The sequence below is a fragment of the Mycobacterium sp. PTI7 genome (genome assembly GCF_056679845.1).
Genome location: NZ_CM155252.1, coordinates 2672523 through 2787865, shown reverse-complemented (window position 1 = coordinate 2787865; position 115343 = coordinate 2672523). Strand labels below are relative to the sequence as shown.

103 protein-coding genes, 5 tRNA genes and 1 pseudogene (2 of these 109 cut by a window edge) are annotated in these 115343 nt (G+C 69.3%); 61 read left to right on the top strand and 48 right to left on the bottom strand.

Annotated elements, in window-relative coordinates; translation table 11 throughout:
* Positions 1-1133 carry the 3' portion of a M20/M25/M40 family metallo-hydrolase gene (locus AC1MEY_RS13360; RefSeq protein ID WP_480231076.1) on the top strand. Its footprint begins 202 nt before the window's first position, so 1133 of the gene's 1335 nt are visible here — the last part of the coding sequence; its start codon lies off the left edge, out of view; the stop codon is at positions 1131-1133.
* Here the strand turns inward: AC1MEY_RS13360 and bcp are convergent.
* Positions 1130-1603 carry a thioredoxin-dependent thiol peroxidase gene (gene bcp / locus AC1MEY_RS13355; RefSeq protein ID WP_480231075.1) on the bottom strand — a complete coding sequence of 158 codons (474 nt, stop codon included), beginning with the start codon at positions 1601-1603 and terminating at the stop codon, positions 1130-1132. The two genes, AC1MEY_RS13360 and bcp, sit on opposite strands and share 4 nt — an antisense overlap.
* A 113-nt stretch (positions 1604-1716) precedes the next feature.
* On the opposite strand from bcp, the gene AC1MEY_RS13350 reads away from it, so the two are divergent.
* Positions 1717-1944, top strand: coding sequence for a DUF3618 domain-containing protein (locus AC1MEY_RS13350; protein ID WP_480231074.1), 228 nt, complete (start codon positions 1717-1719; stop codon positions 1942-1944).
* 681 nt (positions 1945-2625) lie between these two features.
* Here the strand turns inward: AC1MEY_RS13350 and AC1MEY_RS13345 are convergent.
* The 4 genes from AC1MEY_RS13345 to AC1MEY_RS13330 all read right to left on the bottom strand — a co-directional run bounded on the left by AC1MEY_RS13345 (position 2626) and on the right by AC1MEY_RS13330 (position 5887).
* Positions 2626-3117: an Hsp20/alpha crystallin family protein gene (locus tag AC1MEY_RS13345; protein ID WP_480231073.1), complete on the bottom strand. Its 492-nt coding sequence runs from the start codon at positions 3115-3117 to the stop codon at positions 2626-2628.
* A 14-nt stretch (positions 3118-3131) separates the two neighbouring features.
* Positions 3132-4058, bottom strand: coding sequence for an ABC transporter substrate-binding protein (locus tag AC1MEY_RS13340; RefSeq protein WP_480231072.1), 927 nt, complete (start codon positions 4056-4058; stop codon positions 3132-3134).
* Complete coding sequence (locus tag AC1MEY_RS13335; RefSeq protein WP_480231071.1) at positions 4055-5626, bottom strand: BCCT family transporter; 1572 nt, start codon at positions 5624-5626, stop codon at positions 4055-4057. Before AC1MEY_RS13335 ends, AC1MEY_RS13340 begins: the two co-directional genes overlap by 4 nt.
* Positions 5627-5811: 185 nt before the next feature.
* Positions 5812-5887, bottom strand: a tRNA-Lys gene (locus AC1MEY_RS13330).
* A gap of 163 nt (positions 5888-6050) precedes the next feature.
* Here AC1MEY_RS13330 and AC1MEY_RS13325 point away from each other — a divergent pair.
* Positions 6051-7274: a L,D-transpeptidase gene (locus tag AC1MEY_RS13325; protein ID WP_480231070.1), complete on the top strand. Its 1224-nt coding sequence runs from the start codon at positions 6051-6053 to the stop codon at positions 7272-7274.
* A gap of 54 nt (positions 7275-7328) precedes the next feature.
* Here AC1MEY_RS13325 and AC1MEY_RS13320 read toward each other — a convergent pair whose 3' ends face one another.
* The 3 genes from AC1MEY_RS13320 to orn form a co-directional block, all read right to left on the bottom strand.
* Positions 7329-7655, bottom strand: a complete 327-nt coding sequence (locus AC1MEY_RS13320; RefSeq protein WP_480231069.1) for a hypothetical protein — start codon at positions 7653-7655, stop codon at positions 7329-7331.
* 93 nt (positions 7656-7748) lie between these two features.
* Positions 7749-7824 (bottom strand) — tRNA-His (locus AC1MEY_RS13315).
* 44 nt (positions 7825-7868) lie between these two features.
* A complete protein-coding gene (gene orn / locus AC1MEY_RS13310) occupies positions 7869-8516 on the bottom strand; it encodes an oligoribonuclease (RefSeq protein WP_480231068.1) in 648 nt (215 codons plus the stop codon).
* A 102-nt stretch (positions 8517-8618) separates the two neighbouring features.
* On the opposite strand from orn, the gene AC1MEY_RS13305 reads away from it, so the two are divergent.
* Entirely contained in the window at positions 8619-10226 is a 1608-nt protein-coding gene (locus AC1MEY_RS13305; RefSeq protein ID WP_480231067.1) for a helicase HerA-like domain-containing protein, read from the top strand.
* A gap of 93 nt (positions 10227-10319) precedes the next feature.
* Here the strand turns inward: AC1MEY_RS13305 and cmrA are convergent, their stop codons facing one another.
* Positions 10320-11126, bottom strand: a complete 807-nt coding sequence (gene cmrA / locus AC1MEY_RS13300) for a mycolate reductase (protein WP_480231066.1) — start codon at positions 11124-11126, stop codon at positions 10320-10322.
* A 45-nt stretch (positions 11127-11171) separates the two neighbouring features.
* Here cmrA and AC1MEY_RS13295 point away from each other — a divergent pair, with 45 nt between their 5' ends.
* The gene (locus AC1MEY_RS13295; RefSeq protein WP_480231065.1) at positions 11172-12509 is read left to right on the top strand and encodes an MFS transporter; all 1338 of its coding nucleotides are present in this window, start codon (positions 11172-11174) and stop codon (positions 12507-12509) included.
* Here AC1MEY_RS13295 and AC1MEY_RS13290 read toward each other — a convergent pair.
* Positions 12474-13241, bottom strand: a complete 768-nt coding sequence (locus tag AC1MEY_RS13290; RefSeq protein ID WP_480231064.1) for an MmpS family transport accessory protein — start codon at positions 13239-13241, stop codon at positions 12474-12476. The two genes, AC1MEY_RS13295 and AC1MEY_RS13290, sit on opposite strands and share 36 nt — an antisense overlap.
* Before the next feature lie 157 nt (positions 13242-13398).
* Here AC1MEY_RS13290 and AC1MEY_RS13285 point away from each other — a divergent pair, with 157 nt between their 5' ends.
* Both AC1MEY_RS13285 and AC1MEY_RS13280 read left to right on the top strand, forming a co-directional pair.
* Positions 13399-13608 carry a hypothetical protein gene (locus AC1MEY_RS13285; protein ID WP_163802096.1) on the top strand — a complete coding sequence of 70 codons (210 nt, stop codon included), beginning with the start codon at positions 13399-13401 and terminating at the stop codon, positions 13606-13608.
* A gap of 48 nt (positions 13609-13656) precedes the next feature.
* The gene (locus AC1MEY_RS13280) at positions 13657-13812 is read left to right on the top strand and encodes a DUF6131 family protein (RefSeq protein ID WP_480231063.1); all 156 of its coding nucleotides are present in this window, start codon (positions 13657-13659) and stop codon (positions 13810-13812) included.
* Here the strand turns inward: AC1MEY_RS13280 and AC1MEY_RS13275 are convergent.
* Positions 13809-14426: an SACE_7040 family transcriptional regulator gene (locus AC1MEY_RS13275; protein WP_480231062.1), complete on the bottom strand. Its 618-nt coding sequence runs from the start codon at positions 14424-14426 to the stop codon at positions 13809-13811. The two genes, AC1MEY_RS13280 and AC1MEY_RS13275, sit on opposite strands and share 4 nt — an antisense overlap.
* Before the next feature lie 94 nt (positions 14427-14520).
* Between AC1MEY_RS13275 and AC1MEY_RS13270 the strand changes: the two genes are divergently transcribed.
* Genes AC1MEY_RS13270 through AC1MEY_RS13250 form a run of 5 tightly spaced genes read left to right on the top strand, consistent with a single transcriptional unit; the run spans position 14521 to position 20539 of the window.
* On the top strand, positions 14521-16071 hold the full coding sequence (locus AC1MEY_RS13270) for a carboxyl transferase domain-containing protein (protein WP_480231061.1): 1551 nt from the start codon (positions 14521-14523) through the stop codon (positions 16069-16071).
* Positions 16072-16075: 4 nt separating this feature from the next.
* Positions 16076-18067 (top strand): acetyl/propionyl/methylcrotonyl-CoA carboxylase subunit alpha, encoded by a 1992-nt coding sequence (locus tag AC1MEY_RS13265; protein ID WP_480231060.1) that lies wholly within the window; start codon positions 16076-16078, stop codon positions 18065-18067.
* The gene (locus AC1MEY_RS13260; RefSeq protein WP_480231059.1) at positions 18064-19224 is read left to right on the top strand and encodes an acyl-CoA dehydrogenase family protein; all 1161 of its coding nucleotides are present in this window, start codon (positions 18064-18066) and stop codon (positions 19222-19224) included. The genes AC1MEY_RS13265 and AC1MEY_RS13260 overlap by 4 nt, the downstream gene beginning before the upstream one ends.
* Positions 19225-19244: 20 nt before the next feature.
* On the top strand, positions 19245-19733 hold the full coding sequence (locus AC1MEY_RS13255) for a MaoC family dehydratase (RefSeq protein WP_480231058.1): 489 nt from the start codon (positions 19245-19247) through the stop codon (positions 19731-19733).
* Positions 19733-20539, top strand: coding sequence for an HpcH/HpaI aldolase/citrate lyase family protein (locus AC1MEY_RS13250; protein WP_480231057.1), 807 nt, complete (start codon positions 19733-19735; stop codon positions 20537-20539). The genes AC1MEY_RS13255 and AC1MEY_RS13250 overlap by 1 nt, the downstream gene beginning before the upstream one ends.
* Before the next feature lie 3 nt (positions 20540-20542).
* On the opposite strand, the gene AC1MEY_RS13245 is transcribed toward AC1MEY_RS13250, so the two are convergent.
* Positions 20543-21295 carry an enoyl-CoA hydratase gene (locus tag AC1MEY_RS13245; protein WP_480231056.1) on the bottom strand — a complete coding sequence of 251 codons (753 nt, stop codon included), beginning with the start codon at positions 21293-21295 and terminating at the stop codon, positions 20543-20545.
* 51 nt (positions 21296-21346) lie between these two features.
* Between AC1MEY_RS13245 and AC1MEY_RS13240 the strand changes: the two genes are divergently transcribed.
* Positions 21347-22048, top strand: coding sequence for an SDR family oxidoreductase (locus AC1MEY_RS13240; RefSeq protein ID WP_480231055.1), 702 nt, complete (start codon positions 21347-21349; stop codon positions 22046-22048).
* A gap of 9 nt (positions 22049-22057) precedes the next feature.
* On the opposite strand, the gene AC1MEY_RS13235 is transcribed toward AC1MEY_RS13240, so the two are convergent.
* On the bottom strand, positions 22058-22810 hold the full coding sequence (locus tag AC1MEY_RS13235) for an acyl-[acyl-carrier-protein] thioesterase (RefSeq protein WP_480231054.1): 753 nt from the start codon (positions 22808-22810) through the stop codon (positions 22058-22060).
* A gap of 116 nt (positions 22811-22926) precedes the next feature.
* On the opposite strand from AC1MEY_RS13235, the gene AC1MEY_RS13230 reads away from it, so the two are divergent.
* Positions 22927-23904, top strand: a complete 978-nt coding sequence (locus AC1MEY_RS13230; RefSeq protein WP_480231053.1) for an isopenicillin N synthase family dioxygenase — start codon at positions 22927-22929, stop codon at positions 23902-23904.
* 119 nt (positions 23905-24023) lie between these two features.
* A complete protein-coding gene (locus tag AC1MEY_RS13225) occupies positions 24024-24659 on the top strand; it encodes a GPR1/FUN34/YaaH family transporter (protein WP_480231052.1) in 636 nt (211 codons plus the stop codon).
* 92 nt (positions 24660-24751) lie between these two features.
* Here AC1MEY_RS13225 and AC1MEY_RS13220 read toward each other — a convergent pair.
* Positions 24752-24825, bottom strand: a tRNA-Arg gene (locus AC1MEY_RS13220).
* A gap of 132 nt (positions 24826-24957) precedes the next feature.
* On the opposite strand from AC1MEY_RS13220, the gene AC1MEY_RS13215 reads away from it, so the two are divergent.
* From AC1MEY_RS13215 to AC1MEY_RS13175, 9 genes are all read left to right on the top strand, one after another.
* Positions 24958-26436 (top strand): wax ester/triacylglycerol synthase family O-acyltransferase, encoded by a 1479-nt coding sequence (locus AC1MEY_RS13215; protein WP_480231051.1) that lies wholly within the window; start codon positions 24958-24960, stop codon positions 26434-26436.
* Entirely contained in the window at positions 26433-28160 is a 1728-nt protein-coding gene (locus AC1MEY_RS13210) for an HAD-IB family hydrolase (protein WP_480231050.1), read from the top strand. The genes AC1MEY_RS13215 and AC1MEY_RS13210 overlap by 4 nt, the downstream gene beginning before the upstream one ends.
* Complete coding sequence (locus tag AC1MEY_RS13205) at positions 28157-30532, top strand: glycerol-3-phosphate 1-O-acyltransferase (protein WP_480231049.1); 2376 nt, start codon at positions 28157-28159, stop codon at positions 30530-30532. Before AC1MEY_RS13210 ends, AC1MEY_RS13205 begins: the two co-directional genes overlap by 4 nt.
* Entirely contained in the window at positions 30529-32526 is a 1998-nt protein-coding gene (locus AC1MEY_RS13200) for a bifunctional copper resistance protein CopD/cytochrome c oxidase assembly protein (protein WP_480231048.1), read from the top strand. The genes AC1MEY_RS13205 and AC1MEY_RS13200 overlap by 4 nt, the downstream gene beginning before the upstream one ends.
* 145 nt (positions 32527-32671) lie before the next feature.
* Complete coding sequence (locus AC1MEY_RS13195) at positions 32672-33115, top strand: single-stranded DNA-binding protein (RefSeq protein ID WP_480231047.1); 444 nt, start codon at positions 32672-32674, stop codon at positions 33113-33115.
* A gap of 68 nt (positions 33116-33183) precedes the next feature.
* The gene (ettA, locus tag AC1MEY_RS13190; protein WP_480231046.1) at positions 33184-34857 is read left to right on the top strand and encodes an energy-dependent translational throttle protein EttA; all 1674 of its coding nucleotides are present in this window, start codon (positions 33184-33186) and stop codon (positions 34855-34857) included.
* 129 nt (positions 34858-34986) lie between these two features.
* Positions 34987-39846, top strand: a complete 4860-nt coding sequence (locus tag AC1MEY_RS13185) for an NAD-glutamate dehydrogenase (RefSeq protein ID WP_480231045.1) — start codon at positions 34987-34989, stop codon at positions 39844-39846.
* 50 nt (positions 39847-39896) lie between these two features.
* Positions 39897-40259: an acyl-CoA thioesterase gene (locus tag AC1MEY_RS13180; RefSeq protein ID WP_480231462.1), complete on the top strand. Its 363-nt coding sequence runs from the start codon at positions 39897-39899 to the stop codon at positions 40257-40259.
* A 13-nt stretch (positions 40260-40272) separates the two neighbouring features.
* A complete protein-coding gene (locus tag AC1MEY_RS13175; RefSeq protein WP_480231044.1) occupies positions 40273-40956 on the top strand; it encodes a DUF8185 domain-containing protein in 684 nt (227 codons plus the stop codon).
* Between the two features lie 5 nt (positions 40957-40961).
* On the opposite strand, the gene AC1MEY_RS13170 is transcribed toward AC1MEY_RS13175, so the two are convergent.
* Together AC1MEY_RS13170 and AC1MEY_RS13165 are read right to left on the bottom strand one after the other, a co-directional pair.
* A complete protein-coding gene (locus AC1MEY_RS13170) occupies positions 40962-42530 on the bottom strand; it encodes a glycoside hydrolase family 13 protein (protein ID WP_480231043.1) in 1569 nt (522 codons plus the stop codon).
* A gap of 21 nt (positions 42531-42551) precedes the next feature.
* Positions 42552-42956, bottom strand: coding sequence for a globin (locus AC1MEY_RS13165; protein WP_480231042.1), 405 nt, complete (start codon positions 42954-42956; stop codon positions 42552-42554).
* A gap of 132 nt (positions 42957-43088) precedes the next feature.
* On the opposite strand from AC1MEY_RS13165, the gene AC1MEY_RS13160 reads away from it, so the two are divergent.
* The 3 genes from AC1MEY_RS13160 (at position 43089) to AC1MEY_RS13150 (ending at position 44488) form a co-directional block, all read left to right on the top strand.
* Positions 43089-43745 carry an HNH endonuclease gene (locus AC1MEY_RS13160; RefSeq protein WP_480231041.1) on the top strand — a complete coding sequence of 219 codons (657 nt, stop codon included), beginning with the start codon at positions 43089-43091 and terminating at the stop codon, positions 43743-43745.
* An 82-nt stretch (positions 43746-43827) separates the two neighbouring features.
* A complete protein-coding gene (ctaJ, locus tag AC1MEY_RS13155) occupies positions 43828-44031 on the top strand; it encodes an aa3-type cytochrome oxidase subunit CtaJ (protein WP_480231461.1) in 204 nt (67 codons plus the stop codon).
* The gene (locus AC1MEY_RS13150; protein ID WP_480231040.1) at positions 44018-44488 is read left to right on the top strand and encodes a DUF5130 domain-containing protein; all 471 of its coding nucleotides are present in this window, start codon (positions 44018-44020) and stop codon (positions 44486-44488) included. Before ctaJ ends, AC1MEY_RS13150 begins: the two co-directional genes overlap by 14 nt.
* Before the next feature lie 183 nt (positions 44489-44671).
* On the opposite strand, the gene AC1MEY_RS13145 is transcribed toward AC1MEY_RS13150, so the two are convergent.
* The 3 genes from AC1MEY_RS13145 to pepN form a co-directional block, all read right to left on the bottom strand.
* Positions 44672-44812 (bottom strand): hypothetical protein, encoded by a 141-nt coding sequence (locus AC1MEY_RS13145; protein WP_480231039.1) that lies wholly within the window; start codon positions 44810-44812, stop codon positions 44672-44674.
* Positions 44813-45021: 209 nt separating this feature from the next.
* Positions 45022-45441 (bottom strand): HNH endonuclease, encoded by a 420-nt coding sequence (locus tag AC1MEY_RS13140; RefSeq protein ID WP_480231460.1) that lies wholly within the window; start codon positions 45439-45441, stop codon positions 45022-45024.
* 113 nt (positions 45442-45554) lie between these two features.
* Positions 45555-48128: an aminopeptidase N gene (pepN, locus tag AC1MEY_RS13135; protein WP_480231038.1), complete on the bottom strand. Its 2574-nt coding sequence runs from the start codon at positions 48126-48128 to the stop codon at positions 45555-45557.
* Positions 48129-48246: 118 nt separating this feature from the next.
* Between pepN and AC1MEY_RS13130 the strand changes: the two genes are divergently transcribed.
* Complete coding sequence (locus AC1MEY_RS13130; protein ID WP_480231037.1) at positions 48247-48855, top strand: mycothiol-dependent nitroreductase Rv2466c family protein; 609 nt, start codon at positions 48247-48249, stop codon at positions 48853-48855.
* A 6-nt stretch (positions 48856-48861) separates the two neighbouring features.
* On the opposite strand, the gene AC1MEY_RS13125 is transcribed toward AC1MEY_RS13130, so the two are convergent.
* On the bottom strand, positions 48862-50430 hold the full coding sequence (locus AC1MEY_RS13125) for a molybdopterin-dependent oxidoreductase (protein ID WP_480231036.1): 1569 nt from the start codon (positions 50428-50430) through the stop codon (positions 48862-48864).
* A 113-nt stretch (positions 50431-50543) separates the two neighbouring features.
* Between AC1MEY_RS13125 and AC1MEY_RS13120 the strand changes: the two genes are divergently transcribed.
* The 6 genes from AC1MEY_RS13120 to AC1MEY_RS13095 are packed head-to-tail and all read left to right on the top strand — an operon-like array spanning position 50544 to position 56409.
* A complete protein-coding gene (locus AC1MEY_RS13120) occupies positions 50544-51941 on the top strand; it encodes a purine-cytosine permease family protein (protein ID WP_480231035.1) in 1398 nt (465 codons plus the stop codon).
* An 11-nt stretch (positions 51942-51952) separates the two neighbouring features.
* On the top strand, positions 51953-52378 hold the full coding sequence (locus tag AC1MEY_RS13115; RefSeq protein ID WP_480231459.1) for a nucleoside deaminase: 426 nt from the start codon (positions 51953-51955) through the stop codon (positions 52376-52378).
* Between the two features lies 1 nt (position 52379).
* Positions 52380-53339 carry an isopenicillin N synthase family dioxygenase gene (locus AC1MEY_RS13110; RefSeq protein ID WP_480231458.1) on the top strand — a complete coding sequence of 320 codons (960 nt, stop codon included), beginning with the start codon at positions 52380-52382 and terminating at the stop codon, positions 53337-53339.
* Positions 53340-53395: 56 nt separating this feature from the next.
* Positions 53396-53875, top strand: a complete 480-nt coding sequence (locus tag AC1MEY_RS13105; protein ID WP_480231034.1) for a ribose-5-phosphate isomerase — start codon at positions 53396-53398, stop codon at positions 53873-53875.
* A gap of 4 nt (positions 53876-53879) precedes the next feature.
* Positions 53880-54674, top strand: coding sequence for an Fpg/Nei family DNA glycosylase (locus AC1MEY_RS13100; RefSeq protein WP_480231033.1), 795 nt, complete (start codon positions 53880-53882; stop codon positions 54672-54674).
* A gap of 43 nt (positions 54675-54717) precedes the next feature.
* Positions 54718-56409 carry a cation:proton antiporter gene (locus tag AC1MEY_RS13095; protein WP_480231032.1) on the top strand — a complete coding sequence of 564 codons (1692 nt, stop codon included), beginning with the start codon at positions 54718-54720 and terminating at the stop codon, positions 56407-56409.
* 9 nt (positions 56410-56418) lie between these two features.
* On the opposite strand, the gene AC1MEY_RS13090 is transcribed toward AC1MEY_RS13095, so the two are convergent.
* The 6 genes from AC1MEY_RS13090 to AC1MEY_RS13065 all read right to left on the bottom strand — a co-directional run bounded on the left by AC1MEY_RS13090 (position 56419) and on the right by AC1MEY_RS13065 (position 63076).
* A complete protein-coding gene (locus tag AC1MEY_RS13090) occupies positions 56419-57237 on the bottom strand; it encodes a DUF1542 domain-containing protein (protein WP_480231031.1) in 819 nt (272 codons plus the stop codon).
* Between the two features lie 64 nt (positions 57238-57301).
* The gene (locus tag AC1MEY_RS13085; protein ID WP_480231030.1) at positions 57302-58030 is read right to left on the bottom strand and encodes a polysaccharide deacetylase family protein; all 729 of its coding nucleotides are present in this window, start codon (positions 58028-58030) and stop codon (positions 57302-57304) included.
* Positions 58031-58085: 55 nt separating this feature from the next.
* Entirely contained in the window at positions 58086-59222 is a 1137-nt protein-coding gene (locus AC1MEY_RS13080; RefSeq protein ID WP_480231029.1) for a hypothetical protein, read from the bottom strand.
* Positions 59223-59302: 80 nt separating this feature from the next.
* Positions 59303-59944 (bottom strand): cutinase family protein, encoded by a 642-nt coding sequence (locus AC1MEY_RS13075; RefSeq protein ID WP_480231457.1) that lies wholly within the window; start codon positions 59942-59944, stop codon positions 59303-59305.
* A gap of 220 nt (positions 59945-60164) precedes the next feature.
* Positions 60165-61544 carry an MFS transporter gene (locus AC1MEY_RS13070; protein ID WP_480231028.1) on the bottom strand — a complete coding sequence of 460 codons (1380 nt, stop codon included), beginning with the start codon at positions 61542-61544 and terminating at the stop codon, positions 60165-60167.
* 41 nt (positions 61545-61585) lie between these two features.
* Positions 61586-63076 (bottom strand): aldehyde dehydrogenase family protein, encoded by a 1491-nt coding sequence (locus AC1MEY_RS13065; protein ID WP_480231027.1) that lies wholly within the window; start codon positions 63074-63076, stop codon positions 61586-61588.
* A 459-nt stretch (positions 63077-63535) separates the two neighbouring features.
* Between AC1MEY_RS13065 and AC1MEY_RS13060 the strand changes: the two genes are divergently transcribed.
* The 3 genes from AC1MEY_RS13060 to AC1MEY_RS13050 all read left to right on the top strand — a co-directional run bounded on the left by AC1MEY_RS13060 (position 63536) and on the right by AC1MEY_RS13050 (position 65186).
* Entirely contained in the window at positions 63536-63799 is a 264-nt protein-coding gene (locus tag AC1MEY_RS13060) for a hypothetical protein (RefSeq protein ID WP_480231026.1), read from the top strand.
* A 105-nt stretch (positions 63800-63904) separates the two neighbouring features.
* Positions 63905-64330: a hypothetical protein gene (locus AC1MEY_RS13055; protein ID WP_480231025.1), complete on the top strand. Its 426-nt coding sequence runs from the start codon at positions 63905-63907 to the stop codon at positions 64328-64330.
* Between the two features lie 715 nt (positions 64331-65045).
* Complete coding sequence (locus tag AC1MEY_RS13050) at positions 65046-65186, top strand: integrase (RefSeq protein WP_480231024.1); 141 nt, start codon at positions 65046-65048, stop codon at positions 65184-65186.
* 91 nt (positions 65187-65277) lie between these two features.
* On the opposite strand, the gene AC1MEY_RS13045 is transcribed toward AC1MEY_RS13050, so the two are convergent.
* Positions 65278-65348: transfer RNA gene (locus tag AC1MEY_RS13045), tRNA-Gly, on the bottom strand.
* Between the two features lie 96 nt (positions 65349-65444).
* Here AC1MEY_RS13045 and AC1MEY_RS13040 point away from each other — a divergent pair.
* From AC1MEY_RS13040 to clpX, 5 genes are all read left to right on the top strand, one after another.
* Positions 65445-65518: transfer RNA gene (locus tag AC1MEY_RS13040), tRNA-Pro, on the top strand.
* A 40-nt stretch (positions 65519-65558) separates the two neighbouring features.
* Positions 65559-67022 carry a trigger factor gene (tig, locus tag AC1MEY_RS13035; RefSeq protein ID WP_480231023.1) on the top strand — a complete coding sequence of 488 codons (1464 nt, stop codon included), beginning with the start codon at positions 65559-65561 and terminating at the stop codon, positions 67020-67022.
* A gap of 143 nt (positions 67023-67165) precedes the next feature.
* Positions 67166-67750, top strand: a complete 585-nt coding sequence (locus AC1MEY_RS13030; protein ID WP_480231456.1) for an ATP-dependent Clp protease proteolytic subunit — start codon at positions 67166-67168, stop codon at positions 67748-67750.
* Complete coding sequence (locus AC1MEY_RS13025; protein ID WP_163800415.1) at positions 67747-68394, top strand: ATP-dependent Clp protease proteolytic subunit; 648 nt, start codon at positions 67747-67749, stop codon at positions 68392-68394. Before AC1MEY_RS13030 ends, AC1MEY_RS13025 begins: the two co-directional genes overlap by 4 nt.
* A 281-nt stretch (positions 68395-68675) precedes the next feature.
* Entirely contained in the window at positions 68676-69956 is a 1281-nt protein-coding gene (gene clpX, locus AC1MEY_RS13020; RefSeq protein WP_480231022.1) for an ATP-dependent Clp protease ATP-binding subunit ClpX, read from the top strand.
* 82 nt (positions 69957-70038) lie between these two features.
* On the opposite strand, the gene AC1MEY_RS13015 is transcribed toward clpX, so the two are convergent.
* From AC1MEY_RS13015 to AC1MEY_RS13000, 4 genes are all read right to left on the bottom strand, one after another.
* Complete coding sequence (locus AC1MEY_RS13015; RefSeq protein ID WP_480231021.1) at positions 70039-71403, bottom strand: glycosyltransferase; 1365 nt, start codon at positions 71401-71403, stop codon at positions 70039-70041.
* A 78-nt stretch (positions 71404-71481) separates the two neighbouring features.
* The gene (gene fdhD, locus AC1MEY_RS13010) at positions 71482-72342 is read right to left on the bottom strand and encodes a formate dehydrogenase accessory sulfurtransferase FdhD (protein ID WP_480231020.1); all 861 of its coding nucleotides are present in this window, start codon (positions 72340-72342) and stop codon (positions 71482-71484) included.
* The gene (locus tag AC1MEY_RS13005; RefSeq protein ID WP_480231019.1) at positions 72335-74677 is read right to left on the bottom strand and encodes an FdhF/YdeP family oxidoreductase; all 2343 of its coding nucleotides are present in this window, start codon (positions 74675-74677) and stop codon (positions 72335-72337) included. Before AC1MEY_RS13005 ends, fdhD begins: the two co-directional genes overlap by 8 nt.
* A 9-nt stretch (positions 74678-74686) precedes the next feature.
* Entirely contained in the window at positions 74687-75775 is a 1089-nt protein-coding gene (locus AC1MEY_RS13000) for a YncE family protein (RefSeq protein WP_480231018.1), read from the bottom strand.
* Between the two features lie 126 nt (positions 75776-75901).
* Between AC1MEY_RS13000 and AC1MEY_RS12995 the strand changes: the two genes are divergently transcribed.
* Positions 75902-78076 (top strand): glutamine synthetase III family protein, encoded by a 2175-nt coding sequence (locus AC1MEY_RS12995; protein WP_480231017.1) that lies wholly within the window; start codon positions 75902-75904, stop codon positions 78074-78076.
* Between the two features lie 186 nt (positions 78077-78262).
* Here AC1MEY_RS12995 and AC1MEY_RS12990 read toward each other — a convergent pair whose 3' ends face one another.
* Genes AC1MEY_RS12990 through iolC form a run of 8 tightly spaced genes read right to left on the bottom strand, consistent with a single transcriptional unit; the run spans position 78263 to position 86317 of the window.
* Positions 78263-78718: an N-acetyltransferase family protein gene (locus AC1MEY_RS12990; RefSeq protein WP_480231016.1), complete on the bottom strand. Its 456-nt coding sequence runs from the start codon at positions 78716-78718 to the stop codon at positions 78263-78265.
* A gap of 35 nt (positions 78719-78753) precedes the next feature.
* Complete coding sequence (locus AC1MEY_RS12985) at positions 78754-79629, bottom strand: sugar phosphate isomerase/epimerase family protein (protein ID WP_480231015.1); 876 nt, start codon at positions 79627-79629, stop codon at positions 78754-78756.
* 1 nt (position 79630) lies between these two features.
* Positions 79631-80662, bottom strand: coding sequence for a Gfo/Idh/MocA family protein (locus AC1MEY_RS12980; RefSeq protein WP_480231014.1), 1032 nt, complete (start codon positions 80660-80662; stop codon positions 79631-79633).
* Positions 80663-80677: 15 nt separating this feature from the next.
* Positions 80678-81583, bottom strand: coding sequence for a sugar phosphate isomerase/epimerase family protein (locus tag AC1MEY_RS12975; RefSeq protein WP_480231013.1), 906 nt, complete (start codon positions 81581-81583; stop codon positions 80678-80680).
* Between the two features lie 15 nt (positions 81584-81598).
* Positions 81599-83548 carry a 3D-(3,5/4)-trihydroxycyclohexane-1,2-dione acylhydrolase (decyclizing) gene (iolD, locus tag AC1MEY_RS12970; RefSeq protein WP_480231012.1) on the bottom strand — a complete coding sequence of 650 codons (1950 nt, stop codon included), beginning with the start codon at positions 83546-83548 and terminating at the stop codon, positions 81599-81601.
* Positions 83549-83550: 2 nt separating this feature from the next.
* Positions 83551-84429, bottom strand: coding sequence for a 5-deoxy-glucuronate isomerase (iolB, locus tag AC1MEY_RS12965; RefSeq protein ID WP_480231011.1), 879 nt, complete (start codon positions 84427-84429; stop codon positions 83551-83553).
* A 33-nt stretch (positions 84430-84462) separates the two neighbouring features.
* Complete coding sequence (locus AC1MEY_RS12960) at positions 84463-85353, bottom strand: Cgl0159 family (beta/alpha)8-fold protein (protein ID WP_480231010.1); 891 nt, start codon at positions 85351-85353, stop codon at positions 84463-84465.
* Positions 85346-86317 carry a 5-dehydro-2-deoxygluconokinase gene (gene iolC / locus AC1MEY_RS12955; protein WP_480231009.1) on the bottom strand — a complete coding sequence of 324 codons (972 nt, stop codon included), beginning with the start codon at positions 86315-86317 and terminating at the stop codon, positions 85346-85348. The genes AC1MEY_RS12960 and iolC overlap by 8 nt, the downstream gene beginning before the upstream one ends.
* Positions 86318-86472: 155 nt before the next feature.
* Here iolC and AC1MEY_RS12950 point away from each other — a divergent pair, with 155 nt between their 5' ends.
* The 7 genes from AC1MEY_RS12950 to AC1MEY_RS12920 all read left to right on the top strand — a co-directional run bounded on the left by AC1MEY_RS12950 (position 86473) and on the right by AC1MEY_RS12920 (position 93156).
* Positions 86473-87204: a GntR family transcriptional regulator gene (locus AC1MEY_RS12950; protein ID WP_480231008.1), complete on the top strand. Its 732-nt coding sequence runs from the start codon at positions 86473-86475 to the stop codon at positions 87202-87204.
* A 164-nt stretch (positions 87205-87368) separates the two neighbouring features.
* Positions 87369-88778 carry a sugar porter family MFS transporter gene (locus AC1MEY_RS12945; RefSeq protein WP_480231007.1) on the top strand — a complete coding sequence of 470 codons (1410 nt, stop codon included), beginning with the start codon at positions 87369-87371 and terminating at the stop codon, positions 88776-88778.
* A gap of 129 nt (positions 88779-88907) precedes the next feature.
* Positions 88908-89897: a substrate-binding domain-containing protein gene (locus tag AC1MEY_RS12940; protein ID WP_480231006.1), complete on the top strand. Its 990-nt coding sequence runs from the start codon at positions 88908-88910 to the stop codon at positions 89895-89897.
* Between the two features lie 17 nt (positions 89898-89914).
* Positions 89915-90973 carry an ABC transporter permease gene (locus AC1MEY_RS12935; protein WP_480231005.1) on the top strand — a complete coding sequence of 353 codons (1059 nt, stop codon included), beginning with the start codon at positions 89915-89917 and terminating at the stop codon, positions 90971-90973.
* Positions 90974-90978: 5 nt separating this feature from the next.
* Positions 90979-91800, top strand: coding sequence for an ATP-binding cassette domain-containing protein (locus tag AC1MEY_RS12930; protein WP_480231004.1), 822 nt, complete (start codon positions 90979-90981; stop codon positions 91798-91800).
* A 25-nt stretch (positions 91801-91825) separates the two neighbouring features.
* A complete protein-coding gene (locus AC1MEY_RS12925; RefSeq protein ID WP_480231003.1) occupies positions 91826-92602 on the top strand; it encodes an SDR family NAD(P)-dependent oxidoreductase in 777 nt (258 codons plus the stop codon).
* 80 nt (positions 92603-92682) lie between these two features.
* On the top strand, positions 92683-93156 hold the full coding sequence (locus tag AC1MEY_RS12920) for an SRPBCC family protein (RefSeq protein WP_480231002.1): 474 nt from the start codon (positions 92683-92685) through the stop codon (positions 93154-93156).
* On the opposite strand, the gene AC1MEY_RS12915 is transcribed toward AC1MEY_RS12920, so the two are convergent.
* From AC1MEY_RS12915 to AC1MEY_RS12895, 5 genes are read right to left on the bottom strand one after another with little or no spacing between them, the layout of a single operon-like run.
* Positions 93153-93929, bottom strand: a complete 777-nt coding sequence (locus AC1MEY_RS12915) for a TIM barrel protein (protein WP_480231001.1) — start codon at positions 93927-93929, stop codon at positions 93153-93155. The two genes, AC1MEY_RS12920 and AC1MEY_RS12915, sit on opposite strands and share 4 nt — an antisense overlap.
* 28 nt (positions 93930-93957) lie before the next feature.
* A complete protein-coding gene (locus tag AC1MEY_RS12910) occupies positions 93958-94947 on the bottom strand; it encodes a Gfo/Idh/MocA family protein (protein ID WP_480231000.1) in 990 nt (329 codons plus the stop codon).
* Positions 94944-95813, bottom strand: coding sequence for a sugar phosphate isomerase/epimerase family protein (locus AC1MEY_RS12905; RefSeq protein WP_480230999.1), 870 nt, complete (start codon positions 95811-95813; stop codon positions 94944-94946). Before AC1MEY_RS12905 ends, AC1MEY_RS12910 begins: the two co-directional genes overlap by 4 nt.
* Positions 95810-96814, bottom strand: a complete 1005-nt coding sequence (locus tag AC1MEY_RS12900) for a Gfo/Idh/MocA family protein (protein ID WP_480230998.1) — start codon at positions 96812-96814, stop codon at positions 95810-95812. The genes AC1MEY_RS12905 and AC1MEY_RS12900 overlap by 4 nt, the downstream gene beginning before the upstream one ends.
* Positions 96811-97974, bottom strand: a complete 1164-nt coding sequence (locus tag AC1MEY_RS12895; protein WP_480230997.1) for a phytanoyl-CoA dioxygenase family protein — start codon at positions 97972-97974, stop codon at positions 96811-96813. Before AC1MEY_RS12895 ends, AC1MEY_RS12900 begins: the two co-directional genes overlap by 4 nt.
* A gap of 175 nt (positions 97975-98149) precedes the next feature.
* Here AC1MEY_RS12895 and AC1MEY_RS12890 point away from each other — a divergent pair, with 175 nt between their 5' ends.
* The 7 genes and pseudogenes from AC1MEY_RS12890 to AC1MEY_RS12860 all read left to right on the top strand — a co-directional run bounded on the left by AC1MEY_RS12890 (position 98150) and on the right by AC1MEY_RS12860 (position 106162).
* Positions 98150-99154, top strand: coding sequence for a LacI family DNA-binding transcriptional regulator (locus tag AC1MEY_RS12890; RefSeq protein WP_480230996.1), 1005 nt, complete (start codon positions 98150-98152; stop codon positions 99152-99154).
* A gap of 133 nt (positions 99155-99287) precedes the next feature.
* Positions 99288-100112: a PfkB family carbohydrate kinase gene (locus AC1MEY_RS12885; RefSeq protein WP_480231455.1), complete on the top strand. Its 825-nt coding sequence runs from the start codon at positions 99288-99290 to the stop codon at positions 100110-100112.
* Between the two features lie 328 nt (positions 100113-100440).
* The gene (locus AC1MEY_RS12880; protein WP_480230995.1) at positions 100441-102381 is read left to right on the top strand and encodes a 2-oxoacid:acceptor oxidoreductase subunit alpha; all 1941 of its coding nucleotides are present in this window, start codon (positions 100441-100443) and stop codon (positions 102379-102381) included.
* Positions 102378-103460: a 2-oxoacid:ferredoxin oxidoreductase subunit beta gene (locus AC1MEY_RS12875; protein WP_480230994.1), complete on the top strand. Its 1083-nt coding sequence runs from the start codon at positions 102378-102380 to the stop codon at positions 103458-103460. The genes AC1MEY_RS12880 and AC1MEY_RS12875 overlap by 4 nt, the downstream gene beginning before the upstream one ends.
* 52 nt (positions 103461-103512) lie before the next feature.
* Positions 103513-104034 (top strand): molybdenum cofactor guanylyltransferase, encoded by a 522-nt coding sequence (gene mobA / locus AC1MEY_RS12870; RefSeq protein WP_480231454.1) that lies wholly within the window; start codon positions 103513-103515, stop codon positions 104032-104034.
* A gap of 1133 nt (positions 104035-105167) precedes the next feature.
* Positions 105168-105401, top strand: a pseudogene (locus AC1MEY_RS12865) (transglycosylase family protein); the annotation flags it as partial.
* Positions 105402-105619: 218 nt separating this feature from the next.
* On the top strand, positions 105620-106162 hold the full coding sequence (locus AC1MEY_RS12860) for a transglycosylase family protein (protein ID WP_480230993.1): 543 nt from the start codon (positions 105620-105622) through the stop codon (positions 106160-106162).
* 11 nt (positions 106163-106173) lie between these two features.
* On the opposite strand, the gene AC1MEY_RS12855 is transcribed toward AC1MEY_RS12860, so the two are convergent.
* The 4 genes from AC1MEY_RS12855 to AC1MEY_RS12840 form a co-directional block, all read right to left on the bottom strand.
* Positions 106174-107325 carry an FAD-dependent oxidoreductase gene (locus tag AC1MEY_RS12855; RefSeq protein WP_480230992.1) on the bottom strand — a complete coding sequence of 384 codons (1152 nt, stop codon included), beginning with the start codon at positions 107323-107325 and terminating at the stop codon, positions 106174-106176.
* A gap of 20 nt (positions 107326-107345) precedes the next feature.
* Positions 107346-107873 (bottom strand): PaaI family thioesterase, encoded by a 528-nt coding sequence (locus AC1MEY_RS12850; RefSeq protein ID WP_480230991.1) that lies wholly within the window; start codon positions 107871-107873, stop codon positions 107346-107348.
* A complete protein-coding gene (locus tag AC1MEY_RS12845; protein WP_480230990.1) occupies positions 107870-108253 on the bottom strand; it encodes a winged helix-turn-helix transcriptional regulator in 384 nt (127 codons plus the stop codon). Before AC1MEY_RS12845 ends, AC1MEY_RS12850 begins: the two co-directional genes overlap by 4 nt.
* A gap of 91 nt (positions 108254-108344) precedes the next feature.
* Positions 108345-110162: an HNH endonuclease signature motif containing protein gene (locus AC1MEY_RS12840; protein ID WP_480230989.1), complete on the bottom strand. Its 1818-nt coding sequence runs from the start codon at positions 110160-110162 to the stop codon at positions 108345-108347.
* 203 nt (positions 110163-110365) lie between these two features.
* On the opposite strand from AC1MEY_RS12840, the gene AC1MEY_RS12835 reads away from it, so the two are divergent.
* From AC1MEY_RS12835 to AC1MEY_RS12820, 4 genes are all read left to right on the top strand, one after another.
* Positions 110366-112339, top strand: a complete 1974-nt coding sequence (locus tag AC1MEY_RS12835) for a S9 family peptidase (RefSeq protein WP_480230988.1) — start codon at positions 110366-110368, stop codon at positions 112337-112339.
* A gap of 37 nt (positions 112340-112376) precedes the next feature.
* Positions 112377-113633: a saccharopine dehydrogenase family protein gene (locus tag AC1MEY_RS12830; protein WP_480230987.1), complete on the top strand. Its 1257-nt coding sequence runs from the start codon at positions 112377-112379 to the stop codon at positions 113631-113633.
* Between the two features lie 92 nt (positions 113634-113725).
* A complete protein-coding gene (locus AC1MEY_RS12825; protein ID WP_480230986.1) occupies positions 113726-114328 on the top strand; it encodes a DUF937 domain-containing protein in 603 nt (200 codons plus the stop codon).
* A 64-nt stretch (positions 114329-114392) separates the two neighbouring features.
* Positions 114393-115343, top strand: the start of a protein-coding gene (locus tag AC1MEY_RS12820) for a valine--tRNA ligase (RefSeq protein WP_480230985.1). 1725 nt of this gene lie beyond the right edge of the window; only the first 951 of its 2676 coding nucleotides appear in the window; the start codon lies at positions 114393-114395; its stop codon lies off the right edge, out of view.

The window sequence follows — 115343 nt, the reverse complement described above, 5'->3', positions numbered from 1 at the left end:
TCATCGCCCACCACCCGGCCCCGCCCGGCGCACCGACCGTGCTGCTCTACGCCCACCACGACGTGCAGCCCGAGGGCGACCGCGGGCAGTGGGCGTCGCCGCCGTTCGATCCCACCGAACGCGACGGCAGGCTGTACGGGCGGGGGACCGCCGACGACAAGGCAGGCATCGCAACGCATCTCGCGGCGTTCCGGGCACACGGCGGCAACCCGCCGGTGGGCGTGACGGTCTTCGTGGAGGGCGAGGAGGAATCCGGATCGCCATCGCTGTCCGCCCTGCTGGCCAAGCACCGCGAGGAGCTGGCCGCGGACGTGATCGTCATCGCCGACTCCGACAACTGGAGCACCGAGATCCCGTCGCTGACCGTGACGCTGCGTGGGATGGCCGACTGCGTCGTGGAGGTCGCGACGCTCGACCACGGCCTGCACTCCGGCATGTGGGGCGGGGTGGTGCCCGATGCGCTCAGCGCGCTGGTGCGGCTGCTCGCGAGCCTGCACGACGACGACGGCAACGTCGCGGTCGAGGGGCTGCACGAGGCCGTCGCGGCGGAGGTGGACTTCCCGCCCGAACGCGTCCGCGCCGATGCCGGCCTGCTCGACGGCGTCACCGAGATCGGCTCCGGCTCCGTGGTGCAACGGTTGTGGGCCAAGCCCGCCATCACCGTCATCGGGATCGACACCACACCCATCGCTTCGGCGTCGAACACGCTGACGCCGCGGGCGAGGGCCAAGGTGAGCATGCGCATCGCTCCCGGTGGAGACGCCCGCGCCCACCTCGAGGCGCTGACCCACCACCTCGAGCAGCACGCTCCGTGGGGTGCCCGGGTGACCGTGACGCCCGGCGACGTCGGACAGCCGTACGCGATAGACGGCAGCGGTCCCGTCTACGACGCCGCGCGTGCGGCGTTCCGGCAGGCGTGGGGCGCCGACGCCGTCGACGCCGGGGTGGGCGGCTCGATCCCGTTCATCGCGGAGTTCGCCGCCGCGTTCCCCGACGCGAAGATCCTCGTCACCGGGGTGGAGGATCCGAACACGCAGGCGCACAGCATCAACGAGAGCCTCGACCTCGGCGTACTGGAGCGCGCGGCGACGTCCGAGGCCCTGCTGCTGGAGGCGCTGGGGTCGATCCGCTAGACGGAGAGGTCGCGGCGCAGCTTCGCGACGTGACCGGTGGCCTTGACGTTGTACTGGGCGACCTCGATCTTGCCCTGCTCGTCGACGACGAACGTCGACCTGATGACGCCCTGAACGGTCTTGCCGTACATGGACTTCTCGCCGAACGCGCCCCACGCCTCGAGCACGCCACGGTCCGGATCCGACAGCAGCGGGAACGTGAGGCCTTCGGCATCACGGAACTTCGCGAGCTTGGCGGGCTTGTCGGGGGAGATGCCGACGACGTCGAGGCCCGCGCCCTCCAGTTCGGCGAGGCTGTCCCGGAAGTCGCAGGCCTGCTTGGTGCAGCCGGGCGTGGACGCCGCGGGGTAGAAGTACACGATGACCTTGCGGCCGGCGAAGTCGGCGAGGCTGACGGTGTTGCCGTCGGCGTCGGGCAGGCTGAACGCGGGGGCGTCGTCGCCCACCGAGAGACGCGGCGTCGGAGCCATGCGGTGTCCCTTCTGATCGGCCGCAGGGCCCGAACGGGTGGTCGCTCGGGGCGGCGGGGTAGTGCCTGAACTAGGGTAGTGCGACAAGGCGCGAGGCGAGTTGGAGGGCTGACGTGGCGGATAGAGATCCGGACACCATCAAGCAGGAGATCGACCAGGCGCGCGATCAGTTGGCGGTGACGGTCGACAAGCTCGCCGTGCGCGCCAACCCGCGCCGCATCGCCGACGACGCCAAGGCCGGCGTCGTGGAGTTCGTCAAGAAGCCCGCCGTCGCGGCGTCGCTGGCCGGAGTGGGGGCCGTCGTGTTCCTGCTGTTCGTCAGAAGAGTGCGCAACCGCTGACAGCGGTTGTCCGCCGCGCGATCAGCGTCGGCGCCCGAACCTGAACCAGTCGCGGATCGAGAATCGCGGCGGATTCGCCGTGCGTCCGAGACGGCTGCACGAGTGCACGGCCAGGGGCCGATCCTCGGCGACGCCGTCGTCCGGGAGGTCCGCGCGCCCCAGGGTGGCGGCGCGTCCACTCGATGTTGTCATCTAGCTAATACCTCCCCTTCCCATAGGGCCTGTGCAGGCACGTTGTGCGTGATCTTGCCAGCTAACTTCGACCATACCAGGCATAGCCCGCTTCCACCTGCGCCAAACACCGCGAACGGCCTGATCATCGGGTTTCGTCGCGCGGCGGGACGTCTCGGATGGGTTCGACAAAGTGACACCCGTGGTGATTCCAGCACATTTGGGATTGGCTGGCAGCAAACCTCGGTTCAAATTGACCGCCGCGTCAGCGGCTATTTCCGCGCAGTCAGCGAACCAGCGTTGACACCGCCGAAGGGGGTGTGACCGGCATGGACCCCGCCGGTACCGACGCACGCGGTGATTCCGGCGCGAAACCTGGGTCCGCGCCCGAGGTCCCGCCGGGGGCACCCGTCAGCGCAGCCGCGATCCGTCCCGCGGAATGCCGGTGCACCATCACGCGCCACCGCTCACGTCCTCGATGTGAGGAACCTCATGTCCTGCAGCGGTGCGCTACTCCTCGGAACGCACGGTGGGCGCCGCAGGCTCCTGCTCCCGTGCGACGACCGCGATCCGGTGCGCCTCGCTCTGCCGGAAACCCAGGGCCCCCTGGACGGTGATCTCGAGCAGGCCTCGGTCCAGCACCGACGAGACCTGATCCGCCCGGACTTCCTTCGGCAGCGTGATCAGCCTGCGGAACTCGCCGTAAAAGCGCTCGTGCACCAGGAATTCGACGTCGTCGGGCAGTTCCCTGCCGCGGTTGCCGGAGATGGTGAGCACGCCCCGGCTGAAGCTGAGCGCGACGTTTTCGGGATCCACGCCGGCGACCTCGACCCGGATCACCAGGTCGTCGCCCCTGGCGAAGATGTCGGTCACCGGCACCCAGGCGGAGGCATGTGTGCGTTCGGCCTCCGGTGCGCCGTGGATGCCGATGCCGCGCATGCGGGCGAGTTCGGTGAAGTAGTCGGTGACGCCCTCGAAGACGTTGGGTCGCGAACCGGACATGGTCTCTCCTGGGGTCAGTTGCGCAGGGTTGTGGCGAGGTCGACGCTGCGCAGGAAGTCGCGGGCCACCTCGACATCCTCGCGCCCGGCGGTCACCTTGGCGTTCAGGTCGACGATCACGTCGGTGGTGAGCGTCGCGTTGACGGCGTCGACCACCCTCAGCAGATCGTCGGCGTTCACTCGCGCGAGCTTGTCCTTGGACACCACCATCGCGACGTTCTGCGAGCCGAACAGCAGCTGGGGATTCCGCAGCAGGACGTACTTGCCGCTCTCGAGTTGCGGATCGGTGGTGAAGGCATTGACGGCGTCGACCCGACCCTCGTCGAGGGCGGCGTACTGCTCGCCGAGCGGGATCGGGCGGAACTGGTCACCAGTCAGCCCGTAGACCTTCCTGAGGCCCGCGAGGCCCAGGGAGAGGTTCTCGAACTCGGGGCGGGCGCCCAGGGTGAAGGTGCCGCGGCTGCGCAGGTCACCGATCTGGGCGAGCCGGTTGGCGGCGGCGTACTCCCGGGTGACGGCGATCGCGTCGGTGTTCTCGAACGGCGTCATCGCGCTGGTGAACATGCCCTGCGAGTCGTAGTACTGCTCGACGCGGTCGTAGGTCTCCTGCGGGTCGAGCCCGGAGACGTCCTGACCGGCGACCACCGAGAGGACGGTGCCGGTGTAGGCGACGTATCCGTCGATCGAACCGGCGTGCAGCGCCTCGTCGAGCGCTCCGGCCGGGCCGACGCCCTTGCGCAGGTCGACCGCGTACCCGTTGACGGCGAGCGCCTGCTTCCACAGTTCGCCGAGGATCCTCGCCTCCGGAAACGCGGGGGTGCCCAGGGTGATGCGCAGCGCGGCACCCTGGGGCTGCTGCGACGCGTCCTTCTCGCCGTTGGAGCCGCACGCCGTCAGGACCAGCATCAGCAGTGCGGCCAGTGCCGCAGTGAGTCGTCTCACGGTGCACGCTCCTCGGCGACGGGTGCCAGCGCATCACCGGATCTGGCCACGACGTCGACCTCGAGGATCTCGGAGCCGTCCTCTTCCCGCAGCGCCTTGAACCACGCCCACGTCACCGCGACGAGGACGAAGGTGAACGGGACCGCGCCGAGGATCGCCGCCTGCTGCAGTGCGACGAGACCGCCGACGAGCAGCATCGCGCAGGCGATTCCGCCCATCAGGATGCCGAAGATCACCGTGACGACCTTCGACGGCGCGATCGACCCCTTGCTCGCCATCGTCGACATGACCACCGCGGCCGCGTCGGCGCCGCTGATGAAGAACAGCGCGATCAGAAGGACGCAGATGAAGGACATGACACCCGCCAGCGGCAGCGCGTCGAGTGCGGTGAACAGCACCAGTTCTGGCGTCGACAGCGATCCGACGATGTCGGCGGCGCCGGTGCGCTGCAGTTCGATGCCGGTGCCGCCGACGATCGCGAACCACACGAAGCCGAACCCGGTGGGCGCCACGGCAACTCCGACGATGAACTCGCGGATGGTGCGCCCGCGGGAGATACGGGCCACGAACATCCCGACGAACGGGCCCCACGAGATCCACCACGCCCAGTAGAAGATCGTCCAGCTGGCCATCCACGGTTCGTCGCCCACGCCGGTCTGCACCGACATCGGGAAGACCTGCATGACGTAGTTGCCGATCGACTCGATGCCGTTCGACACGACCAGAACGGTGCTGCCGCCGAGGAACAGGAAGAACAGGAACACCCCGATCGTGGCGACCGAGCCGAGGTTGGCCAGGAACGTGATCCCCTTCTCGACCCCGGACGTCGCGGAGAGGATGAACATCGCGGTGACGGCGACGATGATCACCACCGCCACCACGTTCGACTTGGGGACGCCGAACAGGTAGTCCAGTCCGCTGTTGAGCTGAAGTCCGTTCAGGCCCAGCGCCGTTGCCGTGCCGAACAGCGTGGCGACGATCGCGAGCCCGTCGACCAGGCGGCCCAGCGGGCGCGACGGTGCGTCGCGCCCCAGGAATGGCGACAGGGTGGAGCTGACCAGGATGGGCATGTTCCGCCGGTAGGCGAAGTAGGCCATCGCCCCGCCCATCACGGCGTACATGGCCCACCCGTTGAAGCCCCAGTGGAAGTAGGTGTAGCGCAGCGCGACGAGCGCCGCCTCCTCGGTCTCGGGCGTGGCGAGGCCGTGCGGGGGAGCCGTCCAGTGCGTAACCGGTTCTGCCACACCGAAGAACAGCAGGCCGGCGCCGAGTCCCGCCGCGAACATCATCGACACCCAGGAGAACGTGCCGAAGTCCGGCCGGGAGTCGTCCGGCCCCAGCCGGATGCGGCCCCACTTGCTCACCGCGAGCACGACGCAGACGACCAGGACGCCGGTGGCGAGGAGGATGAAGGCCCAGCTGAAGTTGCCGATGATCCAGTTGAGCGTGGTCGTCATCACCGAACCGAGGCTCTCCGGGGCGAGCAGACCCCAGCCGACGAAGAACACGATCGCCACTGCCGAGCCCCAGAGCACGGCGGGGTCGACGCCCCTGAGGTACCGGTTCACACGGCCTCCACTTCCCTCTCGGGCAGCGGTACGGACTCCGCGGGTGCCCCCGTCCAGCTACCTTGAGGTCCGATTACGGAACGTGTCAACGGATTGCGTCACGCAATTCTTCGTTTCGCGACGGCCGGGGCCGGGGGACGTTGCCCCGAAAAACGCAAAGACCCCGCCGTGGCGGGGTCTTCGTGTGGTGCGCCGTCAGGGTTTCGAACCCCGGACCCGCTGATTAAGAGTCAGCTGCTCTACCAACTGAGCTAACGGCGCGCGTGGAAGACGATAACAGGCGGCACGGCGCAGATGAAATCGCTCGCCCGGCCGGGTGGGGGCAGATGTAACGATCGCGCCCTTGTCAGCGGTTTCCCTTAGACTAATGCCAACAACTGGCGGCTGGTCGGTCGTTCAATTCGGTTTGTGAGGTGGGGTAAGCATGTGGCGAGTCCGTTCGGTGACCCGTCCGCGTCGGGGACCGACTGCATGGGCGGCATTGCTGCTGGTGCCGGCGGTGATCCTCGGGTTGAGTGCATGCACCAGCTCACCGTCGGAAGAGGCACAGCCCCAGACCATCACCGACAAGGGCACCCCGTTCGGTGACCTGCTGGTGCCGAAGCTCAGCGCCTCGGTGACCGACGGCGCCGTCGGCGTCGCGGTCGACAGCCCGGTGACGGTCAGCGCAGAGGACGGTGTGCTCGGTGCGGTCTCGATGACCGACGCGAACGGCGACACCGTGGTGGGCAAGCTGAGCAAGGACGGTCTGCAGTGGACCACCACCGACCCGCTCGACTACAACGCGCGCTACACCCTCAGTGCCCAGTCCCTCGGCCTGGGCGGCGTGACCAACCGGTCGATGAGCTTCCAGACCCACTCGCCCGAGAACCTGACGATGCCGTACCTGCTGCCGAACGACGGCGAGGTCGTCGGCGTCGGGCAGCCCATCGCGGTCCGGTTCGACGAGAACATCCCCAACCGCGCCGCCGCGGAGAAGGCCATCAGCGTCGTCACCACCCCCGAGGTGGAGGGCGCGTTCTACTGGCTGAGCAACCGCGAGGTGCGCTGGCGCCCGGCGCAGTACTGGAAGCCCGGCACCACGGTCGACGTCGCGGTGAACACCTACGGCGTCGACCTCGGCGACGGTCTGTTCGGCCAGGAGAACGTCGTGTCGCGCTTCACCATCGGTGACGAGGTCATCGCGGTCGCCGACGACACCACCAAGACCTTGACCGTCCGTCGCAACGGCGAGGTGATCAAGACGATGCCGATCTCGATGGGCAAGAACAGCTCACCGACCAACAACGGCACCTACATCATCGGCGACCGGCTGAGCCACATGGTGATGGATTCGTCCACCTACGGCGTCCCGACGAACTCGGCCAATGGCTACCGCACCGAGGTCGACTGGGCCACCCAGATGTCCTACAGCGGCATCTACGTCCACGGTGCGCCGTGGTCGGTCGGCAGCCAGGGCTACAGCAACGTCAGCCACGGCTGCCTCAACGTGAGCACGTCCAACGCGAAGTGGTTCTACGAGAACACCAAGCGCGGTGACATCGTCGACGTCCTCAACACGGTCGGGTCCACCCTGCCCGGCGTCGACGGCCTGGGTGACTGGAACATCCCGTGGGAGCAGTGGAAGGCCGGCAACGCCACCGTCTGACCCCGTCCGACAAGGGGCCTGCCGCACTCCGGTGCGGTAGGCCCCTTCTCGTCTCTACCGCGGAGTGAGCACGAGGCGCACGACGCCCTCACGGCAGACGAGTTCTGCCCACGGATGCTCGGCCAGCTGCCGGTCGACGGCGTCGCACACCGCGAGGACGTGGTCGTGGTTGAGGTACGCGGCGTCGAGGTCGGTGATGGCCTGCTCGATGCCGCAGCCGAGCGTGACCGCCCCGTCGGGCGAATCGGCGTCGAGGTAGTCGCCGACGGCCTGGCGCCGGGGGACGCCCCTGGCCCGCGGAAACCACTCGACGCGACAGCGGACGTCGTGGAACCCGGGAACGCGGGGGCGAGGATCGATGTAGGGACGCGTGTCGTACATGGTGAAGGAGTGTCCGCCCGGGGTCCGACACCCGGCGCCGTCACATGGGCCGGAAAGCAAGAAGTGGGAGGGCCCGAAGGCCCTCCCACTTGCTGGGGTGGCTGACGGGACTCGAACCCGCGACAGCCAGGATCACAACCTGGTGCTCTACCAACTGAACTACAGCCACCATGCACCGCCGACTCGTAAACGAGCACTGCGGCGTCGTAGATACTAGCCGCTCGTGGGCTCGCTGGCCGAATCGTTCGAGGCGTGGCCGTCGGCGGGCGGGCCGAGGGTGGCCGCGACGGCGGCGATGTCGCTGGTCGCGGGACCGGGCTGCGGGACGAAGGCCGTCTGACGGTAGTACCGCAGCTCGCGGATCGACTCGTGGATGTCGGCGAGCGCGCGGTGGGCCAGGCCCTTCTCCGGCTGGCCGAAGTAGATGCGCGGATACCAGCGCCGGCACAGCTCCTTGATGGAGCTGACGTCGATCATCCGGTAGTGCAGGTAGCCGTCGAGGTCGGGCATGTCGCGGGCGATGAAGCCGCGGTCGGTCCCGATCGAGTTGCCGCACAGCGGTGCGGTGTTGGCCTGTTTCACGTGCTCGCGGACGTAGTCGAGGACCATCTTCTCGGCGGTCTTGAGGTCGACCGTGGACGTCCGCACCTCCTCGGTGAGACCCGACTTGCGGTGCATCGTCGCCACCACCTCGACCATGCCGTCCAGGGCGGCGTCGTCGGCGTGGATCACCACGTCGACACCGTCACCGAGAACGTTCAGCTCTGAATCCGTGACCAGCGCCGCGATCTCGATGAGTCGGTCGGACCCCAGATCCAAGCCGGTCATCTCACAGTCGATCCATACCAGTTCGTCGCGCACAACGATCCACAGTATTCCCACCCGCCGACGGTGTCGCCGCAAGCATGCCGTTCGCGGTCGGCGCGACGACGGCGGTGCAGGTCGGAGAGGTAGGTTCGGCCCATGACAGCAGAGCCGACGGCCACCCCCGCCCAGCAGATCGCCGCCGGGTACGCGTCCGAGGGGCCTGCACTGGAGTTGGGCAGCGTCGTCGTCGACGGCGTGGTGGACCCCTCGGCCAAAGTGCGCATCCCGCTCGCGATGGTCAACCGCCACGGTCTGGTGGCGGGTGCGACGGGCACCGGCAAGACCAAGTCGCTGCAGGTGCTCGCCGAGCAACTGTCGGCCGCGGGCGTGCCGGTGCTGATGGCCGACGTCAAGGGCGACCTGTCGGGGCTGTCACGGCCGGGGGAGGCCGGCGATCGCACCGCCCAGCGCGCCGCCGACACCGGCGACGAGTGGGTGGCCACCGGCTACCCCGTCGAGTTCCTCTCACTGGGCACCGACGGGATCGGTGTCCCGGTTCGCGCGACGATCACCAGCTTCGGTCCGATACTGCTGTCGAAGGTGTTGGACCTCAACGCCACTCAGGAGTCGACGCTCGGGCTGATCTTCCACTGGGCCGACCAGAAGGGACTGTCGCTGCTGGATCTCAAGGACCTGCGCGCGGTGATCCAGTACCTCATCAGCGACGAGGGCAAGCCCGAACTCAAGAACCTCGGCGCCGTGTCCACGACGACGGCGGGCGTCATCCTGCGGGCGCTGGTCAACCTCGAGGCCGAGGGTGCCGACACGTTCTTCGGCGAACCGGAACTCGAGCCCAAGGACCTGATCCGCCTCGACGCGCAGGGCCGCGGCGTGATCACGCTCCTGGAGCTGGGCAGCCAGGCAGCCCGGCCGGTGATGTTCTCGACGTTTCTGATGTGGGTGCTCGCCGACCTGTTCACGACGCTGCCCGAGGTGGGCGACGTCGAGAAGCCCAACCTGGTGTTCTTCTTCGACGAGGCGCACCTGCTGTTCACCGACGCCTCGAAGGCGTTCCTCGAGCAGGTCGAGCAGACGGTGAAGCTGATCCGCTCCAAGGGCGTCGGCGTCTTCTTCTGCACCCAGCTGCCCACCGACGTCCCCAACGGCGTGCTGTCGCAGCTGGGCGCCCGCATCCAGCACGCGCTGCGCGCGTTCACCCCCGACGACCAGAAGGCGCTGAACAAGACCGTCCGCACCTATCCGAAGACGAGCGTCTACGACCTCGAGGAGGCGCTGACCGCCCTCGGCATCGGTGAGGCTGTCGTGACGGTGCTCTCGGAGCGCGGCGCCCCGACGCCGGTGGCGTGGACGCGGATGCGCGCGCCACGCTCGCTGATGGACACCATTGGCCCCGAGGCCATCAGCGCCGCGGCGAAGGCGTCACCGCTGCAGGCGGAGTACGGGCAGACCATCGACCGTGAGTCCGCCTACGAGCGGCTCAACGCCCGCGTCGCCGAGCCGGAGCCCGCGCCTCCGGCCCAGGAGTCCTACCCGGACCTGCCGCCGCCGGTCGACGTGCCCGCCCCGTCCGACGGCGCCAGGGCGTCGGGCACCGGCCGCGCCAAGAACGCCGTCGAGCCCGGCATGTTCGACAAGATGATGGCCAGCCCGGCGTTCAAGAGCGCGATGCGCTCGGCGGGCACGGTGATCGGCCGGGAGATCACCCGCAGCATCTTCGGCACCGGGCGTCGCCGTCGCCGCTGACCCTTCGGCACACGGTGCGCCGATCCTGCTGGGAGATCGCGATTCGGCGCTCGAGCGCGATCTGACAGCAGTCTCGGCGAGAGGGCGGAGCCGCTACTCGCCGCCGAGCTTCTTGTACACCGCACCCACGATCGGGGTGACGATCGACCGGGGCGCGTAACCGCTCGCCACCGACATCGCCTTCGACGTGACACCGGGGACGACGCGCATCTTGTTGCGCTCCAGCCCATCCAGCGAGAGCTTCGCGGTGTGCTCGGTCGAGATCCACAGGAAGTCCGGGATCAGCTTCTCGACGAGCGACTGGTCGTCGGGGTCGGGCAGTTCGGTGCGGACCGGTCCCGGCGCCAGCACGGTGACGTGGACGCCGAGCGGCTTCACCTCGCCGCGCAGCGACTCGCTGAACGTGTTGGCGAAGGCCTTGGTCGCCGCGTAGGTCGCGTTGTTCGGGATGGGCGAGTTGCCCGCCGCGGACCCCGACGTGAGGATGCCGCCGGCGCGGCGCTCCACCATCCCGGGGAGGACCGCCAGCACCAGGTCGTGCACGCCGAGCACGTTCAACTGCACCTGGTCCTTCTCGCCCTGGACGTCGAGGCCGGCGATGGGACCGAAGGTGGCGGTGCCGGCGTTCGCGCACAGGATCGACACGTTGCGGGTGGCGAGTTCCTCGCAGAGGACGCCGCGGGCCGCCGGGTCGGCGAGGTCGACGGCGCGCACCTCGACCGTCACGCCGTAGCGCTCGGTGAGCCTCGCCGCGAGCGCGGTGAGCACGTCCTCGCGGCGCGCGGTGATGATCAGGTGGTGCCCGCGGGCGGCGAGTTCGGTGGCGAGCGCCTCGCCGATGTTCTGCGATGCACCGGTCACGACAGCACGGGCGTCGGGGTGGGGAGCGGGTACTGGCATGGCGCCAATCGTAGGGACCGGCCCGCGGGCAATAGAGTCGAGGTCATGAGCAGCCCCGACCCGGGTGCGCCTCTTCCCGGTCGGTCGCGCGTAGTGGCGTGGGCGCTCTGGGACTGTGGCGCCACCGGCATGAACGCCATCGTCGTCACGTTCGTCTTCTCCGTGTACCTCACCGGTCAGGTGGGCGAGGGGCTGACGGGACCGACCACCCCGGCCGAGTGGCTGGGCCGGGCGCTGACGTTCTCGGGTCTCGTCGTCGCGGTGCTCGCACCCGCCACGGGTGTCTGGGTGGACGCGGCGCACCGGCGACGGCTGGTCCTCACCGCGCTGACGGGTGCCGCCGTCCTGCTCACGGCGTCGATGAGCCTGATCCGCGACGACCCGTCGTACCTGTGGCCGGGTCTGGCGCTGCTGTCGATCACCGCCGCATGCAGCGACCTCGCCACGGTGCCCTACAACGCGATGCTCCGTGAGCTGTCGACCCCGGCGACGTCGGGACGGATCTCTGGTTTCGGCGCCGCCGCAGGCTATTTCGGCAGCGTCGGCCTGCTGCTTGCCGTCTACCTGGGGCTGATTGCCGGCGACGGCGACACCCGCGGCTTCCTCGGCATCACCGCCGCGGACGGCTGGCCGGTGCGCGCGACGATGCTGCTGGCGGCCGCCTGGTTCCTCTTGTTCGCGCTCCCGCTGCTGCTCTCGCGCCGCACCGAGACACCCGTCGACACGGGCCCGCGCGTCAGCTTCGCGGGTGCCTACCGGCGGCTGTGGGCCGAACTGGTCGAGCAGTGGCGACTGGACCACAACATCGTCTACTACCTGGTGGCGAGCGCGATCTTCCGCGACGGCCTGACGGGTGTGTTCACGTTCGGGGCGGTGCTGGGCGTGACCGTCTACGGCCTGTCCCAGGCCGACGTGCTGCTGTTCGGCGTGTGCGCGTGCGTGGTCGCCGCGGTCGGCGCCGTGCTCGGCGGACTGCTCGACGACAGGGTGGGATCCAAGCCGGTCATCGTCGGGTCGCTGACGTTCATGATCATCGTCGCGTGCGTGCTGATCGGCCTCGACGGCACGACGGCGTTCTGGGTCTGCGGCCTGCTGCTGTGCCTCTTCATCGGACCGACCCAGTCGTCGGCCCGCACCCAGATGCTCCGCCTGACCGCCGAGGGCAAGGAAGGCGTCGCGTTCGGGCTCTACACGACGACGGGCCGGGCGGCGGCGCCGCTGGCACCGTGGATGTTCGCCACGTTCATCGCTGTCTTCGGCACCGACCGCGCCGGCATGGGCGGACTCGTCGCCGTGCTGGCGGTCGGCCTTGCGGCCATGCTGCTGGTGCGGATGCCCCGATCGGCGCTAGACCGGGCTGCAGATGGTCAGGCCAGAGCCTGAGCGCTGCTGAATCTGCGTGCCGTCCACCGAGATCGAGCAGCTGAGTTCGCGCCCGACGTTGATGATGCTGACGCTGGCCGACTGTGCGGCCGGCGCTGCCAGCTGCACTTCCTTGCTCCACGGCAGGATGACGTTGAACTCGGTCTGGAACACGCCGCCGCTGTCGATGTAGGTGATGTTGATGGCGCGGCCGTCGCCCGCGACGTCGTACACGACGGTCTCGGTCTGACCCGGCGTGACGGGTTCGCCGGGCGCGGTGCTGGTTCCGGGAGCGGGGATCGGCAGCGGGGTCCGGCTGGTCGACGGTGTCCGCGACGTCGTCGGCGGCGACGTGGTGAACGAAGGCTCCGGCGCGGAGCCGGGCGGTGCGACGACCGTCTCCTGCTGTGAGCTGTTGACGATCACGAGGGCGATCACCAGGCCGATGACGATGACCACCGACAGGCCTGCCAGCGCCCACAGCCAGAGTCCACGACCGGGGCCCTCGGGCTCGGGAGGCTCCGGCGGGACACCGCCGGGGGGCGGCGGGTACTGCGCACCGAACTGCTCGGTGGGCGGCGGCTGATAGGCATACGGCGAATTCGGCGGCAGCTGCTGGGTGGGCCGCGGCGGTGGCTGGTACGGCGGGCCGTAGGGGGCCTGGTTCGCATACGCGGGGTCGGTGTACCCGCTTTGGGTACGGGGCAGCCGCTGCGTCGGTTCGGACCCGTCGCGGCGCGGTGTTTCCGTCATGCCCACCTCATGAGTCGAAGGGTACCCGCGCCGTCTGGAGCCGCGTCGGGGCCGCTGAACCGGGGCGGAAAGCGGCCGGTCCTGCGTTTAGCCATATTTTCGGCTGGGTAAAACAAGATCACGCGTCACCGAGGCGCCATACGAATGGAGGACCATCATGCGAGGTGGCGGAATTCTCGGCGTCATCGTTCTCGTCTGGCTGCTGATCGGTGTGGTTGCGGCCTACCAGCGGGACTACTTCCAGACGGCCGAAAATAGCTGCGGGACAGCGGGGACCATCGCTCTGACGGTCGTTGCGGGTCCGCTCAACTACGCGGGCGTCAACCCGAAGGTCACCGACTGCAAGCTGCCCGAGCCGAGCCAGTAGCCGGTCGGCTCCGATACGTCCGGTCCATTCATCGAAGGGAAGTTGGCCATGGTTGCTCTCGGAGTGATCCTGCTCGTCCTCGGACTGATCTTCTCAGTACCGATCCTCACCTACATCGGCGTGGTCGCCCTCGTCATCGGCGCCGTGTTCTGGCTGCTGGGTGCCGCCGGGCACGCGGTCGGTGGCCGGAAGGTCTGGTACTAGCCGCCCGTCTGCGACGTCAACGCCGCCACGGTCATCGCGCGCAACACCGCGCGTGACGACCGTGGCGGCGTCGTCGTTCCCACGCTGTACGGGGTGGAGTTGAGCAGGCCGAAGCAGGCATGCGCCATGAGCCGGGCCTCGTTCTCGTCGAGGCGATCGTGGAGTCGACGCAGGACGTCGACCCAGATCTCGACGTATTGCCGCTGCGCCTTGCGGACCTGACGCCTGGCCGGCGCGGGGAGGTGTCCGAGGTCGCGGTCCTGGATCCGGATGAGGTCGGACTCGCCGAGCGCGAAGTCCAGGTGGAAGTCGATGAGTCCGTCGAGTGCCTCGGTGGGTCCCTGCGCACCGGTGACGACGTCGGTGGCGCCCTCCAGCAGGCGGGTGCTGATCCCGACGAGGATCTCCACGAGTAGCGCCTCCTTGTTGGGGAAGTGCCGGTAGATGGCCGGGCCGCTCACGCCGACGGCTGCGCCGATGTCCTCGAGGCGCACGGCGAGGTAGCCGCGCTCGGCCACCAGTCGTTCTGCGGCGGAGATCAATTGCGAGCGACGGTCGGACTTCGCCCTGCTGCGACGCGTCTCGGCCGACGCGGACGTGGCGGTGTCGGCCATCGGCGTGCCTCCCAGGGCATGGACAGTTCGGTTAATCGTGACTAACATACCACCAGTTAGTCATCATTAACTCAACTGAAGCGGGTGCAGTCAGGTGCCAACGACGGTGTCGCATCGCGAGCAGCATCTGGTGCTCGTCGACGAACTACGCGCCAAGCTCTCCGCAGCCGCCCTCGGCGGGTCGGAGCGCTCCCGCGAGCGCCACGTCGGCCGGGGCAAGCTGCTGCCGCGTGATCGGGTGGACGGGTTGCTCGACCCCGGTTCGCCGTTCCTCGAACTGGCGCCGCTGGCCGCCGACGGCATGTACGACGACGAGTGCCCCGGCGCCGGGTTGATCGCGGGCATCGGCCGCGTCTCCGGCCGGGAGTGCATGATCGTCGCGAACGACGCGACCGTCAAAGGCGGTACCTACTACCCGATCACGGTCAAGAAGCATCTGCGCGCCCAGGAAGTGGCCGGCCAGAACCGGTTGCCGTGCATCTACCTCGTCGATTCCGGCGGCGCCTTCCTGCCGCGCCAGGACGAGGTGTTCCCCGACCGGGAGCACTTCGGCCGGATCTTCTTCAACCAGGCCAACCTCAGCGCGCAGGGCATCCCGCAGATCGCCGCGGTGCTGGGATCGTGCACCGCGGGTGGCGCCTACGTGCCCGCCATGAGCGACGAGGCCGTGATCGTCCGCAACCAGGGCACGATCTTCCTGGGCGGCCCGCCGCTGGTGAAGGCCGCCACCGGTGAGGTCGTCACGGCGGAGGACCTCGGCGGCGGGGATCTGCACTCGAAAGTCTCCGGCGTCACCGACCACCTCGCGCAGGACGATCGCGACGCCCTGCGGATCGTGCGCCGCATCGTGGCGACGCTGGGCCCCAAGACCCCGACGCCGTGGGACGTGATTCCGACCGTCGACGCGACCGCCGATCAGGCCGAGCTGTACGACGTGGTGCCCACCGACTCACGCGTGCCCTACGACGTCCACGAGGTCATCACCCGCATCACCGACGGCGGCGACTTCACCGAGTTCAAGGCCGAGTACGGCACGTCGCTCGTCACCGGGTTCGCCCGCATCCACGGCCACCCCGTCGGCATCGTCGCCAACAACGGCGTGCTGTTCGGCGAATCGGCCGTCAAGGGCGCGCACTTCATCGAACTGTGCGACAAGCGCTCCACGCCACTGCTCTTCCTGCAGAACATCGCCGGGTTCATGGTCGGCCGCGACTACGAGGCCGGGGGCATCGCCAAGCACGGCGCCAAGATGGTGACGGCCGTCGCGTGTGCGCGGGTGCCCAAGCTGACCGTCGTCATCGGCGGCTCGTACGGCGCGGGCAACTACTCGATGTGCGGGCGCGCCTATTCGCCGCGCTTCCTGTGGATGTGGCCCAATGCGCGCATCTCGGTGATGGGCGGCGAGCAGGCCGCCTCGGTGCTCGCGACCGTGCGCGGCGACATGAGTGCGGACGAGGAAGAGGCGTTCAAGGCCCCGATCCGCGAGCAGTACGAGCACCAGGGCAACCCGTACTACTCGACCGCGCGGCTGTGGGACGACGGCGTGATCGATCCGGCCGACACCAGAACCGTAGTGGGACTGGCACTCTCGGTGGTCGCTCAGGCGCCACTGGAGCCGGTCTCCTACGGCGTCTTCAGGATGTGACGCGATGACCTCCCAGATGTTCAGCACCGTTCTCGTCGCCAACCGCGGCGAGATCGCCGTCCGCGTGATCCGCACGTTGCGTGCCATGGGGATCCGTTCGGTCGCCGTCTACAGCGACGCGGACACCCACGCCCGGCACGTCGCCGAGGCCGACGTCGCGGTTCGACTCGGCCCAGCACCCGCCCGGCAGAGCTACCTCGACATCGACGCGGTGGTGCGGGCCGCCCAGCGCACCGGCGCCCAGGCCGTTCACCCGGGCTACGGATTCCTCTCCGAGAACGCCGAATTCGCGGCGGCACTCGGCGCGGCGGGCATCGCGTTCATCGGTCCGCCGGTCGGCGCGATCAGGACCATGGGCGACAAGATCGCGGCCAAGGCGGCGGTGTCGGAGTTCGGCGTCCCGGTGGTGCCCGGCATCTCGCGGCCTGGCCTCACCGACGACGACCTGATCGGCGGGGCCGCCGACGTCGGGTTCCCCGTGCTGGTCAAACCGTCCGCGGGCGGCGGCGGCAAGGGCATGCGGGTGGTGCACGACGCCGCCGACCTGCCCGCCGCGCTGGCGTCCGCACGCCGGGAGGCGGCATCGGCCTTCGGCGACGACACGCTCTTCCTGGAGCGGTTCGTGCTGAACCCCAGGCACATCGAGGTGCAGGTGGTCGCCGACGGGCACGGCAACGTCATCCACTTCGGGGAGCGGGAGTGCAGCCTGCAGCGGCGCCACCAGAAGGTGATCGAGGAGGCGCCGTCGCCGCTGCTCGACGCGGCGACCCGCGCCCGCATCGGTGCGGCCGCGTGCGACACCGCCCGCAGCGTCGACTACACGGGGGCGGGCACCGTCGAGTTCATCGTCTCCGCCGACCGGCCCGACGAGTTCTTCTTCATGGAGATGAACACGCGACTGCAGGTCGAGCATCCGGTCACCGAACTCGTCACGGGCGTCGACCTCGTCGAACTGCAGGTGCGCATCGCCGGGGGCGGCACGCTCCCGCTCGGTCAGGACGACGTGACGCTCACCGGACACGCCATCGAGGCCCGGGTGTACGCCGAGGATCCGGCCCGCGACTTCCTGCCGACCGGCGGCACGGTGCTCGACGTGGTCGAATCATCCACCGCCCGGGTGGATTCGGGGATCCGGGCCGGCACGGTGGTGGGCAGCGACTACGACCCGATGCTGGCCAAGGTGATCGCCCACGCCGCCGACCGTCCCGCGGCGCTCGCCGCACTGGACGCGGCACTCGCCGGCACCGCGGTGCTGGGCGTGACCACCAACGTGGACTTCCTGCGCTTCCTGCTCGCCGATCCCGACGTGGTGGCGGGCCGGCTCGACACGGGTCTGCTCGACCGGCGCACGCCGGACTACGTCGGCGTCGCGGCCACCGACGACGAACTGGTCGCCACCGCGGCCTACCACTGGCTCGCACGGTGGCCCGCGGAACCGGGCGACCTCTGGGCCGTCCCGTCGGGCTGGCGCACCGGCGCCCACGCGCCCACCACCATCCGTCTGCGGGCGGGCGAGCGCACCGAGCACGTACACGTCGGCGGCACGCGGGACGGTGCCACGGCCCGCATCGAGGACGGCGAGACCCGTTCGCTGCTGGCATCTCTCGACGGCCGCGTGCTCGCCGTCACCCTCGACGGTCTGCGCACGGAGTACGTGGTGGCCGCCGCGGACGGCGTGGTGTGGCTGGCCGGTGGCGGCCGCAGCATCGCCGTCGAGGAGGTACGCGAGGCGCCGGTGCGCGCGGACGCCGCACACGCCGGCGATGCCGAACTGGTCAGCCCGATGCCCGGTTCGGTGGTCGCGGTCGGCGTGGCGGACGGCGCCCAGGTCGCCGCGGGTGACGTCGTGGTCACCGTCGAGGCCATGAAGATGGAACACGCGCTGTCGGCACCCGTCGACGGCGTCGTCGAACTACTCGTCGCCGTCGGCGACCAGGTCAAGGTGGGCCAGCCGATGGCCCGAATCATCGCAACCCTCGAGGAGCCCCAGCCATGAGTGACTTCCTGTCCACCGGAACGCTTCCGGACCACTACCAGCAGCTGGCCAAGACCGTCCGGGACTTCGCCCAGAGCGTCGTCGCGCCGGTGTCGGCGAAGCACGACCGCGAACACTCGTTCCCCTACGAGGTCGTCGCGGGCATGGCCGACATGGGTCTGTTCGGGCTGCCGTTCCCCGAGGAGTACGGCGGCATGGGTGGCGACTACTTCGCGCTGTGCCTGGCGCTGGAGGAACTCGGCAAGGTCGACCAGAGCGTCGCCATCACGCTGGAAGCCGGAGTGTCGCTCGGCGCGATGCCGGTGTACCGCTTCGGCAACGACGCGCAGAAGCAGGAGTGGCTGCCGCTGCTGGCGTCGGGGAAGGCGCTCGGTGCGTTCGGTCTGACCGAGGCCGGTGGCGGCACCGATGCGGGCGCCACCAAGACCACCGCGAAGCGCGACGACGGACACTGGGTCATCAACGGCTCCAAGCAGTTCATCACCAACTCGGGCACCGACATCACCAAGCTCGTCACGGTCACGGCCGTCACCGGCGAGGTCGACGGCCGCAAGCAGATCTCGTCGATCCTGGTGCCGGTGCCCACCGCGGGATTCACCGCCGAGCCCGCCTACGACAAGGTCGGCTGGAACGCGTCGGACACCCACCCGTTGAGCTTCGACGACGTCCGCGTCCCGCAGGAGAACCTGCTCGGCGACGAGGGCCGCGGATACGCGAACTTCCTGCGCATCCTCGACGAGGGGCGCATCGCGATCGCCGCGCTGTCGGTCGGCGTCGCGCAGGGCTGCGTCGACGAGTGCGTGAAGTATGCCAAGGAGCGCGAGGCGTTCGGCGCGGCCATCGGCACCAACCAGGCGATCGCGTTCAAGATCGCCCGGATGGAGACCCGCGCGCACGTCGCCCGTGCGACCTACTACGACGCGGCCGCACTCATGTTGTCCGGCAAGCCCTTCAAGAAGGCGGCGGCCGTGGCCAAGCTCGTCGCCAGTGAGGCGGCGATGGACAACGCGCGCGACGCCACCCAGGTGTTCGGCGGCTACGGCTTCATGAACGAGTACCCGGTGGCGCGGCACTACCGCGACAGCAAGATCCTCGAGATCGGTGAGGGCACCACCGAGGTTCAGCTGATGCTGATCGCACGCGAGGCGGGCCTGTGAGCGCAGCGAACGATGGGCCTGTGACGGAGAAGCGGGTAGTCACCCAGCGCGGACTCTGGTTCGAGGAGTTCGAGACCGGCGTGCTCTACCAGCACCGGCCCGGGCGCACCATCACCGAGGCCGACAACGTCCTGTTCACCACGCTCACCATGAACACCCAGGCACTGCATCTCGACGCCGCGTTCGCAGATGCGTTGCCCCCGTTCAATCAACGGCTGGTCAACTCGATGTTCACCCTGTCCACGCTGGTCGGGCTGTCGGTCGCGCAGCTGACGCAGGGCACGATCGTCGGCAACCTCGGCTTCGGCGAGGTCGCCTTCCCCAAGCCGCTGTTCCACGGTGACACGCTGTATGCCGAGACCGAGGTGCTCGACACCCGGGAGTCGAAGAGCCGGCCGGGGGAGGGCATCGTCACGTTCTCCCACGTCGGTCGCAACCAGCACGGTGACGTGGTGGCGACGGCATCGCGTAAGACGATGGTGCGCAAGCGCCCCGCAGAGGAGTCCTGATGGCACTCGGCACCAACGGGCCCGGGTGGCTGTTCTGCCCCGCCGACCGCCCGGAGCGCTTCGAGAAGGCCGCTGCCGCAGCGGACGTCGTGATCCTGGACCTCGAGGACGGCGTGGCCGCCAAGGACCGGGACTCGGCACGCCGGGCCCTGCTCGAGACGCGCCTCGATCCGGCCAGAACCGTGGTGCGGGTCAATCCGGTCACCACGCCCGACCATGCACTCGACATGACGACCCTGGCCCAGACCGACTACACGACGGTGATGCTGGCCAAGACCGAGACCGCCGAGCAGGTCCGGTCATTGGCACCCTTCGACGTCATCGTGCTCGTCGAGACCCCGCTGGGTGCATTGGCCGTCACCGAGGCCGCGCGCGTCGACAACGCGTACGCCGTGATGTGGGGTGCCGAGGATCTGTTCGCCGCCACCGGCGGAACCGCTAATCGCTGGCCGGACGGCAGCTATCGCGACGTCGCGCAACACGTCCGGTCGCAGAGCCTGCTCGCCGCCAAGGCGTACGGCCGGCTGGCGCTGGACTCGGTGTACCTCGACATCAAGAACCTCGACGGGCTGCGCGCCGAGAGCGACGACGCCGTGGCCGTCGGATTCGACGCCAAGGTGGCCATCCATCCCACCCAGGTGGCGGTCATCCGCTCGGCGTACACGCCCACCGACGACCAGGTCGGCTGGGCCCGGCGCGTGCTCGATGCGGCGGGCTCCCAGCGCGGCGTGTTCCAATTCGAGGGCCTTATGGTGGACGCTCCCGTGCTGCGGAAGGCGGAGCGCATCGTCGCGCTGGCGCCCTAGCGGTCACTTGCGCTTGGCGGCGGCCAATCTTTCTGCGAACTCCGGGGATTCGATGGAGACGGCCTGCGGGCCGATCTCGACGTCGACGGCGATCCGGTGCTGGTCGAGGTCGACGGTGCCCGGGTTGGCGGTGGCACGCATCGACGCCTTGGTCGACAGGACCACCTCGCGGGGCGCCGACGCGGGACCCGATGCCAGGGCCAGTGCCGCGGCGACGGGATCGTCGGCGACCTCGAGGGCCAGACCGTGCCGCACCGCGGCCTCGGCGTCGAACCGCGCGCCGAACAGCAGCGCCGCCCGTGCCGCCTGCGGGCCGATCGCCCGCTGCAGCATCCACGTCGCTCCGCCGCCGGGGTGGATGCCCAGCTTCTGGAACCGCGGATCGAAGGACGCGTGCGGGCCCGCGATGCGCACGTCCGTGGCGAGCGCCAGGTTGAGGCCGGCGCCCACGGCCGCGCCGTTGACCGCGGCGATGGTCGGCAGCGTGCACTGCGCGACGGCGAGGAAGCCGTCGTAGATCACGCGCAGCCCCTCTTCGGTCGCCGCGCCCAGCGCCGTCAGATCGGCACCCGCACAGAAGGCCTTGCCGGCGCCGGTCACCACGACCGCGTGCACGCCGTCGTCGGACTGGGCGGCCTCGACCGCCGCCCGCAGCGCCGCGGAACTCTCCGCCGTGATCGCGTTGCGTCGGTCGGGGTCGTTGATGGTGATGAGTGCGACGCGGTCGTCGACCTGCATCAGTACGAGATCGGACACCAGGTCAGCGTAGTGCCACGTATGGCGGGCCGGACGTAGCAGGATGGGCCCATGGATCTCTCTTCGTGCACGGCGCTCGTCACCGGCGCCAACCGTGGCCTGGGCAGGCAGTTCGCGTCGCAACTCCTGCAGCGCGGAGCGCGCGTGTACGCCGGGGCGCGCGATCCCGGCACCGTCGACCTGGACGGCGCGACGCCGGTGGCGATCGACCTGGACGATCCAGAGTCGATCACCGCGGCCGCCGAGACCGCGGGCGACGTGACGCTGCTGATCAACAACGCGGGCGTCTCGACGGGTGCCGGACTGCTGACCGGCGACCTGAACGACGTCCGCCGCGAGATGGACACCAACTACTTCGGCACCCTGGCCGTCGCGCGTGCCTTCGTCCCGGTGATCGAGCGCAACGGAGGCGGCGCGCTGCTGAACGTGCTGTCGGTGCTGTCCTGGCTGAGCATGCCCGCGGCGGGCGGGTACTGCGCCTCGAAGTCGGCGGCGTGGTCCATGACGAACGGGCTGCGCCAGGAGGTCGCCGACCGCGGGATCACCGTGACGGCACTGCACGTCGGCGCGATGGACACCGACATGATGAAGGGCGCCGACGTGCCGAAGTCGGATCCCGCGATGGTCGCCGCGCTGGCGCTCGACGGCATCGCCGACGGGGTCTCCGAGGTGTTGGCCGACGACGTCAGCCGGCACGTCCTGGCCGGGCTGTCGAAGGGCGTGCCCGGGGTGTACCCGCAGTTCGAGCGCTGAAGCCGTCGCTCACAGCCTGCGCAGCAGGATCGCCGCGCGGACGTCGTCGCCGACGGTGAGTGCGGCGTGCACGTCGTCCTCGCGCAGCGTGTACCGGATCGTGACGTCCTCGCCGTGGCGGATGGGCCTGCGGTACTCGACCACGGCCCGGAAGGGGGCGGTGCACACATCGGGTGCCAGTGCGATCAGCTCGTGCACCGCATGCCAGTAGGCGGTGTTGGTGACGTGTTCGAAGATGTCGATGTCGGTGCGACGCAACGCGAACGGCGTCTCCTCGGCGGTGGTCTCCGGGTTCTTCAGCCACGGCCGCCACTTGAGCCGGTGCTCCTGGGTGGTGCTCGCGAAGCGCTCGATCAGGGTGTCGGTCACCCGCTGCGGCGTCAGGGTGTCCTTGTTGATCGCGATCCAGAAGCCCTCGGTCTCGATGCGGCCGCCCTCGGCGCCGACCAGGTCCACGCGCATCGTGCACCACCGGGTGGACAGCGCCGAGCACCAGCGGCTCAGCGTCACCTCGGTGGGCCACTCGATCGGCTCGATGACGTCGATGACGGTGCGCTGGACGATCCAGTGCGGGTGGCTCTCGGCCTCGCCGGCGTCGATCAGGTTCTCGGCGCCCGCCTCCTGGATGTAGCGGGCCACGCCGTCGAGACGCAGGTGCAGGGTGCCGTCGATGTCGCCGGTGGTCACGGGCCAGGAGGTGCGGTAGACGTAGCCCTGCTCCGGGAGGGGACTGAGGCGTTGGTCCACGTCGTTGCTGGGCATCGCGTCATGTGTACCGCACGGCCGATCGGGCGTCGCGTGCGGTCGCCGCGGGAACGGGCGGGCGACTTCCCCGACTCACCTTGGCGGTACGACGGTTGCGGCGGAGGATCGATCCCATGTTGCCGGTTCTCGACCTGTCGTCGTCGGACGTCGACGCCTTTCGTGCCGACCTGCGCTCGGCCGCACACACCTCGGGGTTCTTCTACCTCGAGGGCCACGGGGTGTCGGAGGCTCAGATCGCCGAGGTGTCCGCGTTGGCCCGCGAGTTCTTCGCGCTGCCTCCCGAGGAGAAGGACGAGATCAGCCAGCTCCAGAGCCCGCAATTCCGCGGCTACTCGCGACTCGGCGGCGAGCTGACCAACGGCGAGGTCGACTGGCGGGAACAGATCGACATCGGTCCCGAACGGCCGATCATCCCCGGTGCCGATGGGTACTGGCGGCTGCAGGGGCCGAACCTCTGGCCGCGGCGACCGGAGGGGTTCCGGTCGGCGTTCGAGAAGTGGGACGAGTCGCTGTCGGCCGTCGGGCTGCGCCTGCTGCGCCACTGGGCGGTGTCCCTCGGCGCGCCGGAGGACCTGTTCGACGAGGCGTTCGCCGACCTGCCCGCCACGCTGATCAAGGTGGTGCGCTATCCGGGGAGCGCCGACAACCCGCAGGGCGTCGGCGCGCACAAGGACTCCGGCGTGCTGACGCTGCTGCTGCTCGAACCCGGGTCCACCGGTCTGCAGGTCGAGGCCGCGGCGGGGGAGTGGGTGGACGTGGCACCCCGGCCCGGATCGTTCATCGTCAACATCGGCGAGCTGCTCGAGGTGGCGACCGGCGGTTACCTGCGGGCCACCCGCCATCGGGTGCTCGCGCCGCGGCCGGGTGCCGACCGCATCTCGATCCCGTACTTCCTCAACCCGGCGCTCGACGCCACCATCCCCGTCATCACGCTGCCCGCCGACCTCGCCCGGAAGTCCCGCGGCGTGGAGGCCGACCCCGACAACCCGATCTTCACCACCTACGGCGAGAACGCCTGGAAGTCCCGTGCGCGAGCGCATCCCGACGTCGCCGCACGGCACCACGGCATCGTCCGGACGGCGCGCCGATGATTGCGGTCCCGCTGATCGCAAACCTGTAGAGCCCGCCCAAGCGACGTTACGTTTCGAGGCATGTTCGACGTCCGCTGTGCCGCAACGGATTCACGGCATCACCACCGAAGGGCCACCTCGTGACCGCAACGCTCGACTCCCCGTCCACCCGTCTCGACGGCCGTGTGCCGGACGCCGACCCGCCGCCGCGGCCGGGCAATCCCGGGCTGGTGGCGCTCCCGCTGATCGTCGCCGGCGGCTTCGGTCTGGGCCTGACCAACACCGGCCTCGTGAATGTCCCAGCCGCGGCGATCCCGATCCTGCTGTCGGCGACGTCGGTGGGCCTGATCATCGCCACCATCTGGGCGGCCGCGCTGGGGCAGAACGTCAACGCCACCGTCTACGGCACGTTCTTCGGCTTCTACGGCAGCTTCGCCGTGCTGTCGCTGGGCCTGACCCACGACTGGTTCGGCATCGCCGCCGCCGACGCGAGCGCCACCACCTCGCTGTGGCTGGGCAGCTGGCTGCTGACCATCGGGCTGTTGACGGTGCTGCTGCTGCGCCTGCCGTGGACCTACCCGGTGCTGCTCCTGGTGGTCGACGTCGCGCTGGTCCTGCTGCTCGTCGGCAGCCTGACCGGAAGTGCCCTGGCCACCCACGCCGGCGGCTGGGCCGTGTTCGTGTTCGTGGCGTTCGTCGTGTACTTTTACGCCGCGTCGCTGTGGGAGGAGACGGGCGGCCGCGCGCTGCCGCTGGGTCGGCCGCTGGTCGGCTAGGTACGCGGGGCCTCGAGCGAACGTCGACTTCTCGTTGCGATCGCCGCCTCGCAGCGACGGAAAGTCGACGTTCGCCGACCGTGAAGTACGAGCGCCCCCGGCAGGAATCGAACCTGCGACCTAGAGATTAGAAGGCTCTTGCTCTATCCAACTGAGCTACGGAGGCAATGCACGCAGATTGTATCTCCCAGCCGGTTGCCAGACGGTGACGCTCCGACCCTATTGCGCTCCGCGTCGACAGGCCGCGGACTAGCGTGGTGTCAGCATTGGACACCCCAGGGGAGGAGAGCGACACGCGATGAGCGACGTGCCGGAGTGGGACGCGGCCGGACTGCCCGACGAGCTGGGCGCAGTCGATCAGTTGCTGCACCGCGGTGAAGCCAACCCCCGCACGCGCTCCGGGATCATGGGCGTCGAGCTGCTCGACACCACCCCCGACTGGGACCGGTACCGGGCGAACTTCGAGAACGCGTCGCGCAAGGTGCTGCGGCTTCGCCAGAAGGTGGTGATGCCGACGCTGCCGACCGCGGCGCCGAGGTGGGTCGTCGACCCCGATTTCAACCTCGACTTCCACGTGCGCCGCGTCCGGGCTCCCGAGCCCGGCACGCTCCGCGAGGTGCTCGACCTCGCCGAAGTGGCACTGCAGTCGCCGATGGACATCTCCCGCCCGCTGTGGTCGGCCACCCTCGTCGAAGGCCTCGCCGACGGTCGCGCCGCCCAGATCCTGCACCTCAGCCACGCGGTCACCGACGGCGTGGGCGGCGTCGAGATGTTCGCCCACATCTACGATCTCGAGCGCGACGCACCCGCCGAAGAGCAGGCGCCGCTGCCGATTCCGCAGGACCTGTCGCCCAACGACCTGATGCGCGAAGGCATCACCAACCTGCCCAACTCGATCCTCGGCGGTCTGCGCGGCGCACTCGGCGGAGCGGCGCACACCCTGGGTCGGGTCGTCCGCGACCCGGTGTCCGCCGTCGGCGGCGTCGTCGACTACGCCCGGTCCGGCGCCCGCGTGATGGGTCCCGTGTCGCAGCCCTCGCCGTTGCTGCGCCGGCGCAGCCTGACCTCCCGCAGCGAAGCCATCGACATCGTCTTCAGCGATCTGCGCACCGCGGCCAAGGCCGTGGGCGGTTCCATCAACGACGCGTACCTCGCCGGGCTGTGCGGCGCCCTGCGGCTCTACCACGACGAGATGGGGCTGCCCGTCGACACGGTGCCGATGGCGGTGCCGGTCAACCTGCGCTCGGAGGACGATCCGGCCGGCGGCAACCGGTTCGCCGGGATCAACCTCGCGGCCCCCGTCGCCATCGTCGACCCGACCGAGCGCATCCTGCGGGTGCGAGAGCAGATGATGCAGAAGCGCGAGGAGCGGGCCATCGACCTGGTGGGGTCGGTCGCACCGATCCTGAGCTTCCTGCCCGATCCGATCCTCGAGTCCGTCGCGGGCTCCGTCGTCGCCTCGGACGTGCAGGCCAGCAACATCCCGATCTACCCCGGCGACACGTTCATCTCCGGGGCGAAGATCCTGCGGCACTACGGACTCGGCCCGCTGCCGGGCGTCGCAATGATGGTGGTCCTGGTGTCGCGCGCCGGCTACTGCACCATCAGTACCCGCTACGACCGGGCCTCGATCACCGATCCCGAGCTGTGGGCGCGGTGCCTCGTCGACGGCTTCGACGAGGTGCTCGCCCTCGGTGGGGACGGCCGTGCCATACCGGCGTCGTTCGCACCGCACACGCCAGGAACCAACTCCGACGACGAGAGTGCGCCACGATGAGTTCGCAGAACGGCCAGAGTCAGCGCAATCTGCGCCTCCCAGGATCGGTGGCCGAGATCCTGGCCAGTCCGGAGGGGCCGGAGGTGGGTGCGTTCTTCGATCTGGACGGCACGCTCGTCGCCGGGTTCACCGGCGTCCTCATGACCCGGGACCGGTTGCGGCGCCGCCAGATGGGCGTCGGCGAATTCTTCGGCATGGTGCAGGCCGGACTCAACCATCAGCTCGGCCGCTCGGAGTTCGAGGACCTGATCGGCAAGGGCGCCCGCATGTTGCACGGCAACTCGATGGCCGATCTCGACGAACTCGGCGAGCGGCTCTTCGTGCAGGCCGTGCAGTCGCGCATCTACCCCGAGATGCGAGACCTGGTGCGCGCGCACATGGCTCGCGGCCACACCGTGGTCCTCAGCTCGTCGGCGCTCACCGTCCAGGTCGAGCCGGTCGCCCGCTTCCTGGGCATCACCAACGTGCTCAGCAACCAGTTCGAGGTCGACGACGACGGTCTGGTCACCGGCGAGGTGCGACGCCCGATCATCTGGGGTCCGGGCAAGGCGCGTGCGGTGCAGAACTTCTCGGCGAAGAACGGCGTCGACCTCGCCAAGAGCTACTTCTACGCCGACGGCGACGAGGACGTCGCGCTGATGTACCTCGTCGGCAATCCGCGCCCCACGAACCCCGCAGGCAAGCTGCAGGCCGTCGCCATGAAACGTGGGTGGCCGGTGCTGCGGTTCACCAGCCGCAGCGGCAGCAGTCCGGTGTCCCAGATCCGGACCGTGGCGGCCATCGCGTCGCTGGTGCCCGCCGCCGCAGGCGCCATCGGCGTGGGGCTGCTGACCCGCAACCGTCGCACGGGCGTGAACTTCTTCACCTCGACGTGGAGTCGCCTGTTGATGACCGTGATCGGCATCGATCTCAACGTCGTCGGTGAGGAGAACCTGACGGCGGTCCGGCCCGCGGTGTTCCTGTTCAACCATCGCAACCAGGCCGATCCGTTGATCGCGGGCCGCTTGATCAGCGACAACTTCACCTCGGTGGGCAAGAAGGAGTTGGAGAAGGACCCGCTGATGGGGACGGTCGGCAAGGTGATGGACGCGGCGTTCATCGACCGGGACGACCCGAAGGCAGCCGTCGAGGGCCTGCGCAAGGTGGAAGAGCTTGCGCAGAAGGGACTTTCGGTGTTGATCGCACCGGAGGGCACGCGGCTGGACACCACCGAGGTGGGCGAGTTCAAGAAGGGACCGTTCCGCATCGCCATGGCGGCAGGCATCCCGATCGTGCCCATCGTCATCCGCAACGCGGAGGTGATCGCCGAACGCGACTCGAGCACGTTCAACGCCGGCTCGGTCGACGTCGCGGTGTTCCCGCCGATCCCGGTGGACGACTGGACATCCGAGAACCTGTCCGAGCGCATCGCCGAGGTGCGGCAGCTCTACCTCGACACGCTCAAGGACTGGCCGTACGACGGGCTGCCCGACATGCCGCTGTACGGGCGGGGGAAGACCTCGGCGAAGAAGACCGCGGCGAAGAAGGCGCCCGCCAAGAAGTCGGCGGCGAAGAAGGCGCCCGTGAAGAAGGCCGCCGCGAAGAAGGCGCCCGTGAAGAAGGCCGCCGCCAAGAAGGCGCCCGCCAAGAAGGCCGTGCCGAAGACGGCGCCGAAGACGATGGATGCCGACACGATCGCGAAGGAAGCCGATTCGGCCGCGCGCACCGTGAAGGGTCGGCCGTGAAGCCGTCCGTCGACGAGTTCGCCACGTTCCGCCCGACCGGCGACGCACTGGTCCTGGCGTCGGTGGGGTCGCCCGCCGAACGCGAACTGCTCGAGCACTGGCTGACGGACCAGCGGAGCAAGCATCCCGAGGCGCGCATCGAGGTGCTCGAACTCCCCGGTGACGACGAGCCGCCCGCGGCCACGCTGGCCCGCCTCGTCCAACTGCTCGACGCCGACGAGAACCGGTCGGTGGTGCCGGCGCGGGTGTTCTGGATCCCCGGTGGCCTGCCGACCCGGTCCAAGGTGGTGTCGTTCCTGTCGGGACGCGACACCTACCGTCCGCCGACGATCCTGCAGCACCGCATCCTCAAGCGCGACCCGTCCCGGGCCCGCGTCGTGGCCGGCGAACCCGCCACCGTCGCCGAACTGCATCGCCAGTGGAGCGACACCACGATCGCCGAGAACCCCAGGGAGTTCGCGCACTTCGTCCTGCGCCGGGCCAGCCTCGCGGTCGAGCGGGTCGAGTTGCGGCTGCTGGGACCGGAGTACAAGTCGCCGCGGCTGGTGAAGCCGGAGATGCTCGCGTCCACGCGATTCCGCGCGGGTCTCGAGCAGATCCCCGGTGCCACCATCGAGAAGGCCGGCATCATGCTCGACGAGCTGTCGACGGGGTGGAGCCGGTTCTCGGTCGATCTCATCCCGTCGATGGGCCGCGCGATCTTCAGCAGAGGATTCGACCCCAACATCGACTACGACCGCGCCCAGATCGAGTCGATGCGCGTGGCGTTGGAGACCCATCCGGCGGTGCTGCTGTTCTCCCACCGCTCGTATCTGGACGGCGCGATCGTGCCGGTCGCCATGCAGGAGAACCGGTTGCCACCGGTCTTCACGTTCGCCGGCATCAACCTCTCGTTCGGCGTCATGGGTCCGCTGATGCGCCGGTCGGGGGTCATCTTCATCCGGCGCAAGCTCGACGACCCGACCTACAAGTACGTACTCAAGGAGTTCGTCGGCTACATCGTCGAGAAGCGGTTCAACCTCAACTGGTCGATCGAGGGCACCCGGTCGCGAACCGGAAAGATGTTGCCGCCCAAGCTCGGCCTGCTCGCCTACGTCGCCGACGCCTACCTGGCCGGCCGCAGCGACGACATCCTGCTGCAGCCCGTCTCCATCAGCTTCGACCAACTCCACGAGACCGCCGAGTACGCCGCCTACGCCCGCGGCGGGGAGAAGACTCCGGAGAGCCTGTCGTGGCTGTACAACTTCATCAAGGCGCAGGGCGATCGCAACTACGGCAAGATCTACGTCCGCTTCCCCGAGGCCGTGTCGATGCGCGAGTACCTCGGTGAGCCGCACGGCACGATGGCCGAGGACGAAGCCGCCAAGCGGCTCGCGATGCAGAAGATGGCGTTCGAGGTGGCGTGGCGGATCCTGCGGGCCACGCCCATCAACGCCTCGGCTCTGGTGTCGGCGCTGCTGCTGACGACGAAGGGCGTCGCGCTGACGCTGGATCAGCTGCACCACACGCTGCAGGACTCGCTCGACTACCTCGAGCGCAAGCAGAACCCGATGACCAACAGCGCTCTGCGACTGCGTACGCCGGACGGCGTGCGCGCGGCGGTCGACGCGCTCTCGAACGGCCATCCCGTCACCCGGGTCGACGGGGGACGCGAACCGGTGTGGTTGATCGCGCCGGAGGACGAACACGAGGCGGCGTTCTACCGCAACACGCTGATCGACGCGTTCCTCGAGACGTCCATCGTCGACCTCGCGCTGGCGCACGCCGCCCGCACCGACGGGGACCGCCTCGCGGCGTTCTGGCGTCAGGCGATGCGGCTACGCGATCTGCTGAAGTTCGACTTCTACTTCGCCGAGTCGACGGCGTTCCGGGAGCACGTCGCCGAGGAGATGTCGTGGTTCCCGCACTGGGAGGACGACGTCACCGCGGGCGGCGACCGTCTCGACGCGATCCTGCACGAGAAGCGGCCGGTGGTGGCGGGCGCCATGCTGCGACCCTTCTTCGAGGCCTACGAGATCGTCGCCGACGTGCTGGGCGACGATCCGCCGGACGTCAGTGAGAAGGAACTCACCAGGCGGGCGCTCGGCGTGGGCGCGCAGTACGTGGCGCAGGAACGGGTGCGCAGCAACGAGGCGGTGTCGGCGCTGCTGTTCGCCACGGCCCGTCAGGTGTGCGGTGACCAGGGACTTCTCGAACCCGCCGACGACCTCGGCGAGCGCCGGGCGCTCTTCCAGAGGGAATTGCGGAGCATCCTGACCGACATGGACAGGGTCGAGCGGATCTCCCGCAAGCAGTTCGTGGCTCGTGAGATGCGTCGCCGGGCCGCCGCGAGCGAGGAAGCACGTCGAGACGGCCATACGCTGAAGGCATGACCACCGCAGTCTCGCGCCGCACCGGCCACGGTTCGGTCGTACCGCTCCTGGTGGGCGTCGCGCTGCTGGGCGGGGTCACCGCCGCGGCGATCGCCGGCCTCGCGCTGGCCGATGCGCTGACCGCCACCGGGCTGCCCAACCCCGGACCGGTGACCAACTACGGCCTGCCCTTCGTCCGCGCGGCAGGGGAACTCTCGGCCGTGATCGCGGTCGGCTCCTTCCTCTTCGCCGCCTTCCTGGTACCACCTCAGGCGTCCGGCGTCCTCGACGTGGCCGGCTACCGCGCCCTGCGTACCGGCACCGTCGCGTCCGGTCTGTGGGCGGTCAGTGCCGCGGTGCTCGTCCCGCTGACGGCGTCCGACGTCACCGGCCAGCCGCTGTTCACCCTCGGGTTGTCCGACGTCTGGTCGGTGGCTGATCTGGTGGAGACCGCCGGGTCGTGGCGGTGGACGGCGGCGCTGGCGCTCATCGTCACGATCGCGAGCATCCCGGTGCTGCGGTGGACGTGGACGCCGCTGCTGTTCGGCGGCTCGCTGCTCACGCTGCTGCCGTTGGCGCTGTCGGGGCACTCGTCGTCGGGCGGGTCGCACGACCTGGCCACCAACAGCCTGGTGATCCACCTCGTCGCGGGCGCCCTGTGGGCGGGCGGACTGCTCGCGCTGCTGGCGCACGCCATGCGAGGGGGCGAGCACGCAGACGTGGCGGCGCGACGCTTCTCGATGATCGCGCTGTGGTGCTTCGTGGCGATGGGCATCTCGGGCGTCGTCAACGCCCTGGTGCGGGTGCGCCCGTCGGATCTCGTCACCAGCAGCTACGGCTGGCTGGTGCTGGGCAAGGTCGCCGCGCTGTGCGTGCTGGGCGTCATCGGGTGGCAGCACCGGCGGCGCGGCGTCGCGGCACTGGACGAGGACCCCACCGACCGTGGCGGGCTGATCCGCCTCGCGATCGTCGAGGCCGTGGTGTTCGCGGTGACGTTCGGCATCGCCGTCGCGCTCGGTCGCACGCCGCCGCCCCCGCCGCCGGTGCTGAACCCGTCGATCACCGCCGTCGAACTGGGCTACGACCTGGCGGGCCCGCCGACGGTGGCCCGGATCCTGTTCGACTGGCGCTTCGACCTCATCTTCGGCACCGCGGCCATCGTGTTCGCGGCGGTGTACGTCGCCGCAGTGATCCGGCTCCGGCGCCGCGGCGACGCCTGGCCGACGGGACGCATCGTCGCGTGGATCCTCGGGTGCGCGGTCCTGCTGTTCACGACGTCGTCGGGCCTCGGGCGCTACATGCCCGCGATGTTCAGCGTGCACATGTCCGCCCACATGCTGCTGTCGATGCTGGTGCCCGTCCTGCTGGTGCTGGGCGCGCCGGTGACGCTGGCCCTGCGAGCGCTGCCCGCCGCCGGCCGCGGTGATCCGCCCGGCGCGCGCGAGTGGCTGCTGACGGCGCTGCACAGCAAGGTCTCGCTGGTGCTGACCAACCCGATCGTCGCGCTGGTGCTGTTCGTCGCCGGGTTCTACGGCCTGTACTTCGGCGGTCTCTTCGACGCTGCTGCGAGCACGCATGCCGCGCACGTCGCGATGAACCTGCACTTCCTGCTCAGCGGCTACCTCTTCTACTGGGTGGTGATCGGCGTCGACCCCACGCCACGGCCCATCCCGTCGCTGGCGAAGCTCGGCATCGTGTTCGCCTCGCTGCCGCTGCACGCGTTCTTCGGCGTCGTGCTGATGGGCACGCGGGAGGTGTTGGCGGAACCCTTCTACGAGTCGCTGAAGCTGCCGTGGCACACCGACCTGATCGACGACCAGAAGCTCGGCGGCGGCATCGCCTGGTCGGCGGGCGAGGTTCCGCTGGTGCTGGTGCTGATCGCACTGCTGATCCAGTGGACGCGTAGCGACCGGCGCACCGCCAAGCGGATGGACCGCGCCGCCGATCGCGACGACGACGCCGACCTCGCCGCCTACAACCGGATGCTGGCCCAGATGGCCGACCGCGAGCACTAGCCTCGCGTCCGCTCATCCCCAGTCGGACTTTCATCCACAGCCCAGCGCCGCGGACCCACCGCCCGGCCCCCGCCGTCACCCCTCACACCGTCAATGGAGTCGTCCACCGCGGACATCGCCCGAGGCGACACGAGAGGGAGCACCCATGTACGAGACACCCATCACCATCGTCGGCAACGTCGTCAACGATCCGGTCCACCGCCAGGTCGGCGAGCAGGAGGTCTTCAAGTTCCGCGTCGCCAGCAATTCCCGGCGCCGCGTCGCAGAAGGCGTCTGGGAACAGGGCGACACGCTGTTCGTGTCGGTCAACTGCTGGGGCCGGCTGGTCTCGGGCACCGCGGCGTCGCTGGTCAAGGGCGATCCCGTGATCGTCGTCGGCAACGTCTACACCAGTGAGTACACCGACCGCGACGACATCAAGCGGACGTCGATCGAGATGCGGGCGACGTCGGTGGGCCCGGATCTGGCGCGGTGCATCGCGAAGATCGACCGGAGCAGGAAGCAGGCCGAGCAGTCGTCGTCCGAGCTATCGGGCGACGGGCCCGACGACGTGGCGGACGCCGCCGAGGGCCTGCCACCGGCCGCCTAGCGTCCGAGCGCCGCGCCTAGGATGGTTCCCGAGCATCACCCGGGGAGACGAAAGGCAACGGCAACGGCATGGCCGAATTCATCTACACGATGCGGAAGGTCCGCAAGGCGCACGGCGACAAGGTCATCCTCGACGACGTCACGCTGAACTTCCTTCCAGGCGCGAAGATCGGCGTGGTCGGGCCCAACGGTGCCGGCAAGTCGAGCGTCTTGCGGATCATGGCCGGCCTGGACCAGGCCAACAACGGCGATGCGTACCTGCAGCCCGGCGCGTCCGTCGGCATCCTCATGCAGGAGCCGGAGCTGGACGAGGACAAGACCGTTCGCGAGAACGTCGAAGCCGGCGTGGCCATCAAGGGCAAGCTCAACCGGTACAACGAGGTGGCCGAGCTGATGGCCACCGACTACACCGACGAACTCATGGAGGAGATGGGCGTCCTCCAGGAGGAGTTGGACGCCGCCGACGCCTGGGACATCGACTCCCAGCTCGAACAGGCCATGGACGCCCTGCGCTGCCCGCCGCCCGACGAGCCGGTCAACCACCTGTCCGGCGGCGAGCGTCGCCGCGTCGCGCTGTGCCGCCTGCTGCTGTCGAAGCCGGACCTGTTGCTGCTCGACGAGCCCACCAACCACCTCGACGCCGAGAGCGTGATGTGGCTCGAGCAGCATCTCGCCGACTACAAGGGCGCCATCCTCGCCGTCACCCACGATCGGTACTTCCTGGACAACGTCGCCGAGTGGATCCTCGAACTCGACCGCGGCCGCGCCTACCCGTACGAGGGCAACTACTCGACGTACCTGGAGAAGAAGGCCGAGCGCATCGCGGTGCAGGGCCGCAAGGACGCCAAGCTGCACAAGCGCCTCACCGAGGAACTCGCGTGGGTCCGGTCGGGTGCGAAGGCCCGCCAGGCCAAGAACAAGGCGCGCCTCGGACGCTACGACGAGATGGTCGCCGAAGCGGAGAAGACGCGGAAGCTCGACTTCGAGGAGATCCAGATCCCGACCGGCCCGCGTCTGGGCAGCGTCGTGGTCGAGGTCAGCCACCTCGACAAGGGCTTCGAGGGCCGCACGCTGATCAAGGACCTGTCCTTCACGCTGCCCCGCAACGGCATCGTCGGCGTCATCGGCCCCAACGGCGTCGGCAAGACCACGCTGTTCAAGACCATCGTCGGTCTGGAGAGCGCCGACAGCGGCGAGGTCAAGGTCGGCGAGACGGTCAAGCTCAGCTACGTCGACCAGAACCGCGGCGGCATCGACCCGAAGAAGAACGTGTGGCAGGTCGTGTCCGACGGCCTCGACTACATCGAGGTGGGTCAGAACGAGATCCCGTCGCGTGCCTACGTCTCGGCGTTCGGCTTCAAGGGGCCCGATCAGCAGAAGCCGGCCGGCGTGCTGTCCGGTGGTGAGCGCAACCGTCTGAACCTGGCGCTGACGCTCAAGGAGGGTGGCAACCTCATCCTGCTCGACGAGCCCACCAACGACCTCGACGTCGAGACGCTCAGCTCGCTGGAGAACGCGCTCGAGCAGTTCCCCGGCTGCGCCGTGGTGATCTCGCACGACCGGTGGTTCCTGGACCGCACCTGCACCCACATCCTGGCGTGGGAGGGCGACGAGACCAACGAGGCCAAGTGGTTCTGGTTCGAGGGCAACTTCGGTGCCTACGAGGAGAACAAGGTCGAACGACTCGGCATCGATGCGGCCCGTCCGCACCGGGTCACCCACCGGCGCCTCACCCGGGACTGATCCGGCGGGGCGGGCGCGCAGCGACCCGTCGACGATTAGTGTCGCTCGTGCGTGTCTTGATGCCGGTGTCCACGACGGAGCGGCGGCATCGGCCAACGACGGACGACGCGCAGGCGGGAGCGGAGCGGAATGACGGACGGCGGCAGGGACTTCGACGGCTCGACCGAGACGACGACTGTGCTGAAGAAGGACCCGGTCACCAACCTCGCGCGGGCGTATCTGCAGACCCATCAGGGCCCGCACGGTGACGCACCCGCCGCCGACTCCGCGGTGACCGCACCCATCACGCGGACGGCGGGCGGCGGCCTGGTGACCCCGGCCCTGCTGGCCGCGCACAACAAGGTCGGTCGGCAGCGGGCGGTCGGCGAGACCAACGTCGCCGTCTACGCCTCCGGTGACCAGTCGGGGATCGGGCCGGCGATGCAGATCGTCACCGACCACAGCGCGATGCTGATGGACTCCGTGACGGTGCTGCTGCACCGCCTGGGCGTCGCCTACGTGGCGATCATGAACCCGGTGTTCCGCGTGCGCCGCAGCGCGAGTGGCGAGATGCTCGACATGTCGCCCGCCGCCGATCCGGACTCACCGCGCGACGGCGTCGAGGAGTCGTGGATCCACGTTCAGCTGTCGCCGTCCGCGGACGCGTCGGCCGTGACCGAGGCCGCCACCCTGCTGCCCAACGTGCTGGCGGACGCGCGTCAGGTCGCCGTCGACTCGGGCGCCCTGAACGCGACGCTCGTCGGTCTGGCCAATGCGCTCGACTCCGACTTTGCGGGCAGCTTCTCCGCCTACGACCGCCGGGACGTGGCCGCGCTGCTGCGGTGGCTGGCGGCGGGACACTTCGTGCTGCTCGGCTACCAGCGGTGCGCGGTCCGCGACGGGCAGGCGTCCGTCGAACCGGCGAGTCGGCTCGGCGTGCTGCGCCTGCGCACCGACGTGCTGCCGCAGCTGACCGGTGACGACGACCTGCTGGTGCTCGCCCAGGCGACCATGCCCAGCTTCCTGCGCTACGGCGCCTACCCCTACATCGTCGTGGTGCGGGAGAACGCGCCCGGCGGCAACACGATCGAGCACCGGTTCGTCGGCATGTTCACCGTCGCCGCGATGAACTCGAACGTGCTCGAGATCCCGCTGATCTCGCGGCGGGTCAACGAGGCGTTGGCGCTGTCGCACGACGATCCGAGCCATCCCGGTCAGTTGATGCTCGACATCATCCAGACCGTTCCGCGCTCGGAGTTGTTCTCGCTCAGCGCACGCCAGCTGCTCGACATGGCCAGGGCGGTCGTCGACCTCGGTTCACGGCGTCGCGCGCTGCTGTTCATGCGCGGCGACAAGCTCGCCCACTTCGTGTCGTGCCTGGTGTACCTGCCGCGCGACCGGTACACCACCGCGGTGCGCCTCGAGATGCAGGACATCCTGGTGCGCGAACTCGGCGGGCTGTCCCTCGAGTACACCGCACGCGTCAGCGAATCTCCCTGGGCCCTGGTGCACTTCACGGTGAAACTGCCCGACGGCACCAGTCCCGACGACGTCGACGTCTCGCAGGCGAACGAGGACCGCATCCAGGGGCTGCTGACCGAGGCGGCCCGCACGTGGGGCGATCGCCTGATCGGTGCGGTCAAGGACGGCGTGATCGACCACCGCCACGCCGCGCACTACGCCACCGCGTTCCCCGAGGTCTACAAGCAGGCGTTCAGCCCCGTCGACGCGATCGCCGACATCGAGATCGTCGAGCAGTTGCGCGACGAGTCGGTGAAGCTCGTCTTCACCGAGGGGAGCGAGGACCACGCCGCGCAACTCACCTGGTACCTGGGCGGCAGATCGGCGTCGCTGAGCGAGCTGCTGCCGATGCTGCAGTCGATGGGCGTGGTCGTGCTCGAGGAGCGGCCGTTCACGGTCACCCGCGCCGACGGCCTGCCGGTGTGGATCTACCAGTTCAAGATCTCGGTGCACCCGTCCATCCGGGAGGAGGCCGACGCCGGGGCCCGCGCCGCCACCGCGACGCGCTTCGCCGACGCCGTCACCGCCATCTGGCAGGGCAGGAGCGAGATCGACCGGTTCAACGAACTGGTGATGCGTGCCGGCCTGACCTGGCAGCAGGTCGCGATCCTGCGGAGCTACGCGAAGTACCTGCGGCAGGCCGGTTTCCCGTACAGCCAGTCGCACATCGAGACCGTCCTCAACGGCAACGCGAACACGTCGGCCGCCCTCGTCGCACTGTTCGAGGCGCTGTTCGACCCGACCGAGTCCGACACCCGGCCCGACGCGCAGGCCGCGGCCGCCGTCGTCGCCGCCGACATCGAGGCACTGGTCAGCCTGGACACCGACCGGGTGCTGCGGGCGTTCGCGTCGATGATCCAGGCGACCCTGCGCACCAACTACTTCGTCACCCGCGCGGGGTCCGCCCGCGAGCAGAACGTGCTGTCGGTGAAGCTGAACCCCGGCCTGATCGACGAACTCCCGCTGCCACGACCGAAGTACGAGATCTTCGTCTACTCGCCGCGGGTCGAGGGCGTGCACCTGAGGTTCGGCAACGTGGCGCGCGGCGGCCTCCGGTGGTCGGACCGTCGCGAGGACTTCCGCACCGAGATCCTGGGTCTGGTCAAGGCACAGGCCGTGAAGAACGCCGTCATCGTCCCCGTCGGCGCCAAGGGTGGGTTCGTCCTCAAGAACCCACCGGTTCCCACGGGGGACGCCGCGGCCGACCGCGACGCCCAGCGCGCCGAGGGCGTCGCCTGCTACCGCCTCTTCATCGGCGGTCTGCTCGACGTCACCGACAACGTCGACACCGCGACCGGAAACGTCGTGTCACCCGCGGGCGTGGTCCGCCGTGACGGCGACGACGCCTACCTGGTGGTCGCCGCCGACAAGGGCACCGCCACCTTCTCCGACATCGCCAACGACGTCGCCAAGTCCTACGGGTTCTGGCTCGGTGACGCGTTCGCGTCCGGCGGCTCGGTGGGCTACGACCACAAGGCCATGGGCATCACCGCCAAGGGCGCATGGGAATCGGTCAAGCGGCACTTCCGCGAGATGGGCGTCGACACCCAGACCCAGGACTTCACCGTCGTCGGCGTCGGCGACATGAGCGGTGACGTGTTCGGCAACGGCATGTTGCTGTCCAAGCACATTCGGCTCGTCGCGGCGTTCGACCACCGCCACGTGTTCCTCGATCCGAACCCCGACGCGGCGACGTCGTGGACCGAGCGCAGCCGCATGTTCGAACTGCCGCGCTCCAGCTGGGACGACTACGACCGCAGTCTGCTCAGCGAGGGCGGTGGCATCTACAGCCGCGAGCAGAAGGCCATCCCGATCAGCCCGCAGGTGCGCACGGCGCTCGGCCTGGCCGACGACGTCGAGGAGATGACGCCGCCCGCCCTGATGAAGGCGATCCTGCAGGCACCCGTCGACCTGTTCTGGAACGGCGGCATCGGCACCTACGTGAAGGCCGAGACGGAGTCCGACGCCGACGTCGGCGACCGCGCCAATGATCCGGTGCGCGTCAACGGCAACGCGTTGCGTGTCAGAGTGATCGGCGAGGGCGGCAACCTCGGTGTCACCCAGCGTGGCCGCATCGAGTTCGACCTCACCGGCGGGCGGGTCAACACCGACGCGATGGACAACTCGGCCGGCGTGGACTGCTCCGATCACGAGGTGAACATCAAGATCCTCGTCGACGCACTGGTCACCGCCGGCAAGGTCAGCCCCGACGAACGCACCGAACTGCTGATGTCGATGACCGACGAGGTCGGGCATCTGGTGCTGGCGGACAACGCGTCCCAAAACGACCTGATGGGCACCAGCCGCGCCAACGCCGCCAGCCTGCTGTCGGTACACGCCCGGCAGATCCGGGACCTGGTCGCGACCACCGGTCTCAACCGCGAGCTGGAGGCGCTGCCGTCGGAGAAGGAGATCCGGCGTCGCGCCGAACTCGGTCTCGGGCTGACGTCACCGGAGATCGCGACGCTGATGGCCCACGTGAAGCTGGCGCTCAAGGACGAGCTGCTCGCCACCGACCTGCCCGACCAGGAGGTGTTCGCCGCACGCCTGCCGGACTACTTCCCGGCGCAGCTGCGCGGCCGGTTCACCCCCGACATCCGGGCCCACCAGCTGCGTCGCGAGATCGTCACGACCATGCTCGTCAACGACCTCGTCGACACCAGCGGCATCAGCTACGCCTACCGGATCAGCGAGGACACCGGCGTCGGACCCGTCGACGCGGTACGCAGCTACGTGGCGACCGACGAGATCTTCCGGGTGGGCGAGGTGTGGCGGCAGATCCGCGCCGCCGGCGCCGACGGGATCCCCGTCGCCGTCACCGACCGCATGACGCTGGACGTGCGCAGGCTCATCGACCGCGCCGGGCGCTGGCTGCTGAACTACCGCCCCCAGCCGCTCGCGGTGGGGGCCGAGGTCAACCGCTTCGCCGCGAAGGTCGCCGAGCTGACACCGCGGATGTCGGAGTGGCTGCGCGGCGACGACCGCGACATCGTGGTGACGCAGACCCGCGAGCTGACCGAGAAGGGCGTGTCCGAGGACCTCGCACGGTCGGTGGCGACGGGCCTGTACCAATTCAGCCTGCTCGACGTGATCGACATCGCCGACATCAAGGACCGCGACGCCGCGGAGGTCGCCGACACCTACTTCGCGCTGATGGACCACCTGGGAACCGACGGGCTGTTGACGGCGGTGTCCGGACTGGCCCGCGACGACCGCTGGCATTCTCTGGCGCGGTTGGCGATTCGCGACGACATCTACGGATCGATCCGTTCGCTGTGCCTCGACGTGCTGGAGGTGGGCGAGCCCGACGAGACCGGGGAGCAGAAGATCGAGGAGTGGGAGCTGACCAACAGTTCGCGGGTCGCGCGTGCGCGCCGCACCCTCACCGAGATCTACACCGACGGCGAGAAGGATCTGGCCACGCTGTCGGTCGCGGCGCGGCAGATCCGCAGCATGACGAGAACCAGTGGAACGGGCAGTCATTCGTGACCGGTGAACGCCACGTGTCGCCGGTACCCATCCGGTGGTCCGACATCGACATGTACCAGCACGTCAACCACGCCACGATGGTGACGATCCTGGAAGAGGCGCGGGTCCCGTTCCTGTTGCCGCCGTTCGCCGACGACTTCGTCACCACCGGCCTGCTGATCGCCGAGGTGCGCGTCGCCTACAAGGGCCAGCTGCGCCTGGGGGATTCGCCCCTGCAGGTGACGATCTGGGTGCAGCGGCTCCGGGCGGTCGACTTCACGCTCGGTTACGAGGTGCGGTCGGTGCTCGCCGATCCGGACTCGAAGCCGGCGGTCATCGCCGAGACGCAGCTCGCGGCGTTCGACATCGAGGAGCAGAAGCTGGTGCGACTCGCGCCGCACCATCGGGAGTATCTGCAGCGATTCCAGCGATGAGCGTGTGGCTGCGATGAGCACCGGTGAGCGCGGGCTGTGGCTCGAGGACCCCTCGCACCGGGAGGATCTCGTGACGTTCGTCGATCGCGCGATGCGGCTCGACGAGTCCGCGGTCATCCGGTTGCGTGAGCGCGCGGGCGGTCAGGTCGTCGCCTGGGTGGCAACGGGTTTCGACGTGCTGGCCAGCCGCGTGGTGTCCGGCCGGGTGCGTCCCGCGGACCTGTCGGCGGGCGCGGACGCACTGTCGGTGGCGCTGCCCCGGATGGACCTGACCGGGTTCGTCGATCCGGGCTTCGCGATGGACTCGGCGTGGCGCGGTGTGCTGCCACCGGACAACGGGTTCGTCCACCTCGACGACGTGCCGGCGCGTGCGGTGCTCGACCTCGCCCAGCGCGGCGTGGCGCTGGCCAAGGAGCACGGCAGCGCGCACGGCCCGCCGGCGTCGCTGCTGGATCAGGAGGTCGTCGCCGTGAGCGGGGCCGACGACTCGGTGGGCATCCCGATGCGCTGCGTATTCGCGCTCACGGCAATGGGTTTCCTCCCGCAGACGTCCGCCCGCACCGATGACTTCACGCCCGAGTCGGTGGCCGCCGACGAGGTGGTCCGAGTCCGTGCGCTACCGGCGTGGCTGCGCGTCGACGCCCGGTTCGGCAGCGTGTACCGCCGCCGCGGCGACCCGGCGCTGGTGCTGCGCTAGTCGAGTCAGCGGATCCAGGCGGCGGCGTTCGGGGCGAGGTCGCCGCCGACCAGGGGAGCGCTGGTGATCAGCACGTCCTCGTCGGACAGCGGCACCGGATGGTCGGTCGCGTTGAGCAGGCACGTGACGCCGTCGGCGCCCTGGAAGGCGAGCACCCCCGTCGGCACCGCCAGCCACTCGACGCCGGTGCCCAGATCGCCACGGGAGTGCCGGATCTTGACGGCCTGCCGGAACATCTCCAGCGTCGACCCCTCGACGCCGTCCTGCGCCGCCACCGTCAGCGACGACCAGTCCGGCGGCATCGGCAGCCACGTGTCGGGCGAGGACGAGAACCCGTAGGGCGGCTCGTCGCCGGACCACGGCATCGGGACACGACAGCCGTCGCGGCCGCGCTGGGTGCGGCCCGACCGCTCCCAGGTGGGGTCCTGCAGCACCTCGTCGGGCAGGTCCACGTTGGGCAGACCCAGCTCCTCGCCGTTGTAGACGAAGACCGCGCCCGGCAACGCCAGCATCACCAGGGCCATCGCACGGGCACGGGCCAACCCGACGGGACCGCCGCCGTACCGCGTGACCTCGCGCTCCACGTCGTGGTTGGACAGCGTCCACGTGGGCGGCGAGCCCGCGAGATCGGCTGCGGCCAGCGAGTTCTCGATCGCCTCCCGCACCTCTGCGGCGTCGAACTCGGCGCGTACCAGCCGGAAGTTGAACCCCAGGTGCAGCTCGTCGGGGCGCAGGTACTTCGCGAAGTCCTCGTTGTCGAACACCCAGATCTCGCCGATCGTCACGGCGTCCGGGTGATCGTCGACCACCGTCCGGATGCCGCGGTGGATCGCGTGCACGCCGTCGTTGTTGAAGCGCGGATCGTCCGCGTCGTGGCTGAGCATCTCGGCGTCCGGGTGCGGCATGTCGGGCAGGCCCGGCGGCTTCGCCATGCCGTGCGCGACGTCGATGCGGAACCCGTCGATGCCGCGCTCCAGCCAGAACCGCAGCGTCTTCTCCAGGTCCTCGAACGCCTCGGGGTTGTCCCAGTTGAGGTCGGGCTGCTCGGGATCGAAGATGTGCAGGTACCACTGGCCGGGGTTGCCGTCGGGCTCGACGACGCGGGTCCACGCCGGACCGCCGAAGATCGACACCCAGTTGTTCGGCGGGTGCAGACCGTCCGGGCCCTGACCGTCGCGGAACACGTAACGCTCCCGCTGGGTACCGCCGGGTCCCGTGGCGAGCGCCGCCTGGAACCAGGGGTGCGCCGAGCTGGTGTGGTTGGGGACCAGGTCCATGGTCACCTTGATGCCGCGCTCGTGGGCGGCGGCCACCAGGCGGTCCAGCGCCTCGAGGCCGCCGAACAGCGGGTCGACGTCCCGCGGATCGGCGACGTCGTACCCGTGATCGGCCATGGGGGACACCATCACGGGGTTGAGCCACAGCGCGTCGACGCCGAGCCGGGCCAGGTAGTCCAGGCCGGCCGTCACGCCGTCGAGATCACCGACGCCGTCGCCGTCGCTGTCACGGAAGGACCGGGGATAAGCCTGATAGAACACCGCGCGGGACCACCACGCCGGTTGGGACTGGGTCACGCCCACCCATCCTGCCGCAGATCAGAACGACGAGTTGACCATGGACTGCGCCGCCATCTCGAAGTAGTCGAGCATCGCCCTCCGATGGGCGTCGTCCATCGTCGCGGAATCGATCTCGGCGACGGCGGTGTGCATGCACCGCAGCCAGGCGTCGCGCTCCAGGAAGCCGATCTGGAACGGCGCGTGCCGCATCCGCAACCTCGGGTGCCCGCGCTGGTCGGAGTAGGTGCGTGGGCCTCCCCAGTACTGCTCGAGGAACATCCGGAGTCGCTCCTCGGCGCCGTCGAGGTCGTCCTCCGGGTAGAGCGGACGCAGGATCTCGTCGTCGCGCACCAACTCGTAGAACCGCCCCACGATGGTGTGGAACGTGGCGGCCCCACCGACCGCGTCGTAGAACGACTCTGGCTCGTCAGTCACGTGGTCCATTGTCCCTACCGCGGGACCGTCCCGTCGAACGCCGTCCGCGTCACGAGCTGTTCACCGAACTGACCTGCGAACACAGCGAGAATTGTCGTGCGGTCGGCGGCGATCCGTGGTGGACTACCTCTCGGAGGGCGTATGTCGCAGCGTGGAAGAGTTCGCGGCCACCGGCACCATGGGACCGCGACCAGTTCGTCGGGAATCTTGCCTGCTCCCGTTCAACCGCGGGCCCTGCACGCGGCCGCCGAACCCCGCGTCGCGGCCAAGGAGGCGTCCATCTGGGGACGCCGGCGCGTGCTCCTGCTCAACTCGACCTATGAACCACTGACCGCGCTGCCCATGCGTCGCGCGGTGATCATGCTGATGTGCGGCAAGGCCGACGTCGTGCACGACGATCCGTCTGGGCCGGTCATTCACTCCGCGAGTCGCACGGTCACCGTCCCCTCGGTGATCCGCCTGCGCACGTTCGTGCGGGTGCCGTACCGGGCCCGCGTCCCGATGACGCGCGCCGCGCTGATGCACCGCGACCGCTTCCGCTGCGCCTACTGCGGCAACAAGGCCGACACCGTCGACCACGTCGTGCCGCGCAGCAGGGGCGGCGACCACTCCTGGGAGAACTGCGTCGCGGCGTGCGCGCAGTGCAACCACCGCAAGGCCGACCACCTCCTGTCCGACCTCGGCTGGACGCTGCGGTCGGCACCGCTGCCGCCGAAGGGACAGCACTGGCGGTTGCTCTCGACGGTGAAGGACCTCGATCCGGCGTGGATGCGCTACCTCGGCGAAGGCGCGGCGTGACGGGACGCCGTTCGCGCACACCGCGTCGGAGGCCTGCTGATAGATTCGGGTCGTGAGCGAAGTCGCAGTGGCCCATTCCCTCATGGGCGGCATCCCGTTGCTGGTGGCATTGATCCTGGTGGCACTCATCTACCGCCGGAAGGGTCCGCACCCCGCGACGTATCAACTGTCCGAGGAGTGGACGCACGCGCCGATCCTCTGGGCGGCCGACGAACCTGCGGATCACGGCCATGGCGCCCATGATTCGCACTCGACCGTGGGAGGTGGCGCAAGTGGCCGGTGGTGAACTCGTCCAGACGTCCGACAATGCGGTGCTGCCCTACGGCGCCGCGCAGACCCTCAGCGGCCGGATCTCCGCCGTCACCGAGCCCGGTGAGCTGTCGGTCCACTACCCGTTCCCGACCAAGGACCTCGTCACCCTTGACGACGCGCTGAAGTACGGCTCGCGCGCCGCTCGGGCCCGGTTCGCGGTCTATCTCGGCGATCTCGGCGCCGACACCGCTGCCACGGCACGCGACATCCTCACCAGGGTGCCCACGCCGGAGAGCGCGGTGCTGCTGGCCGTCTCGCCGAACCAGAAGGCCATCGAGGTCGTCTACGGCTCGGAGGTCCGCGGCCGGGGTATCGAAGAGGCTGCGCCGCTGGGCGTCTCGGCTGCTGCCGCGTCGTTCAAGGAGGGCAACCTCATCGACGGACTGATCAGCGCCGTGCGCGTGCTGTCGGCGGGCGTCTCACCCCGCTAGCGCCGGCCGGCCCGCGCCTGCTCGCTTCGCGCGCGCGAGCGGGCCTTCTTCGGCGAGCGTGCGTGTCTGCGGGCGACACGCCGCGCCCAAACCCGACTCTGCGCACACTCGTGGCGCACCGCGAAGCCCAGGAACGACGAAGGCCGGTGATCCCCGCGGGATCACCGGCCTGAAAAGTACTGCCTACTGCTCGGCGTCGTGCCTCTGCGCGATGGCGATCAGTTCTTCGCGAACCGTCGACTGCGGCAGGGCGTTGATGCGCGCGTACAGACGGCGCCGGTTCATGGCGCGGGTGAGGTCCGCGCGGTACTTCGAGATGGACATGCCTACTCCTACGTTGTGCTCCGGGTCACAGAGCTGTGATTGCTGTGCGCCCGCCGACATGAGGATCGCCCAGTCGGCGGGCTCCTCCATCGTCCGTGTTAACTCCATGTAAATCAAACCCTGACGTGTGAGTTCGGACTCACCAGGGCGTGATCAGGCGCGCTGCGGTCCAGCTTCGGACGCGTCCGACCGCCGCGGCGCGGAGTTCGCTAGGTGTTTGCTGGCTGGTCGGTCGGCGGTTGGCCGGCCGACACCTGGGCCAGGATCTCCGCGCGGATCCGCACGTAGCGTTCGAGGAAGGCGCGCTCGTCGAGGCGCTTGCGCCGCAGCCAGCCGGTCACCTCGTCGTTGCACTTGCTGGCGTTGCACGGGCCGCAAGCCGGGACGACGTTGTCGACGGTGTAGCGGCCGCCGCGCGAGATCGCCATCACGCAATCGCGCTGCAGCGGCCGGCCGGTCACCCCGCAGTAGGCGCAGCCGTCGTTCCAGGCCGTCCGGATGGTCAGCCACTCGGCCGCGGTCAGATCGTTGACGACGGCGGCGACGCGACGGGTGCGTCTCCGCGCTGCCCGTGCCCGTCGACTGTTGGTGGCCGCCACCCCGACATCATGCGGCGCGAGCGTGCGCAGACTCGGGTTCGGCGGCGGCGTGTCGCCCGCAGACACGCACGCTCGCCGAAGGAGCCCCGCCAACAGCAGGCGAGCCGAAGGAGCCCAGCCGACAGTCCGACAGCCCTACGGCGCTAGGCGGTGTCGAACTCCCGGGCGCGCAGCGACCGCTCGACTCCGGCGCGGCCTTCGATGACCAGGCGGCGCAGCGCGGGCGGCACGTCGTCGGCGGCGAGGAACGCGTCGGCGGCGTCGAGGCCCGACTGGCTGATGTCCCACGACGGGTACAGCCCGATGACGACGGTCTGCGCGACCTCGCTGGAGCGGCGCTGCCACACCCCGGTGATCGCGTCGAAGTACTTGGCCGAGAACGGCGCCAGCACCTCACCCTGCCCCGGCCGGGCGAAGCCGCTCACGATCGCGCGGGTGGTGATGTTGGCGAGCGTGTCGTCCTCCACCACCTGCTGCCACGCTGCCTCCTTCACGGCGGGCTGCGGCCGGGCCGCTGCGGCCGCGGCGGCGTTGCGCCTACCTGCCGCGGTCGGGTCCAGCTCGGCCTCGGCGTCGAGGAACGGCGTGTCCGTGCCGTCGGCGTCGACGTCGCCACTGGCCGCCAGCGCGGTGACGATGCGCCAGCGCAGGTCGGTGTCGATCACCAGGCCGGTGAGGTTCACCGTCGCGGGCTCGTTGTCCAGCAGCGTCGACAGCACGGCGACGTGGTTGCGCGACAGCACCGAGGTGCACAGCGCGTTGACGAACGCCAACTGGTGATCGGACCCCGGCGCCGACTCGCGGGCCAGGTCGAGCAGCCGGTCGCCGAACGCGGGCCAGCCGTTCTCGGCGGCCCACTCCGGGTCGGCGTAGGACCCGAGCGCGGTCTGCGCCTGCAGCAGTAGTCGTTGCGCCACACCGACTTCGGTCTCGGCGTGCACGCCCGCCATGACGAGCGCCACGAAGTCGCGGGCCTTCAGTTCGGCGTCGCGGGTCATTTCCCACGCAGCCGACCAGGCCAGCGTGCGGGGGAGCGGGTCGGCGATGTCGGCGATGCGGCTCAGCACCGTGTTCAGCGACTCGGGGTCCAGCCGCAGCGAGCAGTACGTCAGGTCCTCGTCGTTGACCAGGATGAACTTGCCGCGCGACACCCCCTGGAGGGCGGGGACGTCGGTGCTCTCGCCCTCGACGTCGAGTTCCTCGCGGTGGACGCGGACCAGCTTGCCGCTGCCGTCGTCGTCGTAGATGCCGACCGCGAGGCGGTGCACGCGAGTCTCGCCGGCACCGGGTGCGGCGCCGCTCTGCGCGACGGCGAACCGGCTGAACGTGCCGTCGTCGGCCACGTCGAAGTCGGCGCGGAGCGTGTTCAGACCCGTGGTCTTGAGCCACTGCTGACCCCAGCCCGACAGGTCGCGGCCCGACGACTTCTCCAGCGCGCCAAGCAGATCGCTGAACGTGGCGTTGGCGAAGGCGTGGTCGCGGAAGTAGTCGCGGAGCCCGGCCAGGAACGCCTCGAGCCCCACGTAGGCCACCAGCTGCTTGAGCACGCTGGCGCCCTTGGCGTAGGTGATGCCGTCGAAGTTCACCTCGACGGCGTGCAGATCGGGGATGTCGGCGGCGACGGGGTGGGTGGAGGGCAGCTGGTCCTGCCGGTAGGCCCACGACTTCTCGACGTTGGCGAACGTGGTCCACGCCTGGTCGTACTCGGTGGCCTCGGCCTGGCACAGCACCGACGCGAACGTCGCGAACGACTCGTTGAGCCACAGGTCGTCCCACCAGGTCATGGTGACCAGGTCGCCGAACCACATGTGGGCCATCTCGTGCAGGACGGTCTCGGCGCGGCGCTCGTAGCTGTAGCGCGTCACCTTGGACCGGAAGACGTAGTCCTCGAGGAAGGTCACCGCGCCCGCGTTCTCCATGGCGCCCGCGTTGAACTCGGGGACGAACAACTGGTCGTACTTGCCGAAGGCGTAGGGCACGCCGAAGTTGCGGTGGTAGAAGCCGAAACCCTGCTTGGTCTCGGTGAACAGCCGCTCGGCGTCCATGAACTGACCCAGCGATGCCCGGCAGAAGATGCCCAGCGGGATCTCGCCGTGCTCGTCGGCGTAGACGTCGTCCCACCGCGCGTAGGGGCCGGCGATCAGCGCGACCAGGTAGGTGCTCATCCGCGGCGTCGTCGCGAACTCGTGGGTGCCGTCCTGCGCGCTCGTGGTGGCGCCGTTGGAGATGACCTGCCAGTGCGCCGGAGCGGTCACGTGGACGTCGAAGGTGGCCTTGAGGTCCGGCTGGTCGAAGCAGGCGAACATGCGCTTCGCGTCGGCGGTCTCGAACTGCGAGTACAGGTACACCTCCTGGTCGACGGGGTCGACGAAGCGGTGCAGTCCCTCACCGGTGTTGGAGTAGAGGCAGTCGGCGTCGACGACGACGACGTTGCGCTCGGCGAGGCCCACAAGGGGGATTCCGGTCGACTCGTCGTAGCCCGACACGTCCACGTCGACGCCGTTGAGCGTCGCGCCGCGGATGGTGTCGGCGGCGAGGTCGATCACGGTGTCGGAGCCGGCCAGGGCGCCGAACTCGACGGTGGTGGTGGACCGGAAGGTGCGGTCGCCGGGAGCACCGCTTCCGTTGGTCAGGTCCAGGACGATGCGGTAGTTGTCGACGGTGACGAGGGCGGCGCGCTCGGCGGCCTGGTCACGGGTCAGGTTGGGGAGTGCCACGCCGTCCAACACTAGACGGCGACCGCGTGCGTGGCGTGCCGTCGTTGCGGGAACACGGCGGTGGATCGCAGAGTTGTGCTGAACGAAAATCCGATCTCATCCCTCGAGAGGACCCCACATGGCCAACAAGGACGTCGCCGGCTTCTGGTTCGACCCGCTGTGCCCGTGGTGCTGGATCACGTCGCGGTGGATCCTCGAGGTGGAGAAGGTCCGCGACATCGAGGTCGAGTGGAACGTCATGAGCCTCGCGGTGCTCAACGAGGGCAGGGACCTGCCCGAGGAGTACCAGGAGATGATGAAGAAGGCGTGGGGCCCGGTCCGCGTCGCCATCGCCGCCGAACAGGCTCACGGCAAGGACGTCCTCGCCCCGCTCTACACGGCGATGGGCACGCTGATCCACAACGAGGGCAACAAGGACTTCGACGACGTCATCGTGAAGTCGCTCGAGCAGGCGGGGCTGCCCGCGGACCTGGCCAAGGCTGCCGCGTCCGACGAGTACGACGAGGCGTTGCGTGCGAGCCACCACGCGGGCATGGACAAGGTCGGCGACGACGTCGGCACCCCCACCATCCACGTCAACGGCGTGGCGTTCTTCGGCCCCGTGCTGTCGCGCATCCCGCGCGGCGAGGAGGCGGGCAAGCTGTGGGACGCGTCGGTGATCTTCGCGGCCTATCCGCACTTCTGGGAACTCAAGCGCTCTCGCACCGAGTCACCCGAATTCGACTGAGCCGCTTCACTCGACCGTGAAGACGATCGAGTGCCAGCCCGTCGACCCGTCCGGCGTCGGACCCGGGTTGATCAGCCGGAGTCGTTCCTCGGCCTGCATCACCCCGCGGCCGTCGACGGCGCGGCACGCCACGGTGTGCTGCCCCGACGGCAGCGGGGTGGTGAGCCGGAACATGCGCCAGGTGAACGGATTCACCTCGGTGGCGAGTTCGGCGGGTTGCCACTCGCCCTTGTCGATCCGGACCTCGACGCGGCTGATGCCGCGGCCCTGGGCCCAGGCGGTGCCCGCGATCGTGACCGGGCCGCCGGGCACCTGCTGGAACGACTTCGGCGCGTCGATGCGCGACGAGATCTTGATCGGCACCACCCCGGGCGGCTGGCCGTCCCATCCGCGCTCCACCCAGTACGGCACGACGTCGTCGTAGGTGGCGAGTTCGAGTTCGTTCAGCCACTTGGTGGCCGAGACGTAGCCGTACAGGCCGGGCACGACGGTGCGCATGGGGAAGCCGTGCTCGGGCGGCAGTGCGCGACGGTCCATGCCGATCGCGAGCATGGCCTCGTCGCCGGCCGCCCGCAGCATGTCGAGCGGCGTGCCGATGGTGAACCCGTCCACCGAGTGGCCGACGAGCTGCTGGGCGCCGTCGGCGATGCCGGCCCGCTCGAGCAGCGCCAGCAGTGGGATGCCGACGAAGTTGGTGGTCGAGACGTACGGTCCGCCGACCTCGTTCGACACGCACGTCATCGTGATCGTCTTCTCGACCAGCGGCATGGACCGGATGTCGTCGAAGGTCAGCTCGAGCGGTTCGTTCACCATGCCGGTGATCCGCAGCGTGGCGTCCTCGGCGCGCAGCTGCGGCACCGAGAGGTTGACGTCGATCCGGTAGAAGTCGGCCACGGGGGTGAGGAACGGCGGGGTGCCGGACTCGGGGAACGCGGCGCCCGCCGGGATGGGCGGCGCGGGGGTGGTGGGCACGATCTCGCCGACGGCCTGCCGTGACGCGGTGACATCGATGCGCCGGGTCAGCGCGAGACCACCGGCGCCTGCTGCGGCCGCGCCGACCGATGCGGCCAGTGCGCCGACCACGAAGCCGCGGCGACCGACGCCGTCGCCGTCCGCGGCGTCGCCGGCCGGTTGCCGCGCACCCAGCCGGTGCAGGAGCCAGAACACCGCGAGGCCGGCGATCAGGGAGGCGAGGGGTGCCAGCAGCCGGAGGTCGCCGAACGCCTGCTCGCGGACGGCGAGCATGCCCACCGCGCCGAGGACCGCGATCGCGACGAGACCGGGGATGACGCTGCGCCGGGCGACGAGGCCCACGACGACGCCGATCAGGACGAGGGCGACGGCCATGCCGACGAGCAGCGCGAGTTTGTCGTTGGTGCCGAACGTCCGGATCGCGAAGTCCTTGACCGGCGCGGGCGTGCGGTCGATGAAGGCGTTTCCGATGGCGAGGAACGGGCTGGCCGCGGGAAGCAGCAGCAGGCCCGACACCAGGTGACCGGCGCCCAGGGCCGCCAGCACCGCGATCAGTCCGGTGAGGGCGGCGCGGATGAACGGCAGGCGCCGCGTCGTCGTCATGAGTGGCATTCGTCACCGCCGCCGTGCCGGATGCCGGTGAGGAGTGACCAAAGCCTGACGCGGACTTCTCCGCTCCGGTTGCGAGTCGGCCGCGCCGGGTGAACGGTATGCGAATGACAGTCGCCGAGCCCACGACGGACGGTTCCTACCGCGACCGGATCGTCGCCGTCGAACCGGGTGGGAACGAATTCATCGCCGAGGCCGACCGGCACGGCAAGCCCCACCAGCTGGTGTGGACGTGGGCCTCGCCCAACCTGGAGTTCGCCACGATCTTCTTGGGCGTGCTCGCGGTCGCGTACTTCGGCATGACGTTCTGGCAGGCGGTCGCCGGCATCCTCATCGGTGCGGGGCTCGGCGCGCTGGCGCACGCATTCCTGTCGGCCCGCGGGCCTCGCCTCGGCGTGCCCCAGATGGTGGTGGGCCGGCTGGCCTTCGGCTTCAAGGGAAATGCCGTGCCCTCGACGCTGATGGCGGTGACCGCAGGCGTCGGCTGGTTCGCGACCAACAGCATCAGCGCTGCCTTCGCGTTGTCGACGCTGTTCGGCATCTCGCCGCTGGTGGCCCTGCTCCTCGTGGTGGCGGTGCAGACGGCCCTGGCGTTCTTCGGGCACAACCTCGTGCAGGCGTTCGAGCGGTGGGCGTTCCCGGTGCTCGCGGTGATCTTCGTGATCACCTCGGTGATGATCATGTCCAAGGCCGACCTGGGTGCCCCGGCGGTCGAGGACGGTGCTGGGGGACTGGGCGGATTCCTGCTGACGGTGGGCGCCACGTTCGGCTACGTGGCGGGCTGGACGCCGTACGCCGCCGACTTCAGCCGATACCTGCCCAGCACGGTCTCGCCGCTGCGCACCGGGCTGTTCGCCGCGGCCGGGCTGTTCCTGGCCAGCTCGGTGCTGGCGATCGTGGGCGCGGCCTCGGTCACCATCGTCACGGCCGCGGTCTCGGACAACCCGACCGACGTCTTCACCAGCTCGCTGCCCGGCTGGCTCGCCGCCGCGACGCTGCTGGCCATCGCCATCGGGGCCGTGGCGGCCAACGCGATCAACGTCTACTCGGCAGGCATGGCTTTCGTGACCACCGGCGTCAAACTGCCCTCCCACGTCGCGCGGGCCACCGCCACGGTGTTCTTCGGACTGGCCGGATTCCTGGTCGCCTGGTGGGCACTGGCGGATGCCGCGGCCAGTTATGAGACGTTCCTCCTGCTGATCGCGTACTGGGTCGGACCCTGGCTCGGCGTCGTGTTCGCCGACCAGTTCCTGCGCCGCGGGCAGCGCGTGGACGGATTGCTGTACGACCGCACGTACGCCAATTGGCCGGGGCTACTGTCGTTCCTGTTCGGTCTGGTGACGTCGGTGCTGCTGTTCTGCAATCAGGAGCTGTTCGTGGGATTCGTGGTCCGCGCGGTGCCCGAGCTGGGTGACATCGGATTCTTCGTCGGGTTCGTGCTGGCCGCCGCCTGCTATCTGGTGTCGTGCCGGTCCACGATCCACGCGCAACGGGTGGCGTCGTGAGTCCCGGGGACATGCTCGACGTCGCCGTCGAGGAGGCCCGAAAGGGGCTGGCGGAGGGCGGCATTCCGATCGGTGCCGCGCTGTTCTCGGCCGACGGGACGCTGCTGGGCGCCGGGCACAACCGGCGGGTCCAGCAGGACGACCCCTCGGTGCACGCCGAGACCGACGCGTTCCGCGCCGCCGGCCGGCAACGGAACTACCGGTCGATGATCATGGTGACCACCTTGTCGCCGTGCTGGTACTGCAGCGGCCTGGTCCGCCAGTTCAACATCGGCGCCGTGGTGATCGGCGAGGCCACCACGTTCCACGGTGGCCACGACTGGCTCGCCGAGCACGGCGTCGACGTCACGGTGCTCGAGGATCCGCGCTGCATCTCGATGATGGCCGACTTCATCGCCGACCATCCCGACCTGTGGGCGGAGGACATCGGTGAGTGACGTGGACACCATCGCGACGGTGGACCTCGCCCGGTGGCGGGCCGGGGGAGCCGATGCCGACGCGATCGCGGCCGACGTCGACGCCGGCCTGCAGCGGGCGGGCTTCATCCTGGTCACCGGACACGGCGTCGACCCCGGACTGGCCGCTGCCGTCCGCGCGGCGAGTCGCGAGTTCTTCGCCCTGCCCGACGACGTCAAGGCCCGCTACGCCGTGCCGGTCGGCGGGCACGGGTGGATCGGACCGGGCGCGGAGGCCAACGGTTACGCCGAGGGCACCGAGACCCCGCCCGACCTGAAGGAGAGCTACAGCCTGGGCGCCGAGACCGAGACGGGCGACGCGGACGTCGACCGGATCTGGTTCGCGCCCAACGTCTGGCCTGTCGAGGTGCCCCGGCTGCGCGACCTGGCCGACGAGTACACCGCGGCGATGCGCCGCGTGTCCGACGAGCTGCTCGCGCTGTTCGCGCACGCGCTGCGGCTGCCGTCGAATCCGTGGGCGGAGCTGGCGTCCGTCCCGACGTGGACGATGAACGTCAACCACTACCCGCCGGTGAGCGTCGTCGGCGATCCGGAGCCGGGGCAGTTCCGCATCGGCCCGCACACCGACTTCGGCACGGTGACGGTGCTCGACCGGGAGCCGGGAGCCGGTGGCCTGCAAGTGTATTCGGAGATCGGCGGCTGGGCCGACGCGCCCTACGACCCCGCGGCGCTGACCGTCAACATCGGCGACCTGCTGGAGTACTGGAGCGGGCGCCGCTGGCCATCGGGCCGGCACCGCGTGCTGCCCCCGCAGCCGGAGTCCCCCGAGGAGGACCTGGTGTCGCTGATCTACTTCTACGAGGCCAACCACGACGCGCTGATCCACCCGCTGCCTCCGCCGGTCGGCCGCGTCGCCGACCTCGAGCCCGTCACGTGCTCCGACTTCATCAAGGAACGCCTCGACGCGATCACCGTCGGCTGAGGCGACGTCGGAAACCGTTTCGCGGCCCCGGTCAGGGCCCAAGTAGGGTGACGGACATGCGCGTCTATCTCGGTGCCGACCACGCCGGACTCGAACTCAAGCAGGCGATCATCGAGCATCTGACGGCCGGTGGGCACGAGCCCGTCGACTGCGGTGCCTTCGCCTACGACGCCCAGGACGACTACCCGGCGTTCTGCATCGCCGCGGCCACCAAGACCGTCGCCGACCCGGGCAGCCTGGGCATCGTCCTCGGCGGCTCCGGCAACGGCGAGCAGATCGCGGCGAACAAGGTGCCCGGCGCGCGGTGCGCCCTGGCGTGGAGCGTCGAGACCGCCCAGCTCGCACGGCAGCACAACAACGCCCAGCTGATCGGCATCGGCGGACGCATGCACACCACCGACGAGGCGCTGGCCATCGTCGACGCGTTCCTGTCGACGGCGTGGTCGGAGGAGCCCCGGCACCAGCGGCGCATCGACATCCTGGCGGACTACGAGCAGACGCACGTCGCGCCGCCCGTGCCCGGCGCCCCGGCCTGACCCCGTGCCCGAGGGCCATACGCTGCACCGACTGGCGCGGCTGCACCAGAAGCGGTACGCCGGCGCCCCGGTCGAGGTGACGAGCCCGCAGGACCGGTTCTCCGAGGGCGCCGCGTCGGTGAGCGGCCGCGTGATGCGCCGGGCGAGCGCGTGGGGCAAGCACCTCTTCCACGACTACGAGGGCGGGCTGATCGTCCACGTCCACCTCGGCCTGTACGGCAAGTTCACCGAACGCCGCATCCCCATGCCCGCGCCCGTCGGACAGGTGCGGATGCGGATGGAGGGCACCGAGTACGGCACCGATCTCCGCGGGCCGACCGCGTGCGAGGTGCTGCACCGTGCCGAGGTCGACGAGATCATCGCGAGGCTGGGCCCCGATCCGCTGCGCCGGAGCCCGGACGTGGGCAAGGCGTGGGCACGGATCACGAAGTCGCGCAGGCCGATCGGCTCGCTGCTGATGGACCAGTCGGTGATCGCGGGGATCGGGAACGTGTACCGCAACGAGCTGCTGTACCGCCACCTCATCGACCCGCACCGGCCGGGCACCCACGTCGACGAGGCCGAGTTCGACGAGGCGTGGACCGACCTGGTCGCGCTGATGAAGGTCGGCGTGAGCCGCGGCAAGATCATCACGATCCGCAAGGCCGACGACAAGGGTCCCGCGCCGAGCCGGCCCGGCCGGCAGCGCTCCTACGTCTACCGCCGCGCGGGCGACGCCTGTCGCATCTGCGGCGACACCATCCGCACCGAGGTCATGGAGGGCCGCAACCTCTTCTGGTGCCCGACCTGCCAGACCTGACCGCCCACGAGCGGTATGGCCGGTTTGACGGGACAATCCTCCCGTGGAACTCATCCTCGTCGTCGTCGGCGCCATAGCCGTCACTGCCATCGCCCACCGGCGCGGTCTGGAACCTGCGCTGATCATCGTGGTGATCGGCATCGCGGTGTCGTTCCTGCCGGGCTTCGAGGCGCCCGAACTCGACTCGCACATCCTGCTGACCGTCGTGCTCCCGCCGCTGCTCTACTCGGCGGCGCTCAACTTCTCGTTCCCGACGTTCCTGCGCAACATCCGCCCGATCCTCGGTCTCGGCGTCGGACTCGTCGTGATCAGCGCGTTCGTGGTGGCGGCGGTGTCGTCGTGGCTCGTGGTGGTGCCGCTGTCGTTCGCGACGGCGCTGGTGCTGGGCGCGATCGTCGCGCCGCCGGACGCCGTGACGGCCGTCGCGGTGGGCCGCAAGCTCGGTCTGCCGAAGCGGGTCATGGCGATTCTCACCGGCGAGAGCCTGATCAACGACGCCGCCGCACTCACCCTGTTCTCGATCGCCGTTGCGCACGTCGCCGGCGGGCACACGTTCATCGCCAACCCGTTCCTGCTGTTCGGCTACAGCGCCATCGTCGGACCGATCGTCGGCGCCGTGCTCGGCTACGTCACGCTGTGGATCCGGCGGCGCCTCGCCAACCCGGGACTCGAGACGGTGCAGGGTCTGGTGGTGCCGTTCGGCGCGTTCATCGCCGCCGAGGAACTGCACGCGTCGGGGGTGCTGGCCGTCGTGGTCGCGGGCTTCGTGGTGGGCAACGGCGCGCTGGGCGCCGGCTATCAGACCCGGCTGCAGGAGCGCTACGTCTGGAACTCCGTCGACGTGCTGCTGGAGGCATTCGTCTTCGCCTACATCGGGCTGCACCTGCGCTTCGTCCTCGAGGACCTGCGCGAGTCGCACGAGTCGCTCGGCGAGGTGGCCGTCGCGTCGGCGATCGTGTTGGTGATCGTGCTGGTGATCCGGCCGCTGTCGGTGTTCGCGATCTTCGGGCGCAACAAGCTCTTTCGGCACGTCGAGCAGCGGCTCAGCGTCCCCGCGCCGCAGGGCGACGGCCGGCGGTCGGTCTCCACCCGGCGGCGTGAACGCGTCCCCGGCCGGTGGCGTGCCCGCGTCGACCGGCGGTCGCTGTCCTGGCAGGAGAACGTCGTCGTGTCGTGGACCGGCATGCGTGGCGTGGTGACACTGGCTGCGGCCGCGGCGATCCCGGCCACGACCGTCACCGGCGAGCCGTTTCCCGAGCGGGCCACCATCCAGGCGATCGCGTTCGTCGTCAGCGTCGGCACGCTGCTGATCCAGGGGTGGACGCTGCCGGCCCTGATCCGGCGGCTGCGCCTGTCGCGCTTCTCCGACGACCATGCCGCCGACCGCGAGGAGGAGGTGAAGGCCGAACGCGTGGTGCACGACGCCGCCGACGAGGTGCTCACCGAGTTCCGCGCCAATCCGCCTCGGGGGATGGACCCCCGCGTACTCGCCGACATCCGTACCGCGATCGCCCGGCAGTCGCAGGACGCCGACGAGATGCCCGACCCGGAGGCGCCCACCAAGCGGGCGGAGGTGTTCTCCCGGCTGTACCGCGACGTCCTGCGTGCGCAGCGCGAGGCGTTGATCGTCGAGCGTGACGAGGGCCGGATCGAGGACGAGGCCGCCCGCGCGATGCTGGAGCGCCTCGACCTCCAGGAGGCCGGCGTCTCGGCGCGTCTGGACGCCCGCTTCTAGGCCGACCGGCTAGAAGCCGAAGTCCCCGCCGCCGAAGTCGCCGCCGCCCCAGCCGCCGCCGCCGCCATCGCCGCCCCAGCCGCCGTCGCCACCACCGGTGTCGCCGCCGCCGTCCCAGCCGCCGCCGTCCTGACCGCCGTCGAGCTGGCCCTGGTCGACGCCGTCCTGGAAGCCTTCGCCGTAGCCGCCCTCGAAGGCCTGCGCGTCATAGCCGACGCCGCCCATACCGGAGAACAGCGTGCTGAACAGCAGCACCGAGCCGACGCCCCAGGCGCCCGCCACCAGCGCCGGCTTCCACCACGGCTCGGAGTACCAGCCGGCGGGCACCGGCCGGCCGGCCACGCGGCCGCCGGGGTAGTAGTTCGGCGTGCGCTCGGACGGGCCGGGCGACGCCTCGATCTGACGGCCCTCGAACTCGACCCGACGGTCCTCGGTGACGGTGCCGGCGGACTTCTGGCCGGACAGCGTCTCGAGTTCCGGACCGGGATCCATGCTCATCGCGACGCGGGCCGCCCGCACGTAGTACAGCCCCTCCATCGCGCTCTCCTTGGCGAGGAGCGCCTGCTTGGCCGTGGTGGCCTGGTCGATCTGCGAGCCCGCCGCGGTGAAGCGCTCCGACGCGTCGGCGAGCGCCTGCTTCGACGCGTCGTCGGTGCCGGAGAGGTTGAGCACCTGACCGCCGAGCCGGTCGATCAGCCGGCGGGCGTCGGCCTTGGCGTCGGCGAGTGTGGTGGCCTCCCGCGCGCCGGTCGCCTTCTTCGAGCCGACGACGGCGACGCCGATACCGACGACGACCACGACGATGAGCAGCAGCAGGAACAGATCCATGCATCCACCCTACCGACGCGAAACGCGCAGGACAGGGCAGTCGACGCCCCTGCTGTGTGCGCTCTCAGGAGAACACGTCGGCCAGCGTCACGGTCTCGAGTCCGCGCGAGCGGATGAGGTCGAGCAGCGCCGGATAGCAGTGGGTGATCGTGGGCAGGTTCGCATGGGCGAGCGCTATCCGGCCCGGCTGGAACGCCCGCGACGCGCCCTCGATCAGGGTGGCCGCGTCGATGGGACGGTGGTCGCCGACGGCCTCCGACCACATCGTGATCGTGCGGTAGCCGAGATCGGTGGCGACCCGGTCGTTGCGCAGGGTGTGCCTGCCGAACGGCGGTCGGAAGAACGGCCGTCCGTCGACACCGTAGGTGTCGAGGAGGAAGTCGGCGTTGCGCTGGATCTGGTCGGCGACCTCTCCATCGGTCAGCCTCGTGATGTACGGGTGCGACCAGGTGTGGTTGCCGAGCTGGATCTGGCCGGACTCGACCATGGGTCGCAGCGCGGGCGCGTTGTCCGTCCACGACGCGTTGGCGCCGTTGACGAAGAAGGTCATCCGGATGCCGGTGTCGCTGCAGAAGCGGGCGAACGCCGCGACCACCGCGCTGCTGGTGCCGTCGTCGACGGTGAGGGCGAAGCGTCGGCCGTCGGCGGGGATCCGGGTCAGCAGACCGTCGGCGGGCGCGCGGTGGGACGGTCGCGGCCGCAGCGGCTCGGCCATCGCGGCGGGCGCCGACATCGTCGCGAGGACACCCAGTGCGACGGCGCTCATCAGCGTCCGGCGATCGACTGGGGGCACGGCTGCACACGCTAGCGACCCGCTGCCGGGCACGGACCCGGAACGCCGGACGGGGTCAGTCCTCGCCGGCGTCGTCGCTCGCGTCCGGACCGCTCGTCGAGTCGTCGGCGACCGGCGCGCCGGTGGGGGTCGTGTTCCCGGTCTCCGCCGGCGTGGTGGTCGACGCCCCGGTCGGCGACGTCGGTTCCGCGCCAACGGCATTCGGGGTGACCTTGTTGCCCGTCTTCATGACGTCGTCGGCCGGCTCGTCCGCAATGGCCTCGTCGACCGTCGGCTCGTCCGGCGTGGGGACCGCGGTGCCGCGGCGCGCGGTGCCGGGTTCGACGCGCGTCGGCGTCGGCTCGCTCCGGGACGCGATGTCCGCCGTCCCGATGTCCTTGGTCTCGACGACCGCGGGGGTGATCGCGGCGGCCGCCACGGGAGGCCGCGGCGCGTCGGGGATGGGCGGCAGGTCGGACAGCGGCGTCCCGATGATCGGGCCCCCGCCGATGAGTCGACGCACGGCCAGTGTGACGGGATTGTCGATGATCGCGTTGATCAGGCCGATGACGGCGGCGTTGCCCTTGGCGGCGGCGATCAGTCGCCGCTGGAGGACCGTGATGGGTCCGCCGCGGTAGTCGGTCACCTCGTCGGGGAACAGGTCGACGATCGCCTGCCGCTGGGCGTCGGTGGTCGCCGAGGTGAGCAGCCACGTCCGTGCGACCTGGACGACGCCGCCGGTGAGCACGTCGAAGATGAACCGGTTCTGCACGGGATCGGTGAACAGCTGCAGGAAGCGATGCCCCTCGGTCTGCCAGACGCCGCCCTCGAAGAAGTCGTAGATGATCTGGACCTGCTCAGGACTGGTGAGGCGCGAGGTCGCCTGCCTCTCGAGCACGCCCGCGATGCCGCCGCCGACGAAGTCGTCCACGACCTGCTGCTGTTCCGGGGTGAGGTTGGACACCACGGGTTGGGAAGCGGCCAGAACGACGGCGGCGAGGTGCTCCCGCACCGCGGTGGCGTCGTGCAGCTCGGGAACGGTCGGGGCGAGCGCCGCGTCACCAGCCGTCAGCCGTACGGGTGTCGCGGTCCGGGCCGCCTGCGGGGCGTCACTCGCTCGGACGTCCGGGGCCGGGATCGCGGCGAGCGTCGCCGCGGTGAGGGCGACGGCGAAGCAGCGCGACGTACGGGACGAACGGGCGGGACGGTTCACCGTGGGCTCCTCAGCGCCAAGTCAACGTGCGATGACTTGAGACGCTAGGCCGCCCCCGGCGGCATGTCAACGATTGATGACTACGACTGGCGGGGCGGGTCCTTGACGAGCTTGGCCACCCACTCGGCGGCGAGCTTCACCAGGCCCGACTCCTCGTATCGGGTGTGCGACGAGAAGTCGCGGCCCAGGGAGCAGATCGGGTCGGCCCGGTTGCAGAGGTCGGCGGTCTTCGCGCCGAAGCGTGGGCTCAGCGTCGTGAGCGGCTGGCCGATGCGCGCGGACGGGTTCCCGAACACCGCGACGGCGTTGATCCGGTCGTCCATGGCGGCGGGCAGTGGGTTGCGGAAGCCGAGGCCCGCGATGGGGGAGGTGGCGACGACGTCCATCACCGCCGCGCCCTGCGAATAGCCGCCGAGGACGATCTTCGTCTTCGGGCACTCCTTGGCGACCTTCTGCGCGCGCGTGCTCGCGTCGGTGGCGCCGGTGGCGACGCCGAGGAAGTCGTACGACGCGGGGTACTTGACGCCGTAGGTGCGGATCTCCTTGCCCTTCACCATTGGCTTCAGCGCGTCGACGAGGGCCTCGCCGACGACGCCGATGCCCGGTGGTTCGTCGGTTCCGCGGGCGAAGACCAGTTCCACGTCGGGGCAGTCGGACGCCGCCATCGCACTGGGCGCGGGGCCGACGAGGCCGGTGGTGGCGGCAGCGATCGCCGCCGCCATCAGCACGAGGCTGCGCCTGACCGTCACGACCGCTCCTTCACCGGGTAGGCATTCATGATCACCGAAGCAGTACCCAGCGGTCACTTCCGCCACTCGAGCCCCACGCATCGAGACGGTTTCGTGACCGGAGGTCGGGCCGTGCGGCGTGCGTCACGCCGAACGTGCGGCCGTGGCGGAGATTTCGTCGATTTCCCGCCACGACCGCACGTTGGACGGTTGCCTAGTGCGGGCCCTCCGCGGCCGGCGCCGGGGTCACGACCGCCGGATCCGTGGGCATCGTCTCGCCGCGGGTCTCCCGGGCGAAGGCCAGACCGACGACCGCGATCAGACCGAAGGCCGCGACGGAGGCGGTCGCCATGCCGAGGTTGCCGCCGAACCACGAGGTCGCGATGACGCCGGCGGCCAGCGGGCCGAGCGCGGTCAGGTAGCGGCCGACGCTGTTGCAGACCGCGAGTGCGGTGGCCCGAACGCTCGGCGGGAACAGTTCGGGGGCGTAGATGAACGTGCCCGACAGCGCGCCGAACAAGCCGAAGCCGAGGAACGGCATCGCCCAGAGGAACTCGCCGTAGTCGCGACCGAAGGGGAAGGCCCAGACGATTGCCGCGGCCGACACGGCGAAGCTCATCGCGAACGCCTTGCGCCGTCCGACCGCATCGGCCAGGAAGCCCCACGACGCGTAGCCGATGATGCCGCCCGCGTTGAACACCATGGCCGCGGTCGCCACCCGGTGGTCGGCCAGCGCCGCGGGCAGGCCCTCGGCGGCCGTCAACTGCCGGATGATCTGGGGATACCAGGTGGACACGCTCCAGAAGGAGACCAGCGCGCCGGTCGCGAGTGCGGTGCACACCAGCATCGGTCGCAGCAGCGGCGGCGAGAGCAGCCGCCAGAGGACGAAGCGGTCGTGAGAGGTGCTGGTGCCGCGGGCCTTTCGATCCTTGCGGGCCTTAAGATGGGCGTTGATCTCGGGCGGCTCGGGCACGTAGCGCCGGATGAACCACACCAGGAGTGCGGGCACTCCGGCCAGCAGTAGCATGGGTCGCCACCCGTGATCGCCCAGGAGGGCGTATGCCGCTGCGGCAGCGAAGAACCCGGCCGCATAGCCGGCCATCATCACGCCGCCCGCACGGGCGCGGAAGCGGTTGCGCCACGTCTCGGCGATCAGTGCCGCACCCACCGGAGCCTCGACGCCGGAGCCCATGCCCGCGATGAAGCGCAGGACGCCCAGTTGCCACCAGGTGTCGGCGAACGCGGCCAGGGCACTGAACACGGCGTAGGTCAGGATGCCGATCGACAGGACCTTCGTGCGCCCGAAGTAGTCGGCGAGGATGCCGAACAGGATGCCGCCGGTGGCCCAGCCGACCAGGAACAGCGCCACGGTGAGGCCGCCGTAGAAGCCGATCGACGCCGGCGTCGGCGCCACCCCGCTGTGCGGCAGCAGCTCGGTCATCGTGGGTCCGAGGACGAGCACGTACAGGCTGCCGGCGAAGCCGTCCAGGCCCCAGCCCAGCGTGGTGCCCGCCAGCACCAGCCACTGCGTGCGGGTGATCTCGTCATGCCAGCGGGTGCGGGCCCCCGGTGAGGGCTTGCCGTGCGTCACCATGTGAAAGTCCGTTCAGGAGAGGGGGTCTGGCCGCGCTGCGGTCAGTTGAGGCGGCGCTGGTCGGAGTCGCCGTACCAGTCGACGTGGTCGGCGGCGGTGCGGACGACGATGGACTTGATCCAGGAGAAGTCGTCGAACGACTCGGTGCCCGCGTCCTTGCCGGTGCCCGACTCCTTCACCCCGCCCCACGGCAGCGACGGTTCGAGGCGGTGGTGGTCGTTGATCCACACCATGCCGGCGACGATGTTCGACGCGACCCGATGGGCGCGGGCGATGTCGGTGGTCCACACGCCGGCGCCGAGGCCGTACTGGTTGTCGTTGGCCATCGCGACGGCGTCGGCCTCGGTGTCGAACGGGATGACGACGGCGACCGGGCCGAAGATCTCCTCGCGGGCGACGGTCATCTCCATGGTGGCGTCGGCGAGCACGGTCGGCTGCAGGAAGAAGCCCTCCCGCAGGTCCTCCGGCAGGTCCGGGACGCCGCCACCTGCCGCGAGCCGGGCGCCCTCGGCCGGGCCGGTGCGGATCAGGTCGAGCACCTTGTCCCGCTGCCGGGCGCTGATCAACGGGCCCATCTGGGTGTCGGGCAGCTTCGGGTCGCCGATCCGGATGTCGCGGGCCCGCGTCGCCAAAGCCTCCACGAACTGGTCGTAGATGCCGCGCTGGACGAGGAAGCGCGACCCCGCGACGCAGGACTGGCCGGCCGCCACGAACGCCGCGAAGGCGGCGCCCTCGGCGGCGATGCGCGGGTCCACGTCGTCGAACATGACGACCGGGGTCTTGCCGCCGAGTTCGGCCGTGACGCGGGCGAACCGCGCGGCGGTGGCGAGGGCGGCCGCACGGCCCGCCTCGGTGCCGCCGGTGAGGGTGATCTTGGCGACGTCGGGATGGCGGGTGAGCCGCTCGCCGGCGGGGCGGCCACCGGTGACGACGTTGACCACGCCGTCGGGCAGGCCGGCGCCGGCGATGATCTCGGCGAGGGCGAGCGTCGTCAGCGGGGTCATCTCCGACGGCTTGACCACGACGGTGTTGCCGTTGGCGAGTGCGGCCGACAGGCTGCGCGCCAGGATGAGCAGCGGGTGGTTGAACGGCGTGATGATGCCGCACACGCCGAGCGGCAATCGCTGCTGGTAGGTCAGGTAGGGACCGTCGCCGGGCAGCACCGCCAGGCGTTGCGCGGCCAGCAGGCCGGCGTTGTAGCGGAACCACTCCGGGACGCGGGACAGCTGGGCCCGCGTCTCGGTGATGGGTCGGCCGTTGTTCTGGGCCTCCAGGGTGTACAGCCGCTCGGAGTCGTTCTCGATGGCGTCGGCGATGCGCAGCAGCAGCCGTGCCCGGGCGCTCCTGGTCAGGGTGGGCCACGGTCCGCTCTCGAAGGCCGCGCGCGCACGCGCCACGGCGGCGTCGACGCCGTCCGCGCCCTCCTCGGGCACGGTCGCGATGACCGCGCCGGTGGCGGGGTCGACGATGTCGCGGGTGGTGGCGTCCTGGGTGGCGGACGAGTCGGCAGACGCAGCGATGGTGTGAGTCATGTGATCGAGTGTCACGGGAAGGTGTGATCTGGACAATGTTTCCCGACACACACCTTCGCGGCGTGATGTGTCTGTCGAGACACCGGGCGACCCGAGGCCCGGCCCGTGGCGACCGCCCCGCGGCACCGGAGAACGCAGAAGACCCGCCCTGTCAGGACGGGTCTGTCGGAGCGGGCGACGGGAATCGAACCCGCGTAGCTAGTTTGGAAGCTTGTTTCGCGGGCCCACGGGCGCGCTCGAAGCCGCAGCGTCAGGGCACCGAGCCGCTGAGGGATATTCGCCGACCAGCAGGAATAGCCCTGAGACGCCCGGTCAATTCGGCGCTGCCAACGGCTTCCACGCCGCCGTCGAATCCGCATTTTGCGGACGTGCTGCGGACTGGATCGCACGCGTCGGCGGGCGGGCGTACACAGGTCACAGGAGGTGCCGCCGTGTCCGTAACCGCACTAGTCCGCCAAGATGACCGCCGTCGAGCACGTCGCCGCTCTGCGCCGCACACTCGCGGACGCCCTGGCGCGCGTGGAGGTGGACGGCGCGGTGACCTCCTGCCCGGGCCTCGCCCTCGGCCGCACGCCGGCGCAGATCGCCCTCGCGTGGACGCTGTGCGACCGACGACGTGCCCGGGATCAGCAGCACGGCGACATGGAGGCGGCGCTGTACTGGGTATCTAATGCATCGCACGCCCGACGCCTGGCTGACGTGCACGCCGCCGCCGAGCGTTAGATCGCAGGCTGGGCGTCGCGGCGGAACGCCTCGGCGTGGCTGCGCCGCACTGTCGGTGGTTGCTGGGAGCATGGCCGAACAGTTCAAGGCGACGGGGAGGGTCGAATGAACGGTTCGGATGAGGGGCGAGACATCGGCTTCGCATTGCTCGGGCTAACGCTTTTCCCGTTATTCATGTTGTTCGTGGTGTGGCTTTTCATCGCCATCACCGCAGCGATCATTGCGGACCACCGTGGCCGTAGCGCTGTCGGCTTCTTCTTCGCGACTCTGCTTCTACTCGGCCCACTCGGGGTTGCCGTGGCATTGCTCGCGGCTCGCGAGGAGAACGGCGTGCCCGTAGGTCCGCCAGTAGCGCCACCAGCCTCAGCCGCGCCACCCGAACAGCGCAAGGTCGCACCGGGCCGACGCCGAGGAACCTGCCTGCGCTGCGGCGCTCAAAATGACGTGTTGGAGAAGGAAGCAGCGTCTTTCGAGTGCTGGCAGTGCGGACAGGCGTTGGGCCTGAAGCCACGGCCTGCCGCGAACGCCTAGTTACCACTGATACACACGGCGGCGGCGTGAAGCTGCCGACCGAGCACAACACCGGCACGGGCGCAGCGGTGGACGCGCTTGACGGGTGCCGGATGGGTTCGCCCGCGAACGCTTTGCATATCCTTGACCTGGATTAGATGATGCGTGCAGCAACTACGTGAATGGGGGCAGGCATGCAAAGGGCAGCGGCACAGAAGGTTCTGATCGGGGTCGGCGGGGCGATCGTCACCGCGAGTCTCGCAGCGGCGGGAATCGGCAGCGCGACAATCGCGAATGCGACGTACTCGACGTGCGGCGGCGACCAGATCCCCAACCCCGAGTATGAATCCGACTACGGCTATCACCCCCGCTGCGTCGACACGCTGGAGCCAAACGTTCCCGGCGCTTATGGGCCGGACGGCTACACGCCCTGCACGGGAGACGCCCAGAGTCGGCGAAGCCCCTTCTGCAGTGACCCCAACGGCAGCTTCTAACCAAGCGGGCGCCTTCGTCGGCGCTCAGCGTCGACGAGGCGGGGAGCGACTGAAGCTCGACTGGTGTGCACCGTTGCGGCACGCAACGTTGTAAAGGCCGTGTTCCGGCCCGCCGTCCCTCGGGCCAACCGGCTGATCCCGAGCGCCGCGCTGCCGACCCGAACGCACCCGCACGCGCTGAGGCATACCTACGCGAGCCTGTGCGTCGCCGCCGGTATCCCGATGTCGAGATAAGCCGCTTCATGGGGCACTCGACGCCGAGCGCGACCGAGACGGTTTACGCGCACTTGCTGCGTGAGGATCACAGCGGCGCGATGGCGGCGCTTGGTGGTCTGGCGGTGCCTGAGCGCGGCGACGACAACGTGATCCCGCTGCGCCGATGAGGCGACTGTTTGCGGACTACCTGCGGACCGGATTCGCCGCCCCGAACGGGGCGACGACCTGCATCTACGCTGCTACCTGCGACGATCTCGGAGCGGGCGACGGGAATCGAACCCGCGTAGCTAGTTTGGAAGACTAGGGCTCTACCATTGAGCTACGCCCGCGTGCACTGCCCCGCAGACTGTACCGGCGCCGACCCAGGCAAATCCAATTGAAGGTGCCGCACGCCCAGGCCGTAGTATTCCGTCCGCAGACGTAGACGGGGTGTAGCGCAGCTTGGTAGCGCATCCGCTTTGGGAGCGGAAGGCCGCAGGTTCAAATCCTGTCACCCCGACAGAACATCGTCACCGATCCAACATTCGAGGAGTCCCGTAGTGAAGAGCACCGTCGAGAAGTTGAGCCCGACCAGGGTTCGCATCAACGTGGAGGTGCCCTTCACTGAACTCGCGCCGGACTTCGATCGCGCGTTCAAGGAGATGGCGAAGCAGATTCGCCTGCCCGGCTTCCGTCCCGGCAAGGTTCCCGTGCGACTGCTCGAGCAGCGCATCGACAAGCAGGCGATGCTGGACCAGGTCATCGGCGAGGCCGTCCCCGGCCGCTACAGCGAGGCCGTCGCGTCGGCCGAGGTGCAGCCGCTCGGACAGCCCGAGATCGACATCACCAGCAAGGAGTACGGCGAGGACCTCGTGTTCACCGCCGAGGTCGACGTGCGCCCGGAGATCGAGCTGCCCGATCTGTCCACGCTCACGTTCGAGGTCGACGCCATCACGGTCGACGACGACGAGGTGGACACCGAGCTGCAGAACCTGCGCGCCCGCTTCGGCACCCTCACCGGTGTCGACCGTCCCGCGCAGGACGGCGACTTCGTCTCCATCGACCTGTCGGCCACCGTCGACGGTAAGGACGTCGAGGAGGCCCGCACCGAGGGGCTGTCCCACGAGATCGGCTCGGGCAACCTCATCGAGGGTCTCGACGACGCGATCAAGGGCCTCAAGGACGGCGAGAGCAAGGTCTTCACCACCACCCTGGTCGCCGGCGAGCACGCCGGTGAAGCGGCCGAGGTGACCGTGAAGGTCAACACCGTCAAGGAGCGCGAACTCCCCGAGCCCGACGACGAGTTCGCCCAGTTGGCAAGCGAATTCGACACGATCGACGAACTCAAGGCGAGCCTGGTCGAGCAGGTGGAGCGCGTCAAGCGCATCCAGCAGGCCGAGCAGATCCGCGACAAGGCCCTCGAGACGCTGCTGGAGCAGGTCGAGGTGCCGCTGCCCGAGGCCATCGTCCAGGCGCAGGTCGACGACACGCTGCACAACGCGATCCACGGCATGGATCACGACGAGGCTGCGTTCGCCGAGGCGCTGGAGAAGGAAGGCAGCACCCGCGAGGAGTTCGACGCGGACAACCGCAGCAATTCCGAGAAGGCCGTCAAGACCCAGCTGCTGATGGACGCCGTCGCCGACGACCTGGGCATCCAGGTGGGCCAGGGTGACCTGACCGAGCGCCTCGTCCTGATGTCGCGCCAGTACGGCATCGAGCCGCAGCAGCTGCTGCAGGTGCTGCAGCAGAACAACCAGCTGCCCGCGATGTTCGCCGACGTCCGCCGGGGCCTGACCATCGCCGCCGTCGTGCACGGCGCCACGGTCAAGGACACCGAGGGCAATGAGGTGGACACCGCCGAGTTCTTCGGTCCGTCGACCACCGATCAGCTCGCCGGGCTCGTCGACGACGCGGCCGCGGACGAGTCGTCCGAGCTGGACGAAGGCGACGACTCCGACGACGAAGCCGTCGAGAGCGTGGTCGTGGACTCCGACGTCGACGGCGACGACGCCGCGAAGTAACGCCGGGTCGCCCGGGGCCAAATGCAGCCCTGAGCGAAAGCGCACGCTCCGGGGACTCCCGGGTGGCGCGCGTTCGTTAGTGTCGGTGAACATGAATGGCGAGTACGAATACTCGAGAAAGCAGGTAACCAGTCGTGACTGACATGCGTTCGAGCACGTCGGGGCTCAACCTCGTCGACTCCGTCTACGAGCGTTTGCTCTCCGAACGGATCATCTTCTTGGGGTCGCAGGTCGACGACGACATCGCCAACCGGCTGTGCGCGCAGATCCTGCTGCTCTCGGCGGAGGATCCGACCAAGGACATCAACCTCTACATCAACTCGCCCGGCGGCTCGATCAGCGCCGGCATGGCGATCTACGACACCATGGTGTTGGCGCCGTGCGACGTGGCCACCTACGCGATGGGCATGGCGGCGTCGATGGGCGAGTTCCTCCTCGCCGCGGGCACCAAGGGCAAGCGGTACGCCCTGCCCCACGCGCGCATCCTGATGCACCAGCCGCTGGGCGGCGTGACCGGTAGCGCGGCGGACATCGCCATCCAGGCCGAGCAGTTCGCGGTCATCAAGAAGGAGATGTTCCGACTCAACGCCGAGTTCACGGGTCAGAGCATCGAGCGCATCGAGGCCGATTCGGATCGCGACCGCTGGTTCACCGCCCAGGAGGCGCTGGACTACGGCTTCGTCGATCACATCATCACCCACGCAAACTTCAACGGAGTGACGTCATGACCGACCACACCGATCCCAGGCTCCAGCCGCAGGCCCGCTACATCCTGCCGTCGTTCATCGAGCACTCGAGCTTCGGCGTCAAGGAGTCCAACCCGTACAACAAGCTGTTCGAGGAACGCATCATCTTCCTCGGCGTGCAGGTCGACGACGCGTCGGCGAACGACGTCATGGCGCAGCTGCTGGTGCTCGAGTCCCTGGACCCGGACCGCGACATCACCATGTACATCAACTCGCCCGGTGGTTCGTTCACCTCGCTGATGGCGATCTACGACACGATGCAGTACGTGCGTGCCGACATCCAGACCGTCTGCCTGGGCCAGGCGGCCTCGGCGGCGGCGGTGCTGCTCGCGGCCGGCACGCCCGGCAAGCGGCTCGCGCTGCCCAACGCCCGCATCCTGATCCATCAGCCGTCGCTGGGTGGCGTCATCCAGGGCCAGTTCTCGGACCTGGAGATCCAGGCCGCCGAGATCGAGCGCATGCGCACGCTGATGGAGACGACGCTGGCGCGGCACACGGGCAAGTCCGCCGAGCAGGTCCGCAAGGACACCGACCGCGACAAGATCCTCACCGCCGAGTCGGCCAAGGAGTACGGGATCATCGACACCGTGCTCGAGTACCGGAAGCTCTCCGCGCAGAACGCCTGATTCATCACCGCTGACCGGCCGGGGGATCTGTACGTTGGATCTCGTAGTCCCGAACGGGTCCACCCGGACCGGATCACGGTGGCGACACGCCAGCGACATGGTGGCGCGTCCTCGGGCAGTGCGGGACGGCAGGGGATATGTTCTCCTCCTACGCACGAATACCACCGGCGCGATTCGGCTTCATCGGTCGCACGGTGCGGGAACGAGCGGGTAGCGTCGGGTTCACACCCGGAGCTACGACAGTTATCGACGTCGATCGCAGAAAGTAGGCCACCAGGACCATGGCTCGCATCGGAGATGGCGGTGATCTGCTCAAGTGCTCGTTCTGCGGCAAGAGTCAGAAGCAGGTCAAGAAGCTCATTGCCGGCCCCGGCGTCTACATCTGCGATGAGTGCATAGACCTGTGCAACGAGATCATCGAAGAAGAACTCGCCGACGCCGATGACGTGAAGCTCGACGAGCTTCCCAAGCCGGCCGAGATCCGCGACTTCCTCGAGGGCTACGTGATCGGTCAGGACACCGCGAAGCGCACGCTGGCGGTGGCCGTCTACAACCACTACAAGCGCATCCAGGCCCAGGAGAAGTCGCGCGACTCGCGGACCGAGCCGGTCGAACTGGCCAAGTCCAACATCCTCATGCTCGGGCCCACCGGCTGTGGCAAGACCTACCTGGCGCAGACGCTGGCCAAGATGCTCAATGTCCCGTTCGCCATCGCGGACGCCACCGCGCTGACCGAGGCCGGTTACGTCGGCGAGGACGTCGAGAACATCCTGCTGAAGCTGATCCAGGCCGCCGACTACGACGTCAAGCGGGCCGAGACCGGCATCATCTACATCGACGAGGTCGACAAGATCGCCCGCAAGAGCGAGAACCCGTCGATCACCCGCGACGTGTCCGGTGAGGGCGTGCAGCAGGCGCTGCTGAAGATCCTCGAGGGCACGCAGGCGTCGGTGCCGCCGCAGGGTGGACGCAAGCACCCGCACCAGGAGTTCATCCAGATCGACACGACCAACGTGTTGTTCATCGTCGCCGGTGCGTTCGCCGGACTCGAGAAGATCGTCTCCGACCGAGTCGGCAAGCGCGGTCTGGGCTTCGGAGCCGAGGTGCGCTCGAAGGCCGAGATCGACACGCAGGACCACTTCGCCGAGGTCATGCCCGAGGATCTGATCAAGTTCGGTCTGATCCCCGAGTTCATCGGTCGCCTGCCCGTCGTGGCGTCGGTGACGAACCTCGACAAGGAATCGCTCGTCACGATCCTGTCGCAGCCGAAGAACGCGCTGGTCAAGCAGTACTCACGGCTCTTCGAGATGGACGGCGTGGAACTCGAGTTCGACGAAGAGGCGCTCGACGCCATCGCCGACCAGGCCATCCACCGCGGTACGGGTGCCCGTGGCCTGCGCGCCATCATGGAGGAAGTCCTGCTGCCGGTGATGTACGACATCCCCAGCCGCGACGACGTCGCCAAGGTGGTCGTCACCAAGGAGACCGTGCTGGACAACGTCCTGCCGACGATCGTCCCGCGCAAGCCTCCGCGCAGCGAGCGGCGCGACAAGAGCGCCTGACGCACTTCGCACACACCGAGGGTCGTGATCCAGTCCGGATCACGGCCCTCGGTGCGTTGGGGCACGAGCGCCGCGACCACAGTCATCCGTGGACGAGAACGTCCCGGTGGGCGTGCGGATCGCCGGCGTGGAAGAACGTCGTCCGGTGACCCGCGCGGCGTTCCCCGATCACCTCGTCGAGCAGCGCCGCGATCTCCGCCACGCCGTTGCGCTGCGCGAAGGCCCCCTCGAGTTCGCGGGCACGGGTGCGGTACCGGGCATCGCCGAGCACGGTCCGCACGGCGTCACCGACCTGTGCCGCGGTCGGCTTCCCGGTGCCCAGGTTGATGCCGGCACCTGACCAGGCGACGCGCGCCGCGACCTCCGGCTTGTCCTCGGTGTCACCGGCGACGATCAGCGGCACGCCCGCGACGAGGGCGCGTTGCACCGCGCCGTAGCCGCCGTTGGTGACCATGACGTCGACGCGCGGCAGCAGCAGGTCGTGCGGGACGAACTCGGTCACGATCGTGTTGGTGGGCAACGGCACCGAGATGCGGGACACGTCGCGGCCGCCGGTGCTGACGACGAGCGTCACGTCGTCGGTGCCGAGCGCCTCGATGGTCGGTTCGATCAGGCGGCTCAGGTCGGCGTTGTCGACGGTGCCCTGGGTGACGTGGACGACCGGGCGGCCGGAGTCGAGTTCACCCCACCAGGGCGGCGGGACGAAGCGGTCGGTGGGCTGGGGTGTCACGGCGCCCACGAAGCGCACGTGGTCAGGCAGATCGCTGCGGTGATACTCGAATTCGGGGATCGTCGGGACGATCAGTCGGTCGGCGAGCACCGCGGAGTCGAGTACGAAGACCGGTAGTGGTGGCAGGTTCAGCGCGTCGAGCATGGTCTGCGCGCAGCGGTGCGCGGGCCGGAGCAGCACCCTCTGGGCCACCACGTTGAGCACCCGGTTGCGCAGGCGGCCCGACATCCCGCTGCGGGGCGGTATCCCGGTGCCGCCGGGTGCGGTGTCCCGACTGCTGAGGAACAGCGGGGTGGTCGAGTAGGTGAGTATCGGCGGGCGGGATGCGGGCGTCCCGGTGAGCAGCATCGGCAGGATGCCGAGGAAGAACGCGTCGGTGAGGATCGCGTCGAATCGGTTGGTGGACAACAGTTCTTCGAGTGCGGCGGCTTGATGCGGCAGCGGCCGTACGAAGACGTGCGCGACGTCGAAGTTGACCCGCGCGATGCCGGACGTCTCGGCCCGGCCCGGCAGGTCGGCGTCGAGCGAGGTGTCGTCGAAGTCGGCGCCGAACGGCAGCGGGTGCGGACGTGCGCCGGTGGCGCGCACCTTGTCGGCGTGGCGGGCGGACGTGAGGAAGGTGACGTCGTCCCCGCGGTCGACGAGTCCTCGGGCGACGGTGAGCAGCGGTGCGACGTGTCCGACGGGTGGGCAGGCGGCGATGAGTACGTGGGTCATGCACCGATGGTCGTTCGGACGGCGTCACGGAGCTTGGAGGCCGTGTGGAGATCGGGTGGAGAACGCGGGGAGATCGACCTAGTGCGTGACGCGGTCGGGACGGCTGTAAACGTTCATCGACCGTCCGCGCAGGAAGGCGACGAGCGTCAGGCCCGCCTGCGTCGCGAGGTCCACCGCGAGTGACGACGGCGCGGAGACGGCGGCGAGGACGGGGATCCCGGCCATCACCGCCTTCTGCGTCAGTTCGAAGGATGCGCGCCCGCTGACGAGCAGCACGGTGCCGGTCAACGGGACGCGCTGGTTCTCCAGCGCCCAGCCGATGACCTTGTCGACGGCGTTGTGCCTGCCGATGTCCTCGCGGACGACGAGCATGGTGCCGTCGGCGGCGAACAGCGCCGCGCCGTGCAGTCCGCCCGTGCTGGCGAACACCTTCTGCGCACTGCGGAGCTTGTCGGGCATCGCGGAGAGCGTCTCGGCGGCCACGACGGTCGGATCGTCGCCGGGGGAGTGCCGGCTGACCGTGCGCACGGCGTCGATCGAGCCCTTGCCGCACACGCCGCACGACGACGTCGTGTAGAAGTTCCGGGTGACGTCGACGTCGGGCATCGGGACACCGGGGGTCAACTTCACGTCGAGGACGTTGTAGGTGTTCATGCCGTCATCTTCCGGCGGGCCGGAGCGCAGCGACTCGGGGATCTTGCGAGCACCTCGGCAGTATTCGACGCGGGCGATGTCGGCACGCCCGCCGATGACGCCCTCGGTGAGCAGGAAGCCCTGTGCGAGTTCGACGTCCGAGCCGGGGGTGCGCATGGTGACGGTGAGCGCGCTGCCGTTGAGCCGGATCTCCAGCGGTTCCTCGACGGCGAGGGTCTCGGGCCTGGTGGTCGACGAGTCGGCGGTGAGGTGGCTGGCCTTGCGCCGGGCGGTGACCCTACCCATGCGCGCGGGCTTCCAGCCGGATGGTGACGGCCTTCGACACCGGTGTGTTGGACCGCGCGGCCACGTGGTCGAGTGCGACCAGCGAGTTGGTCTCGGGGTAGTAGGCGGCGGCGTTCCCGACCGGTGTCGAGTACGGCACGATGAGGAAGTCCTCGGCGCGCCGCTCCTCGAGTTCGCCGGTGGCACCGGTGAACTCGGAGACGAGGTCGACCCGGTCACCCTCGGCGAAGCCGAGCGCGACGATGTCGTCGGGGTTGACGAAGACCACCCGGCGGCCACCCTTCACGCCGCGGTAGCGGTCGTCGAGCCCGTAGATGGTGGTGTTGTACTGGTCGTGGCTGCGCAGCGTCTGCAGCACCAGCCGGCCCTCGGGCACGGGAATCCACTCCAGCGGGTTGACCGCGAAGTTGGCCTTGCCGGTCGTGGTGGGGAACAGGCGCGAATCCCGTGGCGGGTGGGGCAGCTGGAATCCGTCGGGTTGCCGGACCCGCCGGTTGTAGTCCTCGCAGCCGGGCACGACCGCGGCTATTGCGTCCCGGATGCGGTCGTAGTCGGCGCGCATCTCCTCCCACGGCACGGGGTGGTCGGGGCCGAGCAGGGTGCGGGCGAGTTCGGAGACGATCGCGACCTCGGAGCGCACCTGGTCGCTCGGCGGCTGCAGGCTGCCCCGGGACAGGTGCACCATCGACATCGAATCCTCCACCGACACCTGCTGTTTGGCGCCCTGCTGCAGGTCCTTGTCGGTGCGCCCGAGCGAGGGCAGGATGATCGCCGTGGTCCCGTGGACGACGTGGCTGCGGTTCAGCTTGGTCGACACCTGCACGGTGAGCGAGCAGCTGCGCAGCGCCGCCTCGGTCACGCGGGTGTCCGGCGTCGCCATCGCGAAGTTGCCGCCCATCCCCATGAACACCGATGCGCGTCCGTCGCGCATCGCGCGGATGGCGTCGACGGTGTCCATGCCGTGCTTGCGCGGACTGTCGATGCCGAAGCGGTCGTCGAGCGCCGACAGGAACGCCTCGGGCATCTGCTCCCAGATGCCCATCGTGCGGTCGCCCTGGACGTTGGAATGTCCGCGCACCGGGCACACCCCGGCGCCACGCTTGCCGATCATGCCGCGCATCAGGAGCAGGTTGGTCAGCTCGGAGATCATCGGCACCGCATGCCGGTGCTGGGTCAAACCCATTGCCCAGCAGGCGATCGTGCGCTCGGAGGTGATCAACATGCGGGCGAGCCGCTCGAGCTGCGCGCGATCGATGCCGGTGGCCTCGAGGACGAGGTCGAGGTCGACCGCGCGGGTCTGCGCCTCGTACGCCTCGAAGTTGGCGCAGTACTGGGCCACGAACTCGCGGTCGACGACGGTGCCGGGTGCCTCGTCGTCGGCCTCCAGCAGGAGTCTTCCGAGACCCGCGAACAGGGCCATGTCGCCACCGAGGCGGATCTGCACGAACTCGTCGGCGATGCCGATGCCGTTGCCGACGACGCCGTTTACCTTCTGCGGGTCCTTGAACCGCATGAGACCGGCCTCGGGCAGCGGGTTGATCGCGATGATCTTCGCGCCGTTGGCCTTGGCCTTCTCCAACACCGACAGCATGCGGGGATGGTTGGTGCCCGGGTTCTGACCGGCGATCACGATGACGTCGGCGTACTCGAGGTCCTCGACGGTGACCGAGCCCTTGCCGATGCCGATCGAGTCCACCAGTGACGCCCCGGACGACTCGTGGCACATGTTGGAGCAGTCGGGCAGGTTGTTGGTGCCGAAGCTGCGCACCAGCAGCTGGTAGACGAACGCCGCCTCGTTGCTGGTGCGCCCGGACGTGTAGAACACCGCCTCGTCGGGGGTGTCGAGCGCACGCAGGTGCTCGGCGATCACGTGGTAGGCGTGGTCCCAGCTGATCGGCCGGTAGTGGTCGTCACCGGCCCGCAGGATCACCGGATGGGTCAGCCTGCCCTGCTGGCTCAACCAGTACTCGGGGCGCTCGGCGAGGTCGTCGATCGAATGTCGGGCGAAGAAGTCCGGCGTGACGACCCGCTTGGTGGCCTCCTCGGCGACGGCCTTGGCGCCGTTCTCGCAGAACTCGGCGAACTTGCGGCCGCCGTGCTCCTCGGGCCACGCGCAGCCGGGGCAGTCGAACCCCTTGCGCTGATTCAGCCGAACCAGGGCGGCGGCGGTGCGCAGCGGTCCCATCGAGGTGAGCCCGCGCTGCAGCGACACCATGACCGCCTTGACGCCGGCCGCCTCGTGTTCCCGCCCGGTGGTCTCGACCGCGTGCTCGTCGTAGGTGACCGCGATGTCCTGGGCGACGTCGCGGCCCGTCATCCGATGCCGAATACCCATGAGACCAATCTATGCCGCGGGATCGACGACCTGCACGACGCCGGCGGTGACACCCGCGACGAACAGGCGGCCGGTCAGGGGGTCGACGGCGACGGTGTACGGGTTCTGCACGGTCGCGACGCGCTTGACCTCGCGCGGCGTCTCCCGGGTCATGTCGTAGCCGACCACTTCGTTGGTGCCGGACGACGCCACCCACAGCACGTCGCGGGTGGGGTCGTAGGTGATGCCGTAGGGGCCGCCGGGCTGGGCCACCTCGGCCAGCGCGCGCGGTTCGGTGCTGAACACGCGCACGGCGTCACCGCGGGTATCGGCCGCGATGTACCTGCCGTGCTTGTCGGCGACGAGGTGGGTGGGTCCGTCGCCGGCGGGTGTCGAGCCGACGATGGTGAGCGCGTCCGCGTCGTACACCGTGAGGTCGTTCTTGCGGACGTCGAGCATCCCCATCAGGTTGCCGACCGGCGCCATGCCCGCGGGCTGCACGCTGTCGGTGAACACCTTCACGATGTCGTCGCCGCGGAGCACGGTCGTGGTGCCGCCGAGTTCGTTGGCGACGAAGACCGTCCCGTTCGGCGCCTCGGAGGCGTCGTGCGGCACGGTGCCGGTGATCACCTGGGGCTCCGCCCGGCCGCCCGGAAGTTCGACGCGCACAAGGGCATTGGCGCTCTCCACCGGAACCAGGACGGGACCGCCGGGCTTGGCGAGCTGAAGGTGCCGGACCGCTCCCGGCAGCGGCGTCCTCCCGGTGATCACACCGGTGTCGGCGTTGATCAGGACGAGTTCGTCGGGATTGCGCTTGGCGACCGCGACGGTGCGCGTCTGCTCGTCGACGACGATGCCCTCCGGCGAATCGCCCACCGGGACCAGCATGCCCGACGCCGGGGCGGTCAGCGGTGGCCCCTGCCGGGGCTCGGCGGCCGGGGGCAGGTTGTCCGCGGGGGGTCGCGCGCCCTCGGTCGGCACACCCGGCGGCAGCAGGCCGGTGGTGGTCGGCGTCGTCTGGGCCGCACTCGCCGACGACGACGGCTGCTCGGGATCCGTCGAACCGGAACATCCGCCGACGAGCAGGACCGCGGCCACGAGCAGGGGGAGACGACGCATGTAATCGGTGTACCCCGAATCACGGAGGTGACGCGGGTGTAACAAGACCGCCATGCGTTCTTCCTACTGTGAGCCGGTCACGTCCGCGCACCACGGTTGCGGACGGACGAGGGGATAGGAACTACTTTGAGCGGAAACGCAGCCCGGCTGCAGGCGATCACCAACGTCGAGGCCTACGTGCCTCCGGCGATCAGCTTCGACCCGGCCGAAGCGCCCGGCGAGATCTGGGGCGCCAACGTGTTCACCCTGGCCGAGATGCGACTCCGGTTGCCGAAGGCGGCCTACAAGTCCGTCGTCGCGACGATCGAGAAGGGCGCCAAACTCGACCCCGCGATCGCCGACTCCGTCGCCTCGGTCATGAAGGACTGGGCGCTGTCCAAGGGCGCCACCCACTACGCGCACGTCTTCTACCCCATGACCGGCCTCACCGCGGAGAAGCACGACAGCTTCCTCGAGCCGGTCGGCGACGGGCAGACGCTGGCCGAGTTCGCGGGCAAGACCCTGATCCAGGGCGAGCCCGACGCGTCGAGCTTCCCGTCGGGCGGTCTGCGCAGCACCTTCGAGGCGCGCGGTTACACCGGCTGGGACGTCACCAGTCCCGCGTACATCCTCGAGAACCCCAACGGCAACACCCTGTGCATCCCGACGGTGTTCGTCTCGATGACCGGTGAGGCCCTGGACTACAAGACGCCGCTGCTGCGCAGCCAGCAGGCGATGGGCGCACAGGCAGAGCGCATCCTGCACCTGTTCGGCCACGAGAACTTCGACCACATCGTGTCGTTCTGCGGACCCGAGCAGGAGTACTTCCTGATCGACCGGCACTTCTTCCTGGCTCGTCCCGACCTGATCAACTCGGGCCGCACCCTGTTCGGCGCCAAGCCGCCGAAGGGCCAGGAGTTCGACGACCACTACTTCGGCGCCATCCCCGACCGGGTGCTCGGCTTCATGATGGACACCGAGCGCGAGCTGTTCAAGCTCGGCATCCCGGCCAAGACGCGGCACAACGAGGTTGCGCCGGGTCAGTTCGAGATCGCGCCCATGTTCGAGAAGGCCAACATCGCCGCCGATCACCAGCAGCTGCTGATGACGACCTTCAAGAACATCGCCAAGAAGCACGGCATGGAATGCCTCTTCCACGAGAAGCCGTTCGCCGGCGTCAACGGTTCGGGCAAGCACGTCAACTTCTCGCTGGGCAACGCCCAGTTCGGCAGCCTGCTGGTGCCCGGTGACACCCCGCACGAGAACGCCCAGTTCCTGGTGTTCTGCGCCGCGGTCATCCGCGCCGTGCACAAGTTCTCCGGCCTGCTGCGCGTGTCGGTGGCCTCGGCCACCAACGACCACCGCCTCGGCGCCAACGAGGCACCGCCTGCGATCATCTCGATCTTCCTCGGCGACCAGCTCGCCGACGTGTTCGAGCAGATCGCCAAGGGGGCAGCCACGTCCTCGAAGGGCAAGGGCAGCATGATCATCGGCGTCGACACCCTGCCGGTGTTGCCGACCGATCCCGGCGACCGCAACCGCACCAGCCCGTTCGCGTTCACCGGCAACCGCTTCGAGTTCCGCGCACCGGGCTCGGGCCAGACCATCAACGTGCCAATGATCATCCTGAACACGATCATGGCCGATTCGCTCGACTACATGGCGACGTGGCTGGAGAAGGCCGTCGGCGAGGGTGCGGACTTCGACGAGTCCGTGCAGAAGCTGCTGACCGAGATCATCACCGAGCACGGGGCCGTGGTCTTCAACGGCGATGGCTACTCCGATAACTGGGCTGTCGAGGCCGAGGCGCGCGGGTTGCCGAACCTCAAGATGACGTTGGACGCCATCCCGGAACTGGGCAAGCCCGAGGCCATCGAGGTCTTCGAGAAGTACGGCGTGTTCAACGCCCGCGAGCTGCACAGCCGCGAAGAGGTCCGCTACGAGATGTACGCGCTGACGGTCGGCGTCGAGGCCAAGCTGACCCTCGAGATGGGGTCGACGGTCATCCTGCCCGCGGCGATGCGGTACCAGACGGAGCTGGCGCAGAACGTCGCGACGCTGAAGGCGGCGGGGATGGAGCCCGACCTGACGATGCTGCAGACGGTGTCGGCGCCGATCTCGGACCTGACGGCGGCACTGACGGCGTTGAAGGTCGGGATGGACGCGCACGGCGGAGAATCGCCCGCCGAGGAGGCCGCGCACGCGCAGAGCCTGCTGGCGCTGATGGACGACGTCCGTTGGGCCGCAGACACGTTGGAGAACCTCGTCGCCGACGACCTCTGGCCGCTCCCCACCTACCAGGAGATGCTCTACATCCTCTGAGCACGTTCTTCAGGGGCCTGCTCCCTCTGGGGGACAGTCCTTCCGCGAGCGTGCGTGTCTGCGGGCGACACGCCGAGTCGAAGCCCGACTTCACGCACGCTCGCGGAGTCAGGGTGAGGTACCGACCAGCACCCGATACTCGACGTCACCGACCGCGTGGAGACCGACGTCCGAGAAGCCGAGCCGTCAGGCGAGCCGGTGCGACCGCTCGTTCCACGCCTGCACCACGACGCGCACCGCGCACGAACCGTTCTCGGCTGCAACCTGTTCGATGACGGCTGCGCCGAACGCCGGGCCCGTTCCGGTGCCGACGAGGTCGGGGTGCATCCCCATGCCGAGGTCGACGACGCCATCGACGGCCGCAAGGCCGGGCACGCGGGCGGCGGCTCCGGTGCAGTAGAAGCCGACGAGCTGGTCGTCGGCGTCCACGACCGCCTGGTAGCAGTCCAGTTCGTCGACCAATGCGTCACCGTCGACGTCGTAGACGGCGTACGGCCCGGCATAGCGCCACGCGCCGACGGTGGCGGCGTCGCGCGCCGTGAACTCGCGGATGCGCACCCCGGGCACGCTACGCCCGCCCCACGGCCCACCGACGAGCGTGCGCAAAGTCAGGTTCTCACCCGGCGTGTCGCCCGCAGACACGCACGCTCGCCGGAGAAGGGGACCCGGAGGACTGGCTAGCCGCGGTGCTTGGCGACGTAGTCGGTCATCGTCTTGAGCTGGTAGCGCGAGACGTCGTGGGCGGCCTCGTCCTCGGCGAACACCGAGGAGACCATGACGGTGTCGTCGCGGTCGTAGAAGCCGAGTTCGCCCAGGCCGCCGAAGAACTCGTCCCAGTCGACGTCGCCGTCACCGATCTTGAGGTGCTGGTGCACGCGCACCGGGTTGCCCGGCGGATTCGTGATGTAGCGCAGACCGTGGCTGCGGTGGTGGTCCATGGTGTCGGCGACGTGCACGAGTCGCAGCTTGTCGCCGGCCGCGCGCATGATGTCGCCCATCGCGCCACCCATGTGAAAAGCGTGGCAGGCCACGAAAACGAACCCGATGTTCGGCGAGTTGACGCCGCGGATGATCCGCAGCGCCTCCATGCCGTCCTCGACGAAGTCGTCGGGATGCGGGTCGATCCGGACGTCGATGCCCTCGCGCTCGAAGATCGGCACCAGTTCCTCCATCGACCGGAAGAACGCCCGCTCGGACTCCTCCGCCTTCTCTGGCCGACCGGAGAACTCGGTGTTGATCACGTTCACCCCGAGGTCCACGGTGATCTGCACGACCCGCTTCCAGTTGCGCACGGCCGCCTCGCGCGCGTCCTCGTCGGGACCCGACCAGCGCAGCACGGGCAGCACCGACGCGATGCCGACGCCCGCGTCCGCGCACGCCGTCCGGAACTTCGCCACCAGATCGTCGTCGGCCCGGGGGTGGTTGAAGAACGGTATGAAGTCCCGGTGCGGGGTGAGCTGCAGGTACTCGTAGCCCAAATCCGCGACCAGGGCGGGAAGGTCGAGCAGCTCATGGTCGTGGTGGAAGGGCGTCGGGTCGAGCGCGATCTTCACGTCACGCCCCTGGAATCGTGCGGCGGTCGACCATCTGGACGTCGACGGGCAGTCCGCTGGTCAACGACTCCACGCCGGCCTCGCACACCGCGGCCGCGGCGTAGCCGTCCCACGCGCTCGGACCGTCGGTGAAGTCCCCGGTGTGCCGCCCGCGGTGCACGGCGTCGACCCACCGCTGGAACTCCGTGTCATAGGCCTGGCCGAAGCGCTCGCGGAACCCGGGGGTGATCTGCCCGCCCCACGTGCCGCCCGCGCCCTTGCGGACCAGTCCGACGTCCATGCCGATCATCGCGCTGCCCCGTTCGGCGACCACCTCGGTGCGCACCTCGTAGGCGACGCCGGTGGTGACGAACAGCTCCACGTCGACGTGCTTGCCCGACGTGGTGCGCATGATCGCGATCTGTGGATCTGCCAACCCGCGCGGCGCAGCGGGATTCGGCTGCGGCTTGATGATCTGGATCGACGCGATCTCCTCACCGAACAGGAACCGCGTGACGTCGACCTCGTGCACCAGCGAGTCCCGCACGATCATCGCGCTGTCGAACGACGGTGGTACGGCGGGATTGCGATGGGCGCAATGCAGCACCAGCGGCAGGCCCAGTTCGTCGCCGTCGAGCAGCGCCTTCAACGCGGCGTACTCGTGGTCGAAGCGGCGCATGAAGCCCACCTGGATCAACCGGGTCGACAGCTCGGCTTCGCGCCGGACGACGTCGAGCGCGGTCGACACGTCGGTGGTCAGCGGCTTCTCGCACATCACGGGCTTCGTGTGTTCGAGGCAGGCGAGCAGCTGCTTCTCGTGGGTGGGCCCCGGTGTGGCGAGCACGACGGCGTCCACGTCCGGATCGGCGATCGCGTCGAGCGGATCGGCGATGGCCCGGCATCCGGGGATGGTCGCGGCGAGCTGCTCGGCCTTCTCGGCGACGTAATCGTTCACCACGGTCACCCGGGCGCCGGAGATCCTGGAACTCAGCCGGGCGACGTGGTCGGCGCCCATGACGCCGACGCCCAGGACGGCCACGCGTAGGTCAGACATCTGTTGTGGTCCTTACTAGTTGAAGCGGACGGACGGGACGCCGCAGGATCCGAGGTACTTCCGGGTCCGCTGGGCGATCGGCAGAGGAGCATCGACGGCGCACGGGTACATGTCCTGCTCGACGATCGCGAACACGTCGATGCCGAGCTTGTCGATGGCCTCGAGCAGCGGTGGCATCTCCGGGATGCCCAGCGGCGGCTCGGTCATCGCGCCGAGTTTGACGGCCTCGCCGAACGGCAGGTCCTCGGCCTCGACCTTGGCGCGCACGACGGGGTCCACCTGCTTGAGGTGCAGGTAGCCGATGCGTTCGGGCGCCCGCTCGATGATGGCGATGTTGTCGCCGCCGCAGTAGCTGATGTGCCCGGTGTCGAGGCACAGGTTCACGAACTCTCCGTCGGTGCCGTCGAGGAACCGGTAGACGTTCTCCTCGGTGTCGACGTGGCTGTCGGCGTGCGGGTGGTATTGCGCACGGACGCCGTACTTCTCGAACATGGCGCGACCGAGGTCGTTCATGCCCTGGGTCTTCTTGCGCCACTGCTCGGGGGTGAGCGTGCGCTCCTCGAGCACCGCACCCGTGGCCGGATCCCGCCACATCTCGGGGATGACGACGACGTGCTTGCCGCCGACCGCTGCGGTCAGCTTGGCGACGTCCTCGATCTGAGCCCACACCGCGTCCCACGAATCATCCTGGTGCAGGTGCTCGAAGACGGTCCCCGCGGAGAGCTTCAGGTTCCGCCGAGTCAGCTCGTCGGAGAGCTGCTGGGGATCCGTCGGCAGGTAGCCGAACGGGCCGAGTTCGATCCACTGGTATCCCGACGCCGCGACCTCGTCGAGGAACCGGGTGTACGGGGTCTGGTTGGGGTCGTCGGGAAACCACACGCCCCAGGAGTCGGGGGCGGATCCGACGAGAATGCTGCTCATGGTGTTCGTGACCTCTCAGGACTCGGATGGACGGATCAGGGGCCGCTGGATCTTCTTCCAGTCGGCGTAGGTGGCGTAGGCGGCCCGGGTTGACTCCAACGTGGACGTCTCGGATACCGGTACGTCCCACCAGGATTCGCTGTCGGGCGCGACGACGAGCGGGTCGGTCTCGACGTGGATCACGGTCGTGCGGTCACTGGCCTTCGCGACCTTGACCGCGTCGGTGAACTCCGCGGCGGTGACGACGCGGATGACGTCGGCCCCGAGGCTGGCGGCGTTGGCGGCCAAGTCCACCGGGAGCTTGTCGCCGTCGAGCCGACCGTCGTCGGACCGGTACCGGTAGGCGGTGCCGAACCGCTGCGAGCCCAGCGCCTCGGAGAGCCCGCCGATGGAGGCGAAGCCGTGGTTCTGCACCAGGACGACGATCACCTTGACGTTCTCCTGCACGGCGGTCACCAGTTCGGTCGCCATCATCAGGTACGAGCCGTCGCCGACCATGATGAACACGTCGCGGTCCGGCTCGGCCATCTTGGCGCCGATCCCGCCGGCGATCTCGTATCCCATGCAGGAGAAGCCGTATTCGACGTGATAGCCCTTGCGGTCGCGGATGCGCCACAGCTTGTGCAGGTCGCCGGGCATCGACCCGGCCGCGCACACCACGACGTCGCGAGCGTCCGACAGCGTGTTGGCCAGCCCGATCACCTGGTTCTGGTTCAGCGCCGCGCCGTCGTCGACCCGGTAGGCCGCGGAGACGGTGTCCTCCCACTCCCGAGCGAGATCGGCGGTGCGGGTGCGGTAGTCGTCGCTCACCGAGTAGTCGCCGAGCGCCTCCCCGAGTGCCTCGATCGCCTCGCGCGCATCGGAGACCACGCTGACGCCGCCCTGCTTGACCGAGTCGATCGACGCAACGTTGACGTTGACGAAGCGGACGTCGGGATCGTTGAACGCCGTGCGCGAGGCGCTGGTGAAGTCGCTGTAGCGGGTGCCGATGCCGATGACGACGTCCGCCTCGGTGGCCAGCGCGTTGGCCGCGGTGGTGCCCGTCGAGCCGATGGCGCCGACCGACTGCGGGTGGTCGTAGGGCAGTGATCCCTTGCCCGCCTGGCTCTGTCCGACCGGGATGCCGGTCTGCTCGCAGAAGGCCGCGAGCGCGGCAGTGGCGTCGGAGTAGATGACCCCGCCGCCGGCGACGATCAGCGGCCTGCGGGCCGACCGGATGACGTCCGCGGCGCGCGCGATCGCCGAGCGCTCGGGCAGCGGACGGCCCACGTGCCAGGTGCGCTGAGCGAACAACGATTCCGGCCAGTCGTGCGCCTCGGCCTGGACGTCCTGCGGGATCGCGACGGTGGCCGCTCCGGTCTCGACGGGGTCGGTGAGCACCCGCATCGCGCCGAGCAGCGCGGCGGGGAGCTGCTCGGGCCGCCACACCCGGTCGAAGTAGCGCGACAGCGGCTTGAACGCGTCGTTGACGGTGACGTCGCCGGAGGACGGCAGCTCCAGTTCCTGCAGCACCGGGGAACTCGCGCGGGTGGCGAACGTGTCGGCGGGCAGCAGCAGCACCGGCAGCCGGTTGATGGTGGCCAGTGCCGCGCCGGTCAGCATGTTGGTGGCGCCGGGTCCGACGCTCGCGGTGACGGCCCAGGTCTGCAGCCGGTCCTTCTGGCGGGCGTACGCGACGGCGCTGTGCACCATGGCCTGCTCGTTGCGTCCGAGGACGTAGCGCAGGTGCGGTTCGGTGCCGGCGTCGGCCGCCTCGACCTCGTCCTGCAGCAGCGCCTGGCCCAGGCCCGCGACGTTGCCGTGGCCGAAGATGCCGAAGGCGCCCGCGAAGAACTTGGCGCGCACGCCGTCGCGTTCGACGTACTGGTTGCCCAGGAAGCGGATCGTGGCCTGTGCCACGGTGAGTCGGACGGTGGCTTCGCCGTCGACGATCTTCTCGGCCCGCTTGGGTGCGGTGGAGACCACGGTCATTCTCCTGTCTGGTGAAGCGGCAGCCGGGGATCCACGGCCTGGTCGTCCCAGGTGCCGCGGAGCCACGCGTGTTCGGGGTCGTCGACGATCTTCCAGGCGCGTTCGTCGCCCGGTCCGGCCATCACGTTGAGGTAGTACATGTGGTAGCCGGGCGCCGCGACGGACGGCCCGTGGTAGCCGTGGGGGACGAGCACCACGTCACCGGTGCGGACCTCTTCGAGGACCTCGATCGGTCGGTCCGGCGTGCCGTACACCCGGTGGTAGCCGAAGCCCCGGGAAGCCGGATTCATCTGGGGGGACCCCGGGCCAAACTCGAAGTAGTAGATCTCCTCGAGTTCGGTTTGCGTCGGGGTGTTCTCGTCGTGCTTGTGTGCGGGGTAGCTCGACCAGTTGCCGCCGGGCGTGATCACCTCGCAGGCGATCAGCGAGTCGGCCTCGAAGACCCCGGCGGTCCCGAAGTTGTGCACCTGACGGCTGCAGTTGCCCGCGCCGCGCAGCTCGACCGACACGTCGGCGGCCGCCACCCGGCGGTTGGGGAAGGCCTTCTTCGCCTTGGCGCCGCAGATCGCGAACCGGCCCGAGCCGGCGAGCACGTAGCTCTGGTCGATGCCGAGGTACACCATGTCGGACGGGCCGTCGAACACCGAGGCGCGCGGTGCCAAGGCGAATGTCTCTCCGCCGCAGTCGATCGACCCGCCACCGGCCAGCGGCAGGATCATCACCTCGGTGTCGCCGGTGCGCAGTTCCATGGTCTGGCCGTCTGCGAGTTCGACCACCTGGAGCGACGACTCGGTCCAGCCGGCGGACTCCGGGGTCACGTCGACGGTCAGGGGAGCGGCCGCACTGCCGGCCGGGACGTACAGCTTGCTGTGCATGTCAATTCCTCCCGTCGCTTCGCTCGCCCATGATCAACGCACCAGCGAGACGGCGGTCGCGACGGCCGAACTCACGTCGTCGTCGGTCGGATAGAGCAGGGTGCGGCCCACGATGAGTCCGCGGACGGACGGCAGCCCGAGCGCCTTCTCCCAGGAGGCGAAGGCCTCGTCGGGGTTGGCGGGGTCACCGCCCAGCAGCAGGGTCGGCAGCGTGGTGGACTCCATGACGCGATCCATCTCCTCGACCACCGGCAGCTTCATCCACGTGTAGGCCGACGTGGCGCCCAGGCCCTGGCCGATGTGCACGGACTTGATCACGGCGTCCGGGCTCAGATCGTTGCGCACCTTGCCGTCGACGCGGCCGGACATGAACGGTTCGACCATCGCGATCAGGCCGCGGGCGGCGAGTTCGTCGACGGCCTTCGCGCACGCCGCCATCGTGGCGACGGTCCCCGGGTCGTCGAGGGCGATGCGGCACAGCATCTTTCCGCCGTTCATCTTCGCGGCGGCGGTCGATTCGGCGGTGGCGGCGGTCATCCGGTCGTCGAACTCGAACGTCGAGCCGGCCAGCCCGCCACGGTTGAACGAGGAGAAGACCACCTTGTCCTCGAGCGCTCCGAGCAGCAGCAGGTCGTCGAGGATGTCCGAGGTCGCCAGCACCCCGTCGACGCCGGGGTCGGCCAGCGCCGCCCGGAGCCGGTCGAGCAGGTCGGTCCGGCTGTTCATGGCGGTTGGACGGTTGCCGACGGAGAGTGCGCCGCGCGCAGGGTGGTCGGCGGCGACGATCATGAGCCGGCCGTCACCACGGATGGTCGGTCGGGTGGTGCGTGCCTCCCAGGCGCGGGCGACCGCGCCGGGGTCGGCGGCGCGGAGGTCGGTGAGCGCGGCGTAGTCGGCGCACACCGGCGCGGCGGAACTAGACATTGACGGCCTCCTCTGCGGTCCGTTCGGCCAGTTCGGCGACCTCGGCCGCGGTCGGCATCGCGGTCGAGCACTCGAGCCGGGAGGCGACGATCGCGCCTGCGGCGTTGGCGTAGCGCAACGTCTTCTCCATCGGCCAGCCACGGAGCAGGCCGTGGATGAGGCTGCCGCCGAAACTGTCCCCGGCGCCGAGGCCGTTGACCACGTCCACCTCGTTGGGCGGCACGGTCACCGAGCTGTGCCTGGTCTTGCCCAGGACGCCCCGTGGACCCTGCTTGACGATCGCGAGCTCGACACCCATGTCCAGCAGGGCGTCGGCGGCCTTGCGCGGGTTGCTCTCGCCGACGGCGATCTCGCATTCCTCGCGGTTGCCGACGGCCACGGTCACGTGCTCGAGCGCGCGCCGGACCTGCTCGGTCGCGGCGGCGGGCGACTCCCAGAACATCGGCCGGTAGTCCAGGTCGAGGACCGTCAGGGGAGCACGCCCTCTGGCCTCCCATGCCGCGAAGTGCGCACTGCGGCTGGGCTCTTCGGACAGGCCGGTCACCGTCGACCAGTACAGCCGCGCGGAGCGGATCGCGTCGGTGTCGAGTTCGGCGGGGGAGATCTGCAGGTCGGGCGCGCTGGGCTTGCGGTAGAAGTACAGCGGGAAGTCGTCGGGCGGGAAGATCTCGCAGAACGTCACCGGCGTCGGGTACTCGTCGTGGGTCGTGACGTAGCGGTTGTCGACTCCGAGCCGTGCCAGCTCCGCGCGCACGAACCGGCCGAACGGGTCGTCGCCGACGCCGGAGACCAGTCCCGTGTGGTTGCCCAGACGGGCGGACGCGACGGCCACGTTGGCGGCACTGCCGCCGAGGAACTTGCCGAACGACTCGACGTCTTCGAGGCCGACGCCGATCTGCAGGGGATAGACGTCGACGCCGCTGCGCCCGATGGCGAGGACGTCGAACGGTGGTGAGGTGGACAAGTCGGCTCCCCTGAACGTGGGCTGGTGGCTGTCTCCACGACTGTGCCCCGCGTCACCATGGCCTGTCAAGACTTTGTCCTGACATTCAGACTTAAGGACGTCACGATGTTACTGTTGGGCCCTGTCTTGTCTGGTGACCCGAGGTCGGAGGCGACGTGCCGCTTGAGGTGGAGCTCGACCGGTCGAGCCCCGTTCCGCTGTACTACCAACTGGCGCAAGCCATCGAGGCCGCCATCCGCGACGGCCACCTGGTGCCCGGGGATCGCTTCGAGAACGAACTCGACCTCGCCAAGCGGCTGACGCTGTCGCGTCCGACCACGCGGCGGGCCATCCAGGAGATCGTCGACAAGGGCCTGCTGGTCCGCAAGCGCGGCGTCGGCACGCAGGTCGTGCAGAACCCGGTGCACCGTCGGGTCGAGCTGACCAGCCTCTACGACGACCTGGCGCGCGGCGGTCAGGAGCCGACGACGGAACTGCTCGACTATCGCGTCGACAAGGCCGGCGACGAGGTGGCCACTCAACTCAGCCTTCCCGTCGGCCACGAGATCGTCACCATCCAGCGGTTGCGGCGCGCCAACGGCGAACCGCTCGCGGTCATGGTCAACTACCTGCCCGTGGACCTCGCACCCGAGGCCGACGAACTCGAACGCAGCGGTCTCTATCAGGCGCTGCGGGCGCGTGGGATCCACATCCGTCTCGCGCGGCAGCGCATCGGCGCCCGGCCCGCGACGCGCACCGAAGCCCGACTGCTCACCGAGAAGGCCGGTGCGCCCCTGCTCTCCATGAGCCGCACCGCCTTCGACGACTCCGGCAAGGCCGTCGAGTACGGCGACCACTGCTACCGGGCGTCGCGGTACTACTTCGAGACGACGCTCGTCGACCGCTGACGGGAACGGCATCTCGACCTCCCGATCCGATGTGACGGTTGACACACGACGTGCTGCCGCCCCATATTAGACCTAACGCGCGTTACTAATGCGCTTTAGGGTCGCATCCGATCGGGCAATCTCGCGCATCGGGCGGCTGGCATCCATCACCCAGGAGCGACCGCATGAGCACATCGGCCACCGAGAACCGTTCCTCGGGACGGTTCCTCACCAAACTGACCGTCATCGCCACACTGGGCGGTCTTCTGTTCGGCTACGACACCGGGGTGATCTCCGGTGCCCTGCTCTACATGAAGGACGACCTGGACCTCAGCGCCTTCGGCGAGGCCACGGTGGTGAGTTCCCTGCTGTTCCCGGGTGCCGCGCTGGGTGCGCTGTTCGGGGGCCGGGTCGCCGATCGACTGGGCCGCAAGCGGACCCTGCTGGTCTGCGCCTGCATCTTCCTGGTGGGTGCGCTGGGCTGCGCGCTCGCACCCAACGTGCAGTTGATGGTGGCCGCGCGGATCGTCCTCGGCATCGGGGTCGGCGCCGCGTCGGTGACGTGCCCGCTGTACCTCGCGGAGATGGCGCCGCCCGACCGGCGCGGCCGCATGGTCACCATCAACGAGTTGATGATCGTGACCGGTCAGATGCTGGCGTTCGCCATGAACGCACTGCTCGACCACGTGGTCCAGGACCCGCACGTATGGCGAATCATGTTGGCCGTGGCGGCCGTACCGGCCATCGCGCTGCTGGTCGGCATGATGGTGCTGCCGGATTCGCCTCGCTGGTACGGACTCAAGGGCCGGATGGACGACGCCCGCCGCGTCCTGGGCTACAGCCGCGACGACGCTCAGACGGAGATCGAGTTCGCGGCGATCGCCGAGCACGCCGAGCGCACCCTCACCACGAAGAGCACCCCGTTCTCGGTGATCCGGGACGTCCCGTGGATCCGCCGGGTGGTCCTGATCGGGTGCGGGCTGGCGATCGTGCAGCAGGCGACCGGCATCAACACGGTCAACTACTACGCGCCGACCATCCTGGAGGAGAGCGGACTCGGCGTCAGCGCCTCCCTGGTCGCCACGATCGCCGTCGGCGTGACCTCCGTGGTGACGACGATCATCGGCATCATCCTGCTCGGGTACGTCGGGCGACGGACGATGCTCCTCATCGGCTTCGCCGGCGTGGCGGGCTCGCAGCTGGCGCTGTCGCTGACGTTCCTGCTGTCGGAGTCCACCACGCGCAGCTACGTGATCCTCGCCTGCATGATCCTGTTCGTCGCCTTCGTGCAGACGTTCATCGGAACCTGCGTGTGGCTGCTGCTGTCGGAGATCTTCCCGTTGAGCATCCGCGGGTTCGCCATGGGCATCGCGGTGTTCGTGCTGTGGTGCACCAACGCCATCATCTCGTTCGCCTTCCCCGTCCTGAACTCGGCGCTCGGCTCGACCGGCACCTTCCTGCTCTTCGTCGTGGTGAACGTCGGGTCGTGGTTCTTCGTCTACCGGCTCGTCCCCGAGACGAAGGGCACCACCCTCGAGGAGCTGGAGGATCGGTTCGAGGCGGAGGGTCTCGAGCGCGAGGCCGCGAACGCCTGACGCATCCGCCGCACGGATCAGCAAATGACCTGCAGTCCTAATGTCCGAACAAAGTGTTGACTTTCCGCTGTGACCCGTATTACATCGTCTGCAGGGCCGTGACACACGGCACCGCAGACAGGAGAGACGATGAAGTTCATTCGGCTGGCAGCGATCGCGGGAGCGGGCGTACTGGCGCTGGGGATGGTGTCCTGCTCGTCCACCGGCGGCAGGCCGCAGGGATCCGGTGAGGGCAGCGGCGGCGGGACGGTCGACACCCCCCGCATGGTCGTCGCCATGATCACCCACGAGGTCCCTGGCGACTCGTTCTGGGATCTGATCCGCAAGGGTGCCGAGGCCGCGGCCAAGAAGGACAACATCGAACTGCGGTACTCCAATGACCCCGAGGCGCCCAACCAGGCGAACCTCGTGCAGAGCGCGATCGACAGCGGCGTCGACGGCATCGCCGTCACCCTCGCCAAGCCCGACGCCATGGCGCCCGCCGTCAAGGCCGCCGAGGCCAAGGGGATCCCGGTCGTCGCCTTCAACTCCGGCTTCGACAACTACAAGGCGATGGGCGTCCAGGCCTACTTCGGTCAGGACGAGAAGCTGGCCGGCATCGCGGCCGGCGAGAAGCTCAACGCCGACGGCGCGAAGAAGGTCGTCTGCGTCATCCAGGAGCAGGGCCAGGTCGCACTCGAATCCCGCTGTGCCGGTGTCCGACAGGGCTTCCAGGGCGAGAGCGAGATCCTCAACGTCAACAGCAAGGACATGCCGTCAGTCGAGGCGACCATCACCGCCAAGCTGCAGCAGGACCCGTCGGTCGACCACATCGTCGCGCTCGGCGCGCCGATCGCCCTGACCGCCGTCCAGTCGGTCGGCAACGCGGGCAGCCAGGCGAAGGTCGTCACCTTCGACACCAACGCCGCACTCGTCGACTCGATCGAGGGCGGCCAGGTGCAGTGGGCCGTGGACCAGCAGCCCTACCTGCAGGGCTACCTCGCCATCGACTCGCTGTGGTTGTTCGTCAACAACAAGAACCTCATCGGCGGTGGCCAGCCCACGCTGACCGGGCCGTCGTTCATCGACCAGGGCAACATCGACGCCGTCGCCGAGCTGGCCCGCGCCGGAACTCGCTAGGAACGGGGAGAGCTGACATGAGTACGCAGGCAGACCTGACCATCAGCGACCAGAAGAAGGTCGGCGACGAGCGAGTCAAGGAACGAAACCGCGCTCAGCGGTTGCTGATCCGCCCGGAGATGGGCGCCGGCATCGGTGCCATCGGCATCTTCGTCTTCTTCCTCGTGGTCGCAGCACCGTTCCGCGAGGCCGCATCGCTCGCCACGGTGCTGTACGCCAGTTCGACGATCGGCATCATGGCGTGCGGCGTCGCAGTGCTCATGATCGGCGGCGAGTTCGACCTGTCCGCGGGCGTGGCGGTCACCTTCAGCTCGCTGGCGGCGTCCATGCTCGCCTACAACCTGCACCTCAACCTGTGGGCGGGCGCCGCCCTGGCACTCGTCCTCGCGCTGGCGGTGGGCTTCCTCAACGGCTACCTGGTGATGAAGACGAAGATCCCCAGCTTCCTGATCACGCTGAGTTCGTTCTTCATGCTCGCCGGCATCAACCTCGCCGTCACCAAGCTCGTCGCGGGCCAGGTGGCGACCCAGAGTGTCAGCGACATGCAGGGATTCGACTCGGCCCGCGCCGTCTTCGCGTCGTCGTTCACGGTGTTCGGCGTCGGCATCCGGGTCACCGTCGTGTGGTGGCTCGTCTTCACCGCGGTCGCGACGTGGGTGCTGTTCAAGACCAAGATCGGCAACTGGATCTTCGCCGTGGGCGGCGACTCCGACAGTGCCCGCGCCGTGGGCGTACCCGTCACCAAGGTGAAGATCGGGCTGTTCATGTTCGTCGGGTTCTGCGCCTGGTTCGTGGGCATGCACCTGCTGTTCGCGTTCAACACCGTGCAGTCCGGTCAGGGCATCGGCAACGAGTTCTTCTACATCATCGCGGCGGTCATCGGCGGCTGCCTCCTCACGGGTGGCTACGGCACGGCGATCGGTGCCGCCATCGGCGCCTTCATCTTCGGCATGACGAACCAGGGCATCGTCTACGCCGGGTGGGATCCCGACTGGTTCAAGTTCTTCCTCGGCGCGATGCTGCTGTTCGCCGTCATCGCCAACAACGCCTTCCGCAACTACGCATCGAAGAGGTGACGGACATGACCGCAACCGTGGAGACCCCGGCCAACGAAGCCCCGTCCGGTGGCAAGGTGCCCCTGGTCGAACTGAAGAACGTCGGCAAGACCTACGGCAACATCACCGCGCTCAAGGACATCTGCCTGCGGGTGCACGCGGGCGAGGTGACCGGCATCCTCGGCGACAACGGCGCCGGCAAGTCCACGCTGATCAAGATCATCTCGGGACTGCACCAGCAGAGCGACGGCGAACTGCTCGTCGACGGCGAACCGATGAAGTTCGGCTCACCCGCCGACGCGCTCGCCAAGGGCATCGCCACGGTGTACCAGAACCTGGCCGTCGTCCCGCTGATGCCGGTGTGGCGCAACTTCTTCCTCGGCCAGGAGGTGCGCAAGAAGTCGTTCCCGTTCTCGCTCGACGCCAACGCGATGCGCGCCACGACGTTGACCGAGCTGTCGAAGATGGGCATCGAACTGCCCGACGTCGACGCACCGATCGGCTCGCTGTCCGGCGGTCAGCGCCAGTGCGTGGCGATCGCCCGCGCCGTCTTCTTCGGCGCCCGCGTGCTGATCCTCGACGAGCCCACCGCGGCCCTCGGCGTCAAACAGTCCGGCGTGGTGCTGAAGTACATCACCGCCGCCAAGGAGGCGGGTTTCGGCGTCGTGTTCATCACCCACAACCCGCACCACGCGCACATGGTCGGTGACCACTTCGTCCTGCTCAACCGGGGACGCCAGAAGCTCGACTGCTCGTACGACGACATCACGCTCGATCACCTCACCCAGGAGATGGCCGGCGGCGACGAACTCGAGGCGCTCACCCACGAGTTGGGCCGCAAGGGCTGATCACGCGCTGGTTAAGGTGTCCGGTGTGGACATCAATGGAGCTAGTGCAATCGTCACCGGAGGCGCGTCGGGCATCGGCGCGGCATCCGCACGCCAGTTGGCGGCAAAGGGCGCGAGGGTCGTCGTCGCCGACCTGAACGCGGACCGCGGCCAGGAACTCGCACACGAGATCGGCGGCGTGTTCGTCAGCGTCGACGTCACCGACACCGGGCAGATCGAGGACGCGGTCAACACCGCCGCCGACCTCGGTCCGCTGCGGGCACTGGTGAACTCCGCCGGCATCGGCTGGGCCCAGCGCACGATCGGCAAGGACGGGGAGTTCGCCTCGGCGCACAACCTGGACGCCTATAAGAAGGTGCTCGCCATCAACCTGGTCGGCACCTTCGACTGCATCCGGTTGGCCGCGACGGCCATGGGCCGCAACGAGCCCGCCGACACCGGCGAGCGGGGCGCGATCGTCAACATGACCAGCGTCGCGGCCTTCGACGGCCAGATCGGCCAGGCCGCCTACTCGTCCTCGAAGGGTGGCGTCGTCGGACTCACCCTGCCGGTCGCGCGCGACCTGTCAGCCGCGGGCATCCGGGTGAACACCGTGGCCCCGGGCCTCATCGACACGCCGATCTACGGCGAGGGTGAGGCGTCGGAGGCCTTCAAGGCCAAGCTCGGCGAGTCCGTGCTCTTCCCGCGCCGGCTCGGAAAGCCCGACGAACTGGCCTCGATGGTGGTCGAGCTGATCACCAACTCCTACATGAACGCCGAGGTGGTGCGCGTGGACGGCGGCATCAGGATGCCTCCGAAGTAGCGACGACGCGACGGTGCCCTCGGCGTGTCCGAGGGCACCGCCGGGTGTCGTGCCCGCCCTCGCCGGGTATGGGGGAGGGCATGACTACCTCCACGCTGAAGACAGAAGACACCGGTCCTCGCAGGGTCAGCCGCAGCGTCCAGGTCGCGGCACCCGTCGCCGAGGTGTTCGCCCTCGTCGTCGATCCGCATCGGCATGCCGAGATCGACGGGTCGGGAACCGTCCGCGACGTCGACGTCAAGGGTCCGCAGCGGCTCTCCGCGGGTGACAAGTTCACCGTCGGCATGACGCAGTACGGCGTGCCCTACAAGATCACGTCGAAGGCGACCGAGGTCGAGGAGAACCGCGTCGTCGAGTGGCAGCATCCCCTCGGACACCGCTGGCGCTGGGACCTCGCCGAGGTCAGCCCGGGCACCACCAAGGTCACCGAGACGTTCGACTACTCGACCGCGAAGCTGCCGATCTTCATCGAGCTGACCGGCTACCACAAGAAGAACGCCGAGGGCATCGAGTCGACCCTGACCTCGCTGGCCGACAGGTACGCCCCCCGCTAGACGGTGAACGCCGAGCGGAAGGCCTCGAGCGCCGCGACGTCGTCACCGGCGGCGTAGCCCTCGAGGCCGACCGTTCCGCTAAATCCCATGTCGCGCAACGCCGTGGCGATCGCCGGATAGTAGATCTCACCCGTTCCCGGCTGGCAGCGGCCCGGCACGTCGGCGACTTGGATCTCCCCGATCGCGGGTCCGCAGCGCCGCACCAGTTCGACGAGGTTCCCCTCGCCGATCTGCGCGTGATAGAGGTCGAGCATCATCTTGACGTTGGGATGACCGACGCCCTCGATCAGCGCCAGCGTGTCCTTCGCGCGCGCCAGCGGGACGCCGGGATGGTCGACGATCGTGTTGAGGTTCTCCACGCAGAACTGCACCCCCGCCGATCCACCCAACTCGCCGAGTCGCTCGAGCGTCCGCAACGCCGTCGTCCACATCGCGCCGGTCGCGCGCATCCGCGGTCGCGCCGGCAGGCCGTCGACGAGTTCGGCCGTGTGCAGGTTCAGCCGCGTCACGCCCAGTGTCTCGGCGGCCTTGATGCTGAGTTCCGCGGTCCTGACCACCTCGTCGGCGGTCTCAGGGTCGATGAGGTCGCCGTGCAGGTAGCCGGTCATCGAGGTGAACGTGGCACCGGTGGCGGCGAGGGCGTCGAGGTCCTTGTCGTCCCAGCTCCAGATCTCCGCGGCGAACCCCATGTCGTGGATCCTGGCAACGCGGTCGACGATGGGGAGGTCGGTGAACACCATCTCCGCACTGATCGCGAGTTCGAACTGGCTCATTGAATGGTCCTTACGGGGTCGGTGACGGTCAGCGTGGCAGCATGCCGGCTGCGCGGTAGGCGGCGTCGAGCATGGCCATGTTCGCCACCGCGTCGGCGGTGCCGAAGGGCAGCGGGACGCCGTGCTCGACCTGCGCGGCGAACGCCTCGAGCTGGTAGACGTACGACGGGCGCGTTCCGAGACGCTCCACCGACGTGCCTTCGGCCGTTCGGATCGTCAGTCGGTCGTCCTGGTTGGCCCGGATGAAGTCGTGCACCAGCAGCTCGCCCGTCGTCCCGATGACGGCGATCGTGAACGAGAAGTCGTCGGCGATCATCGAATTGGTGCTGACTCCGGTGGCCCCGCCGGGGAACGCGACCTCCACGTCGCAGACCGCGTCGATCCCGGGGGTGCGCTGTTCGGCGACGGCGCCCGTCACCGACGGTGCCCCGTCGACGCCGGGTACGCCGAGGCGGCCGAGCGATCGCATCACGTGCATCCCGTAGCAGCCCAGGTCCATCAGCGCCCCACCCGCCATCTCGAGCGACCACCGGGGATCGCCCTCGTCGGGAGGTGGCATCGCCATCCGGACCTCGACGCGGGTGACGTCGCCGATGCTGCCGTCCGCCGCGAGGGCGAACGCCCGCCGCGTCACCGGGTGGAAGGCGTAGTGGAAGGCCTCCAGCACCGGCACTCCTGCGGCCTCTGCCGCATCCGCCACGGAGCGCGCCTCGGATTCGTCTCGGGCGAACGGCTTCTCGCTGAGCACCGGCTTGCCCGCCGCGATCGCCGCCAGGTTCCACGGCGCGTGCAGCGCGTTGGCCAGCGGGTTGTAGATCACGTCGACCTCGGGGTCGTCGATGACGTCCTGATAGCCGTCCACGACGCGCTCCACGCCGTACTTCTCGGCGAACACCTCGGCGCGGGCGCGGTCCCGGGCGGCGACGGCCACCACTCGGTGGCCCAGTTCGGCGGCGGGACCGATGATCGCGTTCTCGGCGATGCGGGACGCCCCGAGCACGCCGATGCGCAAGGTCACGACGTGATGGCCCGCAGGTAGGTCACGCTGGCGACGACGTCGCGGACCGGACCCTCACCGACGGGTTCGGCGTCGAGGATGGTGTCCTGCTCGAGGACGAACCAGCCGTCGAAGCCGTTGTCCCGCAACACCGAGACGATGCCGGCGATGTCGACGTCGCCCGTGCCGAGCGGGGTGTACATCCCCGCCTTCACGGCCTCGGTGTACGTGAGCCGGCCGGACTGCACCTCGGCGGCCAGGGCGGCGTCGACGTCCTTGAGGTGCGTGTGCGCCACACGGTTCGGCACGGCCTTGGCCAGCTCCAGCGGGTCGGTGCCACCGATCATCAGGTGCCCGGTGTCGAGGCACAGCGGGATCGACGAGCCCCCGAGCACGCGGTCGACGTCGGCGCGGGTCTCCACCAGGGTGCCGACGTGCGGGTGCAGCACCGCCAGCAGGCCGCGGGATTCGACGACGGCCGCGAGCCGGTCGAGGTTCGCGAGCAGCGTCAGCCACTGTGCGTCGTCCAGGACCGGGCGCGCGTCGTAGCCCTCGGCTCCCGTGACGGCTGCGAGCACCACCACGCCGGCGCCTGCGGCGCACAGTGCGTCGAGCGGTCCGGCCAGATCGGCGGCCGGATCGTGGTCGGTGTCGTGCAGGACCACCGGCACGAAGCCGCCCACGCAGGCCAGGTCGTGCTCACCCAGCACCGCGGTCAGTTCGGCGGTGTCGGCGGGCAGGAAGCCGTCTGGCCCCAGTTCGGTGGCGGTCAGGCCGGCGCCGCGCATCTCGCCGAGCACGCGCGCACGGTCCAGCTGGTGGCCCCAGCCCGGCACCTCGCACACGCCCCACGAGATCGGCGCTCCCGCGATCTTGATGGCGCTCACGACAGCACCTCGTCGATGCGCACCGGCACGCCACGGCGCAGCGACTCGGTGGCGGCCTCTGCGAGCCAGGCGACCTCGACCGCGTCGGCCACCGTCGCACCCTGGACGGGCCCGCCCTTGGCCACCTGGACGAATGCCGCCAGCTCGGTGCGGAACGCCTCGGTGAAGCGGTCCATGAAGAAGTGGTGGGCAGGACCCTGCGGAAAGTCGTTGTGCGGGTCGGTGTTCCGCACGGGTAAGCCCTGGTCCCAGCCGGCCGCGACGCTGTCGTCGAAGCCGTGGACCTCGAGGCGGCAGTCGTAACCGCGGGCGTTGTACCGGGCGGCGGAGACGAGTCCCAGGGCGCCGCCGTCGAACGTCACGACCACGGCCGCGGTGTCGACGTCGCCGTACTCGGCGAACAGGGGGTCGCCCTGCGTGGTCCCGGTGGCGTACACCTGCACGGCCCGCTGGCCGGTGATCCAGTTCAGTACGTCGAAGTCGTGCACCGCGCAGTCCCGGAAGATGCCGCCGGAGCCCTTGATGTAGTCCATCGGCGGGGGAGCGGGGTCCATCGTGGTGCTGCGGACGGTGTGCAGGATGCCGAGCGAGCCGTCGTCGACCGCGCGCTTGGCTGCGGCGAATGCGGCGTCGTAGCGACGCTGGTAGCCGACCTGCACCGGGACGCCGGACCGCGAGATCACCTCGGCCACCCGGGCGCTCTCCGCGGCGGTCGACGCGATCGGCTTCTCGCAGAAGGTCGGGATGCCGCGCTCGACGGCGGCGAGCGTCAGCTCGGCATGGGCCGGCGTCGCCGCGGCGATGACGACCCCGTCGATGCCCGAGGACAGCAGCTCCTCGACGGTGTCGACGGCCTTGACGCCGTGCTTGGCCGCCACGGCCGCCGCGACGTCGGTGCGCTCGTCGGTGATGACGAGGCCGTCGAGACCGTCCAGGCCGGAAAGGGTTTCGGTGTGGAAGGCACCGATCCGGCCGAGGCCGATCACTCCGAGGGTGGTCACGGGATTCTCCTGATCTGTTGCGCCTCGAGTAGGTCGTCGAGGTCGTTGGCGCTGAGTCCGTCGGCCAGGGCGGCCAGTACGGTGTCGACCTGGCTGCGGGGCGCCAGGCTGCTGAGGGGTTGGTCGCGGTCGAGGTTGGTGGGGAACGCGTATCCCTCCGCGGTCGCGTTGACGGCGTTCGCGAGGTCGGCGTCGGACCGGCCTGCGGCCTTCATGCGGAGCAGTTCGGGGTAGACGGCGCGCACCATCGCGGTGCGGTCCAGTGACTCCATCGCCCGGCCGAACGGCGAGGAGACCTGCAGGAGATTGGCCATCCGGCGGACGTCCGTGGACGTGTTGGCGCCTGCTCCGTGGAAGAGCGCCGGGTTGAAGAAGACGGCGTCACCCTTGCGCAGCGGCAGTTGCACGTGGTGCGCGGCGAAGTAGTCGATGAACTCCTGCTGGTAGAACGCGACGTACCCGGCGGTGAACCGCTGCGAGTGCGGCAGCAGCATCGTGGGCCCGCTCTCGAGCGGCATGTCGCAGTGCGCGACCGCGCCCTGCAGGGTCAGTGCCGACGACATGGCGTGCACGTGTGCGGGGTAGGCGCTCAGCTGGTCGGGGTCGACGAAGCCGAGGTGGAAGTCGCGGTGCGGAACCTGCGCCGCGCCACCGGGATTGACGACGTTCACCTGCGAGGTCACCTGGTAGCGCGGGCCGAGCCAGGCCTGGCAGACCAGTGCCAGCGCGTCGGCGGCGTAGTACTCGGCGAACACCCCGGGCGCGTGCAGCGCCAACTTCTGTGCGGCGTTCCAGATCCGGTCGTTGGCGCCCGCCGTGCCGAAGTGGTCGCCCGCCTCGCGTCCCTCGGCCTTCTGCGCGTCGATGATCGCGGTGAAGGCGTCCGACGCGGCGTCGACCACGTCGTGGGCGAACGCGTCCTCGAACACCACGACGCCGGGACCGTCGGTGAGCGCGTGGATCACCTCGGCCTGCAGGGCGCGCCGATCCGCACCCGCGATCGCGGCGGCGGAGTAGACGACGATGCCGTGGCGCACGTCGGCGGCGCACGGGTAGTCGGCGGGGTCGGTCTCGCGGGTCACCTGTGCGCGGAACGCGGCGAGGTCGCAGTCCGACGCACGGACCCACGCTGCGGCGGTGGTCGCGACGGGTGTGGTCATGTCCATGAGTCTCGCTGTGACGTGGGCCTCGATCAACACCAGAAACCCGTCAAAAACACCTCAGCGCGCGCTAACCTTCCACGCGAGCAGACACAAAGTCCCCTCGTTCCGGCCAGATGAGGGAAGTTCACGTCTGCTCGCGGGAAGAAGTTGCGGTAGGTACAGGGGGGCGAGGGTGGCGCACAGGTACAAGGTCCGCGAGATCGCGCAGCAGTCCGGGCTGAGCGAGGCGACGGTCGACCGCGTGCTCAACGACCGTCCCGGCGTGCGCGAGAACACCCGCGCCGAGGTGGCGCAAGCCATCGCCGACCTCGACAAGCAGCGGGCGCAGTTGCGGCTCAACGGACGTCGCTACCTGATCGACGTGGTGATGCACACCCCGCGCCGGTTCTCCGACGCCTTCCGCGCCGCGATCGAGGCCGAGCTGCCGGCGTTCGCGCCCGCGATGGTGCGCGCGAGGTTCCACCTGTGGGAGAGCGGTGAGACCTCGCAGATGGTGGACACGCTGTCCCGGATTCGGGGCAGCCACGGCGTCGTCCTCAAGGCGCAGGACCAGCCGGACGTCGTGGAGGCCGTCGACGCGCTCGTCGGTGCGGGCGTGCCCGTCGTCGCCTACACGACCGACGTCCCCGCGAGCGCGCGGTGCGCGTACGTCGGCATCGACAACCACGGCGCGGGCGTCACGGCCGCCTACCTGGTGAACCAGTGGCTCGGCGACGAGCCGTCCGACGTGCTGATCACGCTGAGCCGCACGGTGTTCCGCGGCGAGGGTGAACGCGAGGTCGGATTCCGCGCCGGGCTGCGCGGCTCGGGCCGGGCCATCGTCGAGGTCAGCGACGGCGACGGAATCGACGCCACCACCGAGGCGCTGGTCCTCGAGGCGCTGGAACGCAACCCGCGGATCGGGGCCGTCTACTCACCGGGCGGCGGCAACACCGCGACGGTCGAGGCGTTCGCACGGCTGGGCAGGACGTGCCGGGTGTTCGTCGCGCACGACCTCGACGCGGACAACCGGCGGTTGCTGCGCGACGGCCGCATCTCGGTGGTGCTGCACAACGACCTGCGGGCCGATGCCCGGCTGGCCATCCGGCAACTCCTCCAGCAGCACGGCGCGCTGCCCGCCGAACCGGTCCGGCCTGCACCGATCCAGGTGATCACGCCGTACAACATGCCCGGCTGACGCCGCCAGCACGACCCGTGAATCGTGCTTCCCGGTTTCTCCGACTACCATTTCGCCGCACCCCGACGACTGTTCGGGGGCGAACGTCGCGCATTCAGGAGATCGATCGGTGCAGCCAGGGCTCGTCAACGGGGTGACCGTGCTGGGCAACCTGGCCATCGACGTGATCAACGGCGCGCCGCCGAGCCCGGGCGGCTGCGCCTCGTTCGCCGGCGTCGCGCTGCAGGCGGTCGGCGGGCCCGGCCACATCGCCGCGCTAGGCGCCGAGCAGGACCACGCGCTGTTCGATCCACTGGTCGCACGATTCGGCGACCTGATCCGCATCCTCCCGTCGGCGGTCACCAGTGGGTTCCGGCTCGACTACGTCGACGTGGACCACCGACGGATGTCCGTCGACACCATCGGGCCGGTGTGGGGCCCCGACGAGATTGCCGCCGCCGACCCGGACACCACGTGGGTCCACCTCGCTCCGCTGCTGCGCACCGACTTCCCGGCGGACACGCTCGCGCTGCTCGCGTCGCGGGGTCACCGGGTGGCCTACGACGGCCAGGGGCTGGTGCGCGCCGACCGGATGGGACCGCTTCTCGAGAACCGTGACTTCGCTCCCGACCTGCTCGTCCACCTCGACATGCTCAAGCTCGCCGAGGACGAGGCCGTGGTGGTCGCCGACGGCGAGTTCGACCTCACTGCGGCAAAGCGGCTGGGCGTGCCGGAGATCGTCGTGACCTACGGGTCCGAGGGCTGCGACATCTATACCAACGGGTCCGTCGAGCGCGTGCCGGCCGCCTGGCGGGTCGACGGCGTGCAGACCACGGGAGCCGGTGACATGTTCACGGCGTGCTACGTCGCGCACCGCGCGGCGGGCGACGAGCCGGTCCCGTCTGCCGAACGCGCCAGCGAACTCGTCGCCCGAGAACTCGACAAGCGTCAAGAACGTCGTTCCGCCGGTCTGTCGTAGCCGCAGGTAGAGGGTCCGTCCGGACTGCTACCGATCGGTAACCACGCACTTAGAGAACGACGTTCTCTAAAAGTGACGAAGACCACAAATCCGAGCGGCCGCCGCCGAGCGCGGGTGTCCTGACCTGCACCGTTCGTCGACCTTTACCTGCTGGTAACCCGCGCGTCCGGTGAAGCCCAGCCTAAGAGAAGTGCAATAATCGGTACTGCCAGTGACAGAAAAATTCTGGCGTGTCATTCCGGCGGCGCATCGCGCGACATGGCCTTCTTCCGAAGCCTCGATCGCGACCCGGGATGACCGTCCGGTCCAATCCCGAAAGGCAGGGGTCGTGAGCTCGAACGGCAACGGCACCAGCAACGGCGGTTCCACGCCGAGGCAGAAGCTCGAGAAGGTCGTGATCCGCTTCGCCGGTGACTCCGGCGACGGCATGCAGCTGACCGGCGACCGCTTCACCTCCGAGGCCGCGCTCTTCGGCAACGACCTTGCGACGCAACCGAACTATCCCGCCGAGATCCGGGCACCACAGGGCACCCTGCCGGGTGTCTCGTCGTTCCAGATCCAGATCGCGGACTACGACATCCTCACCGCGGGCGACCGGCCGGACGTGCTGGTGGCGATGAACCCCGCCGCGCTCAAGGCGAACGTCGCCGACCTGCCCCGCGGCGGCCTCATCATCGCCAACTCCGACGAGTTCACCAAGCGCAACCTCGCCAAGGTCGGCTACGAGGCCAACCCGCTCGACTCCGACGAACTGTCCGACTACGTGGTCCAGCCCGTGGCGATGACGACGCTGACGCTCGGCGCCGTCGAGGCCATCGGCGCCACCAAGAAGGACGGCCAGCGCGCCAAGAACATGTTCGCCCTCGGGCTGCTGTCCTGGATGTACGGCCGCGAGCTGGCCCACAGCGAGTCGTTCATCCGCGAGAAGTTCTCCCGCAAGCCCGAAATCGCCGAGGCCAACGTCCTCGCGCTCAAGGCGGGCTGGAACTACGGCGAGACCACCGAGGCGTTCGCGACCACCTACGAGGTGTCGCCCGCCAAGCTGAACTCCGGCGACTACCGCCAGATCTCGGGCAACACGGCGCTGGCGTACGGCATCGTGACCGCGGGTCAGCTGGCCAACACGCAGGTCATCCTCGGCACGTACCCCATTACGCCGGCGTCGGACATCCTGCACGAGCTGTCCAAGCACAAGCACTTCAACGTCCTCACCTTCCAGGCCGAGGACGAGATCGCCGGCATCGGTGCGGCACTCGGTGCGTCCTACGGTGGCGCGCTCGGCGTGACCAGCACGTCGGGCCCCGGCGTCGCACTGAAGTCGGAGGCCATCGGCCTGGGCGTGATGATGGAGCTGCCGCTGCTCATCGTCGACGTGCAGCGCGGCGGCCCCTCGACGGGCCTGCCCACCAAGACCGAGCAGTCCGATCTCCTGCAGGCGCTCTACGGCCGCAACGGCGAGTCCCCGGTGGCCGTGCTGGCCCCGCGCTCCCCGTCGGACTGCTTCGACATCGCCGTCGAGGCGTCGCGGATTGCGCTGACGTACCGCACGCCGGTGATCATCCTGTCCGACGGCGCCATCGCGAACGGGTCCGAACCGTGGCGCATCCCGGACGTCGAGTCCTATGAGGCGATCGACCACACCTTCGCGAAGGAGGGCGAGCCCTTCCAGCCCTACGCCCGCAACCCGGAGACCCTCGCGCGACAGTTCGCCGTGCCGGGAACCCCCGGCCTGGAGCACCGCATCGGTGGGCTCGAGAAGGCCAACGGCTCGGGCAACATCTCCTACGAGCCCGCCAACCACGACCTCATGACGCGGTTGCGTCAGGCCAAGATCGACGGCATCGCGGTGCCCGACATCGAGGTCGACGATCCGAGCGGCGAGGCCGAACTGCTGCTCGTCGGGTGGGGCAGCTCCTACGGCCCGATCGGCGAGGCGTGCCGACGCGCCCGCCGCCAGGGCATCAAGGTGGCCCACGCCCACGTGCGTCACCTCAACCCGTTCCCGGCCAATCTGGGCGACGTGTTGAAGGCCTACCCGACCGTCGTCGCGCCGGAGATGAACCTCGGCCAGCTCGCCACGCTGCTGCGGGCGAAGTACCTGGTCGACGTGCAGTCCGTCACCAAGATGGAGGGCATGGCGTTCCTGGCCGACGAAGTCGAGGGAATCATCGACTCGGCGCTGGACGGAACGCTGGCGGAGAAGGAAACTGACAAGGCCAAGTTCGCACGGTTGGCAGCCGCCACCGTGGACATGGGAGTTGACGCATGACTGACGTGATTGGGGCCGATCTCGGCCTGACGCCCGCTGCTCTGACGAAGACCAGCTCGGTGCCGACCACCGACCAGCCGCAGAAGGCCAAGGACTTCACCAGCGACCAGGAGGTGCGCTGGTGCCCGGGCTGCGGTGACTACGTCATCCTGAACACCATCCGCAACTTCCTGCCCGAGCTGGGGCTGCGTCGCGAGAACATGGTGTTCGTCAGCGGCATCGGCTGCTCGAGCCGGTTCCCGTACTACCTCGAGACCTACGGTCTGCACTCGATCCACGGTCGCGCCCCGACCATCGCGACCGGTCTCGCGCTGGCCCGCGAGGACCTGTCGGTGTGGGTGGTGACCGGTGACGGTGATGCGCTCTCCATCGGCGGCAACCACCTGATCCACGCGCTGCGCCGCAACGTGAACCTGACGATCCTGCTGTTCAACAACCGCATCTACGGTCTGACCAAGGGTCAGTACTCGCCGACGTCCGAAGTCGGCAAGGTCACCAAGTCGACCCCGATGGGTTCGCTGGACTACCCGTTCAACCCGGTGTCCCTGGCGTTGGGTGCCGAGGCCACGTTCGTCGGTCGGGCGCTGGACTCCGACCGCAAGGGCCTCACCGAGGTGCTGCGCGCCGCCGCCGCCCACCGTGGCGCGGCGCTCGTCGAGATCATGCAGGACTGCCCGATCTTCAACGACGGGTCCTTCGACGCGCTCCGCAAGGAAGGCGCCGAGGAACGGCTCATCAACGTCGCGCACGGCCAGCCGATCACGTTCGGTGCCGAGGGCCAGTTCTGCGTGGTGAAGTCCGGTTACGGTCTCGAGGTCGGCAAGACCGCTGACGTCGACCCGTCCGACATCGTCGTGCACAACGCGGAGATCGACGACCCGGCGTACGCGTTCGCACTCTCGCGGCTCTCGGAGCAGAACCTCGAACACACCGTGATGGGCATCTTCCGTCAGGTCAGTCGCCCCACCTACGACGAGATGGCGCGCGATCAGGTGAGTTCTGCAATGGATTCCAAGCCCCACGACACCGCGGCTCTGCAATCCTTGCTCCGTGGAAAAGACACCTGGACCGTCGACTGACGTCTCTGCTCCGCTGGCCGCGATCGTGCTGGCCGGCGGAGCCTCGCGGCGGATGGGCCGAGACAAGGCCACCGTGCGCCTTCCCGGTCCCGACGGCGCGACCACCATGGTCGAGCGGATCGTCGCGACCCTGACCGACCGCTGTAGCCGCGTCTTCGTGATCGCCGCCCCCGGTCAGCCGCTGCCCGATCTGGTGGCGACCATCCTGCGCGACGAGGTCCGCGGCGTGGGTCCGTTGCTCGCCACGGCGCGCGGCCTGCACGCCGCCGCCGACGCCGGCTTCGAGTGGGCCTTCGTGAGCGCTGTCGACATGCCACTGCTCGACGTCGAGTTGATCGACGCCCTCGTCGGCCCCGCGCGACGACTTGGCGTCGACGTCGTCCTGCCGTGGGACGGCCGCGACCACTACTTGGCCGGCGTCTACCGCACCGATCTGGCGACTCGCGCCGACGCACTCGTCGCCGCGGGTGAGCGCAGCATGCGCGCGTTGGTCGGTGCGGCCGACACCCAGCGCGTGGTCATGCCCGAGCAGCGCTCGTTGCTGAACGTCAACACGCCGGCCGACATCGCGTAGATCACTTCAGCAAATTGTCAATTCGGTCGTGAATTTAGGCCGATTCGACGCTTCGCCATTCTTCTCGTCGATTCACCGGCCTTCCGAACGTGGTAACGACGTCAAAATGGGGCCCGGCTGCTCTCGATCCCCAGGGCGCGCAAGGCGGATGCCGGGGCGCCAAGGCGCTGTCGCACAACGGATGTGACCGTGCAGGACGACCATCGTGAATGGCGCGCAAGGCCTTTGATTTCGTCGATCGCTGGCTCGTAGGCGTAGAAATGCGTTCCCGTCGATCGAAACGCACGGCGAGTGGTCTGATGTGCGATTGAGGTGCGGGACATACGCTTCCGTGTACGTTCTCGTTCATCATCGAATCACGTTGCACACGAGATCCGTTCGAGGACACGTGCCGATTGGATGACCGCACGGTCGCCACAGCACGTCGGGAAAACCGTTGTTCGACAGTAGATTCGAGTCACCTCGATGTCTCTCGAGTTCATTGGCCGTAGCGAACCGCTCACTACGCCGGGCCCCGATATCCTTCGGAATCGCTGTGGGAGAACCAAAGTCGTCGTTGCGAGTTGGACGAAACGGTGAATTCATGTGCGCCGGGTCACAAATCACTGGTGACGTGCATCACGAAAATGGCTGCGGCGGCCGGCCTGTTTCGCGTGCCTAGGTAGCGGTGCTGACCTGCCGATATGTGCCCGAATCCGCGCCGTGATCGAAACGTTATCTGCCGGGTGGCGGCAGATTTCAAACATGACTTCGTCAGAAATTATTCGTAGGGTCCCATCGACTCCTCAGGAGCAAACAACTCAACAATCACGAAACTTGCGTGTGAGCAGGGGACGCGGTGGGTCGGGACCGTCTGGTTCCCGCGCCTGCCCGTCGTCACGGACGTCGTTCGTCCGGTGCGACGGATCTGGTCCCCCTGCTGTCGTGCCCGACGGAGACGGCACGGCCCAACCCTCCTACCTGGGTGACCAGGTGACGCATGTCCGCGACTGCGCGGACGTGTCGTGGTGCGCGCTTGGCGAAAGGATCGAAGTTTGAAGAACATCCGTATGACGCTCAGGTCGGCCACCATCGCCGGAGCCCTCGTGGCGGCTCCGCTCGCTGGAATGCTGGTGGCGGCTGGACCTGCGAATGCGGACGGCGTGAACTGGGACGCCGTTGCTGCCTGCGAGTCGGGCGGCAACTGGTCGACCGCAACCGGAAACGGGTACTACGGCGGTCTGCAGTTCACCATGGGTACGTGGCGCTCGAACGGCGGCAGCGGCTCACCGCACAACGCCAGCCGCGAGGAGCAGATTCGCGTCGCCAACAACGTGCTCAGCACGCAGGGCATCGGCGCCTGGCCGGTCTGCGGTCGGCGCGGCTGATCTCACCGAAGGGCGGTGTCGGGCGAGCTGTCCGGCACCGTCCTTCGTCGTCCCACCTACCTCACCTTCCTCTGCTTTCCATCACGCCCCGATAAAGAACGTCCACCTCTTCTGTAACGCATGACGTGGGTCACACGACCTATCACGTGACTGCCTCAGCGCGAGCACGCCACGCCGAAGCGGTCCTCGTGTCAACCGGTCGGGGAAGGACCGCAGAGATGAACGTCAGCACCGCACGTCGCAGCAGAATCGCCACCGGCCTACGGCTCGTGGTCGCCAAGGGCCTCCGGCTCGTCGTCCTGACCGGCGCGTTCGCCATCGTTGCGACCGCCATGGCCACGGCCTTCTCCGGTGGCACCGCACACGCGGACACCATGAACTGGGACGCCGTCGCCAAGTGCGAGTCGGGCGGAAACTGGGCGGCCAACACCGGCAACGGGCACTACGGCGGCCTGCAGTTCAAGCAGGCGACCTGGAGTTCCAACGGCGGCTACGGCTCGCCTGCGTTCGCCTCCCGTGCCGAGCAGATCCGGGTGGCCGAGAACGTCCTGCAGTCCCAGGGCGTGAAGGCCTGGCCGAAGTGCGGTCCCCTCGGCGGGCAGCCCGCGGTGTGGAAGACGCCCGGTGCGCCGACCACGGCCGGTGGAACCGGTACCGGGTGCGACGCGATTCGCCCGGGCGGCGTCTTCGGCATCATCGACCTGCGCACGATGTGCTCCACCTTCCTCGCACCGCTCGCGGCGTTCGGCCAGGTGCGCTGAGTCCTACCGACTCACCGCTCCGGCAGGACGAAGGCCGACCGGGCGGCGACCGAGGCCAGGTGCCGGGTCAGGATGGCCTCCGGTACGACGGCCGACGCCCGCATCACCGCCGCGCCCACGACCGCCGGACGCACGTTGACCAGCCGGCCGATCATCCTGGACTCACGGGCGAGCGCCCGCGTCCGCGGCCGACGCGCGGCGGCGAAGCGGGCGAACGCGGCCGATAGGTCGTCACCGCGTCCGACGCAGTGCGCGAGTACCGCCGCATCCTCCACGCCCTGACATCCGCCCTGGCCGAGGTGTGGCCGCATCGGATGTGCGGCGTCCCCGACGATGGTCACCGGCCCGCGGGACCACACCCGGGCCTCGTCGCGGTCGTACAGGTCGGTGCGCAGGACCGCATCGGGGTCGGTGGCGGCCAACAGCGACGGGATCGGCTCCGCCCAGTCGGCGTACTTCGCGCGGAGATGGGTCAGTTCGCCGTCGGGCGCCGATCCGCCCTCGGGGCCGCGCTCGGTACCGAACCAGTAGGTGTGCCCGGTGCCCAGGGGTACGTGGCCGAATTCCGTTCCGACGCCCATCGTCTCGCCGGCGAGGTCGGGATCGATCGCGTAATCGGCGACGCCGCGCCACGCGGTGTACCCCGCATAGCGGCGCCGCAGCGGACCGTTCAGGTGCCGCGCGATCACCGACCCGACGCCGTCGGCACCGATCACCGCCGCGGCCTCGTGCGTATTGCCATCGGCCAGCGTCACGCGAACGTCACGCCCCGACGTCGCGAGACCCGTTGCCGCCGAACCGGACACGATCGACCCCTCGACGAGGGCATCGGTGAGCAGACCCGTCAGGACCGACCGTCTGACCACGACCAGCGGTTCACCGAGCGCGGTGACGATTCGCTCGGGGGAGGGGCGTCGCAACCATCGCCCGTCGCTCCACCGCATCGCGCCGGCTGCCACCCGTCCTCCGGACTCGCGCACGGCGTCACCGAGCCCGATCTCATCAAAGGCCGCAAGCGCATTGGGCCAGATGCTGATCCCCGCACCCGAGGTGGTGTCGGACCTCTCCTCGACGATCGTGACGTCGTGGCCGCGTCGCTGCAGTGCGACGGCCGTGGCGAGACCGGCGATGCCGGCGCCGACGACGAGGATCCGTTGCGTCATGCCCCGACGCTAGCGCTCGCCTAGAGGTCGAAGACCAGCAGCGTGCTGGTGGCCGTCGCCACGACGGCACCGTTCGCGTCCGTCACGACGCCTTCGGTGAAGCCGACGCGGGAACCGGCCTTGACCACGGTGCCCGTTGCCGTCAGCGGTCCGTTGGCCAGTCGGACGGCCTTGAGGTAGTTCACCTTGATCTCGATCGACGTGTATCCCTTGCCCTGCGGCAGGGTGCTGTGCAGCGCGCATCCCGCGACCGAGTCGAGCAGCGTGCACACCAGGCCGCCGTGGATGGCGCCGATCGGATTGAAGGCGGACTCGTCGGGCGTGCAGTCGAACACCACGCGACCCGGTTCCGCCGACACCATGCCGAACGCCATCAGGCCGGAGATCGGCGGCGGCGGCAGGGTGCCGTCGACCATGGCACGCAGGTAGTCGATGCCCGCCATCGACAGTCCGGCGGCCGTGGTGGGCGCCGGGTCGTGCCACTCGACGACCTTGGTGCGTCGCTCGCCCCACTCGGTGGTCGGGACTTCGGTCGGTTCGGCGGTCACGGGATCTCCTTCGGGGTCATGACGAGGGCAGGACGGGTGTGTCGGTGCGGGTCGTCGTCGGCCACGGCGTGGTCGAGGCCCCAGGCCAGCAGTCCCTCGAGGACGGGCGCGAGTGCGCGACCCGAGTCCGTGAGTACGTACTCGTCACGGTGTGCCGTGCGCGGCACCCGGGCGAGGACGCCCGCCGCCTCCAGGGTCTTCAGCCGCGCGGCGATGCGGTCGCGCGGTGCGCCGGTGCCGCGGACGATGTCGCTGAATCGGGTGGCGCCGAGGAAGACCTCTCGCACGACGAGCAGAGCCCATCGCTCGCCGACCACCTCCAGGGCGGCCGCGATCGGACACGGCCGGCCGGGGAGATCACCGAGAGGCGAGGTGGGCACCGGGTCAGCATGCCGGTGATCGGTTTGAAAATCAAACCATTGTGGAACCACGTGCGGTTCCGCCAGTGCGCCATTCCGTGGCGCGGTGCGGCTAGGCCGCGGTGCCGGTGGGTGGTTCGGGCCTGCCGGGTTCGTAGCCGTCGTGGGTGCCTTCGGTCTCGGCGGGTTCGGGGTGCGCGGGCGCTCCGGTGGCCGGCGGGGTGTCTGGAGTCTGGGGGCCGAACGTTTCGGTCTGTGCCGCTGCGCGTTTGCGGGCGGCGCGTTGCTTCTCGGCGGCGGCCCAGGTGGGATCGACGGGCCACCAGGGGATGGGCTCGGTGTCGTCGGAGAGGTCGGTGTCGTCCGGGGTTGGCGTGCGGGCGGCGCGTTCGGCTTCGGCGGCGGCCCAGGTGGGGTCGACGGGCCACCAGGGGATGGGCTCGGTGTCGTCGGCTGTGCTGTGTTCTTCGGCGTTTTCAACGGTGTCGTCGTCGGATGCCGTTGTGTTGTGGGTCGATACGTCGGTGTCGGTCCACCCGGTGTCGGCGTCGTCGGGGTGCCAGGCGTCGTCGGGTGGGGGTCGGAGTTGTTCGGGGTGGTGGTAGTCGTTGGTGCGTTTCTGGCCGGTGTCGAGCGTCGGTGGGGGGATCCACTCCACATCGTGGGTGTCGGTGATGCGGGTGGTCCAGCCGCCGGGTCCGACGGCGCGGTTGTCGGGTCCGCAGGCCAGGGCCAAATCGTCGACGTTGGTGTCCCCGCCGGCGCTCCAGTCCTGGGTGGCGTGGTGGACTTGGGTGCCGTAGGCGGGGACGGTGCAGCCGGGTTTGGTGCAGCCCCCGTCGCGGGCGATCAACGCCAACCGCTGCGCCACCGACGCGGTGCGGCGGGTGCGGAACAGGTCGAGGACGGAACCGGTGGCGTCGTCGAACACCGCCAGATAATTCGTCGCATCCTTCTGCGCGGCCATGTTCAGGACGTCGGCGACCGGGACGATGGTGCCGCCGCCGGTGACGCCGATCCCCGCCCGAGTCTGCAGGTCCTGGAGGGTGGTGCGGACGATGACGGTGGTGGGCAGGCCGTTGAGGTGCCCGAGGTCGCCCTTGTCGAGTGCCATTCTGCCGATGTATTCGAATGCGTCGTGGCGGCGTTGGGCGGGGGTGCGGAGGTCGCCGTCGATCTGCTGCTGGGTGGGGGTGCCCGTGGTGCAGGGATGCTCGTCGGCGGGGTTGCACATCCCGGGAGCGGAGAATCGGGCGTTGAGTACTTCCCACACCGCGTACGCCGCGGGGGTGAGGTCGCCGGTGATGCCGATGGTGGAGTCGTCGCGTTGTTTGGTGAACACGATGTTGCGGCGCCGGGCGCGTTCGGCGTCGTCGGGGGGTGGGCCGTCCTGGTCGAGGAGGTACACGGTGCGCCGCGCCACGTCGTCGAGTGCGTCGGGGCCGGATCCGACGGCGTGGCGGACCCAGTCGACTTCGACGCGGTCGCGGGTGGCGGTGTCGACCCAGCCGGGCAGGCGTTTGAGGTGTTTGCGGATCACCGCGACGTGCTCGGCGGTGATGAATCCGAGGCGTTGGGCGGCGGCGGTCGCCGGCAGCTGGGGTGGCATCGGCGCCCCGGATAAGGCTCGTCGGGGGGCGAGGAGGTCGGCGTCGGTGAGTCGGCGGTTGGCTTCGGTGGTGGAGATGCGGTACCGGGTCGCGAGGACGTCGCGCCAGGACTTCGCGCCCATCTCCGCCGGTGTGGATTGCGCCTTCAGTTGGGCGAGGAGGCGGTGGTTCTGGGTGGGGAGTTGGCAGTGGTGGGTTTCGAGTTCGTCCATCACCTCGAGGAGTTCGGTGGGGGTGAGGGATTGGGTGTCGCAGGCGGCGAAGGTGGCGTAGGCGTCGCGCAGCGCGGTGAGCGCTTCACTGACCTCGCCATTCGACATACATCGAACATACGTTCGATGGTCGATGATTTCAAGGGTTTACGCCTGAGAAAACACGAAGAAACCAACCGTCCTGTGACTCCTGAAACGCAAGTGACACAAGGTGTTCGGCGCAGTCGAGCGTCACGGGTCGGCCGCGTCGATCGTCGTCGTCCCCACTCCTCGTCCCCACTCCACGCCCCGGCGTGTGCTACCACGGATGCGTGACCCCGACGCCGTTTCACGACCTCGACGCCTTCCTCGGACTTCCGCGCGTGGCCGTCCTCGCCGTGTCGCCCGACGGATCCCGCGTCGTCACCACGATCTCCCGACTGAACGATGCATCCACCGAACTCCTCAGTGCCATATGGGAACTCGACGTCGACGCCGTCGAACCCGCCCGTCGGCTCACGCACGGTGCCGCCGGGGAGTCCGCACCCGTCTTTGCCCACGACGGCGACCTTCTCTTCCTCGCCAAGAGACAGACAGCGGACGAGCCCGCACCGCCGCCCGCGCTGTGGCGGCTCCCGGCGACGGGCGGTGAGGCCCAGCTGGAACTGGCGCTCGCGGGAGGCGTCGACGGCGCGATCCCGGCCACCGACGCCGACGTCGTGATCGTCCGCGCCTCCCTGCTGCCGTCGGCCGGCGACGTGGCGGAGGACCGGCGCCTGCGCGCGCTGCGCAAGGACGGCAAGGTGACGGCGATCCTGCACTCGGGATATCCGGTCCGCCACTGGGACCACGACCTCGGTCCGGCCCAACCGCACCTGCTTCGCGTCGACGGAGTCCGCGATCTCACCCCGCATCCCGGATCCGCACTGCGTGAGGCCGACGTCGACCTGAGCAGCGACGGCGAGTTCGCCGTCATCACCTGGCGGGTCCCCGCGCCGGACGCCTCCAGTCGGGTGCTCCTGATGCGCTGCGACACCACCACCGGCGAGCAGACGATCCTGGTGGACGACCCCGACGCGGATCTCGGTCATCCGGTGCTGTCGCCCGACGGCGCACGCGTCGCCTATCTGCGCGAGTCGTTCAGCACGCCCTCCGACGCACCGCGAATCACACTGTGGTGTCTGACGTTCGGCGAAGAGCCCGTGCATGTGGGCGCGGAGTGGGATCGCTGGCCGACGTCGGTCGCGTGGGCCCGGGACGGATCCGTACTGCTGGTCACCGCCGACGAGAACGGGCGCGGCCCGGTCTTCGCGATCGATCCGGCGGACTCGTCGGTCACCCGCCTGACCGACGACGACTTCACCTACACGAACGTGATCCCGCTGCCGGGTGGCGGCTTCGTCGCGCTGCGCAGCTCGTACCTGGCCCCGGCGCACCCCGTGCGCGTCGGCACCGACGGCGTGGCCACCGAACTGCCGTGCGTCGAAAGGACCGCCCTCCCTGGTGAACTCGTCGAGACCACCGCCCTCGCCTCGGACGGCACCACCATCCGGTCGTGGCTGGTGCTACCGGACGATTCCGCACCCGCGCCGCTCGTCCTGTGGATCCATGGGGGACCGCTCAACAGCTGGAACGCCTGGCATTGGCGATGGTGCCCCTGGTTGCTCGCGGCCCGCGGATACGCCGTCCTGCTGCCCGATCCCGCCCTGTCGACCGGCTACGGTCAGGACTTCGTCCAGCGGGGCTGGGGGGCGTGGGGCGAGGCGCCCTACACCGACCTGATGGCTGCGACGGACTCCGCACTGGGGCACCCACGCGTCGACGGCACGCGGACGGCCGCGATGGGCGGCTCGTTCGGCGGCTACATGGCCAACTGGATCGCCGGTCACACGAACCGATTCCGGGCGATCGTCACCCACGCGAGCCTGTGGGCGCTCGACCAGTTCGCCCACACCACCGACGGCGCCGACTGGTGGGCCCGTGAGATGACGGCCGAGATGACCGACCGCAACTCACCGCACCGGCACGTGCGGGACATCCGCACGCCGATGCTCGTCATCCACGGCGACGAGGACTACCGCGTGCCGATCGGAGAGGCGCTGCGGCTCTGGTACGAATTGCTCGCGTCGTCGGCGTCGCCCGCCGCCGCCGACGGCTCGAGTCCACACCGCTTCCTGTACTACCCCGACGAGGGGCACTGGATCACCTCGCCGCAGCACGCCAAGATCTGGTACCAGGTGGTGACGTCCTTCCTCGGCGTGCACCTCCTCGGCCTCGACGAGGACCTGCCCGAAGCCCTCGGCTGAACCCGGACGGCCGAGCGCCGACCGGTAGTTTGAAAGCATGACCGCAGCACAGCGAGAGTTCGACATCGTCCTGTACGGCGCCACCGGATTCGTCGGCAAACTCACCGCCGACTACCTCGCGAGGCACGGGGGTGATGCCCGCATCGCGCTGGCCGGCCGGTCGCCGGCGAAGCTGCGGGGCGTGCGGGACACCCTCGGACCCACCGCCGCCGACTGGGCACTGATCGAGGCCGACGCGTCGCAGCCGTCCACGCTCAACGACATGGCGTCGCGCACCCGCGTGGTCGTGACGACGGTCGGCCCCTACACCAAGTACGGCCTGCCGCTGGTGTCCGCGTGTGCCGCTGCCGGGACGGACTACGCCGACCTCACCGGCGAGACGATGTTCGTCCGCGACAGCATCGACACCTACCACAAGCAGGCCGCCGACACCGGCGCGCGGATCGTGCACGCCTGCGGTTTCGACTCCATTCCGTCCGACCTCAGCGTCTACGCGCTGCACCGGCAGGCCGAGCAGGACGGCACCGGCCAGCTGGGGGACACGACGCTCGTCGTGCGCCGCTTCGCGGGCGGGGTCTCCGGTGGCACGCTCGCCTCGATGCTCGAGGTGCTGGACACCGCGTCGTCCGACCCCGAGGCGCGACGCGAGATGAACGACCCGTACACGCTGTCCACCGATCGTGGCGCCGAACCGGACCTCGGCCACCAGACCGACACCCCGTGGCGCCGCGGCCGCGAGATCGCGCCCGAACTCGACGGCATCTGGGCGGGCGCATTCGCGATGGGCGCGCCGAACTCCCGGATCGTCCGACGCAGCAACGCCCTGCTCGACTGGTCCTACGGCCGCACGTTCCGCTACGCCGAGACCATGAGCATGGGGTCCTCGATCGTCGCCCCCATCGCCGCGGCCGTCGACACCGCCGCGAACGTCGCGATGCTCGGCCTCGGCGGCCGGTACTTCAACAAGCTGCCCCGCGGCCTGATCGATCGCATGCTGCCCAAGCCCGGCACCGGACCCAGCGAAAGCACCCGGGAGAAGGGGCATTACACGGTCGAGACGTACACGACGACCACGTCCGGCGCCCGCTACCGCGCGACGATGTCGCAGCAGGGCGATCCCGGGTACAAGGCCACCTCGGTGCTGCTCGGCGAGTGCGGCCTGGCGCTCGCGCTGGACCGCGACGACCTGTCCGACCTGCACGGCGTGCTGACGCCGGCGGCCGCGATGGGCGACGCGCTGCTCGCCCGCTTCCCGGGCGCCGGGGTCACGCTGACCACCGAACGTCTGGCCTGAACCCGGGAGCGGAGAACCCGCGTGGGTCCGCGTCACGGCGGCTAGTGTCGCAGTGGATCGACTGACATCCCAGCGACGAAGGTGGACACGTCATGGCCGGCCTCGACGAACTGTTCGACCAGATCCCCACGGCCCAGATCGCGGCCCGGTTGGGTGCCGACCAGGGTGAGGTGGACGGCGCCGTCCGAAATCTCGTCCCGTTGCTCGTCGGCGGTCTCCAGCAGAACGCCCAGGACCCGGGCAAGGCCGCCGGCATCGAGAACGCCGCAGGCAGCCATGCCGCGCGTGGACTGCTCGACGGCGGCGTCGACGTCGGCCAGGTCGACGAGGCCGACGGCTCCAAGGCCGTCGCCAAGATCTTCGGCGGCAACGACACCGGCCAGGTGGCGTCGGCGCTCGCGGGCGGTGGTGGCGGCAACTCGGAGCTGATCAAGAAACTGCTGCCCATCCTCACGCCGATCGTGCTGGCCTACATCGGCAAGAAGTTGTCGGGCGGCGGCACCGCGACCGGACAGCAGTCCTCCGGCGGGGGACTCGGCGACGTCCTGGGCAGCATCCTGGGTGGGGGCCAGGGCGGCGGGCAGGGCGGCGCCGACAATCCGCTGGGCAGCATCCTGGGCAGCGTGCTCGGCGGCAACCAGGGCGGCGGCGGACTCGGCGACATCCTCGGCGGGCTGCTCGGCGGCAAGAAGTAGCCCGACGCGCCGCTGGGGCGAACCGCGTCGACACCCGGCCGTGCGGTCTTCCTAGAATGTGGAGGTGACCGACTCTTCGCAGCCCTCCGACAACCCCGGGGTCTCCGCCCTGCCGAAGTCGTGGGACCCGGGCGAGGTGGAGAGCGAGCTGTACCAGGGCTGGGTGGACGCCGGATACTTCACCGCGGACCCGTCCAGCACCAAGCCGCCGTACTCCATCGTGCTCCCGCCCCCGAACGTCACCGGCAGCCTGCACATGGGGCACGCCCTCGACCACACGATCATGGACGTGCTCACCCGTCGCAAGCGCATGCAGGGCTATGAGGTGCTGTGGCTGCCGGGTATGGACCATGCCGGCATCGCGACGCAGACGCTGGTGGAGAAGCAGCTGGCCGTCGACGGCAAGTCCAAGGAGGACTTCGGCCGCGAACTGTTCATCGACAAGGTGTGGGACTGGAAGCGCGAGTCCGGCGGCACCATCGGCGCGCAGATGCGCCGCATCGGAGACGGCGTCGACTGGAGTCGTGACCGCTTCACGATGGACGACGGACTGTCCCGCGCCGTCCGGACCATCTTCAAGAAGCTGTACGACACCGGGCTGATCTACCAGGCCGAGCGCCTGGTCAACTGGTCGCCCGTGCTCGAGACGGCCATCTCCGACCTCGAGGTGAAGTACGAGGACGTCGAGGGTGAGCTGGTGTCGTTCCGGTACGGCTCGATGAACGACGACGAGCCGCACATCGTGGTCGCCACCACCCGGATGGAGACCATGCTGGGCGACACCGCGGTCGCGGTGCACCCCGACGACGACCGGTACCGCGCGCTGGTCGGGCAGACCCTGCCGCACCCGTTCCTCGACACCACGATCGTGATCGTGGCCGACGCGCACGTCGACCCCGAATTCGGCACCGGTGCCGTCAAGGTGACCCCCGCCCACGACCCCAACGACTTCGAGATCGGCGTCCGTCACGACCTGCCGATGCCGTCGATCCTGGACACCCGCGGCCGGATCACC

Bases quoted from the DNA above. Each gene is read 5' to 3' on its own strand.
- bcp (WP_480231075.1), bottom strand. From the start codon at position 1,603: ATGGCTCCGACGCCGCGTCTCTCGGTGGGCGACGACGCCCCCGCGTTC.
- AC1MEY_RS13345 (WP_480231073.1), bottom strand. From the start codon at position 3,117: ATGTCCGGTTCGCGACCCAACGTCTTCGAGGGCGTCACCGACTACTTC.
- AC1MEY_RS13325 (WP_480231070.1), top strand. From the start codon at position 6,051: ATGTGGCGAGTCCGTTCGGTGACCCGTCCGCGTCGGGGACCGACTGCA.
- AC1MEY_RS13320 (WP_480231069.1), bottom strand. From the start codon at position 7,655: ATGTACGACACGCGTCCCTACATCGATCCTCGCCCCCGCGTTCCCGGG.
- AC1MEY_RS13305 (WP_480231067.1), top strand. From the start codon at position 8,619: ATGACAGCAGAGCCGACGGCCACCCCCGCCCAGCAGATCGCCGCCGGG.
- cmrA (WP_480231066.1), bottom strand. From the start codon at position 11,126: ATGCCAGTACCCGCTCCCCACCCCGACGCCCGTGCTGTCGTGACCGGT.
- AC1MEY_RS13295 (WP_480231065.1), top strand. From the start codon at position 11,172: ATGAGCAGCCCCGACCCGGGTGCGCCTCTTCCCGGTCGGTCGCGCGTA.
- AC1MEY_RS13290 (WP_480231064.1), bottom strand. From the start codon at position 13,241: ATGACGGAAACACCGCGCCGCGACGGGTCCGAACCGACGCAGCGGCTG.
- AC1MEY_RS13285 (WP_163802096.1), top strand. From the start codon at position 13,399: ATGCGAGGTGGCGGAATTCTCGGCGTCATCGTTCTCGTCTGGCTGCTG.
- AC1MEY_RS13280 (WP_480231063.1), top strand. From the start codon at position 13,657: ATGGTTGCTCTCGGAGTGATCCTGCTCGTCCTCGGACTGATCTTCTCA.
- AC1MEY_RS13275 (WP_480231062.1), bottom strand. From the start codon at position 14,426: ATGGCCGACACCGCCACGTCCGCGTCGGCCGAGACGCGTCGCAGCAGG.
- AC1MEY_RS13265 (WP_480231060.1), top strand. From the start codon at position 16,076: ATGACCTCCCAGATGTTCAGCACCGTTCTCGTCGCCAACCGCGGCGAG.
- AC1MEY_RS13260 (WP_480231059.1), top strand. From the start codon at position 18,064: ATGAGTGACTTCCTGTCCACCGGAACGCTTCCGGACCACTACCAGCAG.
- AC1MEY_RS13250 (WP_480231057.1), top strand. From the start codon at position 19,733: ATGGCACTCGGCACCAACGGGCCCGGGTGGCTGTTCTGCCCCGCCGAC.
- AC1MEY_RS13240 (WP_480231055.1), top strand. From the start codon at position 21,347: ATGGATCTCTCTTCGTGCACGGCGCTCGTCACCGGCGCCAACCGTGGC.
- AC1MEY_RS13235 (WP_480231054.1), bottom strand. From the start codon at position 22,810: ATGCCCAGCAACGACGTGGACCAACGCCTCAGTCCCCTCCCGGAGCAG.
- AC1MEY_RS13230 (WP_480231053.1), top strand. From the start codon at position 22,927: ATGTTGCCGGTTCTCGACCTGTCGTCGTCGGACGTCGACGCCTTTCGT.
- AC1MEY_RS13215 (WP_480231051.1), top strand. From the start codon at position 24,958: ATGAGCGACGTGCCGGAGTGGGACGCGGCCGGACTGCCCGACGAGCTG.
- AC1MEY_RS13210 (WP_480231050.1), top strand. From the start codon at position 26,433: ATGAGTTCGCAGAACGGCCAGAGTCAGCGCAATCTGCGCCTCCCAGGA.
- AC1MEY_RS13200 (WP_480231048.1), top strand. From the start codon at position 30,529: ATGACCACCGCAGTCTCGCGCCGCACCGGCCACGGTTCGGTCGTACCG.
- AC1MEY_RS13195 (WP_480231047.1), top strand. From the start codon at position 32,672: ATGTACGAGACACCCATCACCATCGTCGGCAACGTCGTCAACGATCCG.
- ettA (WP_480231046.1), top strand. From the start codon at position 33,184: ATGGCCGAATTCATCTACACGATGCGGAAGGTCCGCAAGGCGCACGGC.
- AC1MEY_RS13185 (WP_480231045.1), top strand. From the start codon at position 34,987: ATGACGGACGGCGGCAGGGACTTCGACGGCTCGACCGAGACGACGACT.
- AC1MEY_RS13180 (WP_480231462.1), top strand. From the start codon at position 39,897: ATGTACCAGCACGTCAACCACGCCACGATGGTGACGATCCTGGAAGAG.
- AC1MEY_RS13175 (WP_480231044.1), top strand. From the start codon at position 40,273: ATGAGCACCGGTGAGCGCGGGCTGTGGCTCGAGGACCCCTCGCACCGG.
- AC1MEY_RS13165 (WP_480231042.1), bottom strand. From the start codon at position 42,956: ATGGACCACGTGACTGACGAGCCAGAGTCGTTCTACGACGCGGTCGGT.
- AC1MEY_RS13160 (WP_480231041.1), top strand. From the start codon at position 43,089: ATGTCGCAGCGTGGAAGAGTTCGCGGCCACCGGCACCATGGGACCGCG.
- ctaJ (WP_480231461.1), top strand. From the start codon at position 43,828: ATGGGCGGCATCCCGTTGCTGGTGGCATTGATCCTGGTGGCACTCATC.
- AC1MEY_RS13145 (WP_480231039.1), bottom strand. From the start codon at position 44,812: ATGTCCATCTCGAAGTACCGCGCGGACCTCACCCGCGCCATGAACCGG.
- AC1MEY_RS13130 (WP_480231037.1), top strand. From the start codon at position 48,247: ATGGCCAACAAGGACGTCGCCGGCTTCTGGTTCGACCCGCTGTGCCCG.
- AC1MEY_RS13125 (WP_480231036.1), bottom strand. From the start codon at position 50,430: ATGACGACGACGCGGCGCCTGCCGTTCATCCGCGCCGCCCTCACCGGA.
- AC1MEY_RS13120 (WP_480231035.1), top strand. From the start codon at position 50,544: ATGACAGTCGCCGAGCCCACGACGGACGGTTCCTACCGCGACCGGATC.
- AC1MEY_RS13115 (WP_480231459.1), top strand. From the start codon at position 51,953: ATGCTCGACGTCGCCGTCGAGGAGGCCCGAAAGGGGCTGGCGGAGGGC.
- AC1MEY_RS13105 (WP_480231034.1), top strand. From the start codon at position 53,396: ATGCGCGTCTATCTCGGTGCCGACCACGCCGGACTCGAACTCAAGCAG.
- AC1MEY_RS13090 (WP_480231031.1), bottom strand. From the start codon at position 57,237: ATGGATCTGTTCCTGCTGCTGCTCATCGTCGTGGTCGTCGTCGGTATC.
- AC1MEY_RS13075 (WP_480231457.1), bottom strand. From the start codon at position 59,944: ATGGCGGCGGCGATCGCTGCCGCCACCACCGGCCTCGTCGGCCCCGCG.
- AC1MEY_RS13070 (WP_480231028.1), bottom strand. From the start codon at position 61,544: ATGGTGACGCACGGCAAGCCCTCACCGGGGGCCCGCACCCGCTGGCAT.
- AC1MEY_RS13065 (WP_480231027.1), bottom strand. From the start codon at position 63,076: ATGACTCACACCATCGCTGCGTCTGCCGACTCGTCCGCCACCCAGGAC.
- AC1MEY_RS13060 (WP_480231026.1), top strand. From the start codon at position 63,536: ATGACCGCCGTCGAGCACGTCGCCGCTCTGCGCCGCACACTCGCGGAC.
- AC1MEY_RS13055 (WP_480231025.1), top strand. From the start codon at position 63,905: ATGAACGGTTCGGATGAGGGGCGAGACATCGGCTTCGCATTGCTCGGG.
- AC1MEY_RS13050 (WP_480231024.1), top strand. From the start codon at position 65,046: ATGGGGCACTCGACGCCGAGCGCGACCGAGACGGTTTACGCGCACTTG.
- AC1MEY_RS13030 (WP_480231456.1), top strand. From the start codon at position 67,166: ATGCGTTCGAGCACGTCGGGGCTCAACCTCGTCGACTCCGTCTACGAG.
- AC1MEY_RS13025 (WP_163800415.1), top strand. From the start codon at position 67,747: ATGACCGACCACACCGATCCCAGGCTCCAGCCGCAGGCCCGCTACATC.
- clpX (WP_480231022.1), top strand. From the start codon at position 68,676: ATGGCTCGCATCGGAGATGGCGGTGATCTGCTCAAGTGCTCGTTCTGC.
- AC1MEY_RS13015 (WP_480231021.1), bottom strand. From the start codon at position 71,403: ATGACCCACGTACTCATCGCCGCCTGCCCACCCGTCGGACACGTCGCA.
- fdhD (WP_480231020.1), bottom strand. From the start codon at position 72,342: ATGGGTAGGGTCACCGCCCGGCGCAAGGCCAGCCACCTCACCGCCGAC.
- AC1MEY_RS13005 (WP_480231019.1), bottom strand. From the start codon at position 74,677: ATGGGTATTCGGCATCGGATGACGGGCCGCGACGTCGCCCAGGACATC.
- AC1MEY_RS13000 (WP_480231018.1), bottom strand. From the start codon at position 75,775: ATGCGTCGTCTCCCCCTGCTCGTGGCCGCGGTCCTGCTCGTCGGCGGA.
- AC1MEY_RS12980 (WP_480231014.1), bottom strand. From the start codon at position 80,662: ATGTCTGACCTACGCGTGGCCGTCCTGGGCGTCGGCGTCATGGGCGCC.
- AC1MEY_RS12975 (WP_480231013.1), bottom strand. From the start codon at position 81,583: ATGAGCAGCATTCTCGTCGGATCCGCCCCCGACTCCTGGGGCGTGTGG.
- iolB (WP_480231011.1), bottom strand. From the start codon at position 84,429: ATGCACAGCAAGCTGTACGTCCCGGCCGGCAGTGCGGCCGCTCCCCTG.
- AC1MEY_RS12960 (WP_480231010.1), bottom strand. From the start codon at position 85,353: ATGTCTAGTTCCGCCGCGCCGGTGTGCGCCGACTACGCCGCGCTCACC.
- AC1MEY_RS12945 (WP_480231007.1), top strand. From the start codon at position 87,369: ATGAGCACATCGGCCACCGAGAACCGTTCCTCGGGACGGTTCCTCACC.
- AC1MEY_RS12940 (WP_480231006.1), top strand. From the start codon at position 88,908: ATGAAGTTCATTCGGCTGGCAGCGATCGCGGGAGCGGGCGTACTGGCG.
- AC1MEY_RS12935 (WP_480231005.1), top strand. From the start codon at position 89,915: ATGAGTACGCAGGCAGACCTGACCATCAGCGACCAGAAGAAGGTCGGC.
- AC1MEY_RS12930 (WP_480231004.1), top strand. From the start codon at position 90,979: ATGACCGCAACCGTGGAGACCCCGGCCAACGAAGCCCCGTCCGGTGGC.
- AC1MEY_RS12920 (WP_480231002.1), top strand. From the start codon at position 92,683: ATGACTACCTCCACGCTGAAGACAGAAGACACCGGTCCTCGCAGGGTC.
- AC1MEY_RS12915 (WP_480231001.1), bottom strand. From the start codon at position 93,929: ATGAGCCAGTTCGAACTCGCGATCAGTGCGGAGATGGTGTTCACCGAC.
- AC1MEY_RS12895 (WP_480230997.1), bottom strand. From the start codon at position 97,974: ATGACCACACCCGTCGCGACCACCGCCGCAGCGTGGGTCCGTGCGTCG.
- AC1MEY_RS12875 (WP_480230994.1), top strand. From the start codon at position 102,378: ATGACTGACGTGATTGGGGCCGATCTCGGCCTGACGCCCGCTGCTCTG.
- mobA (WP_480231454.1), top strand. From the start codon at position 103,513: ATGGGCCGAGACAAGGCCACCGTGCGCCTTCCCGGTCCCGACGGCGCG.
- AC1MEY_RS12860 (WP_480230993.1), top strand. From the start codon at position 105,620: ATGAACGTCAGCACCGCACGTCGCAGCAGAATCGCCACCGGCCTACGG.
- AC1MEY_RS12855 (WP_480230992.1), bottom strand. From the start codon at position 107,325: ATGACGCAACGGATCCTCGTCGTCGGCGCCGGCATCGCCGGTCTCGCC.
- AC1MEY_RS12840 (WP_480230989.1), bottom strand. From the start codon at position 110,162: ATGTCGAATGGCGAGGTCAGTGAAGCGCTCACCGCGCTGCGCGACGCC.
- AC1MEY_RS12830 (WP_480230987.1), top strand. From the start codon at position 112,377: ATGACCGCAGCACAGCGAGAGTTCGACATCGTCCTGTACGGCGCCACC.
- AC1MEY_RS12825 (WP_480230986.1), top strand. From the start codon at position 113,726: ATGGCCGGCCTCGACGAACTGTTCGACCAGATCCCCACGGCCCAGATC.